Raw genomic sequence first — 113392 nt, 5'->3', positions numbered from 1 at the left:
AAGTAGGAAGCTTTGACGGTGGATACGGAGCTGGTTACTTAGCTCGTATGGTAGGCCACAAGAAAGCTCGCGAAATTTGGTACCTATGCCGTCAATACAGCGCACAGGAAGCGCTTGATATGGGATTAGTAAACACAGTAGTACCATTAGAAGAGCTTGAAGCAGAAACAGTACAATGGGCACAAGAAATCTTAGCAAACAGCCCAATGGCACTTCGTTTCCTAAAAGCTGCATTCAACGCAGACACAGACGGTCTAGCTGGTATTCAACAACTAGCTGGAGATGCAACGTTATTGTACTACACAACTGACGAAGCAAAAGAAGGTCGTGACGCGTTCAAAGAAAAACGCAGTCCGGACTTCGGTCAATTCCCTCGTTTCCCGTGATCAAAAGCGGAAGCAGCTTGCTTAGAACAAGAGGGCGTTGGAACTCCTGACGTAGAGGCGCTTTTTGCCTCGTAGGAAGGCGTGAAACGACCGACTGTTCTAGCTGCTGTAGCTAGATGTGATTAACCGGAAACAAAACAACTAAGAGACTTGATATCATATCAAGTCTCTTTCTTTCATGAAAGGAGAATGGATGATGGAGACGATGCCAAATTGGTTAAAGCAACGTGCATTTTTAACACCAGACCGCACTGCAATTGAAATAGAGGATGAAAAGGTTACTTTTATGCAGCTGCATGAAAAAGTAGTATCTGTTTGTGAACACCTCACGCATGTAGGAGTGAAGCGTGGGCAAAAGGTGGCTGTTCTGATGAAAAATGGTATGGAGATGATTACAGTTATTCACGCCCTATCTTACGTAGGTGCAGTAGCTGTGCTTTTAAATACGCGTCTTTCAAGAGAAGAGCTACTTTGGCAAATGGATGATGCTGAAGTTGTTTGTTTAGTGACGGATCAAGATTTTGAGGCTAAAGATGTTCCTGTATATTCATTCGCCGAAGTAATGAATGGACCGAAGGCGGAAGCCTCTATACAAGAAGAATTCTCTTTAGAAGAAGCGATGACAATTATTTATACGTCTGGGACGACGGGGAAACCGAAAGGCGTTATTTTAACGTACGGCAATCACTGGGCAAGCGCGGTTGGCTCTTCGCTTAATTTAGGGCTTCGTGATGATGATTGCTGGTTAGCTTGTATGCCGATGTTCCACGTTGGCGGGTTATCTCTTTTAATGAAAAATATTATGTACGGCATGCGCATTTTACTCGTTCCGAAATATGATGCTGATTTTATTCATAAAGCACTTCAGACGAGAGGCGTAACGATTATTTCTGTCGTTTCTAAAATGTTAACAGATCTATTAGAGAGACTAGGAGAAGAGACATATCCATCTTCTTTACGATGCATGTTACTTGGCGGAGGACCAGCGCCGAAACCGTTACTTGAAACATGTGTAGAAAAAGGAATTCCTGTGTATCAAACGTACGGTATGACAGAAACGTCGTCGCAAATTTGTACGTTATCAGCAGATTATATGTTAACGAAAGTAGGATCAGCCGGGAAACCACTATTTCAGTGCCAACTTCGTATTGAAAAAGATGGCGTAGTAGTGGCGCCGTTTGCGGAAGGCGAGATTGTAGTAAAAGGACCGAACGTAACAGGTGGTTATTTTAACCGTGAAGATGCGACGCGCGAAACCATTCAAAATGGATGGCTTCATACTGGTGACCTCGGTTATTTAGATGAAGAAGGATTTTTATATGTACTAGATCGCCGCAGTGATTTAATTATTTCTGGCGGAGAGAATATATATCCGGCTCAAATTGAAGAAGTGTTGCTTTCTCATCCGATGGTAGCGGAAGCAGGTGTCGTCGGCATGACTGACGATAAATGGGGACAAGTACCCGCTGCTTTTGTTGTAAAAAGCGGAGAGGTAACAGAAGAAGAAATTCTTCATTTTTGCGAGGAGAAATTAGCGAAATATAAAGTGCCGAAAAAAGCATGTTTCTTAGAGGAATTACCACGAAATGCTTCGAAAAAATTGTTAAGACGAGAGTTAAGAGAATTAGTGGAGGAGATCTAAGTGGAAATAAAAAAAGCGACACTGCATATAACGGAAATGCCACTCGTAATCCCGTTTACTGCAAGCTACGGAACGTATGAGAAGCGTGAGAGCATCGTCATTGAATTAGAAGATACGGACGGGTACATTGGATTCGGCGAAGTCGTTGCGTTCTCTGAACCGTGGTATACGGAAGAAACAGTGAAGACAGTGCTGCATGTACTACAAGATTTTTTATTACCTGATTTATTAAAAGCTGAAATTTCCCATCCGAATGAAGTGCCAGGTTTGTTCCAGCATATAAAAAGAAACCGAATGGCAAAGGCCGGAATTGAAGGAGCTGTTTGGGATTTATACGCAAAGCGTGAACAGAAATCGCTAGCGACGTTACTTGGCGGAACTAGGGCTGAAATTGAAGTTGGTGTTGTGGTTGGTATCAATACAATTTCGGTTATGTTAAAACAAATCGAGAAGTACGCAGAAGAAGGGTACGAGCGTTTTAAAGTGAAAATAAAGCCAGAGCATGATTATGAATTATTGAAAGAAATTCGTAAAGAATTCCCGCATATCCCGTTAATGGCTGATGCAAATTCAGCCTATACGTTAGCAGATACGGAGAAATTGAAACGCCTAGATGAATTTCAATTGATGATGATTGAACAACCGTTAGCGGATTACGATTTTCTTGATCATGCACAGCTGCAAAAGAAAATAGAAACGCCTATTTGTTTAGACGAAAGCATCCATAGTTTAGAAGACGCGCGCGTTGCGATTACGCTGGGCAGTTGCCGCATCGTAAATATTAAACCAGGGCGAGTGGGTGGATTAACAGAGTCTATTCAAATCCATAATTATTGCATGGAGCATAACATACCCGTTTGGTGCGGCGGTATGGTAGAGATGGGGATTTCACGAGCGCAAAATGTTGCGCTTGCTTCGTTACCGAACTTTACGATTCCTGGCGATATATCTGCTTCTAGTAGGCACTGGGAGAGGGATATTATTTCGCCGGAAGTTATGCTTGAGGGCGGAAAAGTGATTGTACCGCAAAGCGTTGCTACTGAGTATGAAGTAGACCGCGGAAGGTTGGCGGAAATTACGAAGCAGCGAATTGTTTTGGAGCGGTAGGTTGAGTCTTTAAAATAGCGGGCGAATTTCGTCGTTAATTATCGGTAAGTCGATATTCCTTATCGAAACGTCGATATAATCTCATTTAATAAGGTTACTCTCGTGAGTAACCTTTTCGTATTGTACAAATTGGATAGACTAGTTTACAATCGAGCGTATATAAGGGGGAGTAATATGAAGCGCATTTCAATTTTAATAGCGGATGATGAGGCAGAAATTGCTGATTTAATTGAGATACATTTAGAAAAAGAAGGTTACCACGTCGTGAAAGCAGCTGATGGGGAAGAGGCAATTCATGTTATTGAAACGCAGCCAATCGACTTAGTGGTTTTAGATATTATGATGCCAAAAATGGATGGTTATGAAGTGACGCGTCAAATTCGCGCGAAGCATCATATGCCAATCATTTTCTTAAGTGCGAAAACGTCTGATTTTGATAAGGTGACAGGTCTTGTATTAGGTGCAGATGATTATATGACGAAACCTTTTACACCAATTGAATTAGTTGCGCGTGTAAATGCACAATTACGCCGATTTCTTACGTTAAATCAGCCGAAAGTAGCGGAGAGTAAATCTGCTTTAGAGGTAGGCGGAGTTGTTATTGATCCTGAGCGAAGAACTGTAAATGTGTACGGAGAACAAGTTGAATTAACACCAAAAGAGTTTGATATTTTGTATTTATTAGCGAGTCATCCGAAGAAAGTGTACAATGTGGAAAATATTTTTCAGCACGTATGGGCCGATGATTATTTTGAAGGCGGAAATACAGTTATGGTACATATTCGCACGTTGCGGAAAAAACTTGGGGAAGATAAAAGAAAGAATAAGTTAATAAAAACAGTGTGGGGAGTAGGTTATACTTTCAATGGCTAAAAAGATGAGAAGCTTTCGCTCGAAGATGGTTATGCTATTTGCGTTAAGTATGATATTTGCTGGTGGCGTAACGTATATCATTTATGAAGGATTACGGATCTATTATAAATTAGTCGTTCGTTTTGAAGATCCGTTAGCTCAATTTCGTTCTATGGTAAGACAAATTGGGGATGTTAATTTCTTTTTAATTATTTTCATCCCTCTATCCATTATGTTTTTCTTCTTCCTTACTAGACCGTATGTAAAATATTTTGATGAGATTTCAAGCGGGATTCATCATTTGGCGAACGGAAATTTTTCAAATGAAGTGCGCGTGTCATCAAATGATGAGTTTGGATATATCGCACGTGAAATAAATGTAGCGAGTGAAAAATTAAAGGAAGCAGTAGAACGAGGAGACTTTGCAGAAAGTAGTAAAGACCAACTCATTGTTAACTTAGCTCACGATTTAAGAACGCCGTTAACATCTGTTTTAGGTTATTTAGATTTAATTCTTAAAGATGAGAATTTGACGAAGGAACAAATTAAACACTTTTCCACAATTGCTTTTACGAAATCCGAAAGGCTGGAAAGTTTAATTGATGAATTATTTGAAATCACAAGAATGAATTATGGGATGTTGCAGCTAGAAAAAAGATCAATTGATATAGGTGAATTGCTTATTCAGTTAGATGAAGAATTATATCCGTTATTAGAAAAGAAGGGTTTAGAAGCGAGATTACATATCGCACCGCATTTACCTATTAACGGTGACGGGAAATTGTTAGCGAGGGTATTTGAAAATCTTTTAACGAATGCAATTCGCTACGGATACGATGGGAAATTTGTTGATGTGAACGGATATATTGAAGGCGAAGAGGTAGTCGTACAAATTATTAATTACGGAGATAGCATTCCGGAAGAAGATTTACCGTATCTTTTTGATATGTTTTATACAGGTGATAAGGCAAGATCAGAGCAACAAGGTGGTACAGGCCTTGGGCTATTTATTGCGAAAAATATTGTTGAGCAGCATGACGGGACGATTTCTGCTGAAAGTAATGTGATTAGAACGATATTTGAAGTAAGGTTGCCAAAAGAAGAGAGCGAAGCAATTTAATAAAAATTTAAACTTTACCCCACTTTTTATTTTAATAGTTTTTTCTATTCTATACGTAAGTTACGTTAAGGAGGAACTAGGAATGAAAAAGTGGGTATTTATTTCTCTTTTTATAGCGTGCACAATCTGCGTAGGTTTTTATATATCACCATTATTTCAAAAAGAGATCGATGTTAAAATTGCCGACAAAGATAATACGGTAAGAGCTACGAATACGGAAAATATAGAGGTTACAAAAGAAGAAATTTATAAAGGGGATCTATTATTAGTTAACAAAGATTACCCAGTAAAAAAAGATAGTATTAGGTCCGATATTATAAATGTAAATCATAATAGTGAATTAGTAAGAGGTTATGTAATATTTGATAGAAATCTTCGCTTATCAAAGAGTGTTGTGAAAAATTTTTTGAACGTTGTCGATGCAGCTGGAAAAGATGGCGTGCAGCATTTCTTAATGAATAGCGGATATCGAGATTTTAAAGAGCAAGAAAAGTTATATGAAAAAATGGGCTCTGACTATGCACTTCCAGCAGGATACAGTGAACATAATTTAGGATTATCACTCGACGTTGGATCTACGCAAAAGAAAATGGAGAAAGCGCCTGAAGGAAAGTGGATTGAAGAGAATGTATGGAAGCACGGCTTTGTTTTACGCTATCCGAAAAATAAAAGCGATATTACAGGCATTCAATATGAGCCGTGGCATATACGTTATGTCGGCTTACCTCATAGTGCGATTATGCAAAAAGAGAAAATTACATTGGAGGAATACTTAGATTTCTTAAAAGACAAAAAAGAAATTTCAACGAATGTAGAAGGTAAGAAATATACGGTTTCTTATTATAAAGTTTCTGGGAACAGGAAAGTGAATGTTCCGGTAAATAAGCAGTATGAAATTTCGGGGAATAATATGGATGGGGTTATTGTGACGGTTCAGGAATAGATAATCTTGATTCTCCCATAATAGTGCTCTATTACGGGAGAATCAAAATAGAGGAATAGGTACAATTCTCAATGAATTTTATTCAGAGTAAAAAAGGTCGGAGCTTCATCAACATTCTTCAGCCATATATACCCTTGACTATGTAAGTTATCCTTCATCCAGACATCGCCTTTATATACATTTGTTTTCTTGCGAAGCCAAGTAAGATAAGGTCCAATAACTTGAGGGTCTTCATCACGTTCATTCTGTTTTGGGAATGAGATTTGTTTCTGTTCTTCTGTTTTTATATTGATCATATAAAGTGTTGTAAACATCGTCGGAACAGGGCCTTCTTTCCATGCCTTATTTTCTGTTGCACGAGCCACAACCACTTTGTTTGGTGAAAACCATTCTAAATCAAGGTCTACATAACCGACAGGTGTGTAGACCTTTTGTTGTTTTGCTGTTACCATGTCTGCCACTGTGAATTTTTTATTTTCTACAAAAAACCTTCCTTCTCCTGAAATATAGGCCAGTTGGTTGGCTGATGGAGCCCACTTCATCCAGTCTTTGAACCATAGCATGTTACCAATCGTTCGAAAGTGTTTCCCTTGTGATGAGATAACACATAATGTATTGCTATCCATTGCCAAAGAGGCAGTAGGACTAGCCAAAAAACTAATCCATTTTCCATCAGAACTCCACTTGAAATAGTTAGCGGTAATTGCAAATAAATCAGTTTCATTTGTTTGAATCGTATAAAAAGGCCTTATTTTATCTTTAGCAAGATTTGCATCTACAGGAATTTTATAAAGTGGAACCTTGCCCCATCCGGTCGGACGCAAGCAGGATTGTGAGGAGACGATAAATTCCTTTCCGTTCGGGAACCATTCGAAATCACTAACCCCAAGTGATACATTTTCAAAACCTTGTGGGCGACCGTTTTTAATTTTTGTAACGTTTAATAAACCTTGATCAGTGTAAGCCAATTGATTTTTGTTTGGCGACCACTTAAAGTCAGATGTTACGACTCTTACATAAGGCTGATAGTTTATTTTCTCTTTCGTATCATAAATGAATAAGTTAGACTTTTTCCCTGTTTCATCACTATCAATATAACCAATAAATCTCCCATCATAAGACCATTTTGGAGAATACACATATCGATTTTTTGTGATTTGTATTTCTTGATTTCCTTTCTTTATCCATAGCTGATGGTCCCGGATAAATGCAGCCGTAAGTGATGGAGGGGCTGCACTAACCGTTGTTGGTACATATAAAATGATTAAAATTATAAATAATAAAATTCGAAATCTCAAGAATATCCCTCCTGCTTATAGATTGTCCGAATATGTAATGGAAACTCATATTTTAATATAAAATTAAACATTATAACGTTATATTTACTTTTCGTTTTTTTCATGTTACTCTAAATATGTGAAAGAGATATAAAATGAAACTTTAATGTAAGCGTATTCTTATGGCTTCTTATAGAAAAGGGTGGAAATACAATGACAGAACGATTCGTACTACGTAATGTGAAACGTGTGAACGGGGAAGAGATTGACATTGTAATTGAAAATAATAAAATCGCACAGGTGACGAAAGCTGGTGCTGGCGAGGGTGGAAAGGTTCTTGATTACTCTGGTACTTACGTATCGAGTGGCTGGATTGATTTACACGTTCATGCTTTTCCAGAGTTTGATCCGTATGGCGATGAGGTAGATGAAATTGGCGTTAAGCAAGGGGTAACGACAATTGTTGATGCGGGTAGCTGCGGAGCTGATCGTATTGCAGATTTAGTAAAAAGTAGAGAACAGGCGAAAACGAATTTATTTGCCTTTTTAAATATTTCTCGCATCGGTTTGAAACGAATTGATGAATTATCCAATATGGAATGGATAGATAAAGAGAAAGTAATAGAAGTCGTAGAAAAGTATAAAGATGTAATCGTTGGGTTAAAGGCGAGAATGAGTAAAAGTGTCGTTTGTGATAGCGGAATTGAACCGCTTCATGTTGCACGCTCGTTATCTCGTGAAACATCATTACCGATTATGGTACATATCGGTTCAGCCCCTCCTCGCATTGAGGAAGTTGTACCTCTTTTAGAAAAAGATGATGTGATTACGCATTACTTAAACGGGAAAGAAAATAATTTATTTGATGAAGAAGGCAAACCGCTACCTGTATTACTAGATGCAGTGAAGCGCGGTGTTCATTTAGATGTTGGTCATGGTAATGCTAGTTTTTCTTTTAAAGTAGCAGAAGCGGCGAAGCGTCACGATATTGCCTTTAATACAATTAGTACAGATATTTACCGGAAGAACCGTATACACGGTCCAGTGTATAGTATGGCTCATGTTCTTTCGAAATTCCTTTACTTAGGTTATCCGCTAGAAGAAGTAATTAATGCGGTTACGAAAAATGCGGCAGAGTGGCTGAAAAAACCAGAGCTTGGCCGTATTCAAGAAGGCGATATTGCAAACTTAACTTTATTTACGGTGAAAGATGAGAAGGTTACGTTAATTGATTCAGAAGGGGATCAGCGCGTTGCTGAAAGAAGAATTGATACGAAAGGGGTTGTAATCAATGGGTCATTCATTGAATGCTAAGTACGGATTAAAAAGAGTGATTAATGCGAGCGGTAGAATGAGTATTTTAGGTGTATCCGCTCCTACAGATACAGTTATGGATGCGATGAAACATGGTGGACAAAATTATGTAGAAATTGCTGATTTAGTAGATAAAGCGGGAGACCATATTGCGAGAATTCTAGATTCAGAGGCAGCAGTGGTTGTAAATTCAGCATCGAGCGGAATTGTACTTTCTATCGCTGGTATCGTTACAGAAGGAAACCGTCGTAAAAGTGAAAGACTTCATCAAGAGGTCATCGCGAAAAACGAAGTGATTATGTTAAAAGGTCATAACGTTCAATACGGTGCTCCTGTTGAAACGATGATTTATTTAGGCGGCGGTAAACTTGTAGAAGTTGGTTACGCAAATGAAGGGAAAGCAGAGCATATTGAAGATGCGATTGGTGAAAATACAGCAGCGATTCTGTATGTGAAATCCCATCATGCCGTGCAAAAAAATATGATTTCTGTTGAAGAAGCATGGGAAGTTGCGCAGCGAAATAACATACCACTGATCGTCGATGCAGCAGCTGAAGAAGATATTCAAAAATATGTGAAGTATTCAGACCTTGCCATTTATAGCGGTTCAAAGGCGATTGAAGGGCCGACTTCTGGTATTGTCGGCGGGAAACGAAAATATATTGAGTGGCTGAAAGTGCAATTACATTGCATCGGAAGAAGTATGAAAGTGGGGAAAGAAACAACTTTCGGCTTACTTCAAGCGCTTGATGAGTACGGAGTAAAAGAAGATAAAAGTGAACAAGAAAAAGAGTTGTTACAAGTACTTATGCCGCTGAAAGAATTAAACGGTGTGAATGTAACAATCGTGCAAGATGAAGCAGGAAGAGCGATCTTTAGAGCACGCATTCACATTAACGAGCACGAGTTAAATAAATCAGCAAAAGACGTTGTAGCAGCATTACGAGAAGGGGAAATCGCCATTTACACACGTGATTACGGCGTAAGACAAGGATTCTTTGATATCGATCCACGTCCACTTCAAGGTGATGACATACATGTGATTGAAGAAAAAATGAGAGAAATTGTAGGGGGAAACTAAAATGACAAACATTCAAAAACGTTTTTATAAAGGACGCGTAGCATTAAATGTATTAGCGAACAATATCCAAAATGCGAAAGATATTTTTGAAGCAGCAGAAGGTTATGTAGTAGTGGGAGTGTTATCAAAAGACTACCCAACAGTAGAAGAAGCAGTTACAGCGATGAAAGCATACGGAAAAGAAATTGATGACGCGGTATCAATCGGACTAGGAGCAGGAGATAATCGCCAAGCGGCAGTTGTAGCTGAAATTGCGAAGTATTATCCTGGTAGCCATATTAACCAAGTGTTCCCTTCAGTTGGAGCGACACGTGCAAATCTTGGCGGAAAAGATAGCTGGATTAATAGTTTAGTATCACCAACAGGAAAAGTAGGGTACGTAAATATTTCTACTGGTCCAATTAGTGCAGCTGGAGAAGAAAAAGCAATCGTTCCAATTAAAACAGCGATCGCACTTGTACGTGATATGGGCGGAAATTCATTGAAATACTTCCCAATGAAAGGTTTAGCTCATGAAGAAGAATATCGCGCAGTTGCGAAAGCATGTGCGGAAGAAGGATTTGCATTAGAGCCAACAGGCGGAATTGATAAAGAAAACTTCGAAACAATTGTACGTATCGCGCTAGAGGCAAACGTAGAGCAAGTTATCCCGCACGTGTACTCTTCTATTATTGATAAAGAAACTGGTAATACGAAAGTAGAAGATGTTCGTGAATTATTAGCGGTCGTGAAGAAGTTAGTTGATCAATATGCGTAAGAAAATTGCAGCATTTGGCGAAGTAATGATGCGCCTGCAAGTACCAGGATATGAATTGTTGTCACAAGCTAACACATTAAATTACTCATTTTCTGGTACAGGTGTGAACGTTGTAGCAGCACTTTCTCATCTCGGGCATGAAGGCTTTCTTATTTCAACCTTACCGGAAAACTCTGTTGGGGATGCTGCGATATCACATATTCAAAAGTTAGGCATTCGGGCGCCGTTTATTTCAAGAGGCGGTAAATATGTCGGCATGTACTTTTTAGAAAATGGATTTGGAGCACGTGCAAGCCGCGTTACATATTCAAATCGACTAGAAAGTAGCTTCAATACGGCGTCTGAAGAGATGTACCAGTTTGAAGAAATCGCCAAGGAAATTGATATCGTTCATTTTTGCGGGATTACACTTGCGATGAATGATACGGTGCGCCATCATATGAAATCTTTAGCGAAAGCAGTTAAAGAAAACGGAGGCATTGTCGTTTTTGATTGCAATTATCGTCCATCGCTTTGGGGAGAAGATGGATATGAGCAGGCGAAACCGCATTATGAAGAAATGCTAGCTCTTGCTGATATCGTTATGATGAATGAAAAAGATGCAATGTTCGTTCTTGGAATGCAAACAGAAGAGACGGAGCGAGAGGCGCAACTTGTTGATCTTATTCCGAAAGTGGCTGAAACATATCATATTGCTACAATTGCTGGTACACATCGCTCTATTAATAGCGATAATACACACTCGCTTCGCGGGTTTATATGTAAAGATGGTGCGTTCACTTTTGCAAAAACACTTACGTTTTCTGTATATGATAGAATAGGTGCTGGAGATGCTTATACGAGCGGGATTATTCATGGCGAGATAGAAGAGTTTGCACCAGAGAAAGCTGTTTCATTTGCGTCAGCAGCTGGAATGCTTGCACATACAATCGTCGGTGATACGCCAATGTCATCAGAGAAGGATATACTTCGGGCAATGACGGCATCAGTAGGTGATGTAGAAAGGTAGTGGGTGTAACGGTGAACGTAACGAGAAAAAAAGGACCATTATATTTACAAATAAAAAATATTATTCGTGATCGAATATTGCATGGTGTATATGCGATTCATACGAATATTCCTTCCGAACCGCAGTTAGAAGAAGAGTTCAAAGTAAGTAAAATTACAGTGCGGAATGCGATTAAAGAACTTGCTCAAGAAGGATATTTGGAAAAGAAAAGCGGTAAAGGAACGAAAGTCATTCGTAATACTTCTGCGACAAAGTTGTCAAAGGGTAAGAAATTTACAGAAGTATTAGTGGAAGAAGGATATAAAGTACAGAAGAAATTGCTAAAAGCAGAAATCGTTCATAATGAAGAAGGAACAGTGCCGTTTCGATTATTTGGTAAGGAGTGTTTCCGTATCGAACGTTTATATGCGTTAAATGATACGCCGTACATTCATTATACGCACTACTTCTCAGCACACATGGCAAGCACAGATTTATCGGACTTTGACTTGCAATCGCTTTACGATTTGGTCGAGGACAGAGGTATACATTTAGAAAACTTCAGAGATGAATTCGCAGTTGGTGCCGCTCCTAATTTCGTTGCAGAAGCGTTAGGTGAAAAAGAAGGGACAGCGTTATTAAAACGTATGCGCTATTCTTACGATGAAGTTGGCGAAGTAATTGAATATAGCGAAGGCTACTACAATACAGAAATGCAGCATTATGTAGTGAATTATGACGTATAAAAAGAGGGTATTCGCCCTCTTTTTTTATAAAGTGGAACTTTAATTGGATTCATCCCGCGCCACTCAGGTGTTGCTGTCCATAAATACGGGGTAAAAGTAAGGGGAATGAGAGATGGATATATACTTATTAATCGTCACGTTACTTGCAATCGCGATTGTTATTTTAGGGGTATCATGGTGGAAATGGCATGCATTTATTAGTTTAACAGTTGCTAGTTTATTTTTAGCTATTATGTCTGGACTGAATTTAACGAAAATAGTGACTGCCTATGAAACTGGTGTTGGTAGTGTACTAGGGCATTTAGTTGGTATTTTAGCTCTCGGAACAATTTTAGGGAAAATGATGTCTGATTCAGGAGCAGGCATGCAAGTAGCAGATTTCTTTATTCGATTTTTCGGTGTGAAGAAACTACCTTGGGCTATGTTATTTGCAGGATTTGTTATAGGGATTCCAGTATTTTTTGAAGTGGGGATAGTCATTTTATTACCACTTGTTATTTCTATTCGAAAAACGACGAAGCAAAATATATTATTAATTGCGTTACCTGTTATTGCTGGGTTATCTATTGTTCACGGGCTCGTGCCACCACATCCAGGGGCGATGACAGCAATCGGTATTTATAACGCGAACTTAGGAAAGGTACTTTTATATTCATTAATTATTGCGTTACCAACAGCCATTATTGCAGGGCCGATATTTGCAAAGTGGGTACATAAAAGAGTTATACCTGAAAATGAACCAGAGCTTGTCCGGGTTACGACTGTATCAACTGATTTACCAAGTCGTAAAGTTTCATTCTTTATTATTTTATTACCAGTTGTATTGATGATTTTATCAGTAGTTGCACCATATATTTCATTACCGGAAAAGTTGACTGAATTTTTCGTGTTTATAGGAAGTCCAGTAATTGCTTTACTTATTTCATGTTTCGCAGCATTTTATTTACTCGGAATAAGACAAGGAATTAATAAAAAGGTCATTAAAAAATTAACGGATGAAAGTTTATTGCCGGTCGGTTCCATTATTTTAATTATCGGTGCAGGCGGTGGATTTAAACAAATATTAATTGAAAGCGGCGTTGGAACAGCGATTGCACAAATGGCAGAACATATATCGTTATCACCGATAGTATTAGCTTTCATGGTAGCTGGATTAATTCGAATTGCAACAGGTTCAGCGACGGTAGCATTAACGACAGCAGCAGGAATTGTTTCACCTGTTATTCAGCACATGTCTGGCGTAAATTTAGAATTGCTCGTTATTGCAACGGGCGCGGGATCATTAATGTTTTCTCACGTAAATGATGCAGGGTTCTGGCTTGTAAAAGAGTATTTAGGATTAACGGTGAAGGAAACGTTTAAAACGTGGACGGTGCTGGAGACATTGTTATCATTTATTGCATTTGGCTTTGCGCTTTTATTGAATATGTTTATTTAAGAAGATACCTTAATTGGTATCTTTTTTTGATGAAGCCCATTTCCGAAAACAAGCCCGTTTTTAGATAAGCCAAGCTTCCTATTCGCCCTGAAAACATACTATAAATGGAATCCCCTCATTTAGAGCAAGGTGAACTTGTTATGAATGATACTAAAGGAGGAATATAGTAATGAGCGAAAAGTGTGAACACAGACATGATGATTGTAACCGCAGACATGGGTGCGGCGGCGGTTTTGCGCTTCTAATCGTATTGTTTATTTTATTAATTATCATCGGTGCTAGCTGCTTCGGCGGAGGCGGCGGTTGTGGTTATGGTGGTTACGGCGGTTATGGCGGCGGCTATGGTGGATATTGCTGCTAATTAAAAACTATTGAAAATAGCCTTGTGCATTATGCACAAGGCTATTTTATTCATATTTTTATATGCTGTGATAATTTATTAATGTACAGAGAACGGATTAAGAAGAAGAAAATGATCTCAATAATCCCGAATAAAGTGAGTACGATTAATGTCTCTTTCAGTAATGAGAAAGAAAACATGCTTTGTAAAAACTTAATGGCGAATATTGTATGAATACCAGCAACAATATAAGGAACGAAAAATAATATTCCTAATTGAATCGTTGCAGAACGAAACATTTCTGATTCTGTTAAGCCAAGTTTTGTAATCGTAATATACTTTTGTCTTTCAGTTGTTAAGTCGTTATACATACGGAAATATAAAACACTAGCCGCACCGATAAAGAAGATAAAGCCAAGAAATGCCCAAATAAAGAATTGAGCAACTGCATTTCCTTTACCGTAAATGAGTTCATCCGTAGCTGTATATATGAAGAAAGGAACTTGAGCGTTCTCTTCTGTATGCTTTTCGTAGAACTTACGTGCATCACCACTAATAACACGTAACATATTTTTTGTTGGAACGATTGCATTTTCCCAGTTTTCTACGAAGTAGTTATAGATTACGGTTGTTTCAATATGAGGAATCATATTATCAAATACATAATCTTGTACGACAGCTAAATGTGGGAATGCAAAGGATGGTTCTATTCCCTTATTAATAAACCCTTTAATATGAAATTCTTTTTTATTAGATCCAAGTGTAATCGTATTATGCTTTGCAAATGGATTAGATACGAGATTGAGAAGTTCTGGTGAGTGGCGAGAAATAATATACACTTGTGTAGAATCAAGTGTTATTTCCGGTCTTTTCAATTGTTTAGCAATTGCGTTATAATCACTCATCTTCATAAGCATAATGTCTTCTTTTGAAGCTGTATCTTTTACTACTGTAAACTTATATTTTCTGTACTGAAAATTATTATTTGTAAGCTCAGTTTCAATTGTAGTAATATGCTTTTGTTCAAGGGAATTGTCACCTTCTGATGTATAAGTGAAGGGGACGGGATATCGTTCTAGTACCGATGCTGTTGTATTGTTATTAGCAGCGAATAAACCAATAATAATTGTAAATGCAAGTGCAGATAGCATAGAAACGATAAAGAGTACATTAATATTACTACGGGTACGAGAAACTAAATCTGAAATCCATAACATATTTATTTGTTTCAAATAAAACTTTCTTCGTTTCTTTAAAATATAGATGAAAAGAAGAAATGTTTGTGAAAAGAAAAAATATGTCCCGACTACTACGAGCGGCAAAATAGATAACATAATAAAGACGACAGATCCATTTTGTACATTTTTTTCTGTTACGTAGCCTTGTGGGTAACCGGCAATATAATAGCATAGCCCTAAACAAATTAAAGCGAATAAAGAGATGAGTATAGATGGCTTTTTTTCGGCTTTCACTTTTTTGTTACCTTTAATAAGCTGCGCTGTTTTACGAGTACGAATAAACATCGGTGTAAATGTAGAAACGATTAAAAATAAAATGATAAACGTTACGGTTGTAACGATAATCGCTTCTGTCGGCCAATATAAATAGAGGCCATTCGCACCTGTTAATTTCGAAGTGACTAATAAGAAGAAGTTAGAAAATACAAGGCCACCTTGAATACCGATAAAGATAGACAATATCCCGATGATCATGTTTTCAGTAAATAACAGTCTTTTTAATTGTCTCTGTGAGATCCCAAGAATAGTGAGTATCCCGAATTGTTGCTTTCGTACATTTAAAAATGATCCCACTGAATATAAGAGAAAGAAGAACGAGAACAAAACAATAATAAACTGTGCAGTACTAGCTGAATTCATAAGAGGATCTCGTTCTTGGAAACTCTGTACACTTTGTAAACGTGGATGGAACGCATATACAGTAAATGAAAAGAAAACCATGATAGAAAAAGCACTGCTTACAAAATAAGCGAAATATGCTTTCGAATTACGCGAGACATTTTTAAATGCAAATTGCCAAAATGTCATCCACGTCTTCCTCCTAATAAAGCTAAAACATCTAATATTTCTTGATAAAACTTCTCGCGATATAGTCCGCGGTGAAGTTCATTGTAAAGCTCTCCATCTTTAATGAAAATGACGCGGTTACAATAACTTGCTGCGAATGGATCGTGTGTAACCATTAAAATTGTTGCATCTTCTTCTTTATTCAATTTCGTAAATAGCTCCATTACGTCAATTGCCGCTTTTGAATCTAAGTTTCCTGTTGGTTCATCAGCAAGTAGAAGTGACGGATGATGAATAACAGCACGCGCTACTGCGGTACGCTGTGCTTGTCCTCCGGAAACTTCAAAAATACGTTTGTCTAAAATATGATCAATGCCAAGTTTTTTTGAAATGTTATCAAGCTTTTCGTCCATTTCTTTTAATGGAATATTATCTAACGTTAAAGGTAGTACGATATTTTCACCGATTGTTAGTGTATCTAGTAGGTTAAAGTTTTGGAAAACAAATCCTAACTCTTGGCGGCGGAAAATAGCTAACTTCTCTCTACGAAATGTGTGCGGTTTTTTTCCGTTAATAACGACATCACCAGAAGTGGGTGAATCAATTGTAGAGATAACGTTTAAAAATGTAGATTTACCACTACCAGATGGCCCCATGATAGCAACAAATTCACCTTTATCTACATGTAAATTTATATTTTTTAAAGCAGTATGAGGGACTTTTCCTTCATACACTTTTGAGACGTTTTTTATGTGTAAAACTTCTTCCATAGTAATCACCTTTCTATCCGTTAAAACTTAATATGTTGTGATAATTTTTGCATATAGAAGGAACGAATTAGAAGGAAAAATATCACTTCAACTGTTCCAAAAATCATCAGTACGACTGTAATCTCAGCGAAGAACGAGAGCTGTAAAACCTCTTGTAGCATCTTTGTCGCAAACATCGTATGGATCGATGCCATAATGTATGGAACAAAGAATAAAATAGCAAGTTGAATTGTAGCAGATCGTTTCATCTCAGCTTCTGTTAAACCGATTTTTGTAATCGTTACATACTTTTCTTGCTCATTTGTTAAATCTGTATACATTCTGAAGTAAAGAACACTGCCAGCACCGATAAAGAAAATAACACCTAAGAAAGTACCAATTAAGAAGAACGAAGCGACATTTTGTTTTGTTGTGTATAGAGAATCGCTTGCTTCACTTGCATGGAAAGGCTTGTGCTCTGCTTGAATGCTGTTCCCGTCGGTATTAATTTTGTCTATGAATAACGAGCCGATGTTATTCGCTTTTTCCCAGTCTTTAACTTTAAAGCTATATACACTCATCTGTTTTGAAACGGATGATAATGCCTCTACATTCTCATCAGATAATACGAGTAATTGTGAGATTAAGCTATTTGGGAAAGGATTATAATTTTTATATTCTTTTACTTGTAGCTGTAGGCTGTTTTGAGTAAGTGTAAGAATATCTTTCCTGTCTGTATCATAAATTGTGCCAATGAATTGATCATCTATGTCTTTCATAAGGATATAAGATTCATTATTTTTTACTTTGAGATGTTCCCAGTTTAACGCCTTAGCAAGTATATTGTAATCACTTTGTTTAATTGCATAATAGAGCTTTGGGTTCTCTTCCGCCGAAGATACTTCATATATATCCGTTTTAAATTGTTTATAAGTAAATTGTTCTTCGTTAAATTTTTGTTCTAACCAATTCAAATGTTCATCTGCTAACGTATTTTCAGTATGTGATAAATATGTAAAAGGAAAAGGATTTTCCCTTACTGCATCAAACTTTGTGAATTTCCCAAAACCGTATAAGAACGTAATCATAGTGAAAGCGAGTGTTGATAGCATCGCTACAATAAAGAGCATGTTAATATTTGTCCGAATGCGAGCTGCTAAATCAGAAATCCAAAGCATATTAATACGTTTCATATAAAATTTTCTTCTCGTTTTTAATATACGAATGAGTAAAAAACTAATTTGTGAAAAGAAAAAATATGTTCCAGCCGCAACGAGTGAAGGAATGACAAATATACTGGTGACGGCGTACAAAATTCCAATTACGTCGCCAAGCGATATGAAATATAGCGGATTTGCTGCTAGTACGTATCCAGATATTAAACATGTCGCACCAAATAGAGAGATGAGCACGGACGCTTTTCTTTCTTTTTGCTTTGTTCCTTCTTTTAAAAGACGTACAGCCTTTCTCGTCCGAATGAGCATCGGTGTAAAAGATGAGACGAGAATGAAGAGTCCAAGAAAGATGATCATAGTTAAAATAATGGCACCCGTTGGCCAATATAAATATAAACCAGGCACATGTGTAATTTTGGCGGTAACTAGTAGAAAGAACTGTGAAAAGACAAGTCCAAGTTGAATGCCGAAAAATATGGAAAGAACACCAATTAGCATGTTTTCTAGAAATACAAGTCTTTTTAATTGTTTTTGAGATATACCAAGTACTGTTAAAATCCCAAATTGTTTTTTTCGTACTTTTAAGAAAGTACCGATTGAATATAGTAAAAAGAAAAACGAAAAGAATACAATAACAACTTCTGAAATTGTCATTAATATGTTCAGAGCAGCATTCACGCCTGTCATATGCAATTTAGGATGAAATAAATAAACCGCAAACGAGAAAAAAATTGCAATGGAAAATGCACTACTTACAAAATAGGCGAAATAAGCTCTGGCGTTCCGGGTTACGTTTTTGAATGCAAACTGCCAAAATGTCATTCACCTGAACCTCCTAATATAATGAGCATGAAAAAGGAGGGAAGAGATCCCACCTTCTCATGTAATAACTTTTTTAATGTGTATTAGTATATTGTGATAATTTTTGCATATAAAGCGAACGAATGAATAAGAAAAAGATGACTTCAACTACTCCAAAAATAATAAGAACTGCTGAAATTTCTTTGAATAGTGATAAAGCAATTACGTCTTGAAGCATTTTTGTTGCGAACATTGTATGAATGGACGCCATAACGTAAGGAACGAAAAATAAAATGCTAAGTTGAATGGTTGCAGATCTTTTCATCTCTGCATCTGTTACACCGATTTTAGAAATGGTTACATACTTTTCTTGCTCGTTCGTTAAATCAGTATACATTCTGAAGTAAAGAACGCTACCTGCTCCAATAAAGAAAATGACACCTAAGAATGTCCCGATTAGGAAGTACGCGGCACTACCAGATGTGATTCTGTATAATGAATCTGCTGATTCATAGGAGCGTATAAGAGGGCCTTCGTATTGGAATTCCTGTCGATCTTTTTGTATTTTTTTCATAAAATCATCAGCAATTTCATAAGTCTTTTCCCAATTTTGTACGTTATAATTGTACGCTGCTACGTGCTTTGTTGTATTTGGTAAGTTGTTTATAACAGTGTCAGGTAAAATTAAAGTTTGGTATGAAAAGTTAGATGGAATGGCCCCTGCTTGTTCATAGCCCTTTACTTGTAATTGCGTATTTGTGCTAGAAAGTGTAATAGACTTTCTATTGTAGCTTGGCTCAAATTCGCTGAATAAGGTTACATAAGCGCTACCTGTTAAGACATATGCTTCAGTATCATTCATGAATAGTTGTTTCATTCGCAGGGAAGCTGCGAGTTTATTATAGTCACTTTGTTTCATTGCATATATGTCATTATAAGCTGTTATGCCTTCATCTTCTTTCAGTGGTGTTTCATATAAATCAGCTTTTATTTTTTTATAAGAGAAATTCTCTTTTCGTAATTGTTGTTCAAGCCAATTTAAATGATCATTCACAAAAGGATTTGCGTCATAAGAAAAATAAGAGAATGAAAAAGGTGAACTTCGCGTAACTTCTAGCTTTGTAAACTTTCCCACTCCATATAGGAACGTAATCATTGTGAAAGCAATTGTAGATAGCATTGCTACAATAAAAAGCATATTAATATTCGTTCGGATGCGGCTTGCTAAATCCGAAATCCACAGCATATTAATCCGTTTCATATAAAATTTTCTTCTTTTCTTTAAAATATAAATAAGTAAGAAACTAATTTGAGAAAAGAAAAAATATGTTCCGATTGTAACGAGCGTTGGAATCACGAAAATACTTGAAACCATATATATAACGCCTACTTGCGAGTTTATTGAGAAGAAATATTTAGGATTTCCAGCTAAAATATAACCACTTAATAAACAGATAGCACCAAATAGAGAGATAAATATGGATGGTTTTCTTTCCTTTTGTTTCCTACCATTAGTTTTTAAAAGGTTTACCGTCTTTTTCGTACGAATTAGCATGGGTGTAAATGAAGATACAGCGATAAAGAGACCAAGAAACACAATCATTGTTAAAATGAAAGCATTCGTAGGGATATATAAATATATCCCTGGTAGATGTGTAATTTTCGCTGTTACTAATAAGAAAAACTGCGAGAAGACAAGTCCAAACTGCATACCGAAAAAGATAGATAAAATACCGATTAACATATTTTCCATAAAAACAAGACGATGTAATTGCTTTCTCGATATTCCTAAAACGGTCAAAACTCCAAATTGTTTTTTTCGAACTTTTAAAAACGTACCGATGGAATATAGTAAAAAGAAGAAAGAGAAAAATACAATTACAACTTCTGAAAATATCATTAATCCTGAAATTTCAGCGGTCATGCTAAAGTTTTGTAATTTCGGATGGAATAAGTAAACAGCAAACGAAAAGAAAACAGCAATGGAAAAGGAACTGCTGACGAAATAAGCAAAATAAGCTCTAGAATTACGCGTTACATTTTTAAATGCAAATTGCCAAAATGTCATAATATGTACCTCTCGCTAGAAGGCAAATATGTAGTTTTATTGCAAAAAATGTATGAGAGTAAGTTCTCATACATTTTGCTAGCATATGTTCCGATCATGCTTCGGCCACCTTCTCCGTAGTTTCTGCTTGATTATTTGCAGCGTTGTGGAAGATGATTTTAATCGTCGTTCCTTTACCAACTTCAGAATCTAGTTTGACAGAGTGACCTAAATAATCACAAATTTTACTTACAATATAAAGTCCCATACCAGTAGATTCTCCGAATGCGCGACCATTTTTCCCAGTGTAAAACGGTTCAAATACTCTTCGAATATCTTCTTGCGGAATACCAACACCTTCATCGCGAACTTCTAAAATAATATCTTTTCCGTTTCGGTAAGCAGATAGGAATACTTTCTTTCCGCGCTCACCAGAGTAACGAACGGCATTTGTCATTAACTGATAAATAATGAATTTTAGCCATTTCGCATCCGAAGCAACTTTTAAATCGGAATGAACTTCTAAAACAGGGAAGACGCCGTTTCGAATGAAGAGTTCTTTTAATCCATTAATATTTTTTGTTACCGCATCTTTTAATGAAATCGTCTCAACATGGAAATCTTCATGGAAGTTATTTAACCTTGCCATATATAAAGCCATATCGAGCCCTTGATTTAATCGTTCTAATTCTTTTTTGAATTTCGGAATCAAATGTTCATCTTCCATTTCGAGCACCATAAGCTGCATAACAGACACAGGTGTTTTCATTTGATGCACCCAGTGGTTAATGAATAATTGATGTTCTTGTTGTTTTACTTCATACGACTGTAGTTCTTTTTGGAATAGACGATACTGCGTACGCACGAGTTCATTTACACCGTGAGGCATCGGAGCAGTTGCTCTTTCAATAAACGCATCTTCCATTTTCTCTGGTTGCTCACTTAATCTATGGTACATTCTACGATTCCGAACGTAACGATAAGCGAGGAAACAAATGAATAAATATAAACTTAAAACGACGAAGTAAAATTTATTATTTTGAAATCCATCTACTGCATCATAAAGAACGAAGATGATACCGAAGTTTAATACGTATAGTAGAAAAAATGCAAAATGATCACGTAAAAATAGCTTCATGCTTATTCACTCCAAGTTGCGTTAAAACGATACCCAAGTCCACGTACTGTTTCAATAGCATTTTCAATACCAAGCTCATTGAACTTTTTACGAAGACGCGTAATGTTTACGTTTAATGTATTTTCCTCCACGAAGCTTTCGTCATCCCAAAGAGCAGCTAGTAAATCTTCACGGCTCGCTGTACGAGGGAATTTAGATAATAACATTTCTGCTAAAATTGCCTCTTTCTTCGTTAAAAGAACTTGCTCAGCACCGAAATGAATTTCTGGGCGCTCTGGGAATAGTTTTAAACCTTCTACTTCAACGATACGTTCAGAAATATTAGGTGCATAATCACCGTAAATACGGCGTAATTGACCTTTAATTTTCGCCATTACAACGTCGTAGTGGAACGGTTTTGTAATATAATCATCCGCACCGCTTTCAATCGCCATAATTTGTTCCATTTCACCAGCACGAGCCGAAATGAAAATAATTGGGCAAGTAGATTCATGACGAATTTGACGGCACCAGTAGAATCCATCGAATTTCGGTAAGTTTACATCAAGTAAAACAAGATGTGGTTTTACTGCGTTAAACGATTCCATAATATCATCGAAGTTCTCTGCAACAACAGCTTCATAGCCGTATTTTTGAATGTGAGATTGTAGTAATGATGAAATATTTGGATCGTCTTCAACGATTAAAATTTTATACATATGTATATTCCTCCTAAAAAAACAATTGTAGCTATAGTGTATCATGTGTTTCAAGTCTTTTCATTATGTTGAAAGATAAGCTAGTAAACAGTATAGGTCAAAAGTGCGGAAAGTAAAAAGGGCGTATAGATAATTGACAATTAACTGAAATCATTTTAACATTTAGATAAATATCTAAATGTCTAATTAGTGAAGGGAAGAAAGACATTGAATCAAGCATTTAAAGCATTAGCAGACCCAACAAGGCGAAAAATTTTAGATTTATTAAAAGAAGGCGATTTAACCGCTGGGGAAATTGCGGAGCATTTCAATATGACAAAGCCAAGTATTTCACACCACTTAAACGCACTTAAAAATGCTGAACTTATTCAAGATGAAAAAAAGGGGCAATTCGTTATGTACTCTTTAAACACAACTGTATTTCAAGATTTGTTGACTTGGGTGTTTACATTTACGAATAAGGGGGGAGAGGGGAAATGAAGAAGCATCTTTTTGCAATTATATTAATTGTTACAACTTGTTTAGCTTGGGCGTTTGCTTGGCAACATTTGCCGGATACAATTGCGACACATTGGAGCGGCGGTAAGGCAGATGGTTATTCTTCTAAACTTTATGGAATGATTTCGATGGTTGGAATTATGATTGTGTTATATATATTTCTAAATGTATTACCAAAAATTGACCCAAAGAAAGCAAATTACGAGAAGTTTTCTAAAGCTTTTATGATGATGAATAACGGAATATTATTGCTACTATTTGTAGGGAACATAGATATTATTACAAGTGGATTAGGATACAACTTATTCATTAATCGATTGCCTGAATTATTAGTTGGTATTTTATTTATAGTCATCGGCAACTATTTACCACAGTGCAAACCAAACTACTTTGTCGGTATAAAAACGCCGTGGACATTAAGTAATGAGGAAGTGTGGAGAAAAACGCACCGTTTTAGTGGAAAGGTGTTTGTTGTATTAGGAGTTATTATGATTTTAAGTATTTTTGCTCCGGTAGCTTGGAAAACTTTCCTAATCATTGGCATTATTGTTGGTGCAGTAGGATTAACAATGGGATATTCCTACGTCGCTTATAAAAAAGAACTAAAAATGTAAATAAAGCTGCTTTTCCTTCTAAGGAAGAGCAGCTTTATTTTTATTTCTTCAAAACCGGTATCCAAATTTCACTTTTAAAGTTTGGAGAAGATACATCTTTTTGTTCATTCCACAATATTTCTGGTCCTTTTGCTAGTTCATAGTTTGAGGAAGGAAACCATTCGGAATAAATGCGCCCCCATACATTTTGTAATGTTTCAGGAAATGGGCCGACAGCTTCAAAGATAGCCCACGTTGAAGCTGCGACTTCAAGTTGTGCGAATTGCGCTGGACAATCTTTCGTTGAGGCCACTCCAATGTAGTGATCAAGTTCTCCCTTTTCCTCCATTCTTCCTTCAGAAAAGTTAGTAGAAGCACTGATGATTCCATTTGGTTCCATGTTTGAAAGTGACTTTAATGTTTGAATGGACTCTGGATTTAAACTTTTCCACATAGAAGCGATTTCTTCATTAACACCGTTAAATACAATTGGTACGCGTTTTGTAATACCAATGATTTGAAATGGTTCTTTTTCTTCAATTCGATAGTTCATCTGATTTCCTCCTTGAATTGATAATTGGAAGGTCATTGGTGAATAAGCTTTCAAAGAATGACTACTATTTCGGGCCTCTGAAGGTGTTATGCCGTGCAAGTTTTGAAAGGCACGTGCAAAAGAATCTGGCGAGTTATACCCATATTTGATAGCGACATCAATGACTTTTGCAGTGCTATCTTTTAGTTCAAAAGCAGCAAGAGTAAGACGTCTACAGCGAATATATTCTGATAGTGATATGCCAGCTAGAAAAGAAAACATTCTTTTGAAATGATATTCAGAGCAGTACGCTATTTTTGCGACTTCTTTAAAATCAATTTCATCTGTTAGGTTGTTTTCAATATACTGCATTGCTGCATTCATATTTTTAAGTGAATCCATACGATGACCTCCTTGTTAAATACAATAGCAGGAACAAACTAAGTCCATCCGACATTTCGTGCACAACTTTGTAGGGTCCATTTTTAACCTTACAAAATTGTAATGTTCCTGTAAGGAGAATGAATGGATGGTATGATATCCCAATGTTATAGTAACAAAGTACTTTCGTTCAGTAGGTTAAATTTTTATATCTTTACTTATGCGTCTTACATAACTGTCATGTTTGTGTAAGAAACATCGATAGTGGCAAGAGTAGAGAGTGTATATAGTTGAAAATAGAGAATAGAAGAAATGAGGGATGTCGAGATGAAAACAGTGTTAGAAGCAAAAAATATTGAAAAAGTGTATGACACGGGTGGTAATAAATTTGCAGCGTTAAAAGGTATTAACTTACAAGTAAAAGAAGGTGAGTTCGTTGGAATTATGGGACCTTCTGGTTCGGGTAAGACAACTTTACTAAACGTTCTTTCTACAATTGATAATGCGACGAACGGTGAAATTTTAATTGATGGAAAAGATATTGTAAAGATGAACGATGATAAGCTAGCGTTATTCCGCCGTGATCATTTAGGATTCATTTTCCAAGATTATAATTTATTAGATACGTTAACGGTGAAAGAGAACATTGCGTTACCTCTTGCGTTATCAAAGGTGAAAGCGAGTGAGATTGATCGCCGCGTTCTTGAAATCTCAAAGAAATTCGGTATTGATCATATTTTAAGTCAGTTCCCATATCAAGTGTCGGGCGGACAGAAGCAGCGCTGCGCAGCATCACGTGCGATCGTTACGAATCCAAGTATGATTTTCGGGGACGAGCCGACTGGAGCGCTTGATTCTAAATCAGCGACAGATTTACTTGAAAGCATGAAGTCGTTAAATGAATATGATAACTCTACAATTTTAATGGTAACGCACGATGCATTTGCGGCGAGTTACTGTAAACGAGTTATTTTCATTAAAGATGGTGAGTTATATAAAGAATTGCACCGCGGTGAATCAACACGTAAACAGTTCTTCCAAAAAGTCGTTGACGTAATGTCTTCTATTTCTGGAGGTATGGCTGATGACCTTATCTAGCATTGCCCTCCGCAACATACAGCGGAATTTTAAAGACTACTTTGTATATTTTGCATCTATGATCTTTAGCATCGTCATTTATTTTACATTTAAGGCGTTGCAGTATAATTCACAAATGGAAAAAGCTGCGGAAGCTTCTAAAAAAATTAGCGGAGCATTTCAAGTTTCAAGTGTTATGCTAATTATTTTCGTAGCGGTATTCATTATATATTCAAACGGTTTCTTTACAAGGAAGCGTAAAAAAGAAGTTGGACTATATTCCTTATTAGGTATTCGAAAAAGACAGATTGGTAAAATGCTCTTTTATGAAAATATGTTAATGGGGTTAATGTCTTTAATTATCGGAATTGCGATTGGTAGTGTCCTTTCGAAATTATTCCTTGAACTGCTAGTAAGCATGATGGGATTAAATTTAAATGTTCATTTTGAAGTACCGATGGCTGCAATTGTGGATACAGCACTTATTTTCTTTGTGATTATTTTGTATACATCACTTCAAGGATATCGCTTAATTTATCGATTTAAGTTAATTGAACTTTTCAGGGCAGAACGCGAAGGAGAAGCAATGCCAAAAGGATCAGTAGTGATGGCATTAATTTCAGTTTTCTTAATCGGTTCAGGTTATTTCTTAGCGTTAATGTACGTGAAGGCACTGCAGTACGCAGACTTTATGGCAGTCGCGCTTTACATTTTACTGGCGACAGTATTAGGTACGTACTTACTATTTATGTTCTTTACAGTATTCGTATTAAAACGTGCAAGAAATAATAAATCATCGTTTTATAACGGCATGAATATGGTAACAACATCACAGTTACTATACCGTATTAAAGGAAATGCAAAGTCACTTGCGACAATTTCTATTTTAAGCGCGGTAACATTAACTGCGGTCGGTACGTCAGTTACGATGTATTACAACACATTTACGCAATCAAAAGCAGTTGCACCATATAGCTATTCTTATGAGAAAAAAGATGCAGAGCTTGATAAGAAAGTAAATGCGATTTTTGCAGAAGAGAAGCAAGATCATCCAATCAAAGATCAATTTGAAATTGAGACAGTTCCTGTAAAAGGGAAGTTTGAAGGAGACAAAGTTGATTTCATTCTGAATATGAACTATAGGATTTCAGAGAAGTATCAGTTTATGTCTCAGTCAGAATTTAACAAGCTTGCTAAAAAAATTGATGCGGAAACAGTGAATGTAGCTGCTGGTGAAGCATTTATATACGATAGCTCCTATATTGAAGGGCATGAGTTTAGTCCACAATATAAAGGAAACAAAGCGGTATTCCAAATTGGAAACGAAACGAAGCAATTAAAAATCCAAGGTGCAAATGATGTTGCGGTTACCAATTTAGGTGAATTAGTTGTTGTCGTTTCAGACGATATGTATGAGCAAGCGAAGCAAGCATTTGGAACACGCGTTGTAAAAAATATTGATGTAAAAGATGAAAAAGATAGTAAAGTATTAACAGAAAAGTTAACAAAGGTGATGCCAGCTGGTGAATCAGAAATGGTACCATCGTTTAGAGATTTCTATACTGGTTTCCATATGGGGCTTGAAGCAACAGGATTAATGATGTTTATTGGAATGTTCTTAGGTCTTGTATTCTTACTAGCAACAGGCTCTATCATTTACTTCAAGCAATTAACGGAAGCGAATGCTGACCGTGAGCGTTACGTTGTACTTCGTAAAGTCGGTGTAACGAAACAAGAGATGAAAAAAGCTATCGCAAAACAAGTAAGCTTTATCTTTGCAATTCCGTTAGTCATCGGAATTCTGCACAGCTTATTTGCACTAAAAGGTTTAGCGAATTTACTACCATTCGAAATTATGATTCCGCTCCTAATTAGTATAGGAGTATATGGCGTCATTTATATCGGATATTACTTCATAACAGTTCGTTCTTATTATAAGATTGTGAGTGCGAAATAATAAGTGAAAATAAGAAAGCCATTTACCTAATTTTTTATGAGGTGAATGGCTTTTTTTCGGTCTAAATACTACCGTGCATCGATTATGTCGATGAAACTAAAAGTATGTTTTCGGTCAAAGGCATCTATGCATACTAAAGAACGCTTTAAAGGATTTAATTCAATTACAGTCATATAACTTGTAGGGAAATAATGATCTTTATAATAAGTGATCAATATTTCTTTTTCTGAAATGTAAGAGCGTAATAAAGTATCTTCAATTCTGTCTCTATCATCATATGGTGATACTTTTCGCGATTCTTTTATGTCAGTCGATTTTGATATTGTTGTACTACTCATGCTTTCTATTCTCCTAACAATATATTTTCTATATAGGAAGGTTCATCACTATGGAAGTCTACTACTGATTACTCAGAAGTACCTTATGTTCGTTTTATTATGGATGATTGGAAGCCAAATTTGCTTAGTACTAAAAAATTATCAAATTCATTCACTTATTTATAGTAATTATTTGTCATTCTTGTACTTTTTTGAATGGGATTAAAACTTTATTAAGGTGAATTTGGATGAGGGAGAATAAAGTGAAACTTTAATCAGCGGGGGTCTTACTGCCCGGCAAATAGCGGGATAAATGGATTTGAAGAAGGTGAGCCAGTAGGGTAACTAGCTCACCTTCTGTTAGAAAAGCGTTCTTATATAACAGTATGATTTTCACGATATTGTCTAGGCGTCATACTAGTAATTTTTTTGAAGACTCGTGTGAAATAACTTTGATCATTAAAATTAAGCCAGGCACAAATATCTGATAATGGATAGGTCGTTAATGTTAATAATTTTTTTGCTTCTTCTACTCGTTCCCTCTGGATGTATTCAATTAAAGGAATTCCTACTTCTTTTTTAAACAGTTTTGATAAATAAGTAGGGGAAATATGTAAAAGATTAGCAAGGTCATTTAGAGATATTTCATCGTAAATATGTTTGTGAATATGATTGAGGCACGTAGTAATGGAATTAGAATATGATTGATTACTATATTCTTTCACACGTTCTGCAAAAGTACATAATGCATCTTCAATTAACCTATTTACGGAATACATGTTATCTAATTTTTCAATCGTTTGTATATATAAAGTACCGAGTGAAAAAGCAATATGTGATGGAAGATTACCGTCTATCGCATATCGAATAGCTAGCGTAATGGCGATAATGCCATTATTTTTTTGGTTTCTCAGTTGATCTCCTTTAGATGAAATTGCTGCATCTTCTTGTGGATATGAATACGCATATTGTATGACCTTTTCTTTATTACCTTCTTTAATTGCTGAAAAAAATTTACGTTCCAATGATATGTCATAATTTTGCGGATCATGGCGGCGACGTTTTGAAATATATAGATCAGGATTTACGATTTTATAAGAAACATCTTCGAGTAATTTGTTTTTTTTCCAAACAATATCACGATCTAATTTTTCATTGAAAATTACGTAATGTAACCAAATACTTATATCAATTAGCGTGCTTTTTTTAATCTCGGGTAGAAATTGATAGTAGTCTATTCCTTGTTGCATTGTATGATTACAGTTGAAATATTTCATAAGCTTAATCGCCATTTCATCTGACACTTTTGGATAGGTAGTCGGGCCGATTATAATCGTTCCTTTTATCTGTTCATGATTTGTTATATGGATGCTAATGAAATTCTCAAGATACTTATTCCCTTTGAAAATTGGAAAATTACAAGGAGCGTTTTCTTGATAAATTTCATTAAGATGTTCGTCTTTAGAAGAATAAAACGGACTACCAATCGTATGAGAAGTAGATTCGTATACAATTTTTTTATCAGTAGATAGAAACTGAACAGGCACATGAAACGTTCTATGTACAAGATCACATAAGTGCTGTAGATCGATGGAATTATTCATTAGCTTCTCCTTTTAAATAGTTTTGAAATACTACATATGAATTAAATGTACATTTGTTTCTATAAAATACTTATTGTTTGAATGTTTTTGCTCACATGAAAAGAATTACATATATTGGATAGGAATGAAAGGCAATTTACAAATTAATTTCCACATATGTTGTATGAAAATAGGCATAGCGATGGTACCTTCCATAAAATTTCTTTTTATATCTATTATATCAAATTAATAAATATAAAAGAGGTATTTATATAGGGAATACGAAATGTTTCATTCTTCATAAAATCTTAAGAAATCTCCTCAATTTTTGTTAAGAAACGATAGTTATACTTAGAAACAAGTTAAAAACTATTGAACGAATGGGGAGAGGGTTACATGCAACTCATAACATTCTTACATGAATTTATAAAACATCCGAAACATACTGGTGCAATTGCGCCAAGTTCGAAAATATTAGCAAAGAAAATGGTAGATGTAATTGATTTTAATAGAGCGAAGTGCATCGTAGAGTTAGGGCCTGGTACAGGGGTGTTCACGAAAGAAATTATGAAGAGAAAGAAGAAGGAAACAATATTTCTTCTTATTGAAATTAATGAAGTGTTTTGCAAAGAATTAAAGAGAAATTTTAAAAATGAGCAGAACGTTATTGTTGTACACGGTTCAGCTGAAAATATAAAGAAGTATATGGAAGAATTCAATATAGAATGCGTTGATTACGTCTTATCGGGATTACCTTTTGCTTCTTTACCAGAAGAAGTTTCAAAGCGTATTTTAAACAATGTAATCGAAGCGATACATGAGAACGGTGAATTTATTACATTTCAATATTCACTTGTGAAAAAAGGATTTATACAGCATTTCTTTCCTGAAATTACGCTAGAGAAAGTGTGGCTCAATTTCCCGCCAGCGTATGTCTTTAGCTGTAAAAAAAAGCTAAGGGGAGCATATGCATAATGGAATTACATGAATTATTATCTTATATTGAACAATACGGTTACTGGGCATTATTTTTCTGTTTGTGGTTAGGTATTATCGGTATGCCAATTCCAGACGAAATGATCGTAATGAGCGGTGGTTTTGTCTCTTCACTAGGGATATTAAGCGTCATTCCAGCATTTTTATTAACATATTTAGGCGTTGTATCTGGGCTATCGTTAGGTTATATATTAGGGAAAATATTTGGTACGAAAGTACTTGATAAGCTAATGAAAAAGAAAAAAGCGAAATATCTTTTGAAATCTCAACAAATGGTAGAGAAGTATGGTCATTATGCGTTAGTCACAAGCTACTTCATACCAGTTGTAAGACATATCGTACCGTATTTAGTAGGAATGAATAACATGTCATTTAAGATGTATGCTTTGTATTCCTATACGACAGGATTTGTTTGGACACTCGTTTACTTTGTTTTAGGTTCTTTATTTGGGCAACATATTGAATGGATTGTAGCAGTTGCGATAGAGTATGGTGTGTATTTTGGCGGAATTGTTTTTGTTGTTGCGAGTGGTACTTATTTGTATAAGCAAAGAAGAAGTACGGTGATGAGTAAGTAAATAGAATAAAGTTTTATGCTTATTGAGAGTAGTATAAAAAGGAGAGTTATTTTGTAAAATAACTCTCCCTTTTAATGTAATAGTTCCTTATTACTTACATTAGGTGTTGTCTGAAATACAGTTATATAAATTGTTAATATGGTGGTGTTGATTAGATTAGCTAATACAGTCATAAAATCACTTGATGGAGTGATAAGAACGAAGATTGAAAGTATAGCAGAAGCAAGTGGAATAAACTTTTGTAGCGTAGTTAACTTTCCATTTTTATGAAGCTTCGAAGACTGAAAGAAGCAAAGTAAGAAAATAAAGGATGTAGATAATAATCCTAGATAGCCCCATCCATCTTCAATATACCAAGGTAAAAAGCTCATTCTTGATGTGAAAATAAATAAATTGAATACTAACGTGCTAATGATTAGCGTGTTTAAAATGGTAATATTCCTCTGTTTTTTCATTTGAATTACACTCCGTAATTTATTTTATACTGCTATTTATGGGCAGCAAAAAATACTGATTAAAATTGCAATTTATTGAGATGTTTTTGCCATTTCCATAAATCGCTGTTCAATTTCATCTAGTTCGAATGAATGGCATATTCTACGGTCTTCTTTATCTAAAATTCGATAATGTTGAGATAAAATATTTTGTTGTATTTGGTAACCGTTTAATTCTTTTATTTGTCGCCACCACATTTTTCCTCCTAACGTTTTCGGGAAATTCGTATTGTAATATGTAAAAGCGATTGTTTTTATAATTTCATTCACATCATCCCCGAATGTCATCTGGACTGTGTTGCTCTGTTCGAAGAGTGTTACGACACAAACTGCACCTGACCATGTTAGCGTGCGTCTTCCTTTTTCAATTTCCACTAATGTTTTCTTTGATAAACCAATAATTTCTGACATTTTATCTTGTGATAAATCATTTTCAACACGGATAAGTTTTAATTTTGAATTAACGAGTTCAATAAATTCTTGTTTATTCATTATGCATCTCCTTTTTTTATTTAGTGTAAAATTACACTAAAAGTGTAGTTTTGTCAATTTAAGAGTGAAGAGTTTTTTGAGCTTACTAATTAATATTTCACTTTTAGTTTAAGAAAATGTTAAGAAACAGTACGAGTTTTTATTAAGAATTACGCCCTATACTGAGAAACATCTTAAAGAAAACATAATGAAAGGCGGAATATAGATGAAAAGATTTATTTTTGGATCATTACTTGTTATTGTGGCAGGAGCAGCATATTTATTAAATGGGAGTAAATTATTAGATCAAATGAATCCATTTCTTGATATAGAGAATCATTATGCAATTATCGATACGGATGGAAAAGAGTTAGTTGGAAATAGAGGCCGTGAATATACGGTTAAAGCTTACGATCAGGATGGCAAGGAAAAAGAAGTTACAATTGACGGAGTAGATGAATTACCAAAAGGTTCATACTGGCATGTGCTTACGAGAGGTAAGTTCTTATATGATAAAGTGAAAGTAACGATAGATAAAATTCCAGATTGAGTAAAGATGAAGTTAGGATTGTAAGTATAAAACCGATTCTCAATGTGGGGATCGGTTTTATTATTTTATGGTAAAATATAGAAGAGGGAGTGAGAGTTATGCTACTCATCGTTAGCCTTATATTAATCGGGATTATGTGTAGTATGAGAATAGTATCTTTACATATGATAGAACGAGAAAAGATAGAAGAGAGATATGTGTATTGTCCAAAATGTGATGCGAAAATCCGAAGAGGAAATTCTGCTCCTTTTTGTTCGAAATGTAATTTAATATTTTAACTATAGGAAATCCGAAATCATTTTGTATGGTTTCGGATTTTTTTATGTTGAAAGTAGAAGAAATAAAGAGCGGAAAAAAGTTTGAACAAGGAATTGATTATACAAATATTATTGAAGGATATCCCATTATTATGAAATATTTCATAGAGATAGGTCGAGAAGTTTTGATGGTCTTATTACATGATGGAAGAGGGATTCTTCCTACTATGCTAGAGTGTGATGAATGTTATAAGACTCAATTAGATGATATTGAGGAAAGTTGATAAAAAGAGCTTGAAACCATTCAAGCTCTTTTTTATTACTATTTATGTCCTAAAATATGCTCAACCTCATGCACACTTAATTTACTTGCCTTAGCAATTGTTTCAAGTGGTATACCAAGATTATGCATACTTTTAATCATTTGAATTTTCCCTTGTTGAACCCCTTCTTTTCGCCCTTTTTCTAAGCCTTTTTCTAAGCCCTTTTCCATGCCTCTTTTCATACCTTCTGTCTCTGCATGGGCAAATTTTGCTGCTTCATCCATTAAAACTTTCTCCCTTGCGTCATAGGCTTGTCGGAAAGAGGAATCTTGACTCATACGTTCCCACTTGTTTATTGCTTTTTGTAAAATAGGGTCTTGGTTCATAGCAATATCCTCCAATGTTTTAGTTAAGTATTCATCCTCATTTGCTGAAAGCAATAAAAGCCAACGAACAAATGGATCTTTCCACGGATTTACTTTTTCTTCATGCCATTGTTTTGTTAACTTTGGAATTTCTACAATGTGAATTTCTATGTCTTCACTCAAGAGTTTCTGTTGCTGTGAATTCCATAATGTGCCCGTTGTATGAAATTCTTTGTGGTCTGAGAACATTATAAAGTTCAATAAATTAATGGTGATGGTTTTATGAAGCGAACTGTAAGGCATACCTTTTTGTAATTGAGATGTGTATAATTTTCCCCAATAATATAAACTACGTTTCATCATATCGTGATTATTATTGAGCTGTATTTCTACATTTACTTTTGTTCCTGTGTTTAATGTCGCTGAAATATCTAAAATAGATAACTTATCCTCTTCATATGCCCGGTGTAAATGTGGATCTTCCAGTTGTAGAGAAGCGATGGGTGATTCTAAAGACTCTCGTAACGTAGCGTTTAAAAATGCAATTAGAATATCTTCACTACCATTCGTACCAAACAATTGTTTAAATGCAAAATCAATGCGTAAATTAGCTAACTGTTGGTTGAACAAAGTTTGTTCTCTCCCTTATATTAAGGTGCTTCTTTCCTTCATTGTACCTAAAAATAAATAGGGCATGCAAATAGACCATTCTGCTATTTTATTAGAAGTATTATTAGAAAGTAAAAGGCAATTATGTCTATGTTATACTCTAGTGAAATTGAATTCTTCCAATCAGTAGCGGCTGCTATAGAGAAGAAAGACCCAAGCATTATTGTGAATAAGGATTCTAATACGCACTGGAAAGATTGGGTGGAGTTTGATTGTGACTGAAAAGGATAGGAGAAAGAATAATAAATGAAAAGAAGAAGAAAAGCCGGAGAAAAAGTACAAATGAATCGTTTTGCACTACCTCTATGCTACGGAAGTGAAGCACCTTATTATTATTACGAGGTAGCGCCTCATGAAAGAGAGGAACGCTTCCATTTAACATCAGAACTTTGCGTAATGGACGATGAACATTACTTTATTAGAGGTTGTTTAGAGATTCCTATCATTGATTACCACGAAAATTTCATATGGACTGTGTGGGTATCACTTAGTAAAGAAAGTTATGGTGAAGTATTAGAAAAGTGGGATGAGAGAGGCCGAGAAAATAGTGACTCTTATTTTGGTTGGTTATCTGTAGAAATACCAGTTTATCCAGAAACATTAAATTTAAAAACAAATATGCATATAAAAGAAGTTGGAATGGCACCGTATGTTGAATTAGAGCCAACCGAGCATCCTTTAGCGATCGAACAAAGAAATGGAATTACTTTAGAGAGAGTGAAAGAAATACAAAAAATGATTCAACAATATAATTAGATTAGAAGAGAAAAAACGAGTGCTAGCACTCGTTTTTTATTACACAACCGCAGGATTATAAATCATCGTAAAGTGTCCTTGCAATAATTCAATTTGACAAGGTGTATGAAGCGAGCTTTCTCCATCTGTATCTACTTCTTTTTCTTCTTCTGTTTCAATATGAATGGATTTCGCTTTTACGTGGAAGATGTCATTTTCATTTGAGTCTTCAAATAGTTTCTTTCCGATATAATCTTTAAACGCTTGAATGCCTGTTGATTTTACAACGAAAATATCAAGTGTTCCGTCGTCGCACTTTACGTTCGGAATAAAGGACGGGATACCGCCAAGATATTCACCGTTTCCAACCATAACAAGGACAGCTTCGTCTTCATATACTTGCCCATCGTACGTAATTTTTACGGGGAATGTTTCAGCATTTTTGACAGTTCGAATGGTGCTTAAGTAGTAACCGATTTTACCAAGCTTTGCTTTTTCTTCTGCATCAATATTGTTTGATACTTCAGAGACAAGTCCAATACCCCAGAAGTTTAAGAAGTATTGGTCATTTGCTTTTGCAACATCAACTGGTTTTACATGTCCTTGTGTAATAAGCTTTGCTGCTTCTGCAATGTTTTGCGGAACGCCAAGTGTACGAGAGAAGTCGTTGCAAGTTCCGCCTGGAATGATTGCAAGTGTAGGTCTAGTTTCAAGAGGTGCTAAGCCATTTGTGCATTCAAATACAGTACCGTCACCACCAAAGACGATAATTAAATCTACTTTACTAGCAAACTCTTGGCAGTATTTTGTCGCATCGCCTTGCTCTTTCGTATGAAGGATATGTAAGTCAGGAAAAGCTGCCGCGAGAGGTGGTACGATTTTCGTTAAGTTCGTATGTAAATCACCTTGTCCTGCTTTCGGGTTTACGATGAGGAGTACTTTTTCAAATTTTGTTTTTGTCATTTTATTCTCTCCCTTTGTCTTTTACGAATCGTGATAGAAAATAAACTTCCACCAGTAATTGATGGAAGTTTATTCTATTATATTATTCCGTTACAACTGAAGCGATAAATGGTAAGTTACGATATTTTTCTGCGCAGTCGATACCGTAGCCTACGATAAATTCGTCTGGAATTTGGAAGCCAACATATTCAGCCTTTAAGTCCACTTTACGTCGCTCAGGTTTATCAAGTAACGTACAGAATTTCAATGCTTTCGGTTTATGCATAAAGAAGTGATCTTTTAGGAAGTGAAGCGTTAAACCAGAATCGATAATGTCTTCTACGACAATTACGTTTTTTCCAGTAATGTTTACATCGATATCTTTTAATAGTTTTACTTTTCCAGTTGTTTCTGTTTGATTTCCGTAGCTAGATGCAGAAATAAAGTCGATTGTTACATCGTTTTTAATGTTACGAATTAAATCAGCAGCGAATACGAAAGATCCTTTTAATACAGCGATTACTACGATTTCTTCTCCTTCAAAGTCACGTTCGATTTGAAGTGCTAGTTCTTTTACTTTTTCTTGTAATTTTTCTTCAGAAATTAAAGTGTCTTTTATTTCAATATTCATTAGAGTCCTCCTACAGTGTAAAACTTGTGAACATTTCGACTGTAAAGGATAGAAAGGAAAAAGTCAAAGAAGATATAAGTTTTTTACAGAAATCCCCACAAAATAATCAGATGATATGATATACTGATTACATTAAGAAAACGCTTTCAAAAAAAGGGTGATTATGATGAAAAAGAAAGAGTATACAAGTGCAACATTTATAAAAGCCTTACTTTTAACAATTGTTCTTGGTAGTTTGGCTTACATAATTGATGTACCAGCGATTCGGATTTCACTAATTGGAATGACTTTAGTATTAGGCGCAATTTCCCACGGTATGATGTCACAGCTGCAAGAAGCTGGAGTCGATCATATGAAAGATCATATAGATGAGAAATGAGAAACCTTCACGTGTAGAGAGTGAAGGTTTTTTTGTTTCTTACAAAAATGTAAGGTAGTTGTAAGGCAAATCGATAGTTGCATAGTAGTGTTTTGGATAAACTATAGGTGTAAGGTAAAAGGCAAGCATATTTTAGGTAAATTAAGTTTTAGGCACTCTATATGTGAAAAAGGAGTAGGAGGGCATGGAGAAACGTTGGACGACCTTTTCTTTTTTAGCAACTAGCAACACCGTAATGCTAGCTGGCGAAATGGATTTTTTGCACTTGTTTGATCGAGAAGACGATCATTCTTCTTCTAAATTTACAATGAAATGGAATAAATGGAGCGAAAGTTGTAGGTTTAAAGAAGAGACCCCTAACGAAGAGCAAAAGATTATTTTGACAAACCCTATTAAAGCGTGGGTTGTTCAACGTCGTAAGTGTAACGTCAAAAATCACTTAAAGAAAACTGAGCCGAGACAATTAGTTATTACTCCGGCCCATTCTACTTCTACATCACGCGAAAGTAACATGTAAATATTGAGACACACACCCGAAAAAACATCGTATATATTGCGATGTTTTTTTATTTTTCTACAATGAAATCTTTAAATAAAATATATTTCATCTGCACCTTATATTTATATCTCTTGTTTATTCTAGTAATACATCCGATGCGAAGTGATGTAAAACGTATAAGAGGAGAGAAATAAAATGAAAAAGAAACTATTACCAATCTGTGCAATGGCACTTTTAACAGTAGGATATTCTTCAGTAGCAAGTGCTTCAACTGGAACATTGACAAAGGAAGAAGCAGCGCAATTACAGCAAGATATAGCAAAAAAAGAAGCAGCGATTCAGGCGCAGCAAAAAAATGATACAGAGAAAAAACAAGCGGCACAAGCCCAAGAGAAGAATGAAGTAGCGAAAAAGCAAGCGGCACAAGCCCAAGAGAAGAATGAAGTAGCGAAAAAGCAAGCGGCGCAAGCCCAAGAAAAGAATGATATAGCGAAAAAGCAAGCGGCACAAGTACAAGAAAAAAGTAATATGGCTAAAGAAGTAGTAGCACCACAGGTGAAAGAAAAGGAAGCTATTGCAAAAAAAGCTGGAGAGAAATTACCAAACACAGCATCTAATAATGTAGCAATGATGGGACTAAGCGCATGTCTTGTAGCACTAGGTACACTATTTGGTTTGAATCGCCGTAATAAAGTTAAGGCATAAATCAAATATTGTCCTATAAAGAATGGCATAATTTCATATATTAAAAATGGTAGGTTATTCCTACCATTTTTGGCATGGAGGGATGAAACATGAAGTTACTCAATTATATCGGTATCATATTGATGGCTATAGGACTATTCATGGGATCTTATTACGCTATGGAATGGTATAAAGGAAAAAGCTCTGCTCAGCAATTGACGAAAGAAGAAATAAAGAGCCTTATCAATATACAAGATAATAAACCTTCTCATGAAACACATGTAACTTCCCAAGTACCTTCTTCTCAAACAGAACATAAAGAAGGAGAAAAGGTAGCGATGTTACATATACCGAAAATAAAGAAGAAGTTTTCTGTATATTGGGGAGCGGATGATGCAACGCTGAAAAAAGGGGTTGGAATGTTCGTTAGTGATGTAACGACAACGCCATCTGGAGGGGGCCATACTGTACTAAGTGGGCACCGGGATACTGTCTTTACAGATTTAGGAGAGTTAAAAGAAAAGGACGTTCTTGTTTTAGAGTACGATAATAAAACTTACACATACGAAATTCAAAAGATATGGATTACCCATGCGGATGATCGTACTGTTATTATAAAAAAAGAAGAACCGATATTAACACTGACGACGTGCTATCCATTTGATTATATAGGGGATGCACCAGACAGATATATTATCGAGGCGAAGTTAACGGCTAGTTATTCAAAATGAAGTTATAGTTTCTGAAAGCGGAAGGGGGATACATAAGTTATGTCAAAAAACATTTTAATTGTGGAAGATGAAGATATTTTGCGTGAAATATTAAAAGATTATTTTTTGAGTGAGCAATATGTAGTGTTTGAAGCAAGAGATGGGAAAGAAGCTTTAGTTGTATTTGAGGAAGAAGAGGTTGATTTAGTTATTTTAGATATTATGTTGCCGGAACTTGATGGGTGGTCTGTTTGCCGAAGAATTCGTAAAACATCCGAGGTTCCTATTATTATGCTGACAGCTCGTGTGGATGAAGATGATACGTTACTTGGATTTGAACTTGGGGCGGATGACTATGTGACGAAGCCGTATAGCCCACCAATTTTGTTAGCAAGAGCGAAAAGGTTGTTAGAAAGTAGAAAAGTAACGAAGCAACTTTTAGAGAATGAAGATGATACATTATCAATTCATGGTATTCACGTCCATTTCCCGTCGCGTACTGTTACGATAGATAGAACAGACATTAATTTAACACATACAGAATTTGAAATATTAGCGTATTTTATGAAAAACCAAGGGATTGTTTTAACACGAGAGCAACTCATTTCAAGAATTTGGGGATATGAATTTGCTGGTGACGATCGAACGGTTAATAGCCATATTCGTAATTTAAGAAATAAATTAGGAGAGAAAGCAAAGTACATTACAACTGTAGTACGAACAGGTTATAAATTTGAGGGGAATGTATGAGAAAAGGGATTGTACTAAAATTATTTACCCTCACAACAGCATTGTGCATGTTAATTTTAGCGACGATATTTATTGGTCAAACAATATTTTTTAAACAATATTATGCGAATCGGAAAGTGGAAGATATTAAAGTGAATTTAAATTCCTTTGAGAAGAATTATTTGAACTATGCAGGAAGTGCAGAAGGAATTCAGAAGCTGGAGCAAGACTTTTTTAGAGAAAATAATACGTGGATTACGACATTGGATCAGAATGGGAATTTAAAACATGTGGATGATTTTTATGTAGAGGTTACTTTAGATCGTAGGGGGGAAAAGGAGTTTGGAAAAAAGGTAATCAAGATGCCTTTGTACTATCTCATGAGTATAGATGAGATTGAAGGTGGGACACTACCTAAGTTGGAAGGACGGTCAGTCTTTTTTTATGGACTAAAAAGCGACGATAGTTTCATCACATGTTATGTCAGTGTAGAAGATATGAATTTGAGTTGGCTGAATAAACCGTTAGGAAAAAAACTAGCTGCAAAAGAACTTCATATGCGTGATGGGCAGCCAAAAGTTGCTCAAGAATCTAGCGCTGTGGAAGGAAAAAAGGTTGCTGGAATTATGAGTGCTGAGGAACAGAAGAGGGCGGCTCAAAATTCGGACTTCAATCTATCAGGGAAAATTACGAAAGTACAATTCCCCGATGTAAAGGGACCTGTAAATCCAATTTATAAAAATAATTTATTTTTGGATAATATAAAAGAATTTCAAGCTGATTTATTATTAAAAGAAGGCAAGCAAATACAAGATGCAACAAGAATAATGGACTATGAAAAAAATGATATAAAATATAAATTATTAATGAAACCAATAACAGAAAGAGACGGATCAGTTACATATATATATGCGATGGCTTCTTTACAGCCTGTAGATGAAGCTGTACAAATGGTGCAAGATTACTACATTTACATCATTGCATTTGTAGTCGTTCTCATTTTTCTAGCTTCGTTCTACTACTCTAAACAAATTGCAAAGCCATTATTAAAAATAAATGATACAACGAAAAAAATAGCGCATTTAGATTTTACAGAACAAATACCGATTACTTCAAAAGATGAAATTGGTGATTTATCGAAAAATATTAATGTATTATCCAATAAGCTTCATTCGCATATTGGACAGCTAGAACAAGATATTGAAAAGGAAAGAAAGCTAGAAAATACGCGGAAAGAATTCATTTCTGGTGTGTCGCATGAATTAAAAACACCGCTGAGTATTATGAAAAGCTGTATTTCTATTTTAAAAGATGGAGTAGCTGAGCATAAAAAAGAATACTATTTTCAGGCGATGGAACGAGAAGTAGATAAAATGGATACTTTAATTTTGGATATGCTGGAGTTAGCTAAATTTGAGTCAGGTACATATAAAATGAAAAAGGATGCATTTTATATTGATACAGTAATTGAAGATATATGTGAACACCTTTCTGTGGAAATAGAGAAAAAAGAACTTCATGTGCATAAAAATATATGTTCATTTGAAGTAGTTGCAAATCAAAGTCGGATTGAACAAATCATCGTGAACTTCATTACGAATGCTATACGTTATACACCAAATAAAGAAGATATTATGATTTCTACAATAGATGAGAAGGACCGTATAAAAGTGTGTATTGAAAATAAAGGTACTCACATTGAAGAAGAGCAATTAGATAAAATTTGGGATCGTTTTTATCGCGTGGATGCAGCTCGTCAGCGTTCACAAGGTGGAACGGGGCTTGGGCTAGCTATTTCAAAGAACATTTTAGAGCTACATGATGCTGAATATGGGGTAGAAAATACAGAAGACGGTGTGTTATTTTACTTCTATTTACCTAAAAAAGCGTAGACAATTTAATCTACGCTTTTTTAAATTTTTTTCATATTATCTTTACCTAATCTTTATTTTTAAACAGTATACTTTGGATAGAAAATGAGGTTATGTAAGGAGTCGATGAACCGTGCATAGCAATTGGCTAAGTATAATGGTATTTATTTTCTTTTGTGCATTTATTGTATTTTTAATTGATATTACGATATGAAAAAAAGAGCGCTTATTAAGCGCTCTTTTTCTTCGAATTCAGTTGATAAGCATTGATGCTTTTGAATAAACGTGGTGAAGTAAGAAATAAAAAGATAAGTAAAACGGTACATAGAATATAGGAACCAATCATTACACTACCGTTTACAATTAATGAATATAGGACAGCTGATTGACCTTTCGGTGCATATTGTCCCCAGAAAATAATACCGGCGATAAAGTGACAGAAATAGCGAGCAAAGCTACCAACAAATGTAGCAACAATAATGTAACCAATAACTTTCTTTCCTTCGTTTTGTTTTTGTGAAGGTTTGTCTTTACGGCTACCTAAACTGGATTGTTCTAAGCTATTTTCATTGGATGTTAAAAGGGCTTTTTGAATTGGACGATAGAATAAACCAGCAAATCCAATGAATGCAAAAGCAACGAAGTATTCAATTAGTACTTGAATTGGTGTGACGATAATAGCATCGCCTACGACAATTTGTAATAGTCCCCAAATTAAGCCTCCTAAGAAAGCCATTTTGAAGCCCCAGCGGTATGCGATAATAAAAATAGGAATCATAGCAAATGAAATGGAACCGCCTGTTGGAAGTTTGATTGATATTGGTAAAATGTCGATGACCAAGGCGAAGGCTGCAAGAATAGCAGATTCGATCATCGCTTGTAAATTGGTGTTACGCATGTTGTCTCCCCCTAAATCCAAGTTGTACAAAAAAGAATAGGTATCATAGGAGGATACGAAATACGTAAATAAAAAGAGGTATGTGTATTTCGGACGTTTGCACAATCCCTGCGTTAGCATTAACTAACAGGTTCGAAGGGTCGGAACGAAGTGTTCCCTCTCAGCGGCATGGCTCCCCCTGTGATAACGAGATTCTTTATTTGCTATTGTTTATTGTAAGCGAAATGGATGAGAATGGCAAATGAATACGGTATGACAATGATTGAAATAGAATTGTAGCGAAATGTTAATAAATATGAAGCAAAAGGGTATAGTACAAGAGAAATAGATTGTGCTATAATTTTTTTGAAAATAATTATCATTCTCTTCTGAGGGGGAAGGTTATGAGCTTAGTAGATATTAAAATTGGTGAGAAAGTGCTAGTAAAAAGTGTTCAGTCTTTAGATCATTTACTAAAGAGAAGATTGGCTGCTTTCGGTCTTTCTGAAGGAAGCGAACTTCGCATGAAGCAAAAAGCGATGTTCAAAGGTCCTTGTACATTGGAGTGTCGTGGACAGTTAATTAGTATTCGTCATTGTGACGCGAAAATGATAAAGGTGGAATTAGCGTGAATAAGGTAGCTTTGCTAGGGAATCCAAATACAGGGAAGACATCATTATTTAATGCACTTACTGGTTCTTATGAGTATGTAGGGAACTGGAGCGGTGTAACAGTAGAAAAGAAGGTTGGTAAATTAAAAGATAAGCAAGGGACATTAATTGATTTACCAGGTGTTTATGATTTAAATCCAGTTTCGCGTGATGAAGGTGTCGTTACGAATTTTCTACTAACAGACGAATTTCATCATATGCTGAATATAGTGGATTCGTCGCAATTCGAGAGAAATATGCATTTAACGTTGCAATTACTTGAATTTGGAAAGCCAGTTTCAATTGGGTTAAATATGGTCGATGTGGCAAAGCAACGAGGCATTGTAATTGATGTAAAACGATTATCAGAACGATTAGGTGTAACAGTCGTTCCTGTCGTTGCAAGAGGCGGAAAAGGCTGTGAAGAACTACTTGCTACTCTTAAAGAAAATGACAAAAACGAGAAAAAGCCATTCATTATTTCATATGGTTTACCAATGGATGAAGGAATTGGAGAGGTAGTAGCTCTTTTAGAGACAGCGAATTATAAGCATCCAAGATGGTTAGCCCTTCAATTTTTAAGTAATAACGAAGTAGTAGAAAAAGAAATGAAAGCATTACCAATTTATAAGGAACTTGTAGCCATTCGATCTCACTTAGAAGGAAAACTTGATTGTACGTTGGAAGAGCACATTTACAAAACTCGTGAAGCGTATATTGAAAAGTTAAAAACAAATGTTATGCAGCATGAGAAAGAAGGAAAAATTCCTTTTTCAGAAAAAATTGATAGATTAATTACACATAAAATTTTAGGACTTCCAATCTTTTTAGCAGTTATGTTTTTTATTTTTCAGGTTACGTTTACGTGGATTGGTACACCTTTATCGGATATGTTAGATGGCTTTTTTGGTGGACAGCTTACAGATTGGGTGACGGCTGGGCTCACAAGTGTTGGAGCTTCTGATTTTATTCAAGCACTCGTTACAGAAGGTATTATTGCTGGTGTTGGTGCGGTATTAGTATTCGTTCCACAAATCTTTGCACTTTTCTTTTTCATTTCATTATTAGAAGACTCAGGATATATGGCACGAATTGCAGTTGTTATGGATAGAATTATGGAGTTCTTCGGTTTAAACGGAAAAGCGTTTATTCCGATGATTATTGGTTTTGGGTGTAATGTTCCAGGTATTATGGCAGCGAGAACGATTGAACAAGAAAAAGAACGTTTACTTACAGTTCTTGTAACACCGTTTATGTCGTGTTCCGCACGTTTACCTGTATATGCACTGTTTGCGGGAGTATTCTTCCCTAATAGTCAGGCAACTGTTGTATTTTCTTTATATGTTGCAGGTATTGTTCTTGCATTACTCGTTACAAAAATTATGTCTCTTACCATTTTAAAAGCGGAAAAGTCTATTTTCGTCATTGAACTACCTCCTTACCGCGTGCCACAAGCGAAAACGTTATGGCTAAGTACGTGGGAGAAAGGGAAAGGGTTTGTTCGTAAAGCAGGTACATTTATCTTCGGTGGCTCTGTTGTCATTTGGTTATTAAACTATGCAGGTCCATCAGGATTTGGTGTTGATATGGGAGACAGTTACTTAGCGATGATTGGTGGGTTTATCGCACCACTATTTGCACCGCTCGGCTTTGGAACGTGGCAAGCTGGGGCATCCCTGTTAACAGGATTTTTAGCGAAAGAAGTTGTCGTTTCTACAATGGCAATTATTTATGCGGTGAAAGAAGATGTGCTAGGAAATGTGATGGGAGCACACTATACTGCGCTATCAGCATATGCATTTATGTTCTTTGTTTTATTATATGTTCCGTGTTTAGCGACAGTAGCCGTTATTAAACGTGAAACAGGGTCAGCGAAGTGGACGATTTTCTCTGTCGTGTATCCACTTGTTGTTGCTTATATATTAACGCTCATTATATACCAAGTTGGATCCTTACTCGGATTCTAGAAGGAGATGTATTGTGGTGATGGTCAATATTATAATTGGAGCTATCATTTTTGGTTATACAGCATATACGTTAGTAAATTTTGTAAAGAGAAGTAAAAAGGGAAAATGCGCAGCATGTTCTTTAAATAAGTCATGTCAGTCGCAAACTTGTAGTCCGGATATGGAGCAAGTTGCTCATAAATAGAAAAAAGCTTTGCGAATTCGCAAAGCTTTTTTGTTTTACTTTTTAATTTTTACAAGTTGAGAAGCTTCTACGCCATTGTAGCCAGGGAATTCTTTACTTGGGTCTTTATCGAATTTTAATACCCCAACAGATTTTTCATCACCTTTTACATTGCTGTAAGTTGCGTCATCAACAATTGCATACATATCTGTATACGCACGGCCACTTCCGATAATTGTATTGCCTTCGTATTTTAATTTTGCACCATCAAGTGTAGCATTTTCTACTTTTTCTTTAGCAAATAATACACCTTGCTCTGCTGTTACAGCTGGCAATTTATCAAGTGGTTTCGTGTCGTCTTTTTCATCAACTTTGCTAAGTAACTCTTTCTTCACCAGTTCTTCACCAGTTTTCTTATCCATAACAAGAACTTTTTTACCCTCTAATGTAGTCATTTTCATTTTATAGAAGTCTTTTTCTTTCACTTCTTTTTTGTTTTTATCTGTAATTTGTTGAACTTGTTCTTCTGATCCGTACAGTACAAAACCGTTTGCTTTCTCTCCTAATAAAGAACAACCTGATAATGCCCCGAATGAAATTGCTGCTGCTAATCCGATGCCTACTAATTTTTTCATGATGATTTCTCCTTTTTATATGTTTTATTGTAAATACAGTTTTTGTATTAGTTCTGAAATGATGAGAAGCTTGTTCGTTGCTTCTGGTATTAGTGTATAAGAAATATTGCAACGTAACTATCGAGTTAGCTTACAGTAACATTACAATAATGTAATTTAGTGAAAGTGCATAAAAATAAGTCAATTCTGAAGAGGGTTAATGAGAATATATTAGGAATACAATGTTTTATATAGAATGTCATATTATATTGGCTGTATTTTGGAAATAACATGTAAGGACATATTAGTTTTGTTATAATAAACACGTGGGCTGTAAAAATGAATATTCTTTACTGTTAAGGGAGATTTTTCAGTTTTCCAAGTAGTGAATTTGAAATATGAGGTAAGTCATAGGAGGAATTAGAATGTCTGTATTTAAACGATTACGAGATTTAACAATGTCGAATGTATATTCATTAATTGAAAAAGCGGAAGATCCAGTTAAGATGACGGATCAATATTTACGCGATATGCAAGCGGATGTACAAGAAGCTGAGAAAAGTGTAGCGGCTCAAATTGCACTTGAGAAGAAATTCAAAATATTATTTGAAGAGCAAGAAGCACTTGTGAAAAAACGTGAAGAGCAAGCTCATATGGCTGTTCAAGCAAGCAATCTTGACCTTGCGCGTCGTGCTCTTGAAGAAAAACAAAATGCAGAGCAAAAGATGAATGAATATAAAGCAAGCTATGAGCAAAATAAAGCTGCTGCTGATAATCTTCGCCTGAAGCTAGAAGAAATGCGTAAGCAATTAACAGAGCTGAAAAATAAACGTGAAACACTTGTAGCACGTGTAAATGCGGCGAAAGCACAAAAGAATATTAATCAGGCGATGTCTGGATTTGATTCAAACTCAGCAAAAGCTGGCTTAAGCCGTATGGAAGAGAAAGCTCTTCAATTAGAGGCTGAAGCAGAAGCAAGTGGCGAAGTTTATAAAAAAGAAAAGTCATTAGATGATGAATTCGCAAGCTTAAATAAAAATTCTGCTGTTGACGATGAATTAGCTCGTATTATGAAGCAGTATGAGAAATAATATAGAATAGACAAAGAAACCGACATGTCTGAAGAGAATTCATGTCGGTTTTCTATTACTTTTTAGAGGAGGTTTTGCAATGACATGGACAAATGTGTTAGCCATGCTTGTATGGACTGGAGCAAGTGCAGTACTTTTATTTGCAATTATGTGGGTTGATTCAATTTTTACTAAATACAATGATTTAAAAGAAATAAAGAATGGGAATACAGCTGTAACAACTCGTTTCGTTATGAAATTATTCGCGCAAGGGTACATTTTATCTCAATCCATAACGAAAGCAAACGACTTATGGCAAGCACTACTTGCATCAGCAGTTTCTTTCGTTATTTTATTAGTGGTAGAAATGTTTATCGAATTTGTGTTAAAGAAAATGTCCGGTTTAGATTTAGAAGAAGGTACGAAAGAAGGCAGTGTTGCACATGCGATGTTGGCCGGATCATTACATATCGTTGGTGCACTTATTTTAGGTGCTTGTTTATAAAGAGAGAAGGAGGGGTAAATCATGAGTTTATTTAAACGAATTAAAAATATAATGAAGAGCCCAGAGCCGCCGAAACCAGAGAAAAGTTTGTTAACGTTAGCTCCTGGCGATATGATTGAAGTTTCATTAGTCATGTATGAATTAACTGGGAAAACGAGTATGCATTCTCGTAAAGAAATTGTTTTAACACTGCAAGACGGGAAAGATATTCGTTATTTAAAAATTGAAGACCGTGAAAATACGTATTACAAATTATATACACCAATTGATGGTCGTTTAGATTCGATTGATGAAATTCCGACAACAATTGAAATGGATGATACAGAATACCATATGGAAGAGCAATATAACGGACGTGTTGTTGTGATGGGAAAAACACCATTCTCTGCTTCAGAAGAACAGCACGTATGGGAATTCCAATCAGATAATCGAAAATTATTACGTATTGAATGGCAAAATGGTCGCACAATGATGTATGAGGGAGAAGCAATTATTCCTGCTGATGTACAAATTATAAGAGCAACGTAAGGGGGCGTAATCATGTCAAACCGATTGTTTACCATGATTAAATCGTTCGTAATCCCTATACTTGCTATCGTTCTATTACTTGTTGTTGCTGGATATGCCTTATCAGGTTGTCAAGGCGGACAGACAAAGTCGATTCAAGACCGTTATCCACTAGAATCTGTCGCAAAAGAAGGTAAACAAGAATCTTACGTGTATAGGGCCGCCAATCGGTCAGTTCCTGAAGTCGCAAAGGAACTCATTAATGAAAGAGAACCGAAGCAAGCATCTAAAGAAGACGAAAATCAAATGTTCCTCGTTTATTCTGATAAGATTTATAACCTGCAAAAGGATAAAGAGAAACCTTCTGATACGTTAATTGAAATAAGTAATAAAGAATTTGTCCGTCAAAATTACCAACCATCTTTCCTGCAAGGATATATTATGGGAAGTATTTTAAACGATATATTCGGTTCACGAAAATCATCATACGGTGATTATCGCGGATATAATGACAGACAAAATCATAAACCGGTTATTCCAGAGAGACCGCCTACGAAAGAAGAAAAGAAAACCCCGCCTCCAATTACGAAGGAAGGGAAAGGATCTATCATTAAGCGAGGCGATAATGTAGATTCGAAACCTTCCGTAGGAGATACAGGAAGTATTACGAAAAAAGGAAGTAGTACGCCTCCGCCTTCTACTGGAAGCAAAGGAAAAATTACAAAAACACCAGGTGGCTCGAGCGGATCAGATGTGAAGCCGAAATCATCTATTAAAACGCCGCCAAGGAATACATCTCCCCCAAAAACGAGGGTTGGTGGTTCAGGAAAGATTACGAAGAGAAGGTAGTTATAGAGACCGAAAAGTGGAATTTGCTTTTCGGTCTTTTTATTATGGAAATTAATTCCTTGTAGCTGGTACAATTAATGTATAAGGAGGGATTAGTATGACTATGTATAAAAGATTTAGTGTAATTATGTTCCTCGTATTATTTGTAAGCCTGTTTATTAGCACAACGATGAAATTTCACTTTGTAGTAGGTATTCTATGGATACTATGTACATGTACTCTTTTTCTATATGTTCCGCTGCGCTTTCAACATGAAGTGCCTGCCTTTCAAAAATATGTAGCATGGATTAAGAGAGGAAGAAGATGGGGAGAGTAAAATTATATCAGCGATTATTAGAATATATCGACCGCAACTTAATAATAAGAAGAGGGTGTGCCAAATTGTTGGCACACCCTCTTTATTCATAATGATTAATGAATATCACGTTTCTTAAAGTTACCGCCTTTTACTTCTGCTACGTCATAAACTGTAATAAAGGCATTTGGATCGATTTCATTAATCAAGTCTTTCATTTTACTTTCTTCTAAACGGTTAATTACACAAGAAATTTCTTTGAATTTCTCTCTTGAATAACCACCATAAACTTCATTGTATGTTGCACTTCGGCCTAAACGATCGCGAATTGTTTCTACCATTAATTCAGGTTCTTTCGTAATGATTTTAAATGTTTTCGAACCACTTAAACCAACTTCAACGATATGAATCACTTTAGAAGCGATAAAGTAAGCAATTGCCGAAAGGATAGCTCCTTGAAGACCGAATACTGTTGATACGAAAATAAATACGAACATGTTTAAGAATAAAATAAGGTCACTTGTTCCAAAAGGTAACTTACGAGAAAGTAATACAGCTAGCATATCGATTCCATCTAATGCGCCGCCGTTACGTAATGCTAGTCCCATACCGAAACCGATAATAATACCACCAACAACTGTAACGAGTAGTGTATCGCCTTCAATAATAGTAGGTATTCCGTGCATAACAACGGTACCTATTGCTAATGAAGCAATCCCGATAATAGAATAAATTGCAAAGCTTTTACCTATTTGTTTATATCCTAACCAAACGAAAGGAATGTTAATAACTGCGATTAGAGCTCCTAATGGCAATCCAAATAATCTTGAACTAACGATACTTAAACCAGTCACACCACCGTCTGATACGTTATTTGGAATTAATACCGCTTCTAATCCGTATGCTGTAATAAATGCCCCAATAATAATCATCAAAGCTTTTGAAGCGATTTTTAGCTTATTGGGCTTGTTTTTGATAATTTTCTCCATGTAATTTCCTCGTTTCAAACTAGTTTCTTATTTGTTACGTAATTCACACCTAAATTTCATTTTAACATTTAATTTGAAAAATTTCTCCTTTAATGGATGTATGCAGGGAATATTATCACCATATTATCTTTAAAATATTTTTGAAATAAGTATAAGAAATCCCATCCTTTCAAAGGATGGGAGGTTGTTAAGAAATGATAAAACTAAGTAAGGATAGGAGTGAAAAGAATCCTAAAATAGCTCCGCAAACTTTCATATGACGTTTACGTCCCATTACAACAATTGCAACATATTCACGAATCATTGCATTAGGCCAGTAATAAAATGCAGTTTTTGATCCGATTCCTTGGCTATTAAGCCCCGCTTGTCTTGCATATATACCAGCGCGGAAAAGGTGGAAGTTATTCGTTGTAAAAATACTTCTATGTTTACCTTCAGGCTTTAAAGAATCCATAATTTCTTTAGAGAACGACATATTTTGATATGTGTTTACAGAGCGGTTTTCTTGCACTGTATGTTCAAGCGGAATTCCTTTTTCAACAGCGTAATTTTGCATCGCTTCTGCTTCTGGAAGGCCTTCATCTGGACCTTGTCCGCCAGAGAAAATGATTGTTGGCGCTGTATTCACAGCGGCTTGTTTCCAGTAAAAGTCGATTGCTTTATGAATACGACTTGCAAGTAAAGGCGGTACTTTATCATTAATTAAGCCGCTACCAAGAACGATGATGAAATCTTGATTACGCCTTGGTCTGTTGAATTGATATAGAAAATAAGCGCTTAAGAAGTTGGATAGGTGTATAAAGAAATATACGGTTATAAGAGAAATACCAGCAAAAATAGGTTGGAAATGCGGTGAAAATAAGCTTGCTGGATTTATAATAGGGAGTAACATAAAGAATAAAATCCCTAAAGCAGCAATGAGTGTTAAACAGTTAGTGAAACGTCTGCCTTCTCGTTTCATTAAAATTCTAGCATTCAGAAATAGCCCAAACATTAAAGCAACAACACCGAAAGGAATCATAACGATAAGTGCTAAAATAGGGAGAAGTATAATTGCGTGTAGGGTATTATTACCCGAGTCATAGGCTGCAATAATACAAAAAAGCAGGAAAAAACAGAAAAAGGCATTAAATAAAAAACCGTTTATTATTTTTCGCGGGTCCTTTAAGTAAGAGATAAGAAAAATAATAAACAATATAAGGGGAATAATTCCGAAATACATAAATATAGTACACCTCAATTTGTATAATAATTTGACATATCTTCTATATTACATGATTTTATAATTGGAAATGAAAGAAAAAGGATTTTGAATTTTCTTAATAAAATATATAGATACATATGTTACAATATATTCAAAGCGATATTAAAAGTAAAATGGTTGAAGAGGCACTCTATGGAGTGTCTTTTCTTTTTGGTATGTAATTGTGCATATTGTATTTATTTTCAGAGGAAGAGGATTAAAATATGAAATGTGGATACAGGCTATAAAACAGAATTGTAGACAAACATTTCCCTCTACTTTTTGTATCTAACAATCGTATAACAATAAATAATTCTGTTTTATAGTGTCTGTGTATGAAAGGTGCCTTCTTTGAAGGCACCTTTTTGTTATTTAGTATAGATCGTTTCTACTGTTTGTATAGTGGAAAATATCTATACTAAACATTAGCAATCTTCCGTATAAACATTATCAATTTACTATATATTCCAGTGGTGTTAACCTACATATGAAAGGCTTTCTTTTTCAAAATATTACCCCTAATAAATTTTTGAAGAAGTCAACTGTCTCCAAATTTGCCATTCATGCTTAGCAAAAAAGAATCCTTCTGGATTCTTTTTTGTGTTCGACATAATGCGACAAATTATATTGAAATAATTTGTTATATTGTTAAATGGTTATTATGGGAAAGAGAAGGAGACTTAAATATGGGATTTAAAAAATTAATTTTAACGGGTGCAATTGTTGCAACTACAGCATTTACTTCAATTGGAACAGCGCAGGCAAGTGTAGATTTTAAAGATGTTCCAAACAATCATTGGTCTTATAAAGCGATTATGGATTTAGCAAATAAAAACGTTGTTGCTGGATACGGAAATGGGCTTTTTGGATTTGGTGATGATGTAACACGTGAGCAAGTTGCAGCTCTTATGTTCCGTCATTTAAAACCAACAGTAAAAGAACAGTATAACAATCCGTATAAAGATGTTACGGATCGTTCAACTATGTTTAAAAAAGAGATTCTTGCTTTAACAGAGATGGGTGTATTCGTTGGAGATAACACAGGAAAATTTAGACCGAAAGATGCGTTAACTCGTGAAGAAATGGCACAAATTTTGACAAGGGGATTCCAATTGCAAATAAGAGGCGATCATAATTTTCCGGATGTAGATAGAAATGGATGGGCGAATCCTGCGATTACTGCAATTAAATCAAATTATATTACAGCTGGAACTGGTGATGGTACATTTGCACCTAGAATGCATGTAAGTCGTGAGCAATACGTTCAGTTCTTATATAATGCAACGTTACCACTTGAAGAAAGACCAGGAGCAAAACAACCACAACCAGAAGTGAAGCCAGAAGTAAAACCTGAAGTAAAACCAGATCCGAAACGTTTTGCTAATTGTAAAGAAGCAAACGATGCTGGATATTACGATATTACAAGAGATAGTCCATATTATGGTAAGCATTTAGATCGTGATGGCGATGGAATTGCTTGTGAGAGAAAGAAAAAAGGTAAATAAGAAAAAGCACTCAGTTTGAGTGCTTTTTCTTATGGAAACAAGCTATTTTTTTAGGCGATTCTCATAAAATAAAAGTAACGAAATGAAAGTAGGTGACAAAATGCCGTCAGTTGTGGAAGGTGTTATTATTGAAAATTGTAACGGAACAATTAACTTAGGTGATAAATATAACGTGCAGCCAATTGAAAAAACGAAAGCTTATAATGGATCGGGTTCATCGAATACAGGAAAAAACGTACAAACATTTAGTGGTATTAGTACATCAGATGTAAGGGATAGCGATGTGAACGATCAGGGAATACAGTTTACTTTATAGAGAGATATGCAAAATTGCATAAAATGATGAACTTGCCCTGTGCTACAATCTAGCTGTGAGCTGTTAATGATTCTTCTGTATTATAGTTGTTAGATTAGAAATATAACATCTTATCGAAAATCATACGTAAAAAAGACACTTCAAACGAAGTGTCTTTTTTATTTTAGTGATACCCTTTAGCAGAGTCTTTATGAATTTTATTTTTAAAGATACTGTAGCTCCAAAGTTGATATCCAATAACAATTGGTACCATAACCATTGCAACGAAGAACATAATTTTTAAGTTTAATTGACTACCAGCTGCGTTATATAACGTTGTGCTGTATGCGTCGTTAATACGTGACGGTAACATTCTTGGGAACATACCTGCAAAGCCAGTTGTCATAAACATTGCGATTGTTAAGCATACGAATGTAAATGCGAGACCGATTTTATGTTTGTACACCATAATAAGTGCGAGTACACTCATTAACATAGCAAGTACCGGAAGAATGAATAGTACCGGATACTCTGTGAAGTTTTGGAATAAGTTTGTACGATTTACAGTTGCTACATAGAAGATAGCTAAAATGATAGCAGCTGCCATTGAAAAGGGTCTCGCGATTTTATAAGCACGGTCAGATACTTCACCAGTCGTTTTGATCATAACCCAAAGGGCACCGGATACGACGAATATAGCAGTGAAGAACAGGCCACCTAAAATACCGTAATGATTTAGTAAGCTAAGTAAATTTCCTTCATAACCATTTTTTCCAATTTGTAGTCCGTAATAAAGGTTAGCGAACGTAACTCCGAATAAGAAGGCGATTAGGAAGCTACCAATTGTAAATGCCCATTTGCAAGTTTTTTGCCAAATTGGTGAATCGTCTTTATGCATAAATTCAAGCCCGGCAGCACGAGCAAACAGTGCGAGCAATACTAAAAATAGTGGTGTATATAGGTAACTAAACATATTTGCATACGTGATTGGGAAGGCAGCAAATGTTGCACCACCAGCTGTAATTAACCATACTTCATTCCCCCCCCAGAACGGACCAATTGCTTCTTGTAATTGATTTCGTTCTTGTCGGTCTTTCGCAACGAAAGGAAAAATCATTCCGTTACCAAGTGCATATCCATCAAGAATGAAATAAACTGTCCAAATTACGCCCCATAAACCGAACCAGATGATTGCGAGCATATCATGAGACATGAGCTGTACCTCCTTCAGTAGCAGGTTCTTCTAGTGCTGCTGGTCCTTTTTTCGCGAACTTCAGCATTAAGTATACGTCTGCGATTAAAAGTAAAGTGTAGAATAAGATTAAACTAATTAATGAGAACCAAATTTGTGGGACAGATATAGGCGATACAGATTCTGCTGTACGCATTAGTTTATAAACGGTCCATGGTTGACGACCTACTTCGGCGACAATCCATCCAGCATTAATTGCGATATATGGTAGTAAGACAGACCACATTGTAATTTTTAAATAACGTTTTGAGTTTTCTAGCTTTTCTTTTCGGTTTAAATAGAAGCCATACCAAGTTAATGCCATAAAGAACATACCAAGTGCAACCATTAAGCGGAAGCTATAGTACACGAGGTTAACGTTTGGACGATCTTCTTTCGGAATATCTTTTAAACCAACAATTTCTCCATCAAATGAGTTTGTGTAGAAGAAACTTCCTAGTTTCGGAATCGTAAGGAATTCAAAGTTCTTTTCGTTTTTTACATCAGGAATTTGAACAATCGAGAAGCCTTGTCCTTTTCCAGTTTCCCAAACTGCTTCCATCGCAGCACCTTTTGCTGGTTGATATTTAGCTGCGGATACACCAGACTGATGTCCCATAAACGGTGTAACAGTTGCAGCGAATAAACCTAACATTAAACCAAATTTGAATGATTTTTTGAAGAATTCTACTTCGTTTTTACGTAACAAATGATAGGCACTAATGGCCATAACGAAGAAAGCACCAACAATATAACAGCCAATTACAGTATGGAAGAACATGTTCCAAGCATATGGATTTGTAACAAGTGCCCAGAAATCATTTAATTCAGCACGTCCGTTACGTACGACATAGCCAACCGGATTTTGCATAAAGCCGTTTGCTGTAATAATCCAAAGTGCGGAAATATTTGTTCCAAGTGCAACCATCCACATACAGAAGGCACGGAACTTTGGTGAGATTTTGTCTTTACCGAATAACCATATTCCCATGAAAGTAGATTCTAAGAAGAAGGCAACGAGTGCTTCGATTGCGAGAGGTGATCCGAAAATATCTCCCATATATTTGGAGTACTCAGACCAGTTTGTTCCAAATTGGAACTCCATCGTAATCCCGGTTATAATCCCCATGACGAAGTTAATTGTAAATAATTTACCCCAGAAATTTGCCATTTTGCGGTATGTTGGATTCAATGTGCGGGCGTATTGAGTTTCCATACATGCCACTAAAATAACAAGTCCGATTGTCAAAGGTACAAATAAAAAGTGATAAAAAATAGTAATTGCAAATTGAAAACGACTCAGTAACAGAACGTCGGACATAATAAATATTCACTCCTTTTTACATTATCTACAGTTAGTTTATAGGGAAAATAGTGGTACATTATGTGTGACTTGTTACAAAGCTGTGTGTATATTTTGAAAGAATTATGGCGGTTATCTGAAAATATATTGCTTTTATAATATTACAATATACTTTTTGTGTTTTTCATATTTTGGTACACTATATAAGTAATGTAAATGAGAGAAAAGAGGGTTCTTTACTATGAAGTCATTAGAAGAGATTTTACAATACAATGAAAAATTCGTTGAAGAAAAAAAATACGAAGAATACGAAACAGGAAAATTTCCAAATAAAAAAATGGTAATCATTTCTTGTATGGATACTCGTCTTGTTGAACTATTACCGAAAGCAATGAATATGCGTAACGGTGATGTGAAAATTATTAAAGTAGCAGGCGCTGTTATTTCCCATCCGTTCGGAAGTATTATGCGTAGTATTTTAGTTGCTGTATACGAGCTTGGTGCTGATGAAGTATGTGTAGTTGGCCACCATGATTGTGGTATGGCAAAAATTCAAGCAAGCAGTACAATCGAGAAGATGAAAGAGCGCGGTATCACAGAAGAGAAATTAGATACACTTCGTTATTCTGGAATCGATTTAGAAAGATTCCTACAAGGGTTCTCTAGTGTAGAAGAAAGTGTAGAACATAGCGTATCAATACTTCGCAACCATCCATTACTTCCTGAAGAAGTACCTGTTCACGGGCTTGTTATAGATCCTGATACAGGAAAATTAGATTTAGTTGTGAATGGCTACGATAATTAAGAATTTACTTTGTCATCCTTTTTATCTGGGACAGGATCAAATCCTCCCGGGTGGAAAGGGTGACATTTTAATATACGCTTACATGTAAGCCAAAACCCTTTCAGGGCACCATGTTTTTGAAACGCTTCTAATCCATAATGAGAGCAAGTTGGGTAAAAGCGGCACGTTGGTGGTGTCATTGGAGAAATGAATTTTTGGTAAAAGCGTATAATGCCAATAAAAATCTGTTTCATAATGGTCTCCTTTTCTGCATAGTCTTAAAGTATTATAGCACGACTGTACATAATACTTTACTAATGTTGATTTCCGTTATATCATATTGGATATAACGGAATTAAATTAAAAGCGGGAGAGATGTTGTATGCCATCAGTAGAAAGCTTTGAATTAGATCATACGATTGTAAAGGCGCCTTATGTAAGACATTGCGGAGTTCACAATGTAGGTAGTGACGGTATTGTAAATAAATTCGATATTCGTTTTTGCCAACCGAATAAACAAGCAATGAAACCAGATGTTATTCATACGTTAGAACATTTATTAGCATTTAATTTACGTAAATATATTGATCGTTATCCGCATTTTGATATTATCGATATTTCACCAATGGGCTGCCAAACAGGATATTATCTTGTAGTAAGCGGAACACCAACGGTTCGAGAAATCATTGATTTATTAGAACTAACATTAAAAGATGCGGTTCAAATTACAGAAATTCCAGCTGCAAATGAAACACAATGTGGCCAAGCGAAGCTTCACGACTTAGAAGGAGCACAACGCTTAATGAACTTCTGGTTAAGCCAAGATAAAGATGAACTGGAGAAAGTATTTGGATAGAAAGAAAAACTGCCTGTAACAGGGCAGTTTTTTTGTAGCACGATGATAAATGAAATTATATCGACGTTTCGACACTGGATATCGACTTACCGACAAAGACTGACAATAGTATGAACCAAATAAAAAGAAGAGGCCGTCTACAATATGTGTGGGACGGCTTCTTTTTTATGAAAGTATACTAGACACCCCAACATATAAAACAAAGGAAGAACCGAGAAAATAAACAAATGCTTTTGCTTTTTGGCGCTTTTTATTTCATCGATTCCAAAAAGGATAAACATAATACTCAAAAGGATAAGAACGTATGGTAAAAGTATTGAGAGGTTTGCGAAGAAGCTAAATAGGGCGAGAATAAGTGCGATAGTAGCGATTATAATTCGAACGTTTTTAAACATATAATCCTCCTTTAAAAGAACATTATAAATGGAATAACAAAAACAATCGTAAAAAGACTTAAACCGATACTAATAGCTCCAATTTGTTTTTGCTGTTTTTGAATCGTCTCAATTCCCACTAAAATGCCATATAAAATAAAGAGGAACAAAATGATAGGTGAAAAGATTTGAAAGTTCATTGTAAATGTGCTGTATAAACATAAGATCAAAGTAATAAAAACGATGGTTAGCTGTAATTTTCTTATATGCATTTTAACCTCCTAGTAGAAAGATAATTACCGAGAGACAAAAATTATAATAGCAACAATGAAAGTGAATACGCCAGAAAAGAAGGAGAGTATACTATGTACTTTCTTTTGTTTCTGTTTTTCTTCTGCACTCATGATGAAGGTCATAATAGATAAGGCGATGAGCATATAAGGCAATGTAACAAGTGCATTTATAAATATTACGGATAGAGCGAGAACGATGATGATAAGAGCGGATACAATTCGTAATGTTTTTAATATACAAATCTCCACCTTTTAAATAGATCATTTACCGAAATAGTTCTGAGAAGCTAAGAAATAAAGCACCGGCTCCAGCCATGAAAGCGAGTATACCGCTAGATTTTCTGTCTTGATTTATTTCTCCTAGCGCTACAGTGAAAGCCATTAATCCTAAGAAAAAGAGCATATAAGGCATTATTTCTCTGTTACCGCTAATAAATCCATAGATTGAGATAGATAAAGCGATAAGTGCAAAAGTAATCTGTAACCCTTTTAGCATATATATACCTCCAGTTATTTTATATAGCTAATGATGAGAACGATTGAAATGAATCTTTTTTCTTTATTTGTTTAATGGTAATAAGAAACAGTAAAGCTCCTAATAGAAATTGTGAAAGTGGTAGAAAGTTATGTTGAACTGTCAGTAAATTAATACTGGATAGGACGTGGGCTAAACTAAGTAGTATATGAAGCGTATTATGAATTCTTCTTGCTGTTTTTTGTATAAGGATTATCTTCTGGCTTATCAACAGAATGTTTATATGCATAGCCTTTATTAATCGTCATGACGGAGAGTACTAGTATGACTAGGACGATGATAATACCGATAATTAATATTTTGAACATGTAATCCCTCCTTTTCTTTATTTTACATAATTTTGTAATTGATGAAAACAATAGAAATTAAAAGGATGAAAGAAGGGTGTTACATGGAGACGAAAAAAACATATTATATATCAATAGGAAACGGTCAAATTTCACAAGTGAAGACGGCAGATACGTATAATTTTGAGATTTCCGCAAGTGATGAGGAAATTACGGAGTTAAGAGAGTACTTCGATCAAGCATATGTAGAGGATTTAGGTTCATTTGTACGTTCTCACGTTCCATTTGTTGAGTATCATCACGATTCAAATAATGACCGATATGATGAACAACTACAAAAAGCATATAAAATGATTTACGATTTAGGAAATCATGAGACGAAAGAATTAGTCGCACAAATGGGAATAATCAATGGATTGTAATTGGATAATATTATGCAGAAAAGCGAGAATATGCTACAATTTGTGGTAGGAAAAACTTGTAACCATCAATAGGGGAGTAATGGCATGTACAAATTTAAAGATTATTACCACAACACTGTACAATTATCGTTTGAACGTTATCCATTTTCTCCTGAGCCAAAGCATGTTTGGGTTGTATGCCGGTACGGGGATCAATGGTTATTAACGCATCATTTACGTCGCGGTCTTGAATTTCCAGGTGGTAAAGTAGAACTAGGGGAAACACCGGAAGAAGCGGCAGTTCGAGAGGTTCATGAAGAAACTGGCGGCATAGTTTCTGATTTAACTTACTTAGGACAATATAAAGTATCTGGAAAAGACAAAATAATCATTAAAAACATTTATTTTGCAACAATTAGTGCGGTAGAAGAACATACGCATTACGAAGAAACGAAAGGATCTGTTTTATTAACAGACATTCCTGACAATATTAAAACGGATAGAAAATTTAGCTTTATAATGCGTGACGATGTATTGGCGCGCACGATGAAACATATAGAAGAAATCGGCTGTTTTACGAAGTAAAGTGGCCGGTTTCTTTTTTTGTATGTAAGAAAATGTAAATATATCTTTATATTATTTTGGGTATATTATACAATTTTGTAAAGATATATTTGCGTTTTAGGAGGGGAAAGATGGATAAAGGAAAAGAAACGACTGTTACTGTTTCGATGGGGAAATTAAATTTCTATTCATGTTGTATAGCATTCGTTCTGGCGATTGGAGTTAGTTTTTTACATTCACTTCTTTCAGGTGGATTTCAAATTGAAATTACGTTACCAAACATGTTTCTTTTTATTATCGCAATGCTTGTTCTCGTTTGTATTCATGAAGCGATACATTTAATAGGGTTTCGCTATATCGGTGGTGTGCCGTGGAGTGAACTGAAATGGGGAGTTAATTGGAAATTAGGTGTTGCATATGCTCATTCTAAACAGGCGATTACAGTAAATCAAATGAAGAAAGTGTTAATGCTGCCGTTTTTACCAACTGGAATTTTGCCAATTGTAATTGGATTAGCTATGAATATGCAATCCATCTCATTTTTAGGGATTTTACTAACAGCAGGTTGCATCGGTGACATTGCCTTATATCAAAAAGTTTCCAAGTTTCCAGATGATGCGCAAGTTAAAGATCATCCGAGTAAACCGCAGTTTACAGTATATGAATCATAAAGGAAGGGGAGGCGCTAGATTAGCGACCTCCTCTTGTTATTGTCACTTTTTGTCGGTAAGTGATATATTGTGAAAATCGCCGATGTAATTTATTTACTATTACTTTGTTTTCATTGCTATTTCTAAAAACGAAAGCACCTCCAACAAATCGTTCACTACACGTGGATGCTCAAAGTCATCCCAAAATGAATCTCTCTTCCACACACCAAGAATCCCTACTCGTTCAGAACCAAGCACATCGTTTTCTGGATGATCTCCAACGTAAAGACATTCTGTGGCCTTAACGTCTAGTTTTTGCAAAGCTCGTTCGAAAATTTCAGGATGTGGTTTTTTAATCCCTTCCGCTTCTGAAACGAGAATTGTATTTGTATACGTATGTATGTTTAGTGCACGAAGATTGTTCATTTGAAAGTCAGTAAAGCCGTTTGTTATAATGCCAATTTTAATATTTTGTTGTGTTAAACAATGAAGTAATTCATGCATGTTGTGGAAAGGAATACAATGATGTTGAAAGTTAGTAATGTAGTCGTGCAGCAGTTGCTCTTGCGTTAAAGTGGTAATGCTGTATTCGTAAAGGAGAGTAGCATATACTTTATCTTTCCACGTATAGCCATTATTATCGAGTTCAAGAAATCGAGAACAATACTCTGATTTTTCTATGCTCATTAAGTGAGAGGAAAAGCGATTATATTGATCATGAATAAATTGTTCTAGAGATTGTCGCCGATCTAATAGTGTTCCATCTAAGTCGAATAATACTGCTCGAATCATGAGAATCCTCCTTACAGTTTTTATAATTAATTATCGCATATTCGTACAAAAATGATTATTATATTTTTGTAGAATGGAATAATGGAGGATTGTATGAAGAGACTGTATGGCAAGTTAGTAGGGGTTATCGTTGCAATTGGTTTAGTATCAGGATGCGATAGTTCTATGAAGAGTGTGAAGGAAAAAGAAATTTGTAAGACTGAAGAAGAGTGTGTGGAAATAGGAGATAATAAACTTCAAAAAGTATATGAAAAAATAGATGGATTATCTGAGCTTGAAGCGGTAGAAGATTATGATATAGAAGAGCATGAAAGTGCGGATATGAAAGAGGCAGAGCAGAAAAAAGAAGAGGATGAAAATTATTTCTTTTTAGCTTCTTATTATATTGATGGTGATGAAATTGTAGATCCTTATTTGGAAAAAATAGAACGGAAACGTTTAAATAAAGTATTCGCTGAAGATAAAGAAGCGAAAGAAGAGGTGCTACAACAACGTCAAGATAGAGGTTATCATGAAGACTTATGGGATATGTACCGCATTCTTATTCCAGCTAAATATCGCGGGAATATAACAGAATTTGATTTAATAACGGACGGTTATGATGGCGTTGTTGCCCACGTTATGCCTAGTATGGAGAATCCGAAAGATTGGACGCTAAGCTTAGATACACTTGATTCTGCGGTAAATATCGATGAAGTGATGAAAACATTAATTCATGAGACGGCTCATGTGTTGACACTTGGATATAAGCAAATACCAGTAGATGAAAAGTATTTGAAGGATTTTGACGAAGATAAAGATATTTCAACGTACAGAAGTAACTGTGAAACGCTTTTCTTACAAGAGGGGTGTGCGAGGGAGAAATCTTATATTAATCAATTTTATAACTCTTTCTGGAAGGATATTGAGCAGGAGTGGACAGAAAAGAAAGTGGAAGAAAGTGAAGAAACTCAAATTGAATTTTTTAAGGAAAAGCATGAGGAGTTTGTATCACAGTATGGAACGACAAATGTAGCGGAAGATATTGCAGATACGTTTACAGCGTTTATTTTGCAAGATTCCAAAAAGGTGAAAGAAGGATCGGAGTTAAAGTATAAAAAAATTGCGTTCTTCTATCAGTTCCCTGAGCTTGTAAAAATGAGAGCGGAAGTGTTGACGGGATTATATGATGTTTCGAAAACGATAGAACAACAAAGTGGACAATAATACGAGTTATATATTTTATCCCGCTTTAATGGGCAGTAAGACCGGCGAGGGCTAATAATCAGTGGGGGATGAAGAAAACCCCCACTGATTAAAGTTTCACTTTATCCAAGAAAACGTAAAGAATTTTAGTTCTTTGCGTTTTTTTGTTGATAAAATTGAAAATTCTGTCTTTTTTAAAAAAGAAGAAGGAACTGAAGCTTTAAAAGAGAATTAGTATAAAAATGTCACAAATTAGACACAATTATAATGCGCATATTGTAGGGACTAAAAGTTTACTCTCAAGGAGGTAATGAAACGTATGAAAACGATTCTTGCGGTTGCTGGTCTCATTTGGGTAATGTCTCACGGTTTTCCGATTTTTGAAGGAGAGCAAATTCGTAGTGCATTAAATAAAAAGTATGATGATTATCATGTAATAGATCGAAAAGAAAATGTCGTTACAGTACGTGTGAAAGATTGTTTCCATACAGTTACGGTTGCGAATGGCAACGTTACAAATGAAACAAAGATGTGTGATAAAAGGTAAAGAAAGAAGCTGACTATAGTCTATCGTTCTAAGTCAGCTTCTTTTTCGTTTTCCAATTAGAAGTTTTTCAAATGCCTCAACAAACACATACATAAGTGTTGCGAGGACACAGGTGAGTAGTACGCTCAGTAAGACAAGCGTGAAATTAAATACTTGGAATCCGTAGCTAATTAAGTAGCCAAGACCTTGTTTAGAGACGAGAAGTTCACCGAATATAACACCGACCCATGATAAACCAACGTTCACTTTTAACGTGGAAATAATTGCTGGGAAGGATGCAGGTAGAACTACTTGCTTATAACATTGCCACTTATTGGCGCCAAATGTGTCCATCACTTTTATATAGTTAGAATCGACTTCTTGAAATGCGCTGTAAATAACGAGAATGGTAATGATGATGGAAATGATTACTCCCATTGCAATCGACGAAGAAATATTTGGACCGAAGATTACAATGATAATAGGTCCAAGTGCCACTTTTGGCATGGCGTTTAGGACGACGAGATAGGGATCGAGTACACGGGCGAGAAGTGGCATCCACCAAAGAAAAGTAGCGATAATAGCGCCGAGCACTGTTCCAAGAATGAAGCCTACTCCTGTTTCAAGTAATGTCGTCCATATGTGAACCAAAAGCGAACCATCAAGCCATTTACTAAGGAAGAGATCCCAAATGCTTGAAGGAGAGCTAAAGAGTAAAGGATCGATCCACTCTTTTTTGCTAGCTATTTCCCATAGGGCAAAGAAAAGAATGAGTAGTAAAAGCTGCAGTGAGCGTGCTAACCATGCGTGCCTGCGTTCTTTTTTTCGAAACTGTTCATGTAGTTGCTTTATATTATCCAAGGCGCTCCAGCTCCTTCCATATATCTTGGAAGATGTTTGGGAAGTCATGGTGGTGGCGTGATTCTAACGGTGATAAGGAACGGATGCTTTCTGGGACGACAAATGTTTTTGCAATTTTTCCGGGATTCGCTTGCAGTAAATAAATACGATCACTCATCGCAATGGCTTCTTCAATATCATGTGTCACGAGTAGTGAAGTTTTCTTATATGTGCGTAGTAAGCTGAAAACGAGATTTTCTAGTTTCAACTTCGTTTGATAATCGAGCGCCGAGAATGGTTCATCTAACAATAAAATTTTCGGATCGGTCGCTAACGTTCGAACGAGAGCGGCACGTTGACGCATACCGCCTGACAGTTCACGAGGGTATTGCTCTTCTACATCATGTAGACCGACTTGTTTTAAAAGTTGTAAAGTATGTTCTTTAGTCTGTTCATTGTAAATTTTTCGGGTGTGAAGTCCAAGCATAATATTCTCTTCAATTGTTTTCCAAGGGAACAAGTAATCTTGCTGCAACATGTATCCCATGGATGAGGTTTTCGTTGTAATGGGCTCACCATCTAAAAAGACGATACCCTCAATTGGATCAAGCAGTCCGGCAATAATGGAGAGGAGTGTTGTTTTGCCGCAACCACTTGGACCGAGTATAGAAATAAATTCGCCTTCTTCCACTTGTAAACTCATGTCTTCGAGAATCAATTTAGCATTCTCTTTTGCGAAAAAGCAGTGAGAAACGTTACGTATTTGTAAAAAACTCATACACTTCGCCTCTATTTCTTAATAACGCTTTCGGCAATTTTTGTATTGACGAGCGCTTCATGTGGAACTTCTTTTTGTAATTCGCCAGCTTCTTTCATAATTGTTTGGAGCTGTTTCCATTCTTCAGTATCTAATAGCGGATTTGTCGCATAAGAATGTTGCTTTTTATAACGTTCAATTACTTTTACTGTAATGTCTTTTGAAGTGTCTTTAAATAATGGAGACACGACATCAGCAATCTCTTCTGAACTATGTGTATCAACCCATTGTTGCGCTTTATAGAGCGCCCGTGTAAATTTTTCAGCAGCATCTTTATCTTTCTTTAAGAAGCTTTCTTTTGCCATGAACGTTGTATATGGAACAGTTCCAGATTCATTTCCGAACGAAGCGACGATATATCCTTTACCTTCTTTTTCGAATATACTCGCAGTTGGTTCAAAGAGCTGTACAAATTCCCCAGTACCAGATGCAAAGGCACTTGCAATGTTAGCAAATTCGATGTTTTGAATTAAGTTTGTATCTTTGTGAGGATCAATGCCATTTTTCTTTAAAACGTATTCTCCAACCATTTGCGGCATGCCGCCTTTTCGCTGTCCTAAAAACGTAACACCTTTTACGTCATTCCAATTAAAAGAGTCTAATTTTTTACGCGAAACTAAAAATGTTCCGTCTGTTTGTGTAAGCTGTGCGAAGTTAATGACAGGGTCTTTTGCACCTTGTTGATGAACGTAAATAGACGTTTCGGAACCGACGAGAGCAATATCAATTCCGCCAGATAATAGGGTGGTCATCGTTTTATCTCCGCCAGCTGTTGTTTGGAGGTCAATATTTAATCCTTCATCTTTAAAAAATCCTTTTTCAATCCCGACATATAACGGGGCGTAGAAGAGAGAATGGGTAACTTCGCCGATGCGAATGTTTTGTGTTTGTTCTTTCGTACCTTCCTTTTTACTACTGCAAGCAGCGAATGTGAAAACAGCTAGTAACATGATGCAAAAAACAGCTATAAAATTTTTCACTATATGACACCTCCTAGAAGTCACTCTACAAGCATGATATGTAGGTAAGCGCCCATATGTGAGTGTAGATAGCAGGAATTTTTTTGGTGATAAAGAAGTACAAATATAAGGGGTGATAAAATGGAGTACGAATATGATGATAGCGTACATTTACATCTTGATTATTTCGGAACAGAATGTGATATGGAATCGATTGCTTATAAGCGGAAGAATGAAGACGTATGGGATGTATATTTTAACTTTGGAGCATATGGTCTTCAGAAAGATGAGATCGAGACAGGGAGATTTATGGACGAATATGCTGGTCATTACGTTTTTTCTGTACATGCTCGTGATCTTAGTTGGGAATTTGGAAGTGCTCAATTTGAAGAGTGGGTTTTGAGAAATCAAATAGTAGAAAAATCGCTGCAAAAATAGGGAGGAATCTTGTGGTCGATTTTCTCATTTTCTTGTTCATTTTCGTAGTCGGATTTTTTATTATGCAAGTACTCATTTACCGATTTGCAAAGAAAAACATTCAAAAATATACAAAAATAAAATGGGTCCATATGTGGCTCGAGATGAATATGAAAAAGGGTCCGAGATTAGATCTTTTTGATTTTGTAGTTATCGTATTTGTATGTATTATATGGAAAGTATGGATGTATTCTCTTATATAATACACATGCTCATGTCTGTTAAAATGAAGGAGAACCTGTCAATATTGATAGGTTCTTTTCTTATGGTAATAATTTTGTGAAGCATAGTTCATTTATGCTGTTAGAATATAGAGCGAAGAAGGTTTATCACGTTCAATCCTGAAGGAGCGGACGCATTAAAGTTTCATTGTATTTTTAAGGGGAAATTAAGGATACAAGTGTATATTACAAGCACATAGGAAGACTAGCTGCATACAAATATGGTATTTTGTATAGGACAATATGTTTGTGGATGCGAGACGAAGGGGTAAAGGAAAGAGGGAATAAATTGCGTTTTGATTTTTTAACACAACAACGAAGAAGAGATGAATTTTATCTTAGTTTTTCTCCTCAAGAGCCGAGGAAGAATCTATTAATTTCTATCATTCTTAGTGGAATGTGGGCGATTTGTTTAGAAACGCTGTTTTTTGTTATGTTAAGATCTTTCGAATTCGAGAGAACTAAAGAATTTTTTAATGGGAAAATACAGCTAAGTATACTCATTATTGTTTTGTGGGGGGTACTACTATACATTATTCATTTAAATAAAGGCATCGGTCATAAACTTAGGCCGGCTATTCGAGTTTATGCCTTACTATTTTTAATTGCCCATACAATGAATTGGATGTATATCATGATGCAGGAGAATATGAGCCTTGTATTAGTTAATAACTGGGTTTACCAGCGATACGGACAGTATATACTAAGCCTATTATTTATTTATATGATATATGTTTTTGTGTATAGTTTGCTTGGACGAATCTTTTTGAGTGTCACGATAACAAGTTTGGTGTTAACTATCTTTGGAATTGTGAACCATTTTAAACTTATTTTTAGAGGAGATCCATTCTATCCGTCTGATTTCATACAGATTACTCAAATGCAGTCCGTTATACCGATGGTTATGGACTATTTTAGTTGGTGGACTATATTTTTAGGAATATTAGGAATTACTCTACTTGTATATTTAGTTATGTATATACGAAAGCATATTCCAGTTATAAAACCTAATATGATTACGAGAATTATTTTAATATGTGGCTCTACTTTTATGGTGTATGCATATAGTAATTATCCTAATACATTTATGAATAGTGTATTGCAAAAATATGGGGTAACCTTCGTGGCTTGGAATCAAAATGTAAACTATACTGATAATGGTTTTGTTTTAGGATTTGTCAGTAACTTAGACACAACTGTCATTGAGAAGCCAGAAGAATATTCAAAAGAAACTATGCTACAAATTTCAAATGATATAAAGAAACAATATGGAAGCAATGTAGGAAAAAAAGAGAAGGCCGAGAAACCAAATATTATATTTTTCATGAGTGAAGCTTTTTGGGATCCAACAAAGTTAATGAATCTTTCGTTTAGCGAAGATCCGGTGCCGAATTTACATCACTATATTGAGAATTTTCCAGGTGGACAAACAATAGCGCCTGTATTCGGAGGGAATACAGCAAATACAGAATTTGAAGCGTTAACGAGCTATTCAATGAGCTTTTTAAAGCCAGGTTCTATACCATATCAACAAGCGGTGACAGGGCAAAGAGAAATTCCGTCTATCGCAAGTGAATTGAAAAAACATGGATATTATACGAATGCAATTCATGCTTATGGAAGATCATTTTATAAGCGGGATGATGTATATAATATTTTAGGAATTGATAAATTCAATGCGGAAGATACAATGAACAACGTAGAGGTAGCTGGAGATTATATTAGCGATGTATCTATTAGTAAAGAAATAATAGAGGAATTAAATAAGAGCCAGCAACCTACGTTTATTCATGCAGTTACGATGCAAAATCATTTCCCATTCAATCCAGGACGGTTTGAAGAAAAACAAATAGAAGTTAACGGATTAACAGATGAGGGATCGAAAGCAGAATTAGAAACCTATACTGAGGGTGTACGTCGTTCTGATGAGGCTCTAAAATATTTAGTAGAACAAATTCAAGAGCTAGAAAGACCTACTATATTGGTTTTCTTTGGAGATCATTTACCAATATTAGGGGTAAATAAAGCTATCTATGAAGAAGCTGGATATATAGAGAATGAAGAAACTCTAAATGAAAGATTAGCTATGTCAGAAACGCCATTGTTAATGTATGCAAATTTCGATTTGCCAAATGACAACCTAGGTTTAGTAAGCCCAATTTATTTTTCTAATCTTGTTTTGGATTATGCAGGGATAAATAAATCACCATTCTATCAATTTTTATCGGAAATGCATAAAGAAATACCAGTCCTTAAAGAGGAGTTAAAGGTTAATAAAGATGGGGAAGAGATAACAGATTTAACAAAGAAACAAAAAGAAATGTTAGAGCAATATAAAATGATCCAATATGATTTGCTTGCTGGAAAACAGTATAGTAAAGGTATACTTTTTAAATAGAAAAACAAAAAGAACTTGTATAATGATACAAGTTCTTTTTTTATAGTATTTAACGGGGTAACCAGACAAGCTGGGTTTAGGGAGTATTACCTGTACATTTAGTATAAATGAAAATATAATCGTTTTATTAATTGATTTGTGAGAAATGTGTGAATTTTAATCTTTTCAAAAACTGCGTTTATATCGACATGATTTGGCATAGATTTTTATGAATTTAAAAACTTTATAAGTTCTTTATTTAATTCATCCGCTTGATCAATTGGAGAGCCGTGACCGCTATTCGTAAGAGGATGCAACTGAGAATTTTTAATCCTCTTTTGCGTGAGTTCAGCGCTTTTGTAAGGTATAAGTTGATCGTGAACACCATGGAATATTTTTGTTGGGACGTTAATTTTACTTAAATCTTTCGTTACATCTTCATTTGCGGCTGCTTGCAATATTTTGATGAGAGCGTAGGAAGCAGATTGCATACCGAGATAAGAAAACCATTCTAACGTAGCAGATCCTAAGTTTCTATTAAAAAATGATAAAGATACATCATTTAAAAATTTAGGCATATTGGCATACATTTGATTAATGAGGGTATCTGCTTGTTCTTTTGGGACACCATAGGGAGATTCTTGATTTTTAACGAAAGAGGGGGAAACAGCATCGACTAATACAAGTTTAGAAATGCGATGACCATTGTAGCGAGACATGTAGCGAATAGAAAGAGCGCCACCTACTGAAAAACCGACTAATGTAGCATTTTCTACTTGAAGTGCTTCTAGAACAATGGCGATATCGTCTGCTAAACGATCGTATGTATAACCAGTCCATGGTTTATCAGATTGCCCGTTGCCGCGTATATCCATAGCGATGCAGCGGAAGCCATGCTGTGGTAACACATTGAGTTGATATTGGTACATTTGATGATTTAAAGGCCAGCCATGGACGAAGAACACAGTTTTACTACCTGGCCCAGGATTAACGTCTTGCACAAAAATATGCACATCTTTCTCGACGGTAACAAACATAAATTATCCCCCTAACCTATTCATATGCTCTATCCCAAAAGCGTTGTTTCGTCATAGCTTTAATGAATTCGTTTGCAAGTTGCGTAGGGTTTTGTTCTATTAGGACACCAGGTGTTTTTTCATTTTTACGTGTGAAAGATTTCAGTGATTTATCCATTTATCAATGGCCCGTAAAAGCCTGATTGATGATAAGGGTTGATTAAAGTTTCACTTTATTTTTTATCGCCTATCCCCTACATAATATACGTATTATTGTTTATAGTTTTTATGATTGCATATAGTCTGAAAATATCTTGATGTTGGAATGATTTTCCTCAAATGTTCGATTTCTCTTTGTTTGTCTATGAAAATCATTTATTATAATAAATGGTATTCTTAGAGACATTATTTTGAAGGGGTGTTGAAGTGAAAGAAAGTTTTCTATCATATAAAGAAGAAGAAAGGAATGCCAAAATCTTTTTGTGGGTGCTATATGTCATCGTTGTTTCATATCAAATTTTCTACGCAATCGTATTAGAGGATAAATCGCTAACGGATAAGGGACATAGCATACTATGGCAAGTTATTTGCGGAACTGCAATACTCGGTGTGAATGTATATTTAATAAAAAAAGAGAAAGCGAACCTTGTTAAATATGCATGTGTATTTGCATACATAGGAATAGAAATCGTTAATATACTTTCGTATATGCTTTATGATGAGGCGGCATTTGATGGAGTAAATATAATAGAAATTTTTTTCATTTTCTTTGTACCTATATTTTTAAATAAAAAATATTTTGTGTTTGTACTTTCGACTATTGTAGGGAAATATGTTATTTATTTATTTGTATTAAAGGAAGTAAAAGGATTTATGTTCCTCATTATGTATACACTCGTATTAATAGCGGCATACATTATTTTAAATCGATTTATACAATATCTTTCAGCGGTAAAGGAAAGTATTAAGATTGCTAGTGAATCACAAAAATTAGCGGTAATTGGAAAAATGGCAGCGACAGTGGGACATGAAATTAAAAATCCACTTGCTTCATTAAAAGGGTTTACGCAATTACAACGAGAGAAGCATGGGGAGGACCCTATTTACAAACAGATGATTTTTGAAATAGAAAATATGAATAATATGATAAGTGAGTTAATGGAAGTTGCTACATGTAAACCTTCTGTTTATAAGAAACATAATATAGGTGAAATTGCATTACAAGCAGTAACAATTGTTCGCGAAAAAATGAATGAATCGAGCGTCCAGTTTATTTCTAATGTGGAAGAAAAGACGATAGAAGTTGAATGTGATGAGCGGAAAATAAGAGGAGTCTTTCTATATGTCATAAAAAATGCTCTGGAGGCAATGGAGCAAGGTGGCACATTAGAGTTACGGTTAGAAAACAAAGGACAAGATTATGTAATGCTAAGTGTAATTGATAATGGTTACGGTATTAAGAAAGAAAATTTAGCTCGTGTTAAAGAGGCCTTTTATACAACGAAACAAGATAAAATTGGCCTAGGACTTACTGTAGCGAATCGGCTTGTTACTGAGCAGCATCTTGGTGAATTACATATTTCAAGTGAAAGAGATATTGGAACTAGAATAGATATCATGCTCCCGAAGCAACGTGGAAATAATGAAATCCAAGAGGGAGAAAAGCTAGGGGTTACGATATGAATAAAGACGATATATTTAAAAATGAAGAAATGAAGGCACTGAAAATATTTTTAAGTTTATTTTTCATTATATTTTTTGTATACGATCTTGCCTACGAATTTATTGTACCTTTAATAGGAGGAGAGCAAGAAGGAGTAGGACAATTTGAAGATGGTTTAGGTTTATGGCTTTATTTTCTAATGGTGATCTTATTTTGCACTGGAATATACTTTATGAAATGGAAAAAACCATTTGCAGTAAAGTATATTATTCTAATTGGATATAACTTATTAGATTTTATCCATAATTTTATGATTTACTACGGTAGTGATGCTGAGTTTGATGGTGGGAATATAGTAGAAGGATTTTTTATTTTATTTGCCCCACTCTTTGTGAATAAAAGATATTTTTGGTTAGTTCCGAGCATACTTGTTGGGAAATACGCTCTTATAGGAATCATTATTCACTCGTCACTCGTTTTAATCCCGATGGCATTATATAGTGTATTTACTATCATATGTTGGATTATGTTTTTAAGGTTTCAATCTTACGTTCGTACGCTTGAGATGATGGATAAAGAAATACAACAAACAGAAAAGCTAGCAACTGTTGGGAAAATGGCTACAGTTATTGGTTACAAAATTAGAAGACCTCTAGCTAACTTAGATAAATTTGTTAATAAGCAAGCGATTAAATATCCAGAGGATAAAATATATAGTGATATTATGAAACAAGAAGTAGAACGAATTCATACAATCGCTACAGAACTTAGTGGATTTGAGAAATCTAAATCACTAGAATCAGAAGTTCATAATATAGAAGAAATTATCGCTTATGTTATCCGAGTTATGGGAAAGCCTGCTTTAAAGCAAGGAGTGCACATACAAGGTATTTATAGTAAAGACATACCGTCGATTACATGCGATGAAAAAAGATTAAAGCAAGTATTTTTTAATTTAATTAAAAATGCGATTGAAGCAATGTCAGTTGGCGGAACGATTACGATTAAAGTGACTGTAGAAGATGCAATCATTGTCCAAGTTAAGGATGAGGGTTGCGGTATTCCAAAAGACAAAATTCCGAAGTTAAATGAAGCTTTTTACACAACGAAAGAAACGGGAACAGGTTTAGGTTTAGTAGTTACAGAAAAAATTATTAAAGACCACAACGGTAAAATGAGTTTTGAAAGTGAAGTTGGGGTTGGAACAACTGTGAAGGTTATGTTGCCGATATCATGAAAAATTATTTTTAAAAAGGAGATCACTTATTTGAGAGTGATCTCCCTTTTTTGTGGAATGAATTTTTTAAGTGTGAGTTTATAGATCAGTGATTAGAAAAATAGTGGTACAATATAGGAAGGATACGAGAAGAGAGGATGAACATTAACATATGTACGTTACTGTAACAGAAGCAGCATATAAAAAGATTATGGATACGATTCCAAATGAAGCGAAATATATAAAGTTATTTTACGATAATGAAGGTTGCGGTTGTGTAATGAGCGGAATTATCGATTTAGTAGCTGTAGCAGAAAAAGATGAGCGCGATGTGGATATTGAATCAAGCCAGTTTAGCTTTATTGCAGATCGCACAAAGCTTGTATTTATGGATGATAAGTTAACAGTTGATTGGCATGAAGGTGGAGGAACTTTTCAACTGAAGAGCCCGAGCCAGTTTTATAATCCAAATATGAAGTTACATGTGCGAGTGTAGTAAAGGAAAGGTGGTTCCAAAATGTATTTTGGAACCACCTTTCCTATTGTATAAGTCGCTATTATTGCCGTTTTTTGTTGATAAGTCGATATATTTAAAAAATCGCTGATATAATTCGAGTTGCGCTGATATATTCAGAAAATCGCCGATATAATTTCATGTACCAAAACTCTCCAGACAATACGAAGATTTTTTCACATAATGAAATGTACATGTGATTGAATTTTCTGTATAATCTTATTTGCGGAGGGGATACGCATGAGAAGATGGGGGATTGAGTTTTTAATTTTAACAGTCGTTATTATTTGGGGGATTAATTTTACGATTGCGAAATATGGGCTTTTAGAATTTACAGCAATTGAGTTTACTGCACTTCGGATGATATCGGCGGCACCGCTTATGTTACTCCTTGCATTTTTTATTGAAAAGTCGGTTTGTATGGAACGAAAGGATATACCTAGATTAATCATCGTTAGCGTTGTAGGTATTGTACTGTATCAAACATTATTTATGGAAACTGTCAAATATACATCCGCTACAAATGCCTCTTTACTCATTTCTATTTCACCTATTTTTACAACTGTATTTACGATTTTTTTGAAACAAGAAAAGTTTTCTTCTCGAAAGCTCATCGGTTCTATCATTGCCTTTGGTGGTGCCGCATTAGTTTTAGTAGCAGGGCATTCGCTTTCTAGTTCTTTTTACGGGAATGGAATTGGACTTATTACATCAATATGCTGGGGGCTTTATCCTGTTTTAGCAGGTCCATTAATTAAAAAATATTCAGCACTACGTGTTACCGCATGGTCAGCATTAGTTGGGGCGATTCCACTTTTATTGTTAAGTGGACCACATGTATTTATAATGCCATTTCACATTACACACGGAATGACACTATTCGCTTTACTATATTCTATTTTCTTTGTAACAGTATTTGGTTTAGTAATGTGGTATGTTGGTATTCAAAAAATTGGCGCGTCACATACGATGGTATATATGTATATAACGCCGCTTGTAGCTGTTTTATTTGCTGCTATATGGGCAAATGAATATGTATCGTTTCAACAAATAATCGGTGGAATTATCATTTTCGTCGGTCTATGGTTTGTGAAATCGGAGAAAGTAAAAGTACATTCTATTGCAGGGGAACCTATATCAAAATAGGAAAACAGATCACCTATGATCTGCTTTCCTATTTTTTTATTTTTGGTAAGAAGACGAGAAATAAGATAGCAGTAATAAGTGGGATTAAGTTTAAAAATGGAATACGGAAGAGTGTGATAAGAATAATACCTGGAAGAAGAACACCGAGGACAGCGTAGAAAATACTATGATTTTTCGTGTACCAATACAATGAAAGTCCAATAAGTGCAGGGATAATGAGGTGAATGAGAGCCATTAAAAAATAAATCATTAGACGCCCCCTTTATTTGTGTGCTTATTACATCATATCCGTATGTTCATAGATTGATATCATTTTTTTCATAAATGGACGAAAAATGTTTGGAAAAACGTCACAAATTATGAGAATATGATGTTTGAAATCTTGTATAATATTATTTCCTGAAAACATTTAAACAACATAAACACACTGTTTATGTTGTTTTTAATTTGAGTGAAATGAATTTTAAGTAGTATGAACTCGAAAGAAATGAGTTATACAGCTTTTGTTGGATAGATGAAAATTACTGAAGAGGAGAACAGCATGATTAGTATGTCATTAAGGTCGTTTAAAATTCAATCGTATTATTTACTAGGTTTTCTTTTACTAGGCTGGATGTTAACACCGTTTTCAGCACACTTTTTAGGCGCTGGAATTGGACTGATTGTAAGTATGTATTGCGTTTGGCTTTTAGGGAGACGAATTGAGAAGCTTGGAGATAGTATCGTAAAGAAAACGAAAGCACCGACGCTCGGTATGTTTAATCGTTTTGCAGCTGCTATTTTGGGTGCTATTATTATGTACGAAATTGAGCACCACATGGTTATGTGGGCATTTGCAGTAGGGATTCTGGGTGGCTATTTCTTAATCGTTGTGAATTTAGGCTACTATAGTATGAAAGATGAGGAAGAATTAACGAAGAGTTAAAAAGATAAAAGACTTCTTTTTTTAGATAGAATAGATGATCCAGCCACGGATAGAAGCGGTCAGGGCCTTTTTTAGCTCCATGCGATGTGAAACCAGAGAGATGTAACGAGTAGGGATAAAGTTTATATATTCCAAGCCGTAATTTGTCTATGTGAAAATGGGTTTACTCTTGGATAAGTGATTCAGTGATGGGCAGTACAACAGGAAGCAAAAGTTTGCACAAAATACAGGTTTCTGCTTCCAATAAGTTAATATGAGATCAAGTATTAGTATGACCCTTATGTTCTTTAAAAAAGGTGGATATAATACAACAAACTATTCCGATAATTAGAATAATGTATTTTATCGTTTCACTTGTATGCTGAAATAAATTAACGTTAAGCATCACAAGTCCCCAAAATAATTGAATTGCTCCATAGCTGAATAAGATTTTTCCTGTACGAGAAAAATTTTTCATAAGTCTCCCCCTTTCCTGTATATGTAAATTGTATCATGGAAAACTAAAAATGAATGATTATAAAATGAATTTTCTGTAATTTTATGATTTAAGCCATAGATGAAGAGATAAGATATAGAAAGAAGCTTACGTAAAAAAACGTAAGCTTCTTTTTTTATGTAAGTGTGTGTAACCGTAAAGCCGCATTGGGTTTTGTCGGTGAGTACGCGAAACTTTACGGTTACACGACACTTATTCATATGAGTAAAAAGGGTTATTCCAACAGAAATTTTGTACTTAAGCGATTGGACCGCCTAAGTTAATAATATTTTCAGAAACGCTGTCGAACTTTTTGAAGTTCTCTTTGAATTCGCTCGCAAGCTCGATTGCTTTTGCTTTGTAAGCAGCTTTATCAGCCCAAGTTTGTTCAGGCATTAACACTTCGTCAGGTACACCTGGTACGTGAAGTGGAACTTCAAGACCGAAGATGTCATGTTTAGCTGTTTCTGTTTTCGCAAGTTCGCCGCTTAATGCAGCTTGAATCATTGCACGAGTGTAACCTAAGTTCATACGTTTACCAACGCCGTATTCGCCACCAGTCCAGCCAGTGTTTACTAAGAATACTTTCGCATCGTGTTTCTCGATTTTTTCACCAAGCATTTCAGCATAGCGAGATGCATCAAGTGGTAAGAATGGTGAACCGAAGCAAGTTGAGAATGTTGCTTGCGGAGATGTAACACCGCGCTCTGTTCCTGCTAGTTTACTAGTGTAACCACTTAAGAAATGATACATAGCTTGTTCTTTTGATAACTTACTGATTGGAGGCAATACGCCAGATGCATCAGCAGTTAAGAAAATGATTGTATTTGGGTGTCCAGCAACACTTGGCAGTACGATATTGTCGATCGCATGCATAGGGTATGCAGCACGAGTATTTTCTGTTAAAGTAGTATCGTTGTAGTCTGCGATACGCGTTTGATCATTAATGATAACGTTTTCTAAAACAGATCCAAATTTGATTGCATCGAAAATTTGTGGTTCTTTCTCGTGAGAAAGGTTTACACATTTTGCGTAGCAACCGCCTTCAATATTGAATACACCGTTATCAGACCAACCATGCTCATCATCACCGATTAATTTACGGTTTGGATCAGCAGATAATGTTGTTTTACCTGTTCCAGATAAACCGAAGAATAGTGCTACGTCGCCTTCTTCACCTACGTTTGCAGAGCAATGCATAGAAAGAATATCTTGTTCAGGTAGTAAGAAGTTCATAATAGAGAAGATTGATTTTTTCATTTCTCCAGCGTATTCTGTACCACCAATTAGTACGATACGTTTTTCGAATGAAACCATAATGAATGCTTCAGAGTTTGTACCGTCAACAGCTGGATCAGCTTTGAAATTCGGTGCAGAAACAATTGTGAACTCTGATTCATGAGTTGTTAATTCTTCTTCAGTTGGACGAATGAATAATTGATGTACAAATAAATTGTGCCATGCATATTCGTTAATAACTTGAATTGGTAGGCGGTAATTGCGGTCAGCGCCAGCAAATCCATTGAAGACGAATAACTCTTCTTTTTCTTTTAAGTATTCTAAAACTTTAGTATATAATTTATTAAAATGTTCTTCAGAAATCGGTTGATTCACTGCTCCCCAAGCAATTTTGTCAGCAACCGATGCTTCTTTCACAATAAATTTATCTTTAGGAGAACGTCCTGTATATTTTCCTGTTGAAGCAGAAACGGCACCAGTAGAAGTTAATTTCCCTTCATTTCGCATTAATACTTTTTCCACTAATTGCGGAACACTTAGTTGAATCTGTGCATTGCTTCCGTTCAATAATTCGTGTAAACCAATTTGGACATTCACAGTACTCATATTTATATACCATCCTTTTCATTTAATGAAATATTTCTCGTAATCCCCAACAAGAGTATAACACAATTATATAAATAATGTATACTATTTATTTCTTTTTGTTTGTGTGAATGCATTATTTCCTTATTAATATTTCATTTTAGGCGTATTGAGAAAAACTTTCAGGAAAATGTGAATATTAATTGACAAATGAATATCATTTCTTTAGTATAGGTTGGGACGGATACTCTCTTATCCCGAGCTGGCGGAGGGACAGGCCCGATGAAGCCCAGCAACCTCACTTGTAGTGGTAAATACAGGTGAATAGGTGCTAAAACCTGTGCGAGGCTACAGGTCTCGAACGATAAGAGCGAAGGGCAAAAAGCAGTATGCAAGTAGCAAATTAAACCTTTCCTCTATGTAAAGTGGGAAAGGTTTTTCTGTATGCTTGTGGGAGAATAAATGTATGTCGCAATTTGTGGCAAATTAAGGATGAGTTCCGTACAATATATACAATTACTGTAGGGAGGTTTACCACATGACAAAAAAACGTCATCTGTTCACATCTGAGTCTGTAACTGAAGGACATCCAGATAAAATTTGTGACCAAATTTCTGATTCAATTTTAGATGCGATCTTATCAAAAGACGCAAATGCACGTGTAGCTTGTGAAACAACTGTAACAACTGGTTTAGTATTGGTAGCGGGGGAAATTACGACTTCTACTTACGTAGATATTCCAAAAATCGTTCGTGAAACAATTCAAGGCATTGGTTACACACGCGCAAAATACGGATTCGATGCAGAAACTTGTGCAGTTTTAACATCTATCGATGAGCAATCTGCTGACATCGCTATGGGTGTTGACCAAGCGCTAGAAGCACGCGAAGGTCAAATGACTGACGCTGAGATTGAGGCAATTGGTGCAGGAGACCAAGGTTTAATGTTTGGTTTCGCATGTAATGAGACACAAGAGTTAATGCCACTTCCAATCTCGCTTGCTCACAAATTAGCTCGCCGTTTAACTGAAGTACGTAAAGATGATACATTATCATACTTACGTCCGGATGGAAAAACGCAAGTTACAGTTGAGTATGATGAAAATGGTAAACCTGTACGTGTAGATACAATCGTAATTTCTACACAGCATCATCCAGATGTTACATGGGAAGAAATCGATCGCGATTTAAAAGAGCATGTAATTAAAGCTGTAGTTCCAGCAGAATTAATGGATGGAGAAACGAAATTCTTCATTAACCCAACTGGCCGCTTCGTAATTGGTGGACCACAAGGTGATGCTGGTTTAACAGGACGTAAAATCATCGTTGATACTTACGGTGGATACGCTCGCCACGGTGGCGGTGCATTCTCTGGTAAAGATGCAACGAAAGTTGACCGTTCAGCAGCATATGCAGCTCGTTATGTTGCGAAAAACATCGTAGCAGCTGGTCTTGCTGACAAAGCAGAAGTACAACTTGCATACGCAATCGGTGTAGCACAACCAGTATCAATTTCAGTTGATACGTTCGGCACTGGTAAAGTATCTGAAGACGTACTAGTAGAACTAGTTCGTAACAACTTCGATCTTCGCCCAGCTGGTATTATTAAAATGCTAGACTTACGTCGCCCAATTTACAAACAAACAGCAGCTTACGGCCACTTCGGACGTACTGATGTAGATCTAACATGGGAACGTACAGACAAAGCTGCAGCTTTAAAAGAGCAAGCTGGTCTATAATATATGAAAAAAAGCTTTGCGCCGTGAGCGCAAAGCTTTTTTATTTTGTTTTATTTACTACTTGGATGCAAGAACCACAATAAACTTCGCCGTCTAGCTCAATATACTTTTTCATATTAGTCATACCACTTGCCGGAAAAGGCATATGAACCCATGCCTTTTCATACGTTTGTATTTCTTTCCCGCAGGATTTACAAAAGATTGGTTTCTTCTTGAACATATGTAATCAACCTTTCATTTGACGTGCTTTACCCGCGCAAAAGGCACTGCTTAGTAAAAATAGTGTTGCGAATATAATACTTACTAATGTAGCGTATGGAATTGCGCCTTTTAGAGAAAAGCCGACAGTAATGGAAGCGACGAATAAGAGGATGAATGTTGTTGTTAGTTTTTTATAAAGTTCCATAATGAGTGAACCTCCAAATTATTTTGTAATTTAAAATGAAATCTACTATGTGGAAAATATAAGGGGATTTAAAGAGTAGCTAATGATGTGTAGTCTAGGAGTATAAGAAAGTATATTTTCCTTTTTGTGGTTGTATATACTTATATTGTATCATGGTGTATTAGCGGCTTCATACATAATTGTGTAAAGATAGGTATGATAAAATGAAGAAAAGCCTTTAGGAAAGGAAAGATATAAAATGAGCGTAACCGAACATAAAAAACAAGCTCCAAAAGAAGTGCGCTGCAAGATTGTGACGATTTCCGATACACGTACGGGAGAGACAGATAAGAGCGGGCAGCTATTACATGAATTGTTAAAAGAAGCAGGGCATACAGTGACCTCTTATGAAATTGTAAAAGATGATAAAGAAAGTATTCAGCAAGCAGTGTTAGCTGGTTATCATAGGGAAGATGTTGATGTCGTTTTAACAAATGGCGGTACTGGTATTACGAAGCGTGATGTAACGATTGAAGCAGTATCAGCGTTATTAGATAAAGAGATTGTCGGGTTTGGTGAGTTGTTTCGTATGATTAGTTATTTAGAAGATATCGGAAGCAGCGCGATGTTAAGTAGAGCAATCGGCGGTACAATTGGGCGCAAAGTTGTCTTTTCCATGCCAGGGTCTAGCGGAGCAGTTCGTCTTGCGATGAATAAATTGATTTTACCGGAATTAGGTCATATTACATTTGAGCTGCATCGCCAATGAGTAAGTATGCTGGAATTGTATTGGCAGGCGGTATGTCGAGTCGATTCGGTGAGCCGAAAGCATTAGCGAGCTGGCAAGGTAGTACTTTTATAGAGCATATTTTGAAAGTGATGACGACTGCGTTGCAAGAGGTTGTAGTCATTAGTCATTCTGATATAAAAGAGCGAGTAGAGGAACTTGTACAAGTTCCTGTTATAGAAGATATTCCGCATTATAAAGGAAATGGACCACTTGCTGGAATTGTATCAGGAATGGAATATATAGAAGCAGATTGGTATGCTATTATGCCTTGCGATGCGCCAAATGTTTCGCAAGAATGGTTTACCATTTTACTAGAGCAAACGAGTAATGAATATGATGCAGTTGTCCCTATTATTAATGGAAGGAAACAACCGTTACTTGCAGCGTATCATAACCGCGTGAAAGAAAAGATTTATGCTTTGCTTCAGGAAGAAAAAAGAAGTATGAGTCAGCTTTTATCACAATGTAATGTGAAATATATTGTTGGTGAAAATGTACAAGCGCATGCGGATTGGTTTATAAATGTGAATACGAAAGAAGAATATATGCAGGCTCAAAAAGACCTTTCAAATGAATGAAAGGTTTTTTGATATACAGAAATTGGGGAACAATTACTGTATAAAGATATGTGAGTAAGTTGATTTTAAGGGGAATTCTTAAAATCACTATACAGTTAAAATATTGTATAACCATATATTAATTTTTATGGGTTTTTATTACAAGTCTGTTTATTTGTGTTTATTTTTGTTATAATGAATATAGAAATAAAGTGATACTTCACCTTGTGTATCATTTATTTAAGTAAAGTTTACAACTGTGTAAGAAACTCCCTTCGTTTTTTGAAGGGAGCTTTTCTATTTAAGCAAGCAACTCTGATGCGTTATGCTGAAGGACCGTTTCATATTGGTCAAGTAAGCCACGAAAGATCTCATCCCAGCTTTTTGATTTAGCATAAGACGAAGCTGCTATGCCCATTTGTGTAAGTTGCTCTTCATTTTGCAATAAAGAATGGATGGATGATAGAAATGCGTCCTCATTTTTGGGCGGACAAAGAACTCCCGTTTTTCCATCTGTAATAATATTTTTAACCCCGCCACTATTTGCACCAATGACAGGTGTACCACATGCAAGTGATTCGAGTACGACATTTCCGAACGTTTCAGTAGCGGATGGAAATACCATGATGTTAGAACAAGCATATGCTTCAGCTAAATCCTTCCCTTGTAAATATCCAGTAAAAGTAATATGTGCACGCGGGACAGCTTCACGCAAATTTGTTGCTAGCGGACCGTCTCCTGCGATGAGCCAATGAACGTCGTTTCGAGTATGAGTCGTTTTCAAGATAAGGTGTTGCAACGTATCAATATCTTTTTCAGGGGCAATCCGTCCAACATAGGAAAGGACATACTTCGCTGTAATATTATATTTTTTTCGGAATAGGTCTGTATTGTAAGATGGATGAAAGAGTGTGCAATCTACACCACGTCCCCATATGGAGAGGGCCTGAAAGCCTTTATTTTTTAGTTGGTGTAACGTTTCAAAGGAAGGAACGAAATTTTTTTGCATATGACTATGAAACCATTTTAAATAGTTCCAAAGCATATTAGAGAGAAATTCAATTTTATAATAGCGTAAATAAGCATCGAAATCAGTATGATAAGAACCGACAACTGGGATGTTTAATTTTTTTGCATAATACAATCCACAAAGTCCCATATTGAAAGGTGTAGCAATGTGAATAATGTCAGGTTTAAAGGAAAGAAGTTCTCGTTTAATGCGCGGAGTAGGAAAAGAAAAGCGGCATTCTGGATATAATATTGTTAATGGGATACTTCTCATCTTGTTCACATTGGCTACGAAATCATCTTCAGCTGTATGCTGAGGGGCGAAAACAGAATAGGCGATCTTTTCTTTCTGAAAGTAACGTGTTAATCGTTCTAACGTTTTCGCAACTCCGTTGACTTGTGGTGTAAAAGTATCGGTAAAAATGGCGACTCTCATCATATCACTCCTTTATGTGAAAAGTGGGATGAATTGATAAAAAGAGATAATGCCAGAGCAAGTGCCGAGGCACATACCGACGAATACATCAGACGGATAGTGAAGCCCTAAATAAATACGAGAAATACCGACGCATAATGCTAACGGTAATAGAAAAACAAATAAGTTTGGATTATAGCAAATAAATGGAATGAAGACAGAGAAAACGGCTGTTGTATGACCAGACGGGAAAGAGTGGTCTTTTAATGGATGGACTGGATATTTCGCATCCTGAATTGTTAAATAAGGGCGTTTTCGCGGATACCATCTTTTTAATATTTGTACAGGAATATGGCTAATTGCTAAAGAAATAGCAGTTGCGATTGCAGCTTGATGCAAAGTCCCTTTTGCAAAAATTAAAAAGAAAAGTGTGAGTGCGATTGAGAAAGTAGCGCCACCGATATGAGTAATATTGCTGAAAAAGATATTTAATGTTTTTTGATCAAAGTATCGGTTAATTCCTTTGAAAATGTAGCATTCTATTTTATACAGTCCACTGACCTTCATGAAAATTCTCCTCCCTCGTTTACATATATATGGAGATATTAGCTTTTATTTTAATAAGATTTTATTGAGGGAGTAATAATGTTTTGTAAAGAAAAAGTTAGTTTTTATATAAAAAGCTGCCACTTTAATGGCAGCTGGAAAAGTTACTTCTGTAATGATTTATAATACTGGCCTTTTTCAACATATTGTGTGCGAATGCGCTCCATGTCTTTACGGTCTTCTTCTGTTAACTCACGAACGACTTTAGCTGGGCGACCGAAAGCTAACGTGTTTGGTGGAATTTTCTTACCTTGTGAAACGAGGCTTCCAGCACCGATAAAGGCTCCTTCGCCAATTTCAGCACCATCTAAAATAATAGATCCCATTCCAATCAAAGCATCTTTTTTAATATGACAACTATGTAAAATAACTTGATGCCCAATGGTCACGTCGTCTTCTAAAATAAGAGGATACTGTGGGCTTTGATGAAGTGTGCATTGGTCTTGTACATTTACTCGGTTTCCAATGATTGTTGGTGACACGTCACCGCGTATGACTGTATTAAACCAAATACTTGATTCTTCACCAATGGAAACGTCGCCTGTAATGGTAACATAATCAGCGATAAAAGCACTACCCGCAATTTTCGGATTTTTTTCTTTGTAAGGGTATATCATGTAAAGCCTTCCTTTCCTAGAGACTAGTTTCAGTGTATCAAATTATGAGAAAGAGTGAAATGGAGGAGAGCCGTATGTGGAATTATGAAGCAGAGGAAGCGAAAGCTGTCGTTGTTATCGTGCACGGCGCAATGGAATATCACGGACGTTATGAAGCGGTTGCGGAAATGTGGAATCATATCGGCTACCACGTCGTGATGGGAGACCTTCCGTCACATGGAACAACTTCAAGAAATAGAGGACATATTGATTCATTTGATGAATACATAGAGGAAGTTAAATTATGGATGAAAGAGGCAAGAAAGTATAGGTTACCTATTTTTATATTCGGTCATAGTATGGGTGGTCTTATTGTCATTCGTATGATGCAAGAAACGAAGAGAGAAGATGTAGACGGTATTATTTTAAGTTCGCCATGTTTAGGCGTAGTAGCTGGACCTTCTGCACCGCTTCAAGTTGCTTCAAAAATATTAAATATTATTGCTCCAAAATTGCAATTTGCAACGAATCTTACAGTGGAAATGTCAACTCGTAATCATGAAGTTCGGGACGCAATGGAGAATGATTCATTGTTCTTGCGCAAAGTATCAGTACGTTGGTATAGTGAATTGATTAAGTCTATCGAAATTGCTCATAAAAAAATAGATGATTTTCCAGATGTTCCGCTCTTGCTAATGCAGGCGTGTGAGGATAAACTTGTAGATAAAACACGTGTCCGCACTTGGTTTGATAATGTTAAAATGAGTGATAAGGCTTTTAAAGAATGGCCGAATTGTTACCATGAGTTATTAAATGAGTATGAGCGTGATGAAATTTTGAATTATATTCAGTCATTTACTGAAATACGCATCAATAACATAATAGAAACAAATAAGTAAATTATTTGTACATTGAATAGAGGAGATGAAGGAAGAAGTGAACGTACCGAGTAATCCCATAACGCTCATGGCGAAAGTATACCGTGATGTGTTTCCGGTTGTACACCATGAGCTAGCGGTGTGGAAAGAGCGTGCCTACCATATTCCGAATGATGAGCTTCATAGTCAGGCAATCGCAAGTATTGAGAATAAAACGTTTCACTGCGAAGGCGGCGGCATTTTAGCTCTATTAGCAAATGAACACCGAGAGGAATGTATTCGTTTTATCGTAGCGTATCAAACGATCAGCGACTATTTAGATAATTTATGTGATCGCAGTACATCACTTGATCCAAATGATTTTGCCGCGCTGCATGAGTCCATGTTAATGGCATTATCACCTGAAGTAGAAGGTGGCGGTAATTATTATCGTTATCGTGATGATCAAGATGATGGTGGTTATTTAGATGAACTTGTTGAAACATGCCAAGATGTTTTAAAGAAAACGAAGCACTATGACAAAATTGCTCCTGTTCTTCATGAACTCGCTTGTTATTATTGTGATTTGCAAATTCATAAACACGTGAAGTTAGAAGAAAGAGAACCACGCTTACAAACATGGTTTGAAGCGCATAAAGAAAACTTACCAGAGATGAGTTGGTTTGAATTTTCAGCATGTGCCGGTTCTACGCTTGGAATCTTCTGCCTTGTAGCATATGCCTTCCATGATGAATTACATGATGAAGATATTGCGAAAATTAGACAAGGATATTTCCCTTACGTACAAGGACTTCACATCTTACTTGATTATTTCATCGATCAAGAAGAAGATCGTATAGGCGGGGATTTGAATTTCTGTAGTTATTACGAAAATGAGCAAGCTATATTAGATCGTATGAAACATTTTGTAGAAGAAGCAGAGAAGAGCATTGGCGATTTACCTCATGCGAAGTTTCATCGTCTTATAAGCCGAGGGTTACTTGGTATTTACTTATCAGACCAAAAAGTATCGGCGCAAAAGAATATGCACAAAATGGCACGGCGCATTGTTAAATACGGAGGCCTCACTTCACGATTCTTCTATTGGAACGGGAAGATGTACCGAAAGAAAATGGCGCAGTGATGAAGAAAACCACTCTTGTAGAGTGGTTTTTTTGTTATAATATGGTAAAGGTGGTGATCGAAGTGAAGCGATTGTTTCAAAAGCTATATGACAATATTGAAGTAACATTACTCGTGCTACTTTCCATTTCATTTATAACTGGAATGTATGTGATGATGAATAAAGCTGGTGGTCCGACAACGATGGATTATGTAGCCCAAGTTATTATTGCATTGATTATTATAGTAGATATTGTCTTTTTAATGAGTGGTAGAAAAAAAGAAAATAGTAAATAAAGAAGCATTTGTACACGAGAGTACAAATGCTTTTTATTTATGATCGTATTTTTGCAAATACATATATGAGAAGTTCAATTGCGAAAATAACTAAAACAGATAGTCCGAATAAAGGCATGACAGCGCCTAGTATAACCATCATGATAAAGAAAAAGGATATGCTTTTCTTATCTCTTTGCTTTGGTGGTGCTGCTAATTTTCCTTTTGGTTTTCTTGCTAACCACATTTTTATTCCGTAATAAATGAGAAGTAATAAAGATAATGTCGTTAGTAAGCATAATATTTTATTTGGCCATCCGAATAAATGTCCTTCGTGAAGCGGGATACCGTAAGTGAACCATTGTGCAAATAACCCATAATCACGATAGTCCGTTTTTGAAATGAGTTCTCCACTATATTGATCAAAGTACGCTGTTATTTCTTCATTTGGTGCCACATCCATGCCCGTAATACCGGAACCACTTGATTTCGAAACGGTGAATACACCTTTCGAATCAGCTGGTAGTGAGATAACATATGGCTTCTTTATTTCAATTCCTTTTTGTAATTCATCGACAGAAATTGCTTTCGGTTCATTTGAATTTGATTCAGGAGGAGCTTCTTTTCTTGTTGCCCATGGCAATTCTTTTACCTTTGATTCAGGCGGTGCCATATACAACTTTGGATATCCAATCGATTCATTCGACGATGCGATTTTATAAATTTGGTTACCCATAAATCCTGACCATGGCAATCCAGATGCGACTAGCAGAACGAGTGGAATTGTAAATATAATACCGATAATAGAATGACGTCGTTTTGCTTTTTCTCGCTTATTGGATGCTGGTGTGTTTTTGAATTGGCGTATACTCATGTACAACCCAGTCACAATTAAGAAGATTGTCCAACATGCCGCAAGTTCTACAGTATAGTTGACGACAGTGCCACCAACTAAAAGGGAGCTATGCAATTCTCGCATTATATTGGCAAACGTTTCACTTGCGTTTTGATCCCCAACAATTTGATTATTGCTATCTAAATACACATATTTTTGTTGCCCAGTATATTCATTTGCAATGGTAAGTCTCGTATTATAATCCCCATTAAACTCACTAATTTTCGCCACACTATAATGTGGATATTTTTTCTCTGTTAAGGAAATAGAATCAGCCATCGAAATAGATTCTGTTTGGGCGCTCTTCCCAAAATATAAATCTTTATAGATGAAATCTTCAACTTCTTCCCGAAATAAATACCCAATTCCGCTCAGTGACAACGTAATAAGAAGCGGCGTAATAAAAAGCCCAGCATAAAAATGCCAACGCCAAAAAATGTAATGAAGCGAACGATTTACTTTCATACTTTCAGTTCCCCTAACCTTCCCTATATGAATAGATTCCTCATTTTAATATAGCGAGATTAAGTGTGGATATTTTGAAGGATTTGTGAAAAAAGTTAAAAGTTTTGGGGATTTTTATCGATGAGATATACAATACGTAACGTTTGCTGTCAGATGCTCTCAATAATTTTCTATGCGCTCTCTTTTTCTATTTATACAAAAAAGAGAAAAAGAAAACGTAAAAAGTGTGTCTCAGGTAATCAGATGCAATCTCTTCAGGTAATCCTTATCCAAAAAAAGACATGCAATATTGCATACTTTTTTTGGTAAGGAAAGTATTTACAAATAATATATTCAAGCGTAGTATTACACCTCGTAGGAGAAACAATAATAGATGAGGAAAACCTATGAAAAAAAGAGGACTTCGTTTATTTTTAGTAGCTGGTCTGGCTTTAGTAGGAATGAGCGCTATCAGTAATAACTATGCTAGTGCGGATGGTCAATATAGTATTGATTATCATAATGAATATCGTTTCTATAGCCCTAATGATCGTACATATTCTGCCCAAAAATGGACTACATCGGCTTATTTAATGGATTGTACAAGCATGAGTGGTATTAGTGAATTTACAGCTTATGCAATGTCAAAGGGAACGGATGTTTCTGGAGGACATTATTATACAGTGAAAAACGGATCAGATATTGCATTATGGAATAAGGCTGTTGAAAACTATGGAAAAGGTGTTTCAGCTTGGATTAATGCTCAAAAATATGCGAATGGATCTGCTTATGGTTCATGGCAGCCTGATAGATAAGAGATGAAATTAAATATAATAAAGAGGTAGTGAATACTATATTACTACCTCTTTATTATCGTTAAATAGTTTATTTTTGGAGGTTTAAATAATTTGTTTACATATTGGTTTAATCGTATAAATAATAAAAATTTATATATTTCATTACTTGTTGGTTTTGGGATTTGTTTATTACAAACAGTATTTTCTGTATTTGATGCTTCGACCTATTTACAAGTTGCAGATTCTTTTTTTTCCCCATATACAAAATGGATAGGGATAGATTTAGTATCAAGTTTTAAAACTATGTTTTATTTTTTATTACCATTAATTGCGACTATCGGTATTGGAAATGTAATACAAGAAGATAAAAATAATGGATTTCTATACATGTCCTTATCTAAAACAACTATTAAAAAATATTTCACTACCTTTTTTATTACAGCATTTTTAGTAGGATTCATTGTTATTATTTTACCTTTATTATTTAATTTTTTAACAGCTTTTTTATTTTTACCCAATCTCCCTGTTGATCCGATTGTTAATTCAAATATTGGTTTAACAGTAACTTCAACTTTTTTCCCAGATTTATATTTTAATCATCCTTTTATTCACGTTTTATTTTATATTTTTTTATCTGGAATATTTGGCGGTATTTTTTCATTGTTATCTGTTAGTTGTTCATTTTACTATAACAATCAATTTGTTGTACTAGTAATTGGATTTGTCATCCAGATTGTATTAACAATACTTAATTTATTTGTCTCTATACCAATTTCTCCAATGTTTTTCTTACCTGAAATACAAACGATTCAGGGTGGTTCTTCATTATATATTATTATTTTAGCTATTTCACTTTTAAGTATATCGTTTATTTTATTTTATCAAGGAGTTAAAAAACGTGTTATTTCTTAAATCTTTAATTTATCTGTATAACAATATTAACAGAAATAAATTTTTCCTTGTTACATCAATTCTTTTATTTTGGGGAGTAAGTATATTTAATACAATATCATTTATTCAAGGTCAGAATAAATCTTTTGAAATATTAAATATGTTTTTAAGCTTTAAAAGTGAAGGGTTTGTTTCATTTGCATACCTCCCATTTTGTTTTATAGCTACAGCAATATTATTACATGAACAGGAAGATCCTTTTTTATTAGTTAGATTTAAAGATATTTATCACTATTCAAAATTTAAAGCCATTCAATTATTTATATTATCTATTCTGTGCACTTTGATAGAAATAATTGTTTTCTTTGCAAATAGTAGTATTTTAAAAATATATGCCAACAATTCTTTCAATATTGATACTGACTCATCATTTATATTTATATTTTATTATACAAGTATTTTATTAGTAACTACATTTAATCTATTACTTTTACAAACAATCTTTAACACCATATTTCAAAATAGATTAATAAGTTTTATATGCATGATATTGTTAATTTTTATGGATCAATTTTTAAATTCAAAATTAGGAATATCTATAGTTCTTTATCACGGTATGATTATACAAGAACTAAACAAGATTACATTAAATATTTTAATCAACCAATTAACTTATTGTTTAGGTGCTTTATGTATATTAATAGTAGGATTTTATCATACGTATAACAATAAAGAATTCTACTAGGAGGAAAAGTATGAATTCAAAGTTTTTTTTACTTATAAAAAGAGACTTTTTCTTATTTTGGAGTATGTCAAAAATAAGATTTATTAATAGTATACTTCTACTATTAATAATTTTGAGTATTGTTACATATCAAATAAAAAATCAATTATCAATCATAGAAATGTTAAATACAAATGTTCATTTTACAGATATGTACCTTTACATATTTTGGGGTGTAAAATATGAAATTGTAAAAACTAACCATTTTGAGTTTCCTATAATATGGTTAGTCTTAGGGCTACTTCCTTTTTATGTATTAGGAGATTCATTTAAAATCAATATAACTCGATATTCCTTATTTTTAACCGGTCGATCCATTTCATATAATAGTATTTTTGCTATTAAATCATTAATATTATTCTGTTTATTTACTACATACCAATTAATAATAATTACTTTTACATTTATAATCAGTTTATTATTTTTTAATCCGGTTTTTTCAATTGGAACTTTCTTCACTTCTATGCATCATATTGAATTTATATCAAATTCTAAAGTTATATTATTTATAATAATTCAAATATTATCTTTGAATTGTCTGCTATTTTTATTTAATTGTTTAGTATTACGTATGAAAAGCGTTTACGCAATAATTATTATTTCTATCCTAATGCTTTCTACTATTTATATTCCTAAATATAAAATATTGTGGATAAACGGAACAATGTTTTCAAGAATATTAGAATTCAATATTTCCGAAATTTATATTATATGTGTTGAAATATTATTAAGCTGCTTATTCTACTTTATAGGAAAATCCATTCATAAAAATACAGAATATTAACTAATAAAGGAGTCTTAAATAAATGGAACCTTACATAATTTTACAAAACGTTCATAAAAAAATAAAAGATCAGATTGTCTTAAATGACATCAATCTAACATTACATAAAAATAAAATTTATGGATTTAGAGGCCCAAATGGTTCTGGTAAAACTATGATGTTTAAAGCTATTTTAGGGTTAGTGAAAATTGACAGCGGAAATATTATAGTCAATGAACAAAAAATACGTAAAGATATTTCATTTCCACAAAATACAGGATTTGTTATAGAATATCCTGGGTTTGTACCTTCATACTCTGGATTTAAAAATTTAAAATTATTAGCCATGCTTAATAAAAACATTAGTGATCAAGAAATTAAAGATGTTTTAATACAAGTTGGGTTAAATCCAGATGATAATAGACCATTCAAAAAATATTCATTAGGAATGAAACAACGCCTTGGAATAGCACAAGCAATAATGGAAGACCCTGAATTATTAATTTTAGATGAACCGACTAATGCTCTTGATGAAGAAGGTATACAATTTATCATTAAATTACTCAAATCACTTAGCAATAAAACAATTTTAATTGCAAGTCACGATAAAGAATTCTTAACTCACGTGACAGAAGAAATCTTTACAATTAATAATGGTATTATTACACCTCCTGAGGTAAATAAATTATGAAACATAAAAAAATATATATTAGTGCATTACTTATAATAACTTTTACTATTTGTTTTATAAAATATAACTCAGTTAACGCGGCTTATAAAAATTATAAAATTGATTCAATACCAGTTGTATTAAATAAAGAATTTGATACTAAAGACTTTAAAATTACATATACCAATACTAAAAAAAATAACATAAATATAAATGGTAATGAATATATCCAATATCTAATTGGTATAAAAATGAGAAACAAAACTTCGAAAAATATTGAATATCCTTCTAGTAAATTTTTTATTTTAGCCCCAAACTTTAATTATAATCAAAGTTTATACCTATATAATGAAGAAAAAAAACCAATTAATTTTAATTTAAAACCTAATGAAGAAATAGAAGGATATCTAATATTTAAAATGCCTTATCATTGGGGAATTAATAATCATACATCTTTCAAAATTATATATTCAGAAAGCGATGTAAGTGAAAATAAAACAAAACAATATAAATTAAACCTTTAAAAAGATATTTTCTCCATATCAAAAAATGCTCTTCAGTTAAAGAATTTGAAGAGCATTTTACATAAATAATTCTTTTTAAAACATATCTTTGAAATTAAGTTTGATCAAAATTTACTTAATATTTTTTAATAGGAGGAGTAATGTATCTCAAATTAGGATACAGCCGAGATAGTTAATTTAAATCGTATTCTTAGTCCCCATATAACTTTAAAAATTACATTATAATATTTGAATTGATTTTCCTATTTAGGTTAAGAGTTTGGATTTGAACCATTTTTTGCATACATCCTAACAACCGCTTCAGCAAGACATTGAGCAGAATCAACAAAATCCTCACCCGCCACAACATTCAAATCAGTACATGCGATAATTGCGGTATCTACTTCAGCTTTTAACTGTACAACGAGCACACTCCATAATTCTCGAGCTTCTTCAATTTCTCCGCCTTTAATACAAGTAATGATTTGATTAATCATTGTTTGCCATTTTTCATGATGGATGTACTCTATATTACGTTTTGTAATCCCGTCTTGGTAAATACCAGCTTGAATTGTCGCTTCTGTTGCGAGAAGAGCGACTCTTTTTGTATTTTCAGGAATTGCTTGTAACGTCTCGTCGACTATATTTAAAACCGGAATGGACAGAGAATGCTGTAATTCTTCAAAATAAAGATGCGCCGTATTGCACGGCATAGCGATAAATTCTACGCCAGTACTTTCAAGTTTTTGTGCCCCTTCAATAATCGCTTTTTTCATTGCTTCGTGATCGATAAGGCGATCCATATAAAACGGTGTTGGGCAAGAATAAATCATCATATGAGGAAAGTCCATATCATGCTTTGCTCCGTATATTGTTTGGCACTTTGCTACAACTGTATCAACGAATGGCCCAGTTGATTTTGGTCCCATTCCTGCTAGTATTCCGATCATTGGTTTGTCTCCTTTAAAATGTAATTAAAAACGTTTTTTGCGAACGACAAAAAGAAATAAAGTAAGTAATAAAAATGAATATACGATAGCCCAAGCTGTGAGCCATAGCGTGTGAGTAAGTATATTAAATTTGTATTGTCCAAGCATTAGAAAGCTTTCGACAGGTGGTAAAAACCATAGTAACTCTTTTTTAAACCTGATGGAGGCGATCGTTATAAGTAATATAAATGTCAGGCTAAGCCAAGCGGTGCTTGCTTTTTGAATAATATTTCTAGTAAATAAAGTTGCGATTGAAATTCCAAGTATAGAGAAAGACATATGAGCGAGAAATCCGACTAAAAATAAAGAAACTGTCATTTCTTCATTAAACATTTGCAAAATAATTGGGTAGATTATGGATATAAAAGATAAAACAGTACAAATGAGAAGAGCTGTAATATATTTACCAACATATAGTGCGGAAATATTATTTGTGTGAGAAATAGTAATTTGTTCTTGTACAGGGTCTTCCGTATGAAAAATTGTGATTGTAATCCAGGCAGATAATAAATAAAGCGCAAGTGCTGTTTCTAAATATGTCGGTACAATAGGAGTCGGTTTATATGTATATACAAAAAGTAAGCTCACAAAGTACATCGCAATAGGAGGGACGTACTTATACGATTTTGTATAGTCGAGAAAATGGTAACGAATAAGCGCGAACATAATAAACCTTCTTTCGATTTAAAAATTAGGTTGTAACAGTGTGATAGATGCTTTTTTATGTAATAAAAACTGAAGCATGTCGTTTGTATATTCTTTTTTAATTTGTAATTGAATAAGGTTTTGATTTGAATTGTGTGTAACGTGTATAAAACCGGATTGCTTTTGTAGTTCTATCGCTGAAAATGTGTCGTGAACGATTGCTTCAATATAGACTTGTTCTGCTGATTTTTGTACAGAGATATTTTCCGTAATTGTGTGATTTGCTAACGTCACAATTCTATCGGCGAAGTTTTCTAGTAGTTGTTTTTCGTGACATGTGAAGAGTATAGATATGCCGTGTTGTTTTAATGAGAGTAAAATATGTTCTAATTCTTGCTGGGAGTTAGGATCGAGCCCAGAAAGTGGTTCGTCTAAAATTAATAAATGGACGTCTGTAAGTAATGCTTGCATAATACCGGTTTTTTGTTTCATGCCTTTTGAAAAGTTTCGTACAACGGAATGTCTTGCATGATGTAAATGAAAAGATTCAAGAAGCATCGGAATTTTATCTTTTACATATTTTGTTGATAAACCGTGAATGTGGCCGAGATGATATAAATAATCCTCTAATGTAAAACGAATTCCTTCAGGAAAATGTTCAGGTACATAGCCGATTTGTATATGTTCTTTTCTTTGAAGTGTCCCTGCTGTAGGTGAAATAAATCCTGCAATGATTTTGAGCAGAGTACTTTTTCCAGTCCCATTCCCTCCAATAATAGCGAGTGCCTCTCCTTCTGGAATGGATAAATCAATGTTGTCTAGTATAAGTGATTTGCCGTACTTCTTTTGAATTCCCCTTAGTTCTACTAGCAAAGTTCTATCCTTCTTTCTTCAAATATTGTATACATCCATTATATAGGAGAATAAGAAAAAGACGTGCAGTGAGTGCACGTCTTTTTTTGTTATGTTTTGTCGATAAGTCGATATAGTGTGTCGAATCGTCGATATATCGAAAAAATCGTTGATATATTAACCCGTATTAATCAGAAGTTTATCGTTTCTCAATCGCCACGATAAATGGCGGGTTATTTTGCTGGTTAATGAAGCCGTATCGTAGTACGTGTGCTTGTTTTTGGTCTAGTTCTTCTGCAAATTTGAGAACTGCGTCGCGTTCTACTTGTCCTTCTGGATGCCCGTGGTAAATAACAAGGACGATGATACCTTCAGGTGCCATTACTTCGAGTAATTGTTCAATCGCCGAGATTGTTGAGTTCGGTTTTGTAACGATATGCTTGTCTCCGCCTGGAAGATAACCTAAGTTGAAAATTGCGCCTGTTACTTTTCCTTTTGCATCTTCTGGTAGTACGGATAGAAGCGTATCGTGACTATCGTGAACTAAAACAGTACGTTCGAAAAGTTCTTTTTCTTTTAAACGAGTCGTCGAGCTTTCAATCGCCTCTTTTTGAATATCAAATCCAAATACTTTTCCGTTATCGCCAACGATTTCAGCTAGGAAGCAAGTGTCATGCCCATTGCCTAAAGTTGCATCTACAGCGTAATCGCCTTCTTTTACTGCCGTTTGCAAGAGAGTGCGAGCAAACGGTAATACACGTTCTAATTTCATTGTTGTTTCTCCTCATTTGCATATTTTCCTTGCCAGCTTCCGCGGCGTACAAATTCTGCATCGATGGAATTTAATACTTCCCATTTATTTAAGCTCCACATTGGGCCGATCATTAAATCAGGTGGACCGTCACCTGTGATGCGGTGCACAATTACGTCTTCTGGAATCATTTCAAGTTGGTCAACAACGAGGCTTACGTAATCTTCAAGAGAAAGGAATTCTAGTTGTCCTTTTTCATATTGCTTCACCATTGGCGTTCCTTTTAATAAATGAAGTAAATGAATTTTAATTCCTTGTACGTCAAGCTTCGCTACTTCACGAGCTGTTTCCATCATCATGTCATAATCTTCAAGAGGAAGACCGTTAATAATATGAGAGCAAACTCGAATACCGTGCTTGCGTAATTTATTTACGCCTTCCACATAAGAAGGATAATCATGAGCACGATTAATAAGGTTTGCAGTACGTTCATGAACAGTTTGTAGACCGAGTTCAACCCAAAGGTATGTGCGTTTATTTAAGTCCGCTAAGTATTCAACGACATCGTCCGGTAAACAATCTGGACGAGTCGCAATAGAAAGACCGACAACGTCTTTTTCTGCTAGAAGCGGTTCGAATTTTTCTTTTAACACTTCAAGTGGTGCGTGTGTATTTGTGTATGCTTGGAAATAAGCGATACATTTGCCATCTTTCCACTTCGAGCGCATTTTTTCTTTCATTTCATGATATTGCGTTATAACATCATCGCGGCGATCGCCAGCGAAGTCACCAGATCCGGCAGCGCTGCAAAATGTACAACCGCCATAAGCAACTGTACCGTCACGGTTCGGGCAATCGAAGCCAGCATCTAATGAAACTTTAAAGATTTTTTCACCAAATTCATTTCGTAAATGGTAATTCCATGTATGATAACGTTTATTGTCGTTTGTATATGGAAAAGGGTTTTGAACCTTCATTACTTTCCCTCCTAAGCCGAGTCAAAATGAAACAAAATCCATTATAACATACTCATAAGGTAGAGATGGAAGGGACACACTAAAGGGGAATTGAAGCAAGGAGGGACAATTATGGCAGAGCGTCAATCACTTGAATCGTATATTACACAAGCGGAGCAAGCTGTGGAATATGCGAAAGAACAATTAGACCAAGGCATGAGACAAGAGCATTACAATACGATGGAGTATTCGGATGCGCAGCTACAATTAGAACAAGCATATAACGATTTACAAACGATGCAACAACATGCGAATGATGAGCAACGTGAGCAATTAAATAGAGCGCGTATGGCAATTCGCCAGTTGCAACATCAAATGATTATTACACCGCACTAATAAGGAGTGAATGTAATGGCGAAACGTTCAGATCAAAATAACCCAGAGCAAAAAACGCAAAATGGACATAACGCTGAGTTTTCGAATGAGCTTGATCCAGTGGTTCAAGTGAAACAGCGTAACAGTAAAAAAGGACAACCTCAAAAATCGAAACAATCAGAGTAGACCAGGTCGCAATATGACCTGGTTTTATTTTGCACCGCCAAAATCTAAGTTGTGAGGGATGAACAACTTACATACCAATTAAAGCTTTATTTTACTATATAACAATAATGTAAGCTTACTGTAAGGTTTGCCGATAGTTGTAAAATCACATTTTCAGTAGAGTAAGGAAGGATTAAATTTTATACAAGGAGCTGCTTTATGGGGAACAATATTACAAACAAACGAATTGATGAGTTAGATTACATTCGTGGCTTCGCACTACTGGGGATTATTTTAGTAAATATTCTCGCATTACTTAACATTAAAATTCCAGATCCTAATACAGTGGATGCTAGTTATCAAAGGTTTTTATACTTATTTGTAGAAGGTCGTTTCTTCTCAATCTTCTCATTTTTATTTGGAGTGGGATTCTATATCTTTATCTCTAGAGCAATTGCAAAGGGGAAAAATGGGTATGTTTTATTTCTACGCCGCTTAGTTGCACTATTTATTTTCGGTTTGATTCATTACATGTTTCAACCTGGAGAAGCATTAACGCTATATGCAATTTGCGGGTTAATCGTTTTACCGTTTTATAAGGCGAAAAAACAAGTGAACTTAATTATTGGCCTTATTTTAACAATTGCCTTTAGTGTAATGGGTGTTAAAGAATTATTACCACTTGGCTTAATTTTATTAGGGCTTGCTGCAGGACAATATCGTATATTTGAAAATCTTGCGCAAAATATAAAAAAAGTCGCTATTTTTACAGGTATTATGTTTGTTTTAAGTGTCGCAGCTGTATGGTATCAATACGGGCATGTGCCTGCTGATCCATTTGTAAATATGATACTTATGAATGAGGATGGAACAATGGATGCTGCAAGCCAATTTTTAAAAATTGGTGTTACAGTTGGACCAATCATTTCAGCTTTCTATGTTGGAGCATTAATTTTACTACTTCAATTAAAACCAGTTCAAACATTGTTAGCGCCACTGAAATATTATGGACGTATGGCTTTAACAAATTATATCGGTCAAACTGCAATGATTTTAATCACAGGAAGTGTATGTAACTTTGCAGGAAATTTAACTTATATGCAGACGTTATATGTATGTATTGCAATTTATGCAATTCAAATTTTGTTTAGTGTGATTTGGATGAAAATCTTTAAAATGGGTCCACTAGAATGGATTTGGCGTGTTATTACGTATTGGACGGTAACACCTTTAAAGAAATAAAGTGAAACTTTAATCTGTCGGTGTTTTCTGTGGGGGTCTTACTGCCCATTAAAGTGGGATAAAGAGAGAAGTGGGCTGTTCCTTTTGTGGAGCAGCCCACTTTTTATTGTCATCTTTTTCGGTCAGTCGATATTACTTGTTGAATCGCCAATAAAATTTCGTTTATCAATGAACCTTACACACTCATCCTTTTTATATTACAAAAGTGTAAGGTAAATGTAATGTTAACAAATAGCAGTTCACCTCCAAAAGGCGCAAAATAGGTAATGGAAAAACAAGCGTAGGAGGATTTATATGACGAAACCAGTTGTAGACGTGAAAAACGTTCAAAAAGTGTACGGTAAAAAAGGTGAGAACCAATCACACGCGTTAAAAGGTGTTTCATTCTCAATTCAAGAGGGTGAGTTTGTTGGAATTATGGGACCATCTGGTTCTGGTAAAACGACATTATTAAATGTAATTTCAACGTTAGATAAAGCAACGGACGGCGTTGTTGAAATTGCGGGTACGGATATTACAAAAATGAAGCAAGGTGAGCTGTCAGATTTCCGTTCACAAAAGTTAGGATTCATCTTCCAAGACTTCAACTTATTAGAGAACTTATCTATTTATGAAAACATCGCACTTCCATTATCTCTGCAAGGTGTCTCATCACGTAATATTGGACCGAAAGTAGAAAAGGTAGCTGATATGTTAGGCATTTCGGCAATACTTCAAAAATATCCATCTGAAGTATCGGGTGGACAGAAACAACGTTCAGCAGCAGCACGCGCTTTAGTGCATGAGCCAGCAATTATTTTAGGGGACGAGCCAACAGGAGCGCTTGATTCTAAAAATGCAGCGAGCTTACTTGATGCGATGACAAACTTAAATCAAGAGCAAGGTGTATCTATTATGATGGTTACACATGATCCGTATAGTGCAAGTTACTGTCAACGTATTTTATTCATTCAAGATGGTGAGTTATATAAAGAAATTCACCGAGGCGGAACACGTGAAGAGTTCTATAAAGAAATTTTAGATGTACTTGCAGATCTAGGTACACAAAAAGCGTAAGAAAGGAGGTCTAGGGCATGTTATTCAAACTTTCCATGTCAGGGTTAAAAAGTAAGCTGAAAGATTATATCGTCTTACTTGTCGGTCTTGTCATGTCTATCTCAATTTTTTATATGTTTCAAACGTTAGCGCTGAATAAAGCGTTTATCGAATCTAACTCAGTTATTCAATCAATTGGATTCGTATTCCAAGCAGGTTCAGTTTTACTAGCCATTATAACGTTCTTCTATATTTTATATGCGAACTCTTTCTTATTATCTCTTCGTCAAAAAGAGTTTGGTATGTATATGATGTTAGGAGCAAAAAAGCATAAAGTTACATTACTTATGTTTATTGAAACGATTGTATTAGGGGCTGCATCTCTTGCGATTGGTATTACAGTTGGTGTAGGACTTGCAGAAGGTATCGGACAGTTATTAATGAAACAATTAGAATTTGCTGGTGAAGGTTATAAAGCATTTTACCTTCCATCTATGACTGTTACTTGTATTTTCTTCTTTGCATTATTTGTACTATCAGCAATTATGAACAGTATTAAATTATCACGTATTTCTGTACTGCAACTTGTACATGCAGACGCACAAACAGAACGTGTTGCAGTAAAAGGAAAAATGACAGGTGTAGTTGCATTCCTTGCGGTTATTTTATTAGGAATTGGCTATGCATCAATGATTTACATGGAAAAACTAAGAGAAATGGGAATCCTTATTGCATTAATTACAACAACAGCTGGTACTTACATGCTATTTGGATCACTTCTTCCGGTTATTATTAAAAAGCTAAAAAGCAATAAAAAGCGTAGTGAAAAAGGGCTTAACGCTTTTACATTTGCACAATTAAACTTCCGTATTAATAGTTTAACGAAGGTACTTGCAACAGTAGCGATGTTAGTTGCCCTTGGAGCCGGTGCCATTTCAGGTGGTATGGCGTTTAAAAATAACGTTATAAAAATGGTTGATGGTTTCGTAATCTATGATTCAGTAGTTCATAATCCAACTGCTGAAGAAAAGAAAATTTTAGACGGTATTACATTTAAAGAGAAAAGCGAATATCGTTACAAAGTCGATGATAAATACGTTTACTATGTAAAAGAAGATTTAGAGAAAAATCGTCCTTTAGTAAAAGATATGTCAAATATGAAGTCGATGAAGGATTTAATGAATACAAAGAAAGTTTCAGCGGACCTGCCAGTAGGTGCAGTTTCTCGAGAAATGAATGAAAAAGATGCGAATGCTACAGCACTTCCAGAAGAATGGGACGAGGCTTTCAGAACAATCGAGCCATTCTACGTACATGAAGATCATGCAATTAAAATTGTAGATCAAAAAATGTACGATACTGTAAATGGTAAAGAAGGAATTGTATTTACTGGAAAAACAGATGATTTTGAAGCGCACAAAAAAGAATGGAAAAAACTTGACGAGTTGCAGCTAGATAAATATAAAAATGTAAAAGCTGAAAGATTAGATAGTAAATATCAAGCTTACGACATGTTCTATGGCGTTGCGAGCGGAACAGTGTTTATGGGATTCTTCCTTGGAATTGCATTCTTAGCAATGATGGCAAGCTGTCTCATGTTTAAAATTCTTTCTGGTGCATCAAAAGATATTACGCGTTATCAAATGCTTCGTAAAATCGGTGTGCGCCGTGAATTATTAACGAAATCCATTTATAAAGAATTATTCTTAGTATTCTTATTCCCAGCAATTGTAGGTATTGCTCACGTATTAGTTGGTATGAATATTTTCGGATTTATTTTAATCGATCCGTACTTCCGTATTTGGGTACCAATCATAATTTTCGTAGTTATTTACACGATTTATTACTTCATTACAGTTCAATTGTATAAAGGAATTGTGCTTCCTAAGGAAGACTAATAAAAAACCGAGCGAAATTGCTCGGTTTTTATTATTTTCAGAAAAAACACTTTAATGTTACTGAAATATATAATATAATGTAAATAAGTAACATAATATAAAAGTAGAAGCAGCTGAAAAATGAAAGGAGGAATCCGATCTGTAGAAAGAGGCTGAACTTGTATCCCCCTATTATTCCTACCCCTACTGTATTTGCACAATTATAAATTTCCAAATCTAAAAGTATATTGTAAAAATAATGGATAATACATGGAAATCTCATAGCGTGATAAGGTAAAATGGACAACATGATGAGAAAATTACCGTTCATAAGATGAGGAGAATACATGTATGGAAGTTGTAGAGGCATTAAAAGATATAAGCCAAATTGAGGCTATGAAAAAGTATTTAAAAGAGCACTCACAGCGAGATTATCTTTTATTTGTTATTGGAATTAACACAGGATTAAAGATTACTGAGCTACTTAGTATGAAATTTGAAGAAGTATTAAATGAAGATGGAACTGTTAAAGAGTTTTATTCTCTTCCTGTGAAAGATGAAAAGTTTAAACAAGATATTTATTTAAATACAAAAGTAAAAGAAGCGCTTTTAGAGTACGTACAATCTATTGATGTGAAAAGAGAAAACTATGTATTTCAATCTAATAAAACGACAAATTCAATCTCACGCCAACAAGCGTATCGTGTAATCCATAACGCAGCGGAAGCGGTTGGGATTGTTGGAAAGATTGGAACGAACTCAATGCGAAAAACATTTGGATTTCATGCGTATAAAAGAGGAATAGCAATTGCACTATTGCAAAAGCATTTCCATCACGCGACTCCATCAGAGACGCTTAAGTATTTAGGAATCTCAAAAGATGAGAAGTTTAAAACTGAGATTGATGTAGATTTGTAAAAGCCGTAACTAAAAACTTTAGGAGGCGGAAATTATGAATATTAGAGAGAGTGAACTACCGGGCATTGGATGTAAATTTGAAGTTATAACAAAAGGTAATGAAAAAATGGTTATCGTTATTCATGATGATGGCCGAAGAGAAATGTATCATTTTGATGCAGATCATGATGAAAGTATTTCAAGCATTTCTCTTCGTGATTCTGAAGCGAGACAAATTGCGGCTATATTAGGCGGAATGGTATATAGACCGCAAGCTTTAGACACAATTGAGATGGCTTTTGAAGGATTATCAATTGAATGGTTTAAGGTGGAGAATCATGCACCAGTCGTACAAAAAACAATTGGTAGCTTACATGTTAGAAAAACATATAACGTAACGATTATTGCTATTTTAAAAAAGAATATGAAGAAATTCTTTAATCCAGGTCCAGACTCTATTATTGAAGCTGGCGATATGCTCGTGTTGTCAGGCGCGAGACATGAAGTGAAAAGAATTATTAATGAATTGCTTTCATCAGGAGGTGATTCATAATCGATGGATACTTTAATCTTTGAAGTTGGAACTGCGTTAGTATTAGTAGCTTTTGCAGCTATCCTCGCTGCGAAGTTAAAGTTCTCGATTATTCCGTTTCTCATTATACTCGGTATGTTAGTGGGGCCTCATGCCCCCGACTTAGGACTTATCGATTTAAGGTTTATTGAAAGCGGAGAAGTTATTTCCTTCCTCGGCCGCGTTGGCGTCATATTCCTCCTATTCTATTTAGGCTTAGAATTCTCAATAAAAAAATTAATTAAATCAGGAAAATCAATTGCTTTCGGGGGAACTGTCCACATATCACTTAATTTCATATTAGGTTTGCTTTATGGATATGTGATGGGCTTCCCCTTATTAGAAACATTAATTATTGCTGGAATCATTACAATTTCATCGAGTGCAATTGTTGCAAAAGTAATTGTTGATTTAAGAAGATCTGGTAATAAAGAGACTGAATTAATATTAGGAATCATTATGTTTGATGATATTTTTTTAGCTGTATATTTATCAGTCGTTTCAGGATTAGTACTTGGGGGCGCAACATCATTTGTAGGTGCTCTTACATCGGTATTAATCGCAGTAGGATATATGCTACTATTCTTTGTAGTCGCTAGAAAAGCTACGCCGTTCTTAAATAAAATATTAGATATTTCGTCAAATGAAATTTTTATTATCGTAATATTCGCTATTTTATTCTTTGTAGCAGGATTTTCAGAAACGATTCATGTTGCTGAGGCGATTGGAGCATTATTGTTAGGGCTCGTTTTTTCTGAAACAGAGCATAGCGATCGGATTGAGCATCTCGTCGTCCCGTTCCGTGATTTTTTTGGAGCTATATTCTTTTTCAGCTTCGGCTTAAGTATAGATCCGTTTTCACTTGGAGGAGCAGTGTGGTTGGCATTAGGAGCAGTTTTCATTACTCTAATCGGTAATTTTACTGCTGGAATGGTTGCGGGACGTAAAGCCGGGTTATCCCATAAGGCTTCTACGAATATCGGTTTAACACTCGTATCACGCGGGGAATTTTCTATTATTGTAGCAAATATCGGCATTGCGGGTGGCTTAATGGCAGCGATTAAACCGTTCTCTGCACTGTACGTTTTAATATTAGCATCGTTAGGACCGTTACTAACGAAAGAGTCCGGGAGAATATACTCTCTACTAGATAAAATATTTAAATGGAGTGCGAAAGAACGTGCGAAGCGAGAAAAAGAAGTTGGATAGTATAAATAAGGGGGAGACTGCATGAACTTTAGAACTTTATGCAGTCTTCCTTTTTTATATATTGTTGTTGATGTCGTTTTTTGTCGGTAAGTCGATATATTTTAATAATCGCTCATATATTTCGGGAATCGCCGATATATTTTGAGATTCGCTGATATATTCCCCAAATCGCTGATATATTTTCAAGTGACAATTCATATAATTTCATTTACCGAAAAACCATTATCTGAATTTCATCAACTATTAATCAGTTGCCTTCCTATTTAAAAACGACTACAATTTTACTGTTATAGATGAACGAAAAAAATAGAATAGGAGGGGAGACTATGCCAAAGAAAGTATGGCTATTAGTAGCTGGGATGATTATTAATGTCACGGGTGCTTCTTTTTTATGGCCTTTTAATACAATTTATTTGCATGATCACCTAGGAAAATCTTTATCTGTGGCCGGAATGGTATTAATGATCAACTCGCTTACTGGTGTAATCGGAAACTTGCTCGGCGGTGTTTTGTTTGATAAATGGGGCGGTTATAAATCAACTTTAGTAGGGATTGTCATTACACTCGTATCGATTTTAGGCCTTGTGTTCTTCCACGGTTGGCCGTTATATGTTGTGTGGCTAGCATTAATCGGCTTTGGTTCTGGAATGGTCTTCCCATCGATGTATGCGATGGTCGGTACGGTTTGGCCAGAGGGCGGAAGACGAGCATTTAATGCGATGTATGTTGGGCAAAACGTTGGTATTGCGATCGGAACAGCGTGCGGTGGTTTAGTTGCATCTTACCGTTTTGATTATATTTTCTTAGCCAATTTTGTTTTGTACTTTGTTTTCTTCTTAATTGCTTTTATTGGATTCCGTGGTATGGAAGACAAGAAAGAGCCAGGAGTGAAAAAAGAAGTCGAAACGAAAAAAGGCTGGACACTTACACCTGGATTCAAAGCACTTCTTATCGTATGTGTAGCATATGCTTTATGCTGGGTTACATATGTACAGTGGCAAGGGGCAATTGCAACACATATGCAGGAATTAAATATTAGTCTTCGTCACTACAGTTTATTATGGACGATAAACGGAGCGATGATTGTTTGTGCGCAGCCACTAGTTAGCATGTTAATTCGCTGGATGAAGCGTTCTTTAAAACAACAAATTATGATTGGAATCATCATATTTGCGGCGTCATTCATTGTATTAAGTCAAGCGCAACAATTTACGATGTTCCTCGTTGCGATGGTAACATTAACAATTGGTGAGTTATTCGTTTGGCCAGCAGTTCCAACGATTGCAAATATACTTGCGCCAAAAGATAAACTTGGATTTTATCAAGGCGTTGTAAATAGCGCGGCGACTGTAGGGAAAATGTTCGGACCGGTCGTTGGCGGAGCGATTGTTGATTTATACAATATGGAAGTATTGTTTATAGCAATCATGGTAATGCTTGTAGTAGCGATTATAGCAACGAGCATGTATGACAAGCGAGTAAAAGTAGAAGAAACAGTTGAAGAAAAAATTGCAGTTTAGTTTGACGGAACATGTAACATGTTTTAGAATATATTTAAATAAAACAACCTTTTGAACAAGGGAGATAGCTCGGCTGCCTTAAGACGAATTCGTTAGTTATTAAGAGTAACGATTAACCGAGAAGCCTTCGCTTTAAGTAAGCTCTTAGGAGATACGAAGTGGTGGGTAGTTCACATTAACTTATATTTGTAATAACAGTGAGAAGGAGTAGTAGTAATAGAAGCTGGTTTAGAGAGTTGACGGTCGGTGCAAGTCAATCCACGTTTCGTTATGAACTCGCCTTTGAGTTGCAGTTGTGAAACTAATAGTAGCAATTGCCGTTAATCCACGTTACGGATCTAAGCGAATGTATATTTGTACATTAATTTAGGGTGGTACCGCGGGAATCTATAACCTCTCGTCCCTTTCTAGGGATGAGAGGTTTTTTGTATTTTGGGCGGTGAAAATAAATAGAATTTCAAGGAGGGTATCTCATGAGCTTTAATCATCAAGATATTGAGAAGAAGTGGCAAGGGTACTGGGAAGAGAATAAAACATTCCGTACGCCAGATGAGACAGAAAAACCAAAATTTTATGCACTAGATATGTTCCCATATCCATCAGGTGCAGGCCTACACGTAGGACATCCAGAAGGTTATACAGCGACAGATATTTTATCTCGTATGAAGCGTATGCAAGGATATAACGTTCTTCATCCAATGGGATGGGATGCATTCGGTCTTCCAGCAGAGCAATATGCACTTGATACTGGAAACAGCCCAGCAGAATTTACAGAGCTTAATATTAATACGTTCCGTAATCAAATTAAAGCATTAGGTTTCTCTTACGATTGGGATCGTGAAGTAAATACAACAGATCCAAACTACTACAAGTGGACACAATGGATTTTCCTAAAGCTATTTGAAAAAGGGTTAGCTTACGTTGATGAAGTACCTGTAAACTGGTGTCCAGCACTTGGTACAGTACTTGCGAACGAAGAAATTATTGACGGTAAGAGTGAGCGCGGTGGACATCCAGTTGAGCGTCGTCCGATGAGACAGTGGATGTTAAAAATTACAGCTTACGGAGATCGTCTATTAGAAGATCTAGATGAGCTTGATTGGCCAGAAAGCTTAAAAGATATGCAACGTAACTGGATCGGTCGTTCTGAAGGTGCAGAAGTACACTTTAACATCGACGGTACAGACGAGAAATTCACAGTTTTCACAACGCGCCCTGATACATTATTCGGTGCAACATACTGTGTACTTGCTCCGGAACATGCACTTGTTGCAGAAATTACAACAGCGGAACAAAAAGAAGCGGTAGAAGCTTACATTAACGCTGTAAAAATGAAGAGTGACCTAGAGCGTACAGAACTTGCGAAAGAAAAAACTGGTGTATTCACTGGTGCTTACGCAGTTAACCCAGTAAACGGTGAGAAATTACCAATCTGGATCGCTGATTACGTTCTTGCAACTTATGGAACAGGTGCTGTAATGGCAGTTCCAGCTCACGATGAGCGTGACTATGAATTCGCATCAGTATTCAATCTTCCAATGAAGGAAGTTGTAAAAGGCGGAGACATTACGAAAGAAGTGTACACAGGTGATGGTGCACACGTAAACTCAGCATTCCTTGATGGTTTAAATAAAGAAGAAGCAATCGCAAAAATGATTGAATGGCTTGAAGTAACGAGCGCAGGAAATCAAAAAGTAACGTACCGTCTACGTGACTGGTTATTCAGCCGTCAACGTTATTGGGGCGAGCCAATTCCAGTAATCCACTGGGAAGATGGCACAATGACAGCTGTGAAAGAAGAAGAATTACCATTAGTTCTTCCGAAAACAGAAAACATCCGTCCTTCAGGTACAGGCGAATCACCACTTGCTAACATTGACGAGTGGGTAAATGTTGTTGATCCTGAAACTGGTAAAAAAGGTCGTCGTGAAACGAACACAATGCCACAATGGGCTGGTAGTTGCTGGTATTACTTACGTTATATTGATCCAAACAACAGCGAAGCACTTGTAGATCCTGAAAAAGTAAAACAATGGCTTCCAGTTGATATTTATATCGGCGGAGCGGAGCACGCGGTACTTCACTTACTATATGCTCGTTTCTGGCATAAAGTATTATATGATATCGGTGTAGTTCCAACGAAAGAGCCGTTCCAACAATTATTCAACCAAGGTATGATTCTAGGTGAAAACAACGAGAAAATGAGTAAATCAAAAGGTAACGTTGTAAACCCTGATGATATCGTAGCAAGCCACGGTGCAGATACACTTCGTCTATACGAAATGTTCATGGGACCATTAGATGCTTCAATCGCTTGGTCTGAAAATGGTCTTGACGGAGCTCGTCGTTTCCTAGACCGCGTATGGCGCCTATTCATTCAAGAGAACGGTGAATTAAGTGAGAAAATTACTGATGCACCAAATAAAGAGCTTGAAAAAGCCTACCACCAAACAGTGAAGAAAGTAACAGAAGACTATGCAGAGCTTCGCTTCAACACAGCGATTTCTCAAATGATGGTATTCATCAACGATGCATACAAAGCTGAAACACTTCCGAAAGAATATGTAGAAGGTTTCGTGAAAATGATTGCACCAGTTGCACCTCACATTGGGGAAGAACTATGGAGCAAACTTGGATACAATGAAACAATCACATATGCAAGCTGGCCAACATTTGATGAGTCTAAACTTGTAGAAGATGAAGTGGAAATCGTTGTTCAAGTTATGGGCAAAGTTCGTGCAAAACTAACAATGAGTAAAGACGCATCAAAAGAAGAAATGGAACAACTTGCACTTGAAGCAATTCAAGACCAAATTGAAGGGAAAACAGTTCGTAAAGTAATTGTTGTTCCTGGAAAACTTGTTAACGTTGTTGCAAACTAACTCATTCTAAATAAAAGCTCAGAGCATTTATGCTCTGAGCTTTTTTGTGTAGAAAATAATCTCAGAATCACCTTCATCTAAATTTTCAACTATTCCACTACGTACAAATAAAAGAGCGGAATTCCAATACAGACAAACACCTATTTTTCTATAGGAAATATGATAAAAAAGGTAGGCTAAATTGAGTAGAAGAGGTGAAAGGAATGAAAGGGATGGACAATAATGCACCACATGGCTTCTTCGGAGGCGAATCGGACAGTTATACACAAATGATGTTAATGGGAGGAGCTGGCCAACAAGGGTACGGTGGAATTCCGAGCTGGATGGGTGGAGCTGCAGGAGGGTTTCCAACATCGGTAGCTGGCATGCAAACTGGAATGCCTACATCAATGGGAGGGTTTTCGACATCAGGGGCTGGAATGCCTACAGTAACAGGAGGATTTCCGGCGTCAGTAGCTGGCGTACAGACAGGAATTCCAGTAGGGGTACCAACTACATTTCCTTCTTTCGTTGGAGGAGTGCAGACAGGATTTCCGGTACCAGGAATAGGTGTTGTAGCTGGGGAATAGGCGGGTATCCGCAAGTTGTTCACGGTCATCATGGACATCACCACCATCAAGGTCAACATGGCCATCATGGACACCATCATCATCATCAAGGCCAATACGGTCATCATGGACACCATCATCATCATCAAGGTCAACACGGTCATCATGGACACCATCATCACCAAGGTCAACACGGCCATCATGGACACCAAGGACACCATCATCACCAAGGTCAACATGGTCATCAACAACAAGTACATCACCACGGTCACCATCACATTCATCCGCAAGCTGTTCTTTATCAAACGCACCAAGGCCAGCACGGTCAACATGGTCATCAAGGTCAACATGGTCATCAAGGTCAACATGGTCATCAAGGCCAACATGGTCAACATGGTCACCAAGGTCAACACGGTCATCATGGTCAACACGGTCATCAAGGTCAACACAGTCATCAAGGTCAACACGGTCATCAAGGCCAACACGGTCACCAAGGTCAACACGGCCAACATGGTCAACAGCACCAACAGCACCAACAGCACCAACAGCACCAACAATATCAACAATATCAACAATATCAACAGCAACAATCTTCTCCTTGGACAGGTGGAATTGGAGCGGGAGCAGCAGGAGCAGCGGCAGGAGCAGCTAGCATTAGTGGAGCAGCCGGACACGCGGGACACGTGGGTCATTAATGAAGTGCAGAAAAAAAGACATAATAAAAAACTGCTGGGAAATCCTAGCAGTTTTTTTCAGCTTCTTGGCGTTGGCGTTCGATTTCAGCACGAAGTTGTGGCTCTGGTGCTTGCCAGCCTTCTGGTTTTAGAATTTTGCCGTCCCCTTCACGGAATCGAGGTTTTCCATCAGGGAATAGTTTTGCCATGTTTGCGTTATTTACAATTTCGAATCCTTTATCAGGACGTACGCCCATTTCGGCAAACGTTCCGAATGCAAAGTAAATAAGGTCAATTAGTGCATCATATTGATCTTCAACAGTCGTTGCTTCTAGAAATTCTTCTAGCTCTTCTTGCATAAAGCTAGCACGAATTTTTGCACGTTCTTCTGTTAATTTCGTTGGAGTATTTGTCACAGGGTGTCCGAACTCTTCATGCATTTTTGCAACAAGTTCGTATCCTTTATCTAAACCTTTTTCGTTTGTCATGTTGTTTCATCCTTTCTCGCTTTGTGCCGAATCTCATTGTAACATAAGGTGATTATGAAATGAAAAAGGACTGTTCAAAAGTTTCATCTTTTAGTTAAGATAGGGAAAGATTATATCGACTAAACGACAAAACATAACCCATTAATAAAAGAAAGCCATCCCGGAATACTTTTGGGACGGCCTTGCTCGTTACTTTTCTTCTTTTATTAAAATGGATAAAATAAGGTCGATGCCAAACATACCAACGAGCAACATCGGTATAACGACAAGTAAATAACGTGTGAAGGAAACATTTTTTAAGTATGTATGAGCAAATAAAAAGACGCCGAGAAATAAAATACCATTTAAAATAGGCTTTACTAATTTTTTAGACATAAGCTCCCCCGTAAATATCTTCTCTCTCTATCTAAAATAAAAACTCCTCTTTCCGTTGTATCATGCTGGAGGGAGGAGTTCAATCATTTCTCATTCGATTACACCAGAATTTGTAATATTAACGGTGTATTTTACTTTAATTGGTACATCTTTGTACATTTTTCGCCACTCTTCTAATTTAAATGGACGATAATGTTGTCTATATTTTGCTCCAAGTCCAAGAGGGTCAACATTTAAGGATTTAAACTGTTTAATTAGTTTTGTAGCTTTTGCATCTAACTGTTTCTCAACCGCTTTCGCTATTTTTTGCGTGTTCTTTTTATTTTCTAAGTTGAATTTTCGAGATAATTCTTGAATACGAGCTTCCATTTTCACATGAATATAGAAAGAAGGTTTTCCATTTTTTATAGTTACTTCGTATGTAGGAATGGAATGGATGTTATTAATCATTGCATAGCCAGGATTGGTTTTAAATTCATGTGAATCTAGGCGGTGCTTTTCTAGCAGTCCTTTGAAAACAAACATATCGTGATACTTAATTGTTCCGACCAACTTATCCTTTTTCAAGAGACCGATACCAGTAATTTTTATTTTATCTCCATGTTTTTTTAGGATAGGCATATAAGAATCTTGTCCTTCACGGTAGTACCTGAAGGCACCTAAATATAAATTGTCAGTTGGCAAAGGCCCAGTGTCCATATTATGTTCTAACATTTTTTTTATATAAATCGCAACATTGTAAGAGGTACTGTATTTTCCTTTAAATAGTTCAGTACCACTGCCTTCTAATAGTCCAACATACAGTGAGTTACCAATATTCACATCACGAATCAATGTATCAAAGGAAGTTGATAATCCTTTTTTAGCAATCTTTGTTGTGAATAAGGCAATACGCATCTGACCGCTTGCGAACGGTTGCGAAGATTCTAAAGAGGTATCTGCCTTTACTTGTTTTACTGCGTTTCCTGTTCCTTCATAGACTTGAACTTTATTTCCCTTTTTTTGTATGGGGCAAACGAATGTAACTTTTACTTTATTATCTTTTGCTGTATCGAAGGCAGTTCCTTGAATGAGCTGAACATCATCAATAATATTTTTTTGTAAACAACCAGTTAGACTGAAGACACTGATGCAAATAAGAAGTATTAATTTTCTTTTGGTTTTGTCCATTTTTTTTTCACCCACACAATAATAAATAGAATTGGGATATATATATATATAAGCCAAAAACTAACTTTAGATGCATTACTAATAAAATCATTAATATCATGCCTATTTGTTAAAAGTTGTGAAACCACTAAGGTGATAAGCATAAAGGCAATTAAAATTCCCCGTTGTTTCACACGAAAGATTTCATGAGTTCCTCGAGTAGCGGCCCATAAAGGTAGAATAAAGCTTGTAATAATAACGAGAGCATAACCGGAAATAGCAATATACTCAAGTCGCTCTATAAAAGGAAGCTTAATAACTTGTGTCATGGACAGTTGAGACCAAATTGTTTTGAGTAGTTGTTTTTCGCTAAAGAATGTAAAAGCGAGAATAGTACTGAATAAATATAGAACATTAGAAAATAATGCCCCATATTGCGCAAATTTATGGGATTTCTCTGGCTCTTTAACAAATGGATAAATCATAAGGAAAATTTCAAATCCTGTCATACTATAAATAGATAGTTGAGCTGCTTTCAAAATATCGGTAAAAGAATGTGAAAATATTGGAAGTAAATTATCCCAATGTGAGAATTTCAAAATGAAAAGACTTAGAAAAAGATAACCTAATGTTCCACCAACGGAAATAACACAAATTCCTGTAATGACGCGGAATCCTGATGAAATAATGTAATAACTTATTAAACATAAAAAGAATGTGAGCATCCAGATGGATGCACTAGGAAACATCCATACTTGAATAATTTCGACATATGTTCTAACAACAGAAATGCTTACAATGAAAAAATAAGCCATAAAAATGATATTAATACCATTTCCGATCCATTTTCCAAAAAGTTGTTTATGTAAATCAATTAAGTTTCCTTCTACAGTTTTTAATGAATAATACATCATCCAGATGATAATATGAATAATGATCCCTGTGAGGAGAACCCCCATCCAGCCGTCGTATCCAGCAGCTTTTGCAATAATTCGAGCGAAGCCAAGAACGCCAGCTCCAAACTGTGCACCGTGAATTAAGAAGAAGACAAAGACAGGAGAGATTTGATATTTTTCTTGAACTTTACTCATCGATGCACCTCATTCCTTAATCATCAAAGTCTGATCTATGTTTTGTTGAAATTCCTTTTGCTGATTTTTTTACATGTTGTGGCCTCGCTTGTACATCCCTTGTATCAATCATCGTTAAAGGAAAACGAATCCAAGAGTCCTTAACCGACTGTTGTCTCGTCGGATAAAACAAAGCGTAAGGCTTACGTAAGGAAGTAAGCCTGAATAGATGAGTAAATAAGAAGATAAATCCAAGGGAAATCCCGAACAATCCGCCTATTTCTGCAAACATAAGAAATGGAAAGCGTAGTAATCGAACTGCATTACCCATTTTATAAATAGGTGTAATAAAGGAAGCGAGTGCTGATAAGGCAACGATAATTAATAAAATATTACTCGTTAAACCAGCTTGTACAGATGCTTGCCCAATTACGATACCGCCTACAATCCCGAGTGTTTGACCAACTTTCATCGGTAACCTCGCGCCAGCTTCTCTCAATAAGTCGATTGCAAGTTCTAAAAAGAGTGCTTCAATTAAAGGTGGGAACGGTACTTGTGCCCTTGATAAAATCAAAGTTTCAAGTAAATCACTTGGAATAAGTTCATAATGATAATTTAAAACTGCAACATATAGTGGTGTAGCACAGATTGAAAATAGAACAGCGATAAGGCGTAAAATGCGTGAAAATGTAGCGTATAGCCAAGAAACGTTATAGTCTTCTGGTGAAATGAAAAAATCGAAATAGGATACTGGCGTAAGTAGAACACTTGGAGAACCATCCACAAAAATAGCAATTTTCCCATCAATGAGTGCTTTTGTAACTCTATCAGTACGTTCTGTATTGATATAGAGAGGGAAAATCGACTTTTCACCCATTAGTTCTTGTATATAAGCACTATCATTAATTTGATCATATTCAAGAGCACGTAATGACTCCTCGAGAAAATCTACATTTTCTTTTTCAGCGAGGTTGTCTAAATACATCATGACAACTTTTGTTTTGGAAAACTCGCCAACAATCATTTCTTTTGTTTGTAAATCTAAAACAGGAAGGCGTTTTCGTACTAAATTAATATTCGTATCAATAGCTTCTACAAAGCCTTCTTGTGGACCGATAACTGTTGATTCATTTAATGGAGGGCTTGGTGCCCGATACGTATCAATTGCAATGTTTGCAAGCATACACTTTTGATCTTGCTGATTCAATTGAATAATCGCATGCCCCTTTAAAACCATGTCCTCAATTTTTTGTAAGTCGTTCGTAATTGTAATACCACTCATCGGAATATGTTCTTTTAGCTCTTCTAATGAAGTACAAGGTCGTTCTAACAGAATAGGCATTAAATATTTCTGTAATTTCTCTCCATCAAGTGAAGGACGATAGTAAGAAATCCAATAAGGCATCGTTTCATCATCAGATGTATGATAATTAACAAAATCGCTAGACTTTTTGAGTTTCTCTATTAAATCTTGTAGAGAATGAATACGGTCTTTTTCTGGTTTCGTAAAATCATAAATACTATTATTTCCAGAGTTTTGCTGCTGATTTTGACCCGAGTTACCTTGTTTAGAATGTTGTTGATTCTCATTCGAGTTGTCTTGTTTAGAATGTTGTTGATTCTCATTCGAGTTGTCTTGTTTAGAATGTTGTTGTTGATTCTGATTCGAGTCGTTTTGTTTAGAGTTTTGTTGTTGATTCTGATTCGAGTCGTTTTGTTTAGAATGTTGTTGCTGATTCTGATTCGAGTCGTTTTGTTTAGAATGTTGTTGCTGATTCTGATTCGAGTCGTTTTGTTTAGAATGTTGTTGCTGATTCTGGAATGAGTCATCTTGTTTAGAATGTTGTTGTTGTTGTTGTTG

129 protein-coding genes, 3 pseudogenes, 2 riboswitches and 1 other annotated feature (1 of these 135 cut by a window edge) are annotated in these 113392 nt (G+C 35.5%); of the genes and pseudogenes, 77 read left to right on the top strand and 55 right to left on the bottom strand.

Annotation, left to right across the window (positions count from 1 at the left end; translation table 11 throughout):
• The 6 genes from menB to K5S59_RS14625 form a co-directional block, all read left to right on the top strand.
• On the top strand, window positions 1-386 hold the 3' end of the coding sequence (gene menB, locus K5S59_RS14650) for a 1,4-dihydroxy-2-naphthoyl-CoA synthase (RefSeq protein WP_000963888.1). The gene continues 433 nt to the left of window position 1, outside the view; 386 of the gene's 819 nt are visible here — the last part of the coding sequence; its start codon lies beyond the left edge, outside the window; the stop codon is at window positions 384-386.
• Window positions 387-582: 196 nt separating this feature from the next.
• A complete protein-coding gene (locus K5S59_RS14645) occupies window positions 583-2028 on the top strand; it encodes an o-succinylbenzoate--CoA ligase (RefSeq protein WP_174718031.1) in 1446 nt (481 codons plus the stop codon).
• Window positions 2029-3135: an o-succinylbenzoate synthase gene (menC, locus tag K5S59_RS14640; RefSeq protein WP_120450964.1), complete on the top strand. Its 1107-nt coding sequence runs from the start codon at window positions 2029-2031 to the stop codon at window positions 3133-3135.
• Between the two features lie 174 nt (window positions 3136-3309).
• Entirely contained in the window at window positions 3310-4008 is a 699-nt protein-coding gene (locus K5S59_RS14635; RefSeq protein ID WP_098873483.1) for a response regulator transcription factor, read from the top strand.
• Window positions 4001-5107, top strand: a complete 1107-nt coding sequence (locus K5S59_RS14630; protein WP_001085275.1) for a HAMP domain-containing sensor histidine kinase — start codon at window positions 4001-4003, stop codon at window positions 5105-5107. The genes K5S59_RS14635 and K5S59_RS14630 overlap by 8 nt, the downstream gene beginning before the upstream one ends.
• 82 nt (window positions 5108-5189) lie before the next feature.
• On the top strand, window positions 5190-6050 hold the full coding sequence (locus K5S59_RS14625) for a M15 family metallopeptidase (RefSeq protein WP_120450963.1): 861 nt from the start codon (window positions 5190-5192) through the stop codon (window positions 6048-6050).
• Between the two features lie 68 nt (window positions 6051-6118).
• On the opposite strand, the gene K5S59_RS14620 is transcribed toward K5S59_RS14625, so the two are convergent.
• Entirely contained in the window at window positions 6119-7348 is a 1230-nt protein-coding gene (locus K5S59_RS14620) for a translocation protein TolB (RefSeq protein ID WP_098873480.1), read from the bottom strand.
• Between the two features lie 192 nt (window positions 7349-7540).
• On the opposite strand from K5S59_RS14620, the gene K5S59_RS14615 reads away from it, so the two are divergent.
• From K5S59_RS14615 to K5S59_RS14585, 7 genes are all read left to right on the top strand, one after another.
• Window positions 7541-8641 carry an amidohydrolase/deacetylase family metallohydrolase gene (locus K5S59_RS14615; RefSeq protein WP_120450962.1) on the top strand — a complete coding sequence of 367 codons (1101 nt, stop codon included), beginning with the start codon at window positions 7541-7543 and terminating at the stop codon, window positions 8639-8641.
• Window positions 8619-9722 carry a DgaE family pyridoxal phosphate-dependent ammonia lyase gene (locus K5S59_RS14610; RefSeq protein ID WP_220784060.1) on the top strand — a complete coding sequence of 368 codons (1104 nt, stop codon included), beginning with the start codon at window positions 8619-8621 and terminating at the stop codon, window positions 9720-9722. The genes K5S59_RS14615 and K5S59_RS14610 overlap by 23 nt, the downstream gene beginning before the upstream one ends.
• Before the next feature lies 1 nt (window position 9723).
• Complete coding sequence (dagF, locus tag K5S59_RS14605; protein ID WP_000181934.1) at window positions 9724-10479, top strand: 2-dehydro-3-deoxy-phosphogluconate aldolase; 756 nt, start codon at window positions 9724-9726, stop codon at window positions 10477-10479.
• The gene (locus K5S59_RS14600; protein ID WP_098258962.1) at window positions 10472-11488 is read left to right on the top strand and encodes a sugar kinase; all 1017 of its coding nucleotides are present in this window, start codon (window positions 10472-10474) and stop codon (window positions 11486-11488) included. The genes dagF and K5S59_RS14600 overlap by 8 nt, the downstream gene beginning before the upstream one ends.
• On the top strand, window positions 11488-12213 hold the full coding sequence (locus tag K5S59_RS14595) for a GntR family transcriptional regulator (protein WP_000539257.1): 726 nt from the start codon (window positions 11488-11490) through the stop codon (window positions 12211-12213). The genes K5S59_RS14600 and K5S59_RS14595 overlap by 1 nt, the downstream gene beginning before the upstream one ends.
• 112 nt (window positions 12214-12325) lie before the next feature.
• Window positions 12326-13651: a gluconate permease GntP gene (gntP, locus tag K5S59_RS14590; RefSeq protein WP_098258963.1), complete on the top strand. Its 1326-nt coding sequence runs from the start codon at window positions 12326-12328 to the stop codon at window positions 13649-13651.
• Between the two features lie 169 nt (window positions 13652-13820).
• Complete coding sequence (locus tag K5S59_RS14585; protein WP_001290393.1) at window positions 13821-14012, top strand: YjcZ family sporulation protein; 192 nt, start codon at window positions 13821-13823, stop codon at window positions 14010-14012.
• 50 nt (window positions 14013-14062) lie between these two features.
• Here the strand turns inward: K5S59_RS14585 and K5S59_RS14580 are convergent, their stop codons facing one another.
• The 6 genes from K5S59_RS14580 to K5S59_RS14555 form a co-directional block, all read right to left on the bottom strand.
• The gene (locus tag K5S59_RS14580) at window positions 14063-16036 is read right to left on the bottom strand and encodes an FtsX-like permease family protein (RefSeq protein ID WP_120450961.1); all 1974 of its coding nucleotides are present in this window, start codon (window positions 16034-16036) and stop codon (window positions 14063-14065) included.
• Complete coding sequence (locus K5S59_RS14575; RefSeq protein WP_000393249.1) at window positions 16033-16785, bottom strand: ABC transporter ATP-binding protein; 753 nt, start codon at window positions 16783-16785, stop codon at window positions 16033-16035. Before K5S59_RS14575 ends, K5S59_RS14580 begins: the two co-directional genes overlap by 4 nt.
• A gap of 20 nt (window positions 16786-16805) precedes the next feature.
• On the bottom strand, window positions 16806-18761 hold the full coding sequence (locus K5S59_RS14570) for an ABC transporter permease (protein WP_120450960.1): 1956 nt from the start codon (window positions 18759-18761) through the stop codon (window positions 16806-16808).
• Window positions 18762-18834: 73 nt separating this feature from the next.
• Window positions 18835-20808, bottom strand: a complete 1974-nt coding sequence (locus tag K5S59_RS14565) for an FtsX-like permease family protein (protein WP_048541116.1) — start codon at window positions 20806-20808, stop codon at window positions 18835-18837.
• A gap of 94 nt (window positions 20809-20902) precedes the next feature.
• Window positions 20903-21925 carry a sensor histidine kinase gene (locus tag K5S59_RS14560; RefSeq protein ID WP_098115370.1) on the bottom strand — a complete coding sequence of 341 codons (1023 nt, stop codon included), beginning with the start codon at window positions 21923-21925 and terminating at the stop codon, window positions 20903-20905.
• Window positions 21926-21927: 2 nt separating this feature from the next.
• Window positions 21928-22623, bottom strand: a complete 696-nt coding sequence (locus K5S59_RS14555) for a response regulator transcription factor (protein WP_000276736.1) — start codon at window positions 22621-22623, stop codon at window positions 21928-21930.
• Window positions 22624-22830: 207 nt separating this feature from the next.
• On the opposite strand from K5S59_RS14555, the gene K5S59_RS14550 reads away from it, so the two are divergent.
• Window positions 22831-23103, top strand: a complete 273-nt coding sequence (locus K5S59_RS14550) for an autorepressor SdpR family transcription factor (protein ID WP_001070524.1) — start codon at window positions 22831-22833, stop codon at window positions 23101-23103.
• Window positions 23100-23735 carry an SdpI family protein gene (locus K5S59_RS14545; protein ID WP_000716346.1) on the top strand — a complete coding sequence of 212 codons (636 nt, stop codon included), beginning with the start codon at window positions 23100-23102 and terminating at the stop codon, window positions 23733-23735. Before K5S59_RS14550 ends, K5S59_RS14545 begins: the two co-directional genes overlap by 4 nt.
• 40 nt (window positions 23736-23775) lie before the next feature.
• Here K5S59_RS14545 and K5S59_RS14540 read toward each other — a convergent pair whose 3' ends face one another.
• Entirely contained in the window at window positions 23776-24648 is an 873-nt protein-coding gene (locus tag K5S59_RS14540; RefSeq protein WP_000377707.1) for an AraC family transcriptional regulator, read from the bottom strand.
• Between the two features lie 306 nt (window positions 24649-24954).
• Between K5S59_RS14540 and K5S59_RS14535 the strand changes: the two genes are divergently transcribed.
• Together K5S59_RS14535 and K5S59_RS14530 are read left to right on the top strand one after the other, a co-directional pair.
• On the top strand, window positions 24955-25725 hold the full coding sequence (locus tag K5S59_RS14535; RefSeq protein WP_000859656.1) for an ABC transporter ATP-binding protein: 771 nt from the start codon (window positions 24955-24957) through the stop codon (window positions 25723-25725).
• A complete protein-coding gene (locus K5S59_RS14530) occupies window positions 25712-27661 on the top strand; it encodes an ABC transporter permease (protein WP_000176135.1) in 1950 nt (649 codons plus the stop codon). Before K5S59_RS14535 ends, K5S59_RS14530 begins: the two co-directional genes overlap by 14 nt.
• Window positions 27662-27729: 68 nt before the next feature.
• Here the strand turns inward: K5S59_RS14530 and K5S59_RS14525 are convergent, their stop codons facing one another.
• Together K5S59_RS14525 and K5S59_RS14520 are read right to left on the bottom strand one after the other, a co-directional pair.
• Window positions 27730-27999, bottom strand: a complete 270-nt coding sequence (locus K5S59_RS14525) for a YolD-like family protein (RefSeq protein ID WP_000099708.1) — start codon at window positions 27997-27999, stop codon at window positions 27730-27732.
• A 353-nt stretch (window positions 28000-28352) separates the two neighbouring features.
• The gene (locus tag K5S59_RS14520; protein WP_001065632.1) at window positions 28353-29582 is read right to left on the bottom strand and encodes a helix-turn-helix domain-containing protein; all 1230 of its coding nucleotides are present in this window, start codon (window positions 29580-29582) and stop codon (window positions 28353-28355) included.
• A gap of 375 nt (window positions 29583-29957) precedes the next feature.
• Here K5S59_RS14520 and K5S59_RS14515 point away from each other — a divergent pair, with 375 nt between their 5' ends.
• Window positions 29958-30536, top strand: coding sequence for a class I SAM-dependent methyltransferase (locus tag K5S59_RS14515; RefSeq protein WP_001176074.1), 579 nt, complete (start codon window positions 29958-29960; stop codon window positions 30534-30536).
• A complete protein-coding gene (locus tag K5S59_RS14510) occupies window positions 30536-31135 on the top strand; it encodes a DedA family protein (RefSeq protein ID WP_000418921.1) in 600 nt (199 codons plus the stop codon). The genes K5S59_RS14515 and K5S59_RS14510 overlap by 1 nt, the downstream gene beginning before the upstream one ends.
• A 71-nt stretch (window positions 31136-31206) precedes the next feature.
• Here the strand turns inward: K5S59_RS14510 and K5S59_RS14505 are convergent, their stop codons facing one another.
• Complete coding sequence (locus K5S59_RS14505) at window positions 31207-31590, bottom strand: hypothetical protein (protein WP_000744762.1); 384 nt, start codon at window positions 31588-31590, stop codon at window positions 31207-31209.
• Between the two features lie 72 nt (window positions 31591-31662).
• Window positions 31663-32121, bottom strand: coding sequence for a helix-turn-helix transcriptional regulator (locus tag K5S59_RS14500; RefSeq protein ID WP_098258967.1), 459 nt, complete (start codon window positions 32119-32121; stop codon window positions 31663-31665).
• Between the two features lie 205 nt (window positions 32122-32326).
• On the opposite strand from K5S59_RS14500, the gene K5S59_RS14495 reads away from it, so the two are divergent.
• The 3 genes from K5S59_RS14495 (at window position 32327) to K5S59_RS14485 (ending at window position 33191) form a co-directional block, all read left to right on the top strand.
• Window positions 32327-32650 (top strand): YxeA family protein, encoded by a 324-nt coding sequence (locus K5S59_RS14495; protein WP_098258968.1) that lies wholly within the window; start codon window positions 32327-32329, stop codon window positions 32648-32650.
• Window positions 32651-32748: 98 nt separating this feature from the next.
• Window positions 32749-32928 (top strand): hypothetical protein, encoded by a 180-nt coding sequence (locus K5S59_RS14490; protein ID WP_076541023.1) that lies wholly within the window; start codon window positions 32749-32751, stop codon window positions 32926-32928.
• Between the two features lie 44 nt (window positions 32929-32972).
• Window positions 32973-33191 (top strand): hypothetical protein, encoded by a 219-nt coding sequence (locus tag K5S59_RS14485; RefSeq protein WP_098147025.1) that lies wholly within the window; start codon window positions 32973-32975, stop codon window positions 33189-33191.
• A 38-nt stretch (window positions 33192-33229) separates the two neighbouring features.
• Here K5S59_RS14485 and K5S59_RS14480 read toward each other — a convergent pair whose 3' ends face one another.
• Complete coding sequence (locus tag K5S59_RS14480; RefSeq protein WP_220784059.1) at window positions 33230-34165, bottom strand: Rpn family recombination-promoting nuclease/putative transposase; 936 nt, start codon at window positions 34163-34165, stop codon at window positions 33230-33232.
• A gap of 123 nt (window positions 34166-34288) precedes the next feature.
• On the opposite strand from K5S59_RS14480, the gene K5S59_RS14475 reads away from it, so the two are divergent.
• Both K5S59_RS14475 and K5S59_RS14470 read left to right on the top strand, forming a co-directional pair.
• Entirely contained in the window at window positions 34289-34426 is a 138-nt protein-coding gene (locus K5S59_RS14475; protein ID WP_162937148.1) for a DUF7003 family protein, read from the top strand.
• Between the two features lie 24 nt (window positions 34427-34450).
• Window positions 34451-34960, top strand: a complete 510-nt coding sequence (locus tag K5S59_RS14470; RefSeq protein WP_098258969.1) for a DUF2199 domain-containing protein — start codon at window positions 34451-34453, stop codon at window positions 34958-34960.
• Between the two features lie 39 nt (window positions 34961-34999).
• On the opposite strand, the gene K5S59_RS14465 is transcribed toward K5S59_RS14470, so the two are convergent.
• Together K5S59_RS14465 and hpt are read right to left on the bottom strand one after the other, a co-directional pair.
• Window positions 35000-35902 carry a diacylglycerol/lipid kinase family protein gene (locus K5S59_RS14465; RefSeq protein WP_098258970.1) on the bottom strand — a complete coding sequence of 301 codons (903 nt, stop codon included), beginning with the start codon at window positions 35900-35902 and terminating at the stop codon, window positions 35000-35002.
• Between the two features lie 82 nt (window positions 35903-35984).
• Window positions 35985-36512, bottom strand: a complete 528-nt coding sequence (gene hpt / locus K5S59_RS14460; protein WP_001019293.1) for a hypoxanthine phosphoribosyltransferase — start codon at window positions 36510-36512, stop codon at window positions 35985-35987.
• Window positions 36513-36675: 163 nt separating this feature from the next.
• On the opposite strand from hpt, the gene K5S59_RS14455 reads away from it, so the two are divergent.
• From K5S59_RS14455 to K5S59_RS14430, 6 genes are all read left to right on the top strand, one after another.
• Window positions 36676-36891: a hypothetical protein gene (locus K5S59_RS14455; RefSeq protein WP_002073368.1), complete on the top strand. Its 216-nt coding sequence runs from the start codon at window positions 36676-36678 to the stop codon at window positions 36889-36891.
• A 184-nt stretch (window positions 36892-37075) separates the two neighbouring features.
• Entirely contained in the window at window positions 37076-37408 is a 333-nt protein-coding gene (locus K5S59_RS14450; RefSeq protein WP_120450958.1) for a hypothetical protein, read from the top strand.
• A gap of 177 nt (window positions 37409-37585) precedes the next feature.
• Complete coding sequence (locus K5S59_RS14445; RefSeq protein WP_000728029.1) at window positions 37586-38095, top strand: LPXTG cell wall anchor domain-containing protein; 510 nt, start codon at window positions 37586-37588, stop codon at window positions 38093-38095.
• 89 nt (window positions 38096-38184) lie between these two features.
• Window positions 38185-38805 (top strand): class D sortase, encoded by a 621-nt coding sequence (locus tag K5S59_RS14440; RefSeq protein ID WP_120450957.1) that lies wholly within the window; start codon window positions 38185-38187, stop codon window positions 38803-38805.
• Window positions 38806-38844: 39 nt separating this feature from the next.
• A complete protein-coding gene (locus tag K5S59_RS14435; RefSeq protein ID WP_000041855.1) occupies window positions 38845-39534 on the top strand; it encodes a response regulator transcription factor in 690 nt (229 codons plus the stop codon).
• A complete protein-coding gene (locus tag K5S59_RS14430; RefSeq protein WP_098872948.1) occupies window positions 39531-41405 on the top strand; it encodes a sensor histidine kinase in 1875 nt (624 codons plus the stop codon). Before K5S59_RS14435 ends, K5S59_RS14430 begins: the two co-directional genes overlap by 4 nt.
• Before the next feature lie 208 nt (window positions 41406-41613).
• Here the strand turns inward: K5S59_RS14430 and thiT are convergent, their stop codons facing one another.
• Window positions 41614-42282, bottom strand: coding sequence for an energy-coupled thiamine transporter ThiT (gene thiT, locus K5S59_RS14425; protein WP_001246566.1), 669 nt, complete (start codon window positions 42280-42282; stop codon window positions 41614-41616).
• A gap of 87 nt (window positions 42283-42369) precedes the next feature.
• Window positions 42370-42471, bottom strand: a riboswitch (TPP riboswitch).
• Window positions 42472-42665: 194 nt separating this feature from the next.
• Here thiT and K5S59_RS14420 point away from each other — a divergent pair.
• The 3 genes from K5S59_RS14420 to K5S59_RS14410 are packed head-to-tail and all read left to right on the top strand — an operon-like array spanning window position 42666 to window position 45062.
• Window positions 42666-42893 (top strand): FeoA family protein, encoded by a 228-nt coding sequence (locus K5S59_RS14420; RefSeq protein WP_000060518.1) that lies wholly within the window; start codon window positions 42666-42668, stop codon window positions 42891-42893.
• Window positions 42890-44878, top strand: coding sequence for a ferrous iron transport protein B (gene feoB, locus K5S59_RS14415; protein ID WP_212981783.1), 1989 nt, complete (start codon window positions 42890-42892; stop codon window positions 44876-44878). The genes K5S59_RS14420 and feoB overlap by 4 nt, the downstream gene beginning before the upstream one ends.
• A gap of 16 nt (window positions 44879-44894) precedes the next feature.
• Window positions 44895-45062, top strand: coding sequence for a FeoB-associated Cys-rich membrane protein (locus K5S59_RS14410; RefSeq protein ID WP_120451112.1), 168 nt, complete (start codon window positions 44895-44897; stop codon window positions 45060-45062).
• A 35-nt stretch (window positions 45063-45097) separates the two neighbouring features.
• Here K5S59_RS14410 and K5S59_RS14405 read toward each other — a convergent pair whose 3' ends face one another.
• Entirely contained in the window at window positions 45098-45676 is a 579-nt protein-coding gene (locus K5S59_RS14405) for a lipoprotein BA_5634 family protein (RefSeq protein WP_000737471.1), read from the bottom strand.
• Window positions 45677-46080: 404 nt separating this feature from the next.
• On the opposite strand from K5S59_RS14405, the gene K5S59_RS14400 reads away from it, so the two are divergent.
• The 5 genes from K5S59_RS14400 (at window position 46081) to K5S59_RS14380 (ending at window position 48902) form a co-directional block, all read left to right on the top strand.
• Window positions 46081-46746 carry a PspA/IM30 family protein gene (locus K5S59_RS14400; protein WP_000110287.1) on the top strand — a complete coding sequence of 222 codons (666 nt, stop codon included), beginning with the start codon at window positions 46081-46083 and terminating at the stop codon, window positions 46744-46746.
• Window positions 46747-46825: 79 nt separating this feature from the next.
• The gene (locus tag K5S59_RS14395; protein ID WP_000220323.1) at window positions 46826-47230 is read left to right on the top strand and encodes a DUF350 domain-containing protein; all 405 of its coding nucleotides are present in this window, start codon (window positions 46826-46828) and stop codon (window positions 47228-47230) included.
• Between the two features lie 21 nt (window positions 47231-47251).
• Complete coding sequence (locus K5S59_RS14390) at window positions 47252-47758, top strand: DUF4178 domain-containing protein (protein ID WP_000051749.1); 507 nt, start codon at window positions 47252-47254, stop codon at window positions 47756-47758.
• Window positions 47759-47770: 12 nt separating this feature from the next.
• Entirely contained in the window at window positions 47771-48586 is an 816-nt protein-coding gene (locus tag K5S59_RS14385; RefSeq protein ID WP_000071201.1) for a DUF4247 domain-containing protein, read from the top strand.
• Window positions 48587-48683: 97 nt separating this feature from the next.
• On the top strand, window positions 48684-48902 hold the full coding sequence (locus tag K5S59_RS14380; protein WP_000180106.1) for a hypothetical protein: 219 nt from the start codon (window positions 48684-48686) through the stop codon (window positions 48900-48902).
• Window positions 48903-48997: 95 nt separating this feature from the next.
• Here the strand turns inward: K5S59_RS14380 and K5S59_RS14375 are convergent, their stop codons facing one another.
• Both K5S59_RS14375 and K5S59_RS14370 read right to left on the bottom strand, forming a co-directional pair.
• Window positions 48998-49870, bottom strand: coding sequence for a YitT family protein (locus K5S59_RS14375; protein ID WP_000411242.1), 873 nt, complete (start codon window positions 49868-49870; stop codon window positions 48998-49000).
• Between the two features lie 187 nt (window positions 49871-50057).
• Window positions 50058-51092 (bottom strand): YdcF family protein, encoded by a 1035-nt coding sequence (locus K5S59_RS14370; RefSeq protein ID WP_000273517.1) that lies wholly within the window; start codon window positions 51090-51092, stop codon window positions 50058-50060.
• 707 nt (window positions 51093-51799) lie between these two features.
• On the opposite strand from K5S59_RS14370, the gene K5S59_RS14365 reads away from it, so the two are divergent.
• Together K5S59_RS14365 and K5S59_RS14360 are read left to right on the top strand one after the other, a co-directional pair.
• Window positions 51800-52618: an S-layer homology domain-containing protein gene (locus K5S59_RS14365; protein WP_120450956.1), complete on the top strand. Its 819-nt coding sequence runs from the start codon at window positions 51800-51802 to the stop codon at window positions 52616-52618.
• Between the two features lie 82 nt (window positions 52619-52700).
• Window positions 52701-52934 carry a spore germination protein gene (locus tag K5S59_RS14360; protein ID WP_002073379.1) on the top strand — a complete coding sequence of 78 codons (234 nt, stop codon included), beginning with the start codon at window positions 52701-52703 and terminating at the stop codon, window positions 52932-52934.
• A gap of 163 nt (window positions 52935-53097) precedes the next feature.
• On the opposite strand, the gene cydB is transcribed toward K5S59_RS14360, so the two are convergent.
• Complete coding sequence (gene cydB / locus K5S59_RS14355) at window positions 53098-54126, bottom strand: cytochrome d ubiquinol oxidase subunit II (RefSeq protein ID WP_120450955.1); 1029 nt, start codon at window positions 54124-54126, stop codon at window positions 53098-53100.
• On the bottom strand, window positions 54116-55465 hold the full coding sequence (gene cydA, locus K5S59_RS14350) for a cytochrome ubiquinol oxidase subunit I (protein WP_001286174.1): 1350 nt from the start codon (window positions 55463-55465) through the stop codon (window positions 54116-54118). Before cydA ends, cydB begins: the two co-directional genes overlap by 11 nt.
• Window positions 55466-55688: 223 nt before the next feature.
• Here cydA and K5S59_RS14345 point away from each other — a divergent pair, with 223 nt between their 5' ends.
• A complete protein-coding gene (locus tag K5S59_RS14345; protein WP_000838167.1) occupies window positions 55689-56252 on the top strand; it encodes a beta-class carbonic anhydrase in 564 nt (187 codons plus the stop codon).
• Here K5S59_RS14345 and yidD read toward each other — a convergent pair.
• Window positions 56249-56485 (bottom strand): membrane protein insertion efficiency factor YidD, encoded by a 237-nt coding sequence (gene yidD, locus K5S59_RS14340; RefSeq protein WP_000809334.1) that lies wholly within the window; start codon window positions 56483-56485, stop codon window positions 56249-56251. The two genes, K5S59_RS14345 and yidD, sit on opposite strands and share 4 nt — an antisense overlap.
• Before the next feature lie 128 nt (window positions 56486-56613).
• Here yidD and luxS point away from each other — a divergent pair, with 128 nt between their 5' ends.
• Window positions 56614-57087, top strand: a complete 474-nt coding sequence (gene luxS, locus K5S59_RS14335; protein ID WP_001141371.1) for an S-ribosylhomocysteine lyase LuxS — start codon at window positions 56614-56616, stop codon at window positions 57085-57087.
• Between the two features lie 165 nt (window positions 57088-57252).
• Here the strand turns inward: luxS and K5S59_RS14330 are convergent.
• The 6 genes and pseudogenes from K5S59_RS14330 to ytzI all read right to left on the bottom strand — a co-directional run bounded on the left by K5S59_RS14330 (window position 57253) and on the right by ytzI (window position 58597).
• Window positions 57253-57482, bottom strand: a pseudogene (locus tag K5S59_RS14330) (YczI family protein).
• An 11-nt stretch (window positions 57483-57493) separates the two neighbouring features.
• On the bottom strand, window positions 57494-57733 hold the full coding sequence (locus K5S59_RS14325; RefSeq protein ID WP_000548099.1) for a hypothetical protein: 240 nt from the start codon (window positions 57731-57733) through the stop codon (window positions 57494-57496).
• Window positions 57734-57757: 24 nt separating this feature from the next.
• Entirely contained in the window at window positions 57758-57991 is a 234-nt protein-coding gene (locus K5S59_RS14320; RefSeq protein ID WP_080000300.1) for a DUF3953 domain-containing protein, read from the bottom strand.
• Window positions 57992-58019: 28 nt separating this feature from the next.
• Complete coding sequence (locus tag K5S59_RS14315; protein WP_000911969.1) at window positions 58020-58250, bottom strand: YczI family protein; 231 nt, start codon at window positions 58248-58250, stop codon at window positions 58020-58022.
• Between the two features lie 19 nt (window positions 58251-58269).
• The gene (locus K5S59_RS30705; protein WP_087943173.1) at window positions 58270-58455 is read right to left on the bottom strand and encodes a hypothetical protein; all 186 of its coding nucleotides are present in this window, start codon (window positions 58453-58455) and stop codon (window positions 58270-58272) included.
• Window positions 58448-58597 carry a YtzI protein gene (gene ytzI / locus K5S59_RS14310; protein ID WP_000472802.1) on the bottom strand — a complete coding sequence of 50 codons (150 nt, stop codon included), beginning with the start codon at window positions 58595-58597 and terminating at the stop codon, window positions 58448-58450. The genes K5S59_RS30705 and ytzI overlap by 8 nt, the downstream gene beginning before the upstream one ends.
• Window positions 58598-58680: 83 nt before the next feature.
• Between ytzI and K5S59_RS14305 the strand changes: the two genes are divergently transcribed.
• The 3 genes from K5S59_RS14305 (at window position 58681) to K5S59_RS14295 (ending at window position 60212) form a co-directional block, all read left to right on the top strand.
• Complete coding sequence (locus K5S59_RS14305) at window positions 58681-58998, top strand: hypothetical protein (RefSeq protein WP_000448410.1); 318 nt, start codon at window positions 58681-58683, stop codon at window positions 58996-58998.
• A gap of 84 nt (window positions 58999-59082) precedes the next feature.
• Window positions 59083-59562, top strand: a complete 480-nt coding sequence (gene mutTA / locus K5S59_RS14300) for an antimutator 8-oxo-(dGTP/GTP)ase (RefSeq protein WP_000276386.1) — start codon at window positions 59083-59085, stop codon at window positions 59560-59562.
• 110 nt (window positions 59563-59672) lie between these two features.
• Window positions 59673-60212: a DUF3267 domain-containing protein gene (locus K5S59_RS14295; RefSeq protein ID WP_000357376.1), complete on the top strand. Its 540-nt coding sequence runs from the start codon at window positions 59673-59675 to the stop codon at window positions 60210-60212.
• 99 nt (window positions 60213-60311) lie between these two features.
• On the opposite strand, the gene K5S59_RS14290 is transcribed toward K5S59_RS14295, so the two are convergent.
• Complete coding sequence (locus K5S59_RS14290) at window positions 60312-60983, bottom strand: HAD family hydrolase (RefSeq protein WP_000617317.1); 672 nt, start codon at window positions 60981-60983, stop codon at window positions 60312-60314.
• Window positions 60984-61064: 81 nt separating this feature from the next.
• Between K5S59_RS14290 and K5S59_RS14285 the strand changes: the two genes are divergently transcribed.
• Together K5S59_RS14285 and K5S59_RS14280 are read left to right on the top strand one after the other, a co-directional pair.
• The gene (locus tag K5S59_RS14285) at window positions 61065-62189 is read left to right on the top strand and encodes a hypothetical protein (protein WP_002073389.1); all 1125 of its coding nucleotides are present in this window, start codon (window positions 61065-61067) and stop codon (window positions 62187-62189) included.
• A gap of 298 nt (window positions 62190-62487) precedes the next feature.
• Window positions 62488-62715, top strand: coding sequence for a hypothetical protein (locus K5S59_RS14280; protein WP_000849119.1), 228 nt, complete (start codon window positions 62488-62490; stop codon window positions 62713-62715).
• A 33-nt stretch (window positions 62716-62748) separates the two neighbouring features.
• Here K5S59_RS14280 and K5S59_RS14275 read toward each other — a convergent pair whose 3' ends face one another.
• Genes K5S59_RS14275 through K5S59_RS14265 form a run of 3 tightly spaced genes read right to left on the bottom strand, consistent with a single transcriptional unit; the run spans window position 62749 to window position 65331 of the window.
• Complete coding sequence (locus K5S59_RS14275) at window positions 62749-63555, bottom strand: ABC transporter permease (RefSeq protein ID WP_000368766.1); 807 nt, start codon at window positions 63553-63555, stop codon at window positions 62749-62751.
• Window positions 63548-64312 (bottom strand): ABC transporter ATP-binding protein, encoded by a 765-nt coding sequence (locus tag K5S59_RS14270; protein ID WP_000009054.1) that lies wholly within the window; start codon window positions 64310-64312, stop codon window positions 63548-63550. The genes K5S59_RS14275 and K5S59_RS14270 overlap by 8 nt, the downstream gene beginning before the upstream one ends.
• 11 nt (window positions 64313-64323) lie before the next feature.
• Entirely contained in the window at window positions 64324-65331 is a 1008-nt protein-coding gene (locus tag K5S59_RS14265) for an ABC transporter substrate-binding protein (RefSeq protein ID WP_120450954.1), read from the bottom strand.
• 120 nt (window positions 65332-65451) lie between these two features.
• Here K5S59_RS14265 and K5S59_RS14260 point away from each other — a divergent pair, with 120 nt between their 5' ends.
• The 3 genes from K5S59_RS14260 to K5S59_RS14250 all read left to right on the top strand — a co-directional run bounded on the left by K5S59_RS14260 (window position 65452) and on the right by K5S59_RS14250 (window position 68406).
• Window positions 65452-65748, top strand: coding sequence for a DUF3986 family protein (locus K5S59_RS14260; protein ID WP_000455571.1), 297 nt, complete (start codon window positions 65452-65454; stop codon window positions 65746-65748).
• A gap of 11 nt (window positions 65749-65759) precedes the next feature.
• Window positions 65760-65990: a hypothetical protein gene (locus K5S59_RS14255; RefSeq protein WP_000227426.1), complete on the top strand. Its 231-nt coding sequence runs from the start codon at window positions 65760-65762 to the stop codon at window positions 65988-65990.
• A 271-nt stretch (window positions 65991-66261) separates the two neighbouring features.
• Window positions 66262-68406 carry an LTA synthase family protein gene (locus K5S59_RS14250; protein WP_050418697.1) on the top strand — a complete coding sequence of 715 codons (2145 nt, stop codon included), beginning with the start codon at window positions 66262-66264 and terminating at the stop codon, window positions 68404-68406.
• 206 nt (window positions 68407-68612) lie between these two features.
• Here K5S59_RS14250 and K5S59_RS14245 read toward each other — a convergent pair whose 3' ends face one another.
• On the bottom strand, window positions 68613-69422 hold the full coding sequence (locus K5S59_RS14245; RefSeq protein WP_000498289.1) for an alpha/beta fold hydrolase: 810 nt from the start codon (window positions 69420-69422) through the stop codon (window positions 68613-68615).
• 16 nt (window positions 69423-69438) lie between these two features.
• Entirely contained in the window at window positions 69439-69579 is a 141-nt protein-coding gene (locus K5S59_RS14240) for a hypothetical protein (protein ID WP_162937123.1), read from the bottom strand.
• Window positions 69580-69827: 248 nt separating this feature from the next.
• Here K5S59_RS14240 and K5S59_RS14235 point away from each other — a divergent pair, with 248 nt between their 5' ends.
• The 4 genes from K5S59_RS14235 to K5S59_RS14220 all read left to right on the top strand — a co-directional run bounded on the left by K5S59_RS14235 (window position 69828) and on the right by K5S59_RS14220 (window position 73940).
• On the top strand, window positions 69828-71084 hold the full coding sequence (locus tag K5S59_RS14235; protein ID WP_097845234.1) for an ATP-binding protein: 1257 nt from the start codon (window positions 69828-69830) through the stop codon (window positions 71082-71084).
• Complete coding sequence (locus K5S59_RS14230) at window positions 71081-72301, top strand: ATP-binding protein (RefSeq protein ID WP_212981774.1); 1221 nt, start codon at window positions 71081-71083, stop codon at window positions 72299-72301. Before K5S59_RS14235 ends, K5S59_RS14230 begins: the two co-directional genes overlap by 4 nt.
• 151 nt (window positions 72302-72452) lie before the next feature.
• The gene (locus K5S59_RS14225; protein ID WP_000289563.1) at window positions 72453-72776 is read left to right on the top strand and encodes an iron-sulfur cluster biosynthesis family protein; all 324 of its coding nucleotides are present in this window, start codon (window positions 72453-72455) and stop codon (window positions 72774-72776) included.
• Between the two features lie 258 nt (window positions 72777-73034).
• On the top strand, window positions 73035-73940 hold the full coding sequence (locus K5S59_RS14220; protein WP_001255382.1) for a DMT family transporter: 906 nt from the start codon (window positions 73035-73037) through the stop codon (window positions 73938-73940).
• Window positions 73941-73968: 28 nt separating this feature from the next.
• On the opposite strand, the gene K5S59_RS14215 is transcribed toward K5S59_RS14220, so the two are convergent.
• Window positions 73969-74190 carry a hypothetical protein gene (locus tag K5S59_RS14215; RefSeq protein ID WP_000639043.1) on the bottom strand — a complete coding sequence of 74 codons (222 nt, stop codon included), beginning with the start codon at window positions 74188-74190 and terminating at the stop codon, window positions 73969-73971.
• Between the two features lie 291 nt (window positions 74191-74481).
• Between K5S59_RS14215 and K5S59_RS14210 the strand changes: the two genes are divergently transcribed.
• Window positions 74482-74865 (top strand): ATP synthase subunit I, encoded by a 384-nt coding sequence (locus K5S59_RS14210; RefSeq protein WP_000624932.1) that lies wholly within the window; start codon window positions 74482-74484, stop codon window positions 74863-74865.
• A 259-nt stretch (window positions 74866-75124) separates the two neighbouring features.
• On the opposite strand, the gene K5S59_RS14205 is transcribed toward K5S59_RS14210, so the two are convergent.
• Together K5S59_RS14205 and pckA are read right to left on the bottom strand one after the other, a co-directional pair.
• Window positions 75125-75322: a hypothetical protein gene (locus tag K5S59_RS14205; RefSeq protein ID WP_000788111.1), complete on the bottom strand. Its 198-nt coding sequence runs from the start codon at window positions 75320-75322 to the stop codon at window positions 75125-75127.
• Window positions 75323-75598: 276 nt separating this feature from the next.
• Window positions 75599-77185, bottom strand: coding sequence for a phosphoenolpyruvate carboxykinase (ATP) (pckA, locus tag K5S59_RS14200; RefSeq protein WP_000108821.1), 1587 nt, complete (start codon window positions 77183-77185; stop codon window positions 75599-75601).
• Between the two features lie 228 nt (window positions 77186-77413).
• Window positions 77414-77535, top strand: a riboswitch (SAM riboswitch).
• A gap of 167 nt (window positions 77536-77702) precedes the next feature.
• Between pckA and metK the strand changes: the two genes are divergently transcribed.
• Complete coding sequence (metK, locus tag K5S59_RS14195; protein WP_000163118.1) at window positions 77703-78902, top strand: methionine adenosyltransferase; 1200 nt, start codon at window positions 77703-77705, stop codon at window positions 78900-78902.
• A gap of 40 nt (window positions 78903-78942) precedes the next feature.
• Here metK and K5S59_RS14190 read toward each other — a convergent pair whose 3' ends face one another.
• Entirely contained in the window at window positions 78943-79122 is a 180-nt protein-coding gene (locus K5S59_RS14190) for a hypothetical protein (RefSeq protein WP_097845230.1), read from the bottom strand.
• 6 nt (window positions 79123-79128) lie between these two features.
• Window positions 79129-79308: a hypothetical protein gene (locus tag K5S59_RS14185; protein WP_000424805.1), complete on the bottom strand. Its 180-nt coding sequence runs from the start codon at window positions 79306-79308 to the stop codon at window positions 79129-79131.
• Between the two features lie 238 nt (window positions 79309-79546).
• Between K5S59_RS14185 and K5S59_RS14180 the strand changes: the two genes are divergently transcribed.
• Both K5S59_RS14180 and K5S59_RS14175 read left to right on the top strand, forming a co-directional pair.
• Entirely contained in the window at window positions 79547-80056 is a 510-nt protein-coding gene (locus K5S59_RS14180) for a MogA/MoaB family molybdenum cofactor biosynthesis protein (protein WP_000117141.1), read from the top strand.
• Window positions 80053-80655: a molybdenum cofactor guanylyltransferase gene (locus K5S59_RS14175; RefSeq protein ID WP_000049611.1), complete on the top strand. Its 603-nt coding sequence runs from the start codon at window positions 80053-80055 to the stop codon at window positions 80653-80655. The genes K5S59_RS14180 and K5S59_RS14175 overlap by 4 nt, the downstream gene beginning before the upstream one ends.
• Before the next feature lie 280 nt (window positions 80656-80935).
• On the opposite strand, the gene K5S59_RS14170 is transcribed toward K5S59_RS14175, so the two are convergent.
• From K5S59_RS14170 to K5S59_RS14160, 3 genes are all read right to left on the bottom strand, one after another.
• Entirely contained in the window at window positions 80936-82078 is a 1143-nt protein-coding gene (locus K5S59_RS14170) for a glycosyltransferase family 4 protein (protein ID WP_001261608.1), read from the bottom strand.
• A gap of 12 nt (window positions 82079-82090) precedes the next feature.
• On the bottom strand, window positions 82091-82624 hold the full coding sequence (locus K5S59_RS14165) for a phosphatase PAP2 family protein (protein WP_000868580.1): 534 nt from the start codon (window positions 82622-82624) through the stop codon (window positions 82091-82093).
• A 143-nt stretch (window positions 82625-82767) separates the two neighbouring features.
• Window positions 82768-83280, bottom strand: coding sequence for a gamma carbonic anhydrase (locus K5S59_RS14160; RefSeq protein ID WP_098259418.1), 513 nt, complete (start codon window positions 83278-83280; stop codon window positions 82768-82770).
• 74 nt (window positions 83281-83354) lie between these two features.
• Between K5S59_RS14160 and K5S59_RS14155 the strand changes: the two genes are divergently transcribed.
• The 3 genes from K5S59_RS14155 to K5S59_RS14145 are packed head-to-tail and all read left to right on the top strand — an operon-like array spanning window position 83355 to window position 85535.
• Window positions 83355-84158, top strand: a complete 804-nt coding sequence (locus K5S59_RS14155; protein ID WP_000267432.1) for an alpha/beta hydrolase — start codon at window positions 83355-83357, stop codon at window positions 84156-84158.
• A gap of 37 nt (window positions 84159-84195) precedes the next feature.
• Window positions 84196-85260: a tetraprenyl-beta-curcumene synthase family protein gene (locus K5S59_RS14150; RefSeq protein WP_001102483.1), complete on the top strand. Its 1065-nt coding sequence runs from the start codon at window positions 84196-84198 to the stop codon at window positions 85258-85260.
• Window positions 85261-85301: 41 nt separating this feature from the next.
• Window positions 85302-85535 (top strand): hypothetical protein, encoded by a 234-nt coding sequence (locus tag K5S59_RS14145; RefSeq protein WP_002073325.1) that lies wholly within the window; start codon window positions 85302-85304, stop codon window positions 85533-85535.
• A 37-nt stretch (window positions 85536-85572) separates the two neighbouring features.
• Here the strand turns inward: K5S59_RS14145 and K5S59_RS14140 are convergent, their stop codons facing one another.
• A complete protein-coding gene (locus K5S59_RS14140) occupies window positions 85573-86874 on the bottom strand; it encodes a PepSY-associated TM helix domain-containing protein (RefSeq protein WP_098259419.1) in 1302 nt (433 codons plus the stop codon).
• A 386-nt stretch (window positions 86875-87260) separates the two neighbouring features.
• Here K5S59_RS14140 and K5S59_RS14135 point away from each other — a divergent pair, with 386 nt between their 5' ends.
• The 3 genes from K5S59_RS14135 to K5S59_RS14125 all read left to right on the top strand — a co-directional run bounded on the left by K5S59_RS14135 (window position 87261) and on the right by K5S59_RS14125 (window position 89286).
• Window positions 87261-87668, top strand: coding sequence for a hypothetical protein (locus K5S59_RS14135; RefSeq protein WP_000745697.1), 408 nt, complete (start codon window positions 87261-87263; stop codon window positions 87666-87668).
• 93 nt (window positions 87669-87761) lie between these two features.
• Complete coding sequence (locus K5S59_RS14130; RefSeq protein ID WP_000495760.1) at window positions 87762-88562, top strand: hypothetical protein; 801 nt, start codon at window positions 87762-87764, stop codon at window positions 88560-88562.
• Window positions 88549-89286, top strand: coding sequence for a hypothetical protein (locus K5S59_RS14125; protein ID WP_000898139.1), 738 nt, complete (start codon window positions 88549-88551; stop codon window positions 89284-89286). The genes K5S59_RS14130 and K5S59_RS14125 overlap by 14 nt, the downstream gene beginning before the upstream one ends.
• A gap of 288 nt (window positions 89287-89574) precedes the next feature.
• Here the strand turns inward: K5S59_RS14125 and K5S59_RS14120 are convergent, their stop codons facing one another.
• The gene (locus tag K5S59_RS14120) at window positions 89575-89784 is read right to left on the bottom strand and encodes a hypothetical protein (protein WP_157639296.1); all 210 of its coding nucleotides are present in this window, start codon (window positions 89782-89784) and stop codon (window positions 89575-89577) included.
• Window positions 89785-90131: 347 nt separating this feature from the next.
• Between K5S59_RS14120 and K5S59_RS14115 the strand changes: the two genes are divergently transcribed.
• Together K5S59_RS14115 and K5S59_RS14110 are read left to right on the top strand one after the other, a co-directional pair.
• Entirely contained in the window at window positions 90132-90779 is a 648-nt protein-coding gene (locus tag K5S59_RS14115; RefSeq protein WP_000433931.1) for an ATP-binding cassette domain-containing protein, read from the top strand.
• Window positions 90776-91282 (top strand): DUF4352 domain-containing protein, encoded by a 507-nt coding sequence (locus tag K5S59_RS14110; protein ID WP_098259420.1) that lies wholly within the window; start codon window positions 90776-90778, stop codon window positions 91280-91282. The genes K5S59_RS14115 and K5S59_RS14110 overlap by 4 nt, the downstream gene beginning before the upstream one ends.
• Before the next feature lie 251 nt (window positions 91283-91533).
• Here K5S59_RS14110 and K5S59_RS14105 read toward each other — a convergent pair whose 3' ends face one another.
• From K5S59_RS14105 to mnmL, 5 genes are all read right to left on the bottom strand, one after another.
• The gene (locus K5S59_RS14105; protein WP_000579330.1) at window positions 91534-92211 is read right to left on the bottom strand and encodes an aspartate/glutamate racemase family protein; all 678 of its coding nucleotides are present in this window, start codon (window positions 92209-92211) and stop codon (window positions 91534-91536) included.
• A 24-nt stretch (window positions 92212-92235) separates the two neighbouring features.
• Window positions 92236-92916, bottom strand: coding sequence for a hypothetical protein (locus K5S59_RS14100; protein ID WP_000457767.1), 681 nt, complete (start codon window positions 92914-92916; stop codon window positions 92236-92238).
• An 18-nt stretch (window positions 92917-92934) separates the two neighbouring features.
• Window positions 92935-93768: an ABC transporter ATP-binding protein gene (locus K5S59_RS14095; protein WP_000959730.1), complete on the bottom strand. Its 834-nt coding sequence runs from the start codon at window positions 93766-93768 to the stop codon at window positions 92935-92937.
• Between the two features lie 178 nt (window positions 93769-93946).
• Window positions 93947-94519: a tRNA 5-(aminomethyl)-2-thiouridylate-methyltransferase MnmM gene (gene mnmM / locus K5S59_RS14090; protein WP_000764489.1), complete on the bottom strand. Its 573-nt coding sequence runs from the start codon at window positions 94517-94519 to the stop codon at window positions 93947-93949.
• The gene (gene mnmL, locus K5S59_RS14085; RefSeq protein ID WP_029440192.1) at window positions 94516-95475 is read right to left on the bottom strand and encodes a tRNA modification radical SAM protein MnmL/YtqA; all 960 of its coding nucleotides are present in this window, start codon (window positions 95473-95475) and stop codon (window positions 94516-94518) included. Before mnmL ends, mnmM begins: the two co-directional genes overlap by 4 nt.
• Window positions 95476-95586: 111 nt before the next feature.
• Between mnmL and K5S59_RS14080 the strand changes: the two genes are divergently transcribed.
• From K5S59_RS14080 to leuS, 10 genes are all read left to right on the top strand, one after another.
• Window positions 95587-95850 carry a YtzC family protein gene (locus tag K5S59_RS14080; protein WP_000840869.1) on the top strand — a complete coding sequence of 88 codons (264 nt, stop codon included), beginning with the start codon at window positions 95587-95589 and terminating at the stop codon, window positions 95848-95850.
• Between the two features lie 15 nt (window positions 95851-95865).
• The gene (locus tag K5S59_RS14075; RefSeq protein WP_001129344.1) at window positions 95866-96015 is read left to right on the top strand and encodes a hypothetical protein; all 150 of its coding nucleotides are present in this window, start codon (window positions 95866-95868) and stop codon (window positions 96013-96015) included.
• A gap of 198 nt (window positions 96016-96213) precedes the next feature.
• Window positions 96214-97236, top strand: a complete 1023-nt coding sequence (locus tag K5S59_RS14070; protein ID WP_098321385.1) for a DUF418 domain-containing protein — start codon at window positions 96214-96216, stop codon at window positions 97234-97236.
• Window positions 97237-97530: 294 nt separating this feature from the next.
• A complete protein-coding gene (locus K5S59_RS14065) occupies window positions 97531-98292 on the top strand; it encodes an ABC transporter ATP-binding protein (RefSeq protein ID WP_120450952.1) in 762 nt (253 codons plus the stop codon).
• A gap of 17 nt (window positions 98293-98309) precedes the next feature.
• Entirely contained in the window at window positions 98310-100169 is a 1860-nt protein-coding gene (locus K5S59_RS14060) for an FtsX-like permease family protein (protein WP_029440189.1), read from the top strand.
• Window positions 100170-100499: 330 nt separating this feature from the next.
• Window positions 100500-101066, top strand: a complete 567-nt coding sequence (locus K5S59_RS14055; RefSeq protein ID WP_000454219.1) for a tyrosine-type recombinase/integrase — start codon at window positions 100500-100502, stop codon at window positions 101064-101066.
• Window positions 101067-101100: 34 nt separating this feature from the next.
• On the top strand, window positions 101101-101598 hold the full coding sequence (locus K5S59_RS14050; protein ID WP_001026045.1) for a cation:proton antiporter regulatory subunit: 498 nt from the start codon (window positions 101101-101103) through the stop codon (window positions 101596-101598).
• Window positions 101599-101601: 3 nt separating this feature from the next.
• Window positions 101602-102825, top strand: coding sequence for a cation:proton antiporter (locus K5S59_RS14045; protein WP_120450951.1), 1224 nt, complete (start codon window positions 101602-101604; stop codon window positions 102823-102825).
• Window positions 102826-103151: 326 nt separating this feature from the next.
• A complete protein-coding gene (locus K5S59_RS14040; RefSeq protein WP_098872863.1) occupies window positions 103152-104345 on the top strand; it encodes an MDR family MFS transporter in 1194 nt (397 codons plus the stop codon).
• A 188-nt stretch (window positions 104346-104533) separates the two neighbouring features.
• Window positions 104534-104753: a binding site (T-box leader), on the top strand.
• Window positions 104754-104818: 65 nt separating this feature from the next.
• Entirely contained in the window at window positions 104819-107227 is a 2409-nt protein-coding gene (leuS, locus tag K5S59_RS14035; protein ID WP_000009444.1) for a leucine--tRNA ligase, read from the top strand.
• A 27-nt stretch (window positions 107228-107254) separates the two neighbouring features.
• Here leuS and K5S59_RS30175 read toward each other — a convergent pair.
• A pseudogene (locus K5S59_RS30175) lies at window positions 107255-107335 on the bottom strand (GNAT family N-acetyltransferase); the annotation flags it as partial.
• 95 nt (window positions 107336-107430) lie between these two features.
• Here K5S59_RS30175 and K5S59_RS14030 point away from each other — a divergent pair.
• Window positions 107431-108470 (top strand): annotated as a pseudogene (locus K5S59_RS14030) (hypothetical protein).
• Window positions 108471-108514: 44 nt separating this feature from the next.
• Here K5S59_RS14030 and K5S59_RS14025 read toward each other — a convergent pair.
• The 5 genes from K5S59_RS14025 to K5S59_RS14005 form a co-directional block, all read right to left on the bottom strand.
• Window positions 108515-108937: a pyrophosphohydrolase domain-containing protein gene (locus tag K5S59_RS14025; RefSeq protein ID WP_000180547.1), complete on the bottom strand. Its 423-nt coding sequence runs from the start codon at window positions 108935-108937 to the stop codon at window positions 108515-108517.
• A gap of 189 nt (window positions 108938-109126) precedes the next feature.
• Window positions 109127-109312, bottom strand: a complete 186-nt coding sequence (locus K5S59_RS14020) for a hypothetical protein (RefSeq protein ID WP_000038782.1) — start codon at window positions 109310-109312, stop codon at window positions 109127-109129.
• Window positions 109313-109402: 90 nt separating this feature from the next.
• Entirely contained in the window at window positions 109403-110482 is a 1080-nt protein-coding gene (locus tag K5S59_RS14015; RefSeq protein ID WP_000361809.1) for a Ger(x)C family spore germination protein, read from the bottom strand.
• Window positions 110458-111552: a spore germination protein gene (locus K5S59_RS14010; protein ID WP_098122620.1), complete on the bottom strand. Its 1095-nt coding sequence runs from the start codon at window positions 111550-111552 to the stop codon at window positions 110458-110460. The genes K5S59_RS14015 and K5S59_RS14010 overlap by 25 nt, the downstream gene beginning before the upstream one ends.
• Window positions 111553-111568: 16 nt before the next feature.
• Window positions 111569-113392: spore germination protein (locus tag K5S59_RS14005; RefSeq protein WP_220784058.1), on the bottom strand; the 1824-nt coding region annotated here is incomplete at its 5' end.

The sequence above is a fragment of the Bacillus sp. BML-BC051 genome (genome assembly GCF_019656175.1).
Classification (GTDB): Bacteria; Bacillota; Bacilli; order Bacillales; family Bacillaceae_G; genus Bacillus_A; species Bacillus_A mobilis.
This window is presented reverse-complemented; position numbering and strand designations above follow the sequence as displayed.

What these genes read in the sequence shown, in the direction of transcription:
- K5S59_RS14260 (WP_000455571.1), top strand. Translation starts at nt 65,452, where the DNA reads ATGGAGTACGAATATGATGATAGCGTACATTTACATCTTGATTATTTC.
- K5S59_RS14040 (WP_098872863.1), top strand. Translation starts at nt 103,152, where the DNA reads ATGCCAAAGAAAGTATGGCTATTAGTAGCTGGGATGATTATTAATGTC.
- K5S59_RS14495 (WP_098258968.1), top strand. Translation starts at nt 32,327, where the DNA reads ATGAAAAGATTTATTTTTGGATCATTACTTGTTATTGTGGCAGGAGCA.
- K5S59_RS14145 (WP_002073325.1), top strand. Translation starts at nt 85,302, where the DNA reads ATGGTAAAGGTGGTGATCGAAGTGAAGCGATTGTTTCAAAAGCTATAT.
- K5S59_RS14385 (WP_000071201.1), top strand. Translation starts at nt 47,771, where the DNA reads ATGTCAAACCGATTGTTTACCATGATTAAATCGTTCGTAATCCCTATA.
- K5S59_RS14065 (WP_120450952.1), top strand. Translation starts at nt 97,531, where the DNA reads ATGACGAAACCAGTTGTAGACGTGAAAAACGTTCAAAAAGTGTACGGT.
- K5S59_RS14100 (WP_000457767.1), bottom strand. Translation starts at nt 92,916, where the DNA reads ATGTTCGCGCTTATTCGTTACCATTTTCTCGACTATACAAAATCGTAT.
- K5S59_RS14055 (WP_000454219.1), top strand. Translation starts at nt 100,500, where the DNA reads ATGGAAGTTGTAGAGGCATTAAAAGATATAAGCCAAATTGAGGCTATG.
- K5S59_RS14165 (WP_000868580.1), bottom strand. Translation starts at nt 82,624, where the DNA reads ATGAAGGTCAGTGGACTGTATAAAATAGAATGCTACATTTTCAAAGGA.
- K5S59_RS14565 (WP_048541116.1), bottom strand. Translation starts at nt 20,808, where the DNA reads ATGACATTTTGGCAATTTGCATTTAAAAATGTAACGCGTAATTCTAGA.
- K5S59_RS14205 (WP_000788111.1), bottom strand. Translation starts at nt 75,322, where the DNA reads ATGAAAAATTTTTCTCGTACAGGAAAAATCTTATTCAGCTATGGAGCA.
- K5S59_RS14115 (WP_000433931.1), top strand. Translation starts at nt 90,132, where the DNA reads ATGGAACCTTACATAATTTTACAAAACGTTCATAAAAAAATAAAAGAT.
- K5S59_RS14545 (WP_000716346.1), top strand. Translation starts at nt 23,100, where the DNA reads ATGAAGAAGCATCTTTTTGCAATTATATTAATTGTTACAACTTGTTTA.
- K5S59_RS14305 (WP_000448410.1), top strand. Translation starts at nt 58,681, where the DNA reads ATGGAGACGAAAAAAACATATTATATATCAATAGGAAACGGTCAAATT.
- pckA (WP_000108821.1), bottom strand. Translation starts at nt 77,185, where the DNA reads ATGAGTACTGTGAATGTCCAAATTGGTTTACACGAATTATTGAACGGA.
- K5S59_RS14230 (WP_212981774.1), top strand. Translation starts at nt 71,081, where the DNA reads ATGAATAAAGACGATATATTTAAAAATGAAGAAATGAAGGCACTGAAA.
- K5S59_RS14010 (WP_098122620.1), bottom strand. Translation starts at nt 111,552, where the DNA reads ATGAGTAAAGTTCAAGAAAAATATCAAATCTCTCCTGTCTTTGTCTTC.
- leuS (WP_000009444.1), top strand. Translation starts at nt 104,819, where the DNA reads ATGAGCTTTAATCATCAAGATATTGAGAAGAAGTGGCAAGGGTACTGG.
- cydA (WP_001286174.1), bottom strand. Translation starts at nt 55,465, where the DNA reads ATGTCCGACGTTCTGTTACTGAGTCGTTTTCAATTTGCAATTACTATT.
- K5S59_RS14075 (WP_001129344.1), top strand. Translation starts at nt 95,866, where the DNA reads ATGGCGAAACGTTCAGATCAAAATAACCCAGAGCAAAAAACGCAAAAT.
- K5S59_RS14135 (WP_000745697.1), top strand. Translation starts at nt 87,261, where the DNA reads ATGAAAAAAAGAGGACTTCGTTTATTTTTAGTAGCTGGTCTGGCTTTA.
- K5S59_RS14470 (WP_098258969.1), top strand. Translation starts at nt 34,451, where the DNA reads ATGAAAAGAAGAAGAAAAGCCGGAGAAAAAGTACAAATGAATCGTTTT.
- K5S59_RS14050 (WP_001026045.1), top strand. Translation starts at nt 101,101, where the DNA reads ATGAATATTAGAGAGAGTGAACTACCGGGCATTGGATGTAAATTTGAA.
- mnmM (WP_000764489.1), bottom strand. Translation starts at nt 94,519, where the DNA reads ATGAAATTAGAACGTGTATTACCGTTTGCTCGCACTCTCTTGCAAACG.
- K5S59_RS14215 (WP_000639043.1), bottom strand. Translation starts at nt 74,190, where the DNA reads ATGATTTATTTTTTAATGGCTCTCATTCACCTCATTATCCCTGCACTT.
- K5S59_RS14430 (WP_098872948.1), top strand. Translation starts at nt 39,531, where the DNA reads ATGAGAAAAGGGATTGTACTAAAATTATTTACCCTCACAACAGCATTG.
- K5S59_RS14560 (WP_098115370.1), bottom strand. Translation starts at nt 21,925, where the DNA reads ATGAAGCTATTTTTACGTGATCATTTTGCATTTTTTCTACTATACGTA.
- K5S59_RS14540 (WP_000377707.1), bottom strand. Translation starts at nt 24,648, where the DNA reads ATGGATTCACTTAAAAATATGAATGCAGCAATGCAGTATATTGAAAAC.
- K5S59_RS14520 (WP_001065632.1), bottom strand. Translation starts at nt 29,582, where the DNA reads ATGAATAATTCCATCGATCTACAGCACTTATGTGATCTTGTACATAGA.
- K5S59_RS14290 (WP_000617317.1), bottom strand. Translation starts at nt 60,983, where the DNA reads ATGATTCGAGCAGTATTATTCGACTTAGATGGAACACTATTAGATCGG.
- K5S59_RS14315 (WP_000911969.1), bottom strand. Translation starts at nt 58,250, where the DNA reads ATGCTAAAAGGGTTACAGATTACTTTTGCACTTATCGCTTTATCTATC.
- luxS (WP_001141371.1), top strand. Translation starts at nt 56,614, where the DNA reads ATGCCATCAGTAGAAAGCTTTGAATTAGATCATACGATTGTAAAGGCG.
- K5S59_RS14025 (WP_000180547.1), bottom strand. Translation starts at nt 108,937, where the DNA reads ATGACAAACGAAAAAGGTTTAGATAAAGGATACGAACTTGTTGCAAAA.
- K5S59_RS14060 (WP_029440189.1), top strand. Translation starts at nt 98,310, where the DNA reads ATGTTATTCAAACTTTCCATGTCAGGGTTAAAAAGTAAGCTGAAAGAT.
- mutTA (WP_000276386.1), top strand. Translation starts at nt 59,083, where the DNA reads ATGTACAAATTTAAAGATTATTACCACAACACTGTACAATTATCGTTT.
- K5S59_RS14015 (WP_000361809.1), bottom strand. Translation starts at nt 110,482, where the DNA reads ATGGACAAAACCAAAAGAAAATTAATACTTCTTATTTGCATCAGTGTC.
- K5S59_RS14345 (WP_000838167.1), top strand. Translation starts at nt 55,689, where the DNA reads ATGAAGTCATTAGAAGAGATTTTACAATACAATGAAAAATTCGTTGAA.
- K5S59_RS14530 (WP_000176135.1), top strand. Translation starts at nt 25,712, where the DNA reads ATGACCTTATCTAGCATTGCCCTCCGCAACATACAGCGGAATTTTAAA.
- hpt (WP_001019293.1), bottom strand. Translation starts at nt 36,512, where the DNA reads ATGAATATTGAAATAAAAGACACTTTAATTTCTGAAGAAAAATTACAA.
- K5S59_RS14325 (WP_000548099.1), bottom strand. Translation starts at nt 57,733, where the DNA reads ATGCATATAAGAAAATTACAGCTAACCATCGTTTTTATTACTTTGATC.
- K5S59_RS14445 (WP_000728029.1), top strand. Translation starts at nt 37,586, where the DNA reads ATGAAAAAGAAACTATTACCAATCTGTGCAATGGCACTTTTAACAGTA.
- K5S59_RS14155 (WP_000267432.1), top strand. Translation starts at nt 83,355, where the DNA reads ATGTGGAATTATGAAGCAGAGGAAGCGAAAGCTGTCGTTGTTATCGTG.
- K5S59_RS14575 (WP_000393249.1), bottom strand. Translation starts at nt 16,785, where the DNA reads ATGGAAGAAGTTTTACACATAAAAAACGTCTCAAAAGTGTATGAAGGA.
- K5S59_RS14045 (WP_120450951.1), top strand. Translation starts at nt 101,602, where the DNA reads ATGGATACTTTAATCTTTGAAGTTGGAACTGCGTTAGTATTAGTAGCT.
- K5S59_RS14390 (WP_000051749.1), top strand. Translation starts at nt 47,252, where the DNA reads ATGAGTTTATTTAAACGAATTAAAAATATAATGAAGAGCCCAGAGCCG.
- K5S59_RS14420 (WP_000060518.1), top strand. Translation starts at nt 42,666, where the DNA reads ATGAGCTTAGTAGATATTAAAATTGGTGAGAAAGTGCTAGTAAAAAGT.
- yidD (WP_000809334.1), bottom strand. Translation starts at nt 56,485, where the DNA reads ATGAAACAGATTTTTATTGGCATTATACGCTTTTACCAAAAATTCATT.
- K5S59_RS14395 (WP_000220323.1), top strand. Translation starts at nt 46,826, where the DNA reads ATGACATGGACAAATGTGTTAGCCATGCTTGTATGGACTGGAGCAAGT.
- cydB (WP_120450955.1), bottom strand. Translation starts at nt 54,126, where the DNA reads ATGTCTCATGATATGCTCGCAATCATCTGGTTCGGTTTATGGGGCGTA.
- K5S59_RS14500 (WP_098258967.1), bottom strand. Translation starts at nt 32,121, where the DNA reads ATGAATAAACAAGAATTTATTGAACTCGTTAATTCAAAATTAAAACTT.
- K5S59_RS14175 (WP_000049611.1), top strand. Translation starts at nt 80,053, where the DNA reads ATGAGTAAGTATGCTGGAATTGTATTGGCAGGCGGTATGTCGAGTCGA.
- K5S59_RS14510 (WP_000418921.1), top strand. Translation starts at nt 30,536, where the DNA reads ATGGAATTACATGAATTATTATCTTATATTGAACAATACGGTTACTGG.
- K5S59_RS14525 (WP_000099708.1), bottom strand. Translation starts at nt 27,999, where the DNA reads ATGAGTAGTACAACAATATCAAAATCGACTGACATAAAAGAATCGCGA.
- K5S59_RS14535 (WP_000859656.1), top strand. Translation starts at nt 24,955, where the DNA reads ATGAAAACAGTGTTAGAAGCAAAAAATATTGAAAAAGTGTATGACACG.
- K5S59_RS14105 (WP_000579330.1), bottom strand. Translation starts at nt 92,211, where the DNA reads ATGATCGGAATACTAGCAGGAATGGGACCAAAATCAACTGGGCCATTC.
- K5S59_RS14400 (WP_000110287.1), top strand. Translation starts at nt 46,081, where the DNA reads ATGTCTGTATTTAAACGATTACGAGATTTAACAATGTCGAATGTATAT.
- K5S59_RS14405 (WP_000737471.1), bottom strand. Translation starts at nt 45,676, where the DNA reads ATGAAAAAATTAGTAGGCATCGGATTAGCAGCAGCAATTTCATTCGGG.
- K5S59_RS14555 (WP_000276736.1), bottom strand. Translation starts at nt 22,623, where the DNA reads ATGTATAAAATTTTAATCGTTGAAGACGATCCAAATATTTCATCATTA.
- K5S59_RS14630 (WP_001085275.1), top strand. Translation starts at nt 4,001, where the DNA reads ATGGCTAAAAAGATGAGAAGCTTTCGCTCGAAGATGGTTATGCTATTT.
- K5S59_RS14220 (WP_001255382.1), top strand. Translation starts at nt 73,035, where the DNA reads ATGAGAAGATGGGGGATTGAGTTTTTAATTTTAACAGTCGTTATTATT.
- thiT (WP_001246566.1), bottom strand. Translation starts at nt 42,282, where the DNA reads ATGCGTAACACCAATTTACAAGCGATGATCGAATCTGCTATTCTTGCA.
- K5S59_RS14450 (WP_120450958.1), top strand. Translation starts at nt 37,076, where the DNA reads ATGGAGAAACGTTGGACGACCTTTTCTTTTTTAGCAACTAGCAACACC.
- K5S59_RS14615 (WP_120450962.1), top strand. Translation starts at nt 7,541, where the DNA reads ATGACAGAACGATTCGTACTACGTAATGTGAAACGTGTGAACGGGGAA.
- K5S59_RS14170 (WP_001261608.1), bottom strand. Translation starts at nt 82,078, where the DNA reads ATGAGAGTCGCCATTTTTACCGATACTTTTACACCACAAGTCAACGGA.
- K5S59_RS14080 (WP_000840869.1), top strand. Translation starts at nt 95,587, where the DNA reads ATGGCAGAGCGTCAATCACTTGAATCGTATATTACACAAGCGGAGCAA.
- K5S59_RS14505 (WP_000744762.1), bottom strand. Translation starts at nt 31,590, where the DNA reads ATGAAAAAACAGAGGAATATTACCATTTTAAACACGCTAATCATTAGC.
- K5S59_RS14360 (WP_002073379.1), top strand. Translation starts at nt 52,701, where the DNA reads ATGAAAGTAGGTGACAAAATGCCGTCAGTTGTGGAAGGTGTTATTATT.
- K5S59_RS14280 (WP_000849119.1), top strand. Translation starts at nt 62,488, where the DNA reads ATGAAAACGATTCTTGCGGTTGCTGGTCTCATTTGGGTAATGTCTCAC.
- K5S59_RS14585 (WP_001290393.1), top strand. Translation starts at nt 13,821, where the DNA reads ATGAGCGAAAAGTGTGAACACAGACATGATGATTGTAACCGCAGACAT.
- K5S59_RS14160 (WP_098259418.1), bottom strand. Translation starts at nt 83,280, where the DNA reads ATGATATACCCTTACAAAGAAAAAAATCCGAAAATTGCGGGTAGTGCT.
- K5S59_RS14240 (WP_162937123.1), bottom strand. Translation starts at nt 69,579, where the DNA reads ATGGATAAATCACTGAAATCTTTCACACGTAAAAATGAAAAAACACCT.
- K5S59_RS14440 (WP_120450957.1), top strand. Translation starts at nt 38,185, where the DNA reads ATGAAGTTACTCAATTATATCGGTATCATATTGATGGCTATAGGACTA.
- K5S59_RS14485 (WP_098147025.1), top strand. Translation starts at nt 32,973, where the DNA reads ATGTTGAAAGTAGAAGAAATAAAGAGCGGAAAAAAGTTTGAACAAGGA.
- K5S59_RS14020 (WP_000038782.1), bottom strand. Translation starts at nt 109,312, where the DNA reads ATGTCTAAAAAATTAGTAAAGCCTATTTTAAATGGTATTTTATTTCTC.
- gntP (WP_098258963.1), top strand. Translation starts at nt 12,326, where the DNA reads ATGGATATATACTTATTAATCGTCACGTTACTTGCAATCGCGATTGTT.
- K5S59_RS14435 (WP_000041855.1), top strand. Translation starts at nt 38,845, where the DNA reads ATGTCAAAAAACATTTTAATTGTGGAAGATGAAGATATTTTGCGTGAA.
- metK (WP_000163118.1), top strand. Translation starts at nt 77,703, where the DNA reads ATGACAAAAAAACGTCATCTGTTCACATCTGAGTCTGTAACTGAAGGA.
- K5S59_RS14635 (WP_098873483.1), top strand. Translation starts at nt 3,310, where the DNA reads ATGAAGCGCATTTCAATTTTAATAGCGGATGATGAGGCAGAAATTGCT.
- K5S59_RS14375 (WP_000411242.1), bottom strand. Translation starts at nt 49,870, where the DNA reads ATGGAGAAAATTATCAAAAACAAGCCCAATAAGCTAAAAATCGCTTCA.
- K5S59_RS14600 (WP_098258962.1), top strand. Translation starts at nt 10,472, where the DNA reads ATGCGTAAGAAAATTGCAGCATTTGGCGAAGTAATGATGCGCCTGCAA.
- K5S59_RS14625 (WP_120450963.1), top strand. Translation starts at nt 5,190, where the DNA reads ATGAAAAAGTGGGTATTTATTTCTCTTTTTATAGCGTGCACAATCTGC.
- K5S59_RS14645 (WP_174718031.1), top strand. Translation starts at nt 583, where the DNA reads ATGGAGACGATGCCAAATTGGTTAAAGCAACGTGCATTTTTAACACCA.
- K5S59_RS14185 (WP_000424805.1), bottom strand. Translation starts at nt 79,308, where the DNA reads ATGGAACTTTATAAAAAACTAACAACAACATTCATCCTCTTATTCGTC.
- K5S59_RS14250 (WP_050418697.1), top strand. Translation starts at nt 66,262, where the DNA reads ATGCGAGACGAAGGGGTAAAGGAAAGAGGGAATAAATTGCGTTTTGAT.
- dagF (WP_000181934.1), top strand. Translation starts at nt 9,724, where the DNA reads ATGACAAACATTCAAAAACGTTTTTATAAAGGACGCGTAGCATTAAAT.
- K5S59_RS14570 (WP_120450960.1), bottom strand. Translation starts at nt 18,761, where the DNA reads ATGACATTTTGGCAGTTTGCATTCAAAAACGTAACCCGGAACGCCAGA.
- ytzI (WP_000472802.1), bottom strand. Translation starts at nt 58,597, where the DNA reads ATGTTCAAAATATTAATTATCGGTATTATCATCGTCCTAGTCATACTA.
- K5S59_RS14270 (WP_000009054.1), bottom strand. Translation starts at nt 64,312, where the DNA reads ATGAGTTTTTTACAAATACGTAACGTTTCTCACTGCTTTTTCGCAAAA.
- K5S59_RS14380 (WP_000180106.1), top strand. Translation starts at nt 48,684, where the DNA reads ATGACTATGTATAAAAGATTTAGTGTAATTATGTTCCTCGTATTATTT.
- K5S59_RS14225 (WP_000289563.1), top strand. Translation starts at nt 72,453, where the DNA reads ATGTACGTTACTGTAACAGAAGCAGCATATAAAAAGATTATGGATACG.
- K5S59_RS14515 (WP_001176074.1), top strand. Translation starts at nt 29,958, where the DNA reads ATGCAACTCATAACATTCTTACATGAATTTATAAAACATCCGAAACAT.
- K5S59_RS14490 (WP_076541023.1), top strand. Translation starts at nt 32,749, where the DNA reads ATGCTACTCATCGTTAGCCTTATATTAATCGGGATTATGTGTAGTATG.
- K5S59_RS14285 (WP_002073389.1), top strand. Translation starts at nt 61,065, where the DNA reads ATGGAGGATTGTATGAAGAGACTGTATGGCAAGTTAGTAGGGGTTATC.
- K5S59_RS14295 (WP_000357376.1), top strand. Translation starts at nt 59,673, where the DNA reads ATGGATAAAGGAAAAGAAACGACTGTTACTGTTTCGATGGGGAAATTA.
- K5S59_RS14140 (WP_098259419.1), bottom strand. Translation starts at nt 86,874, where the DNA reads ATGAAAGTAAATCGTTCGCTTCATTACATTTTTTGGCGTTGGCATTTT.
- K5S59_RS14245 (WP_000498289.1), bottom strand. Translation starts at nt 69,422, where the DNA reads ATGTTTGTTACCGTCGAGAAAGATGTGCATATTTTTGTGCAAGACGTT.
- K5S59_RS14610 (WP_220784060.1), top strand. Translation starts at nt 8,619, where the DNA reads ATGGGTCATTCATTGAATGCTAAGTACGGATTAAAAAGAGTGATTAAT.
- K5S59_RS14365 (WP_120450956.1), top strand. Translation starts at nt 51,800, where the DNA reads ATGGGATTTAAAAAATTAATTTTAACGGGTGCAATTGTTGCAACTACA.
- K5S59_RS14465 (WP_098258970.1), bottom strand. Translation starts at nt 35,902, where the DNA reads ATGACAAAAACAAAATTTGAAAAAGTACTCCTCATCGTAAACCCGAAA.
- K5S59_RS14070 (WP_098321385.1), top strand. Translation starts at nt 96,214, where the DNA reads ATGGGGAACAATATTACAAACAAACGAATTGATGAGTTAGATTACATT.
- K5S59_RS14110 (WP_098259420.1), top strand. Translation starts at nt 90,776, where the DNA reads ATGAAACATAAAAAAATATATATTAGTGCATTACTTATAATAACTTTT.
- K5S59_RS14580 (WP_120450961.1), bottom strand. Translation starts at nt 16,036, where the DNA reads ATGACATTTTGGCAATTTGCATTTAAAAATGTCTCGCGTAATTCGAAA.
- mnmL (WP_029440192.1), bottom strand. Translation starts at nt 95,475, where the DNA reads ATGAAGGTTCAAAACCCTTTTCCATATACAAACGACAATAAACGTTAT.
- K5S59_RS14210 (WP_000624932.1), top strand. Translation starts at nt 74,482, where the DNA reads ATGATTAGTATGTCATTAAGGTCGTTTAAAATTCAATCGTATTATTTA.
- K5S59_RS14370 (WP_000273517.1), bottom strand. Translation starts at nt 51,092, where the DNA reads ATGTATTTCGGAATTATTCCCCTTATATTGTTTATTATTTTTCTTATC.
- K5S59_RS14180 (WP_000117141.1), top strand. Translation starts at nt 79,547, where the DNA reads ATGAGCGTAACCGAACATAAAAAACAAGCTCCAAAAGAAGTGCGCTGC.
- K5S59_RS14475 (WP_162937148.1), top strand. Translation starts at nt 34,289, where the DNA reads ATGTCTATGTTATACTCTAGTGAAATTGAATTCTTCCAATCAGTAGCG.
- K5S59_RS14190 (WP_097845230.1), bottom strand. Translation starts at nt 79,122, where the DNA reads ATGTTCAAGAAGAAACCAATCTTTTGTAAATCCTGCGGGAAAGAAATA.
- K5S59_RS14455 (WP_002073368.1), top strand. Translation starts at nt 36,676, where the DNA reads ATGATGAAAAAGAAAGAGTATACAAGTGCAACATTTATAAAAGCCTTA.